Source organism: Bradyrhizobium quebecense (genome assembly GCF_013373795.3).
In the GTDB taxonomy this organism is placed as follows: domain Bacteria; phylum Pseudomonadota; class Alphaproteobacteria; order Rhizobiales; family Xanthobacteraceae; genus Bradyrhizobium; species Bradyrhizobium quebecense.
The window spans coordinates 1,765,312-1,880,654 of the sequence record NZ_CP088022.1 but is presented as its reverse complement, the minus strand read 5'-3'; the positions used below and the strand labels follow the sequence as shown (position 1 = coordinate 1,880,654).

General features: G+C 63.1%; 101 protein-coding genes and 5 pseudogenes (1 of these 106 running past the window's edge). 46 read left to right on the top strand and 60 right to left on the bottom strand.

Annotated features, from left to right (window positions below; genetic code table 11):
* The first annotated feature begins 224 nt into the window (after positions 1-224).
* From HU230_RS08685 to HU230_RS08675, 3 genes are all read left to right on the top strand, one after another.
* Positions 225-764, top strand: a complete 540-nt coding sequence (locus HU230_RS08685) for a TRAP transporter small permease subunit (RefSeq protein ID WP_092127299.1) — start codon at positions 225-227, stop codon at positions 762-764.
* Entirely contained in the window at positions 761-2,365 is a 1,605-nt protein-coding gene (locus HU230_RS08680; protein ID WP_176532031.1) for a TRAP transporter large permease, read from the top strand. The genes HU230_RS08685 and HU230_RS08680 overlap by 4 nt, the downstream gene beginning before the upstream one ends.
* Before the next feature lie 122 nt (positions 2,366-2,487).
* Entirely contained in the window at positions 2,488-3,792 is a 1,305-nt protein-coding gene (locus HU230_RS08675) for a M20/M25/M40 family metallo-hydrolase (protein WP_176532032.1), read from the top strand.
* A 43-nt stretch (positions 3,793-3,835) separates the two neighbouring features.
* Here the strand turns inward: HU230_RS08675 and HU230_RS08670 are convergent, their stop codons facing one another.
* On the bottom strand, positions 3,836-5,170 hold the full coding sequence (locus tag HU230_RS08670; protein ID WP_176532033.1) for a sensor histidine kinase: 1,335 nt from the start codon (positions 5,168-5,170) through the stop codon (positions 3,836-3,838).
* A 2-nt stretch (positions 5,171-5,172) separates the two neighbouring features.
* Complete coding sequence (locus tag HU230_RS08665; protein WP_176532034.1) at positions 5,173-5,847, bottom strand: response regulator; 675 nt, start codon at positions 5,845-5,847, stop codon at positions 5,173-5,175.
* A gap of 404 nt (positions 5,848-6,251) precedes the next feature.
* Here HU230_RS08665 and HU230_RS08660 point away from each other — a divergent pair, with 404 nt between their 5' ends.
* The 3 genes from HU230_RS08660 to HU230_RS08650 are packed head-to-tail and all read left to right on the top strand — an operon-like array spanning position 6,252 to position 12,351.
* Positions 6,252-7,439, top strand: a complete 1,188-nt coding sequence (locus HU230_RS08660) for an efflux RND transporter periplasmic adaptor subunit (protein ID WP_224943120.1) — start codon at positions 6,252-6,254, stop codon at positions 7,437-7,439.
* Between the two features lie 56 nt (positions 7,440-7,495).
* The gene (locus HU230_RS08655; RefSeq protein ID WP_176532035.1) at positions 7,496-10,753 is read left to right on the top strand and encodes an efflux RND transporter permease subunit; all 3,258 of its coding nucleotides are present in this window, start codon (positions 7,496-7,498) and stop codon (positions 10,751-10,753) included.
* Complete coding sequence (locus tag HU230_RS08650; protein ID WP_176532036.1) at positions 10,753-12,351, top strand: efflux transporter outer membrane subunit; 1,599 nt, start codon at positions 10,753-10,755, stop codon at positions 12,349-12,351. Before HU230_RS08655 ends, HU230_RS08650 begins: the two co-directional genes overlap by 1 nt.
* A gap of 385 nt (positions 12,352-12,736) precedes the next feature.
* Here the strand turns inward: HU230_RS08650 and HU230_RS08645 are convergent, their stop codons facing one another.
* From HU230_RS08645 to HU230_RS08620, 6 genes are all read right to left on the bottom strand, one after another.
* Positions 12,737-13,348, bottom strand: a complete 612-nt coding sequence (locus tag HU230_RS08645; protein ID WP_176532037.1) for a hypothetical protein — start codon at positions 13,346-13,348, stop codon at positions 12,737-12,739.
* Between the two features lie 84 nt (positions 13,349-13,432).
* Positions 13,433-14,521, bottom strand: a complete 1,089-nt coding sequence (locus HU230_RS08640) for a TRAP transporter substrate-binding protein (protein ID WP_176532038.1) — start codon at positions 14,519-14,521, stop codon at positions 13,433-13,435.
* Between the two features lie 245 nt (positions 14,522-14,766).
* Positions 14,767-15,855 carry a TRAP transporter substrate-binding protein gene (locus tag HU230_RS08635; RefSeq protein WP_097672506.1) on the bottom strand — a complete coding sequence of 363 codons (1,089 nt, stop codon included), beginning with the start codon at positions 15,853-15,855 and terminating at the stop codon, positions 14,767-14,769.
* Positions 15,856-16,180: 325 nt separating this feature from the next.
* Entirely contained in the window at positions 16,181-16,417 is a 237-nt protein-coding gene (locus HU230_RS08630) for a hypothetical protein (RefSeq protein ID WP_176532039.1), read from the bottom strand.
* Between the two features lie 209 nt (positions 16,418-16,626).
* Positions 16,627-17,757 carry an Mrp/NBP35 family ATP-binding protein gene (locus tag HU230_RS08625; RefSeq protein ID WP_092125550.1) on the bottom strand — a complete coding sequence of 377 codons (1,131 nt, stop codon included), beginning with the start codon at positions 17,755-17,757 and terminating at the stop codon, positions 16,627-16,629.
* 56 nt (positions 17,758-17,813) lie between these two features.
* Entirely contained in the window at positions 17,814-18,251 is a 438-nt protein-coding gene (locus HU230_RS08620; RefSeq protein ID WP_176532040.1) for a VOC family protein, read from the bottom strand.
* A 200-nt stretch (positions 18,252-18,451) separates the two neighbouring features.
* Between HU230_RS08620 and HU230_RS08615 the strand changes: the two genes are divergently transcribed.
* The 4 genes from HU230_RS08615 to HU230_RS08600 all read left to right on the top strand — a co-directional run bounded on the left by HU230_RS08615 (position 18,452) and on the right by HU230_RS08600 (position 22,280).
* Positions 18,452-19,324: an NAD(P)-dependent oxidoreductase gene (locus tag HU230_RS08615; protein ID WP_176532041.1), complete on the top strand. Its 873-nt coding sequence runs from the start codon at positions 18,452-18,454 to the stop codon at positions 19,322-19,324.
* A 389-nt stretch (positions 19,325-19,713) separates the two neighbouring features.
* On the top strand, positions 19,714-21,318 hold the full coding sequence (locus HU230_RS08610; RefSeq protein WP_176532042.1) for a sensor histidine kinase: 1,605 nt from the start codon (positions 19,714-19,716) through the stop codon (positions 21,316-21,318).
* Positions 21,319-21,466: 148 nt separating this feature from the next.
* Complete coding sequence (locus tag HU230_RS08605) at positions 21,467-21,670, top strand: DUF1289 domain-containing protein (RefSeq protein WP_176532043.1); 204 nt, start codon at positions 21,467-21,469, stop codon at positions 21,668-21,670.
* Between the two features lie 25 nt (positions 21,671-21,695).
* Positions 21,696-22,280 carry a TIGR02281 family clan AA aspartic protease gene (locus tag HU230_RS08600; protein WP_176532044.1) on the top strand — a complete coding sequence of 195 codons (585 nt, stop codon included), beginning with the start codon at positions 21,696-21,698 and terminating at the stop codon, positions 22,278-22,280.
* 2 nt (positions 22,281-22,282) lie between these two features.
* Here HU230_RS08600 and catC read toward each other — a convergent pair whose 3' ends face one another.
* Both catC and HU230_RS08590 read right to left on the bottom strand, forming a co-directional pair.
* On the bottom strand, positions 22,283-22,573 hold the full coding sequence (catC, locus tag HU230_RS08595) for a muconolactone Delta-isomerase (protein ID WP_176532045.1): 291 nt from the start codon (positions 22,571-22,573) through the stop codon (positions 22,283-22,285).
* A 111-nt stretch (positions 22,574-22,684) separates the two neighbouring features.
* Positions 22,685-24,262, bottom strand: coding sequence for a 4-hydroxyphenylacetate 3-hydroxylase N-terminal domain-containing protein (locus HU230_RS08590; protein WP_176532046.1), 1,578 nt, complete (start codon positions 24,260-24,262; stop codon positions 22,685-22,687).
* A gap of 274 nt (positions 24,263-24,536) precedes the next feature.
* Here HU230_RS08590 and HU230_RS08585 point away from each other — a divergent pair, with 274 nt between their 5' ends.
* The 5 genes from HU230_RS08585 (at position 24,537) to HU230_RS08565 (ending at position 28,971) form a co-directional block, all read left to right on the top strand.
* Entirely contained in the window at positions 24,537-25,178 is a 642-nt protein-coding gene (locus tag HU230_RS08585) for a nucleotidyl transferase family protein (RefSeq protein WP_224943117.1), read from the top strand.
* Positions 25,175-25,699: a flavin reductase family protein gene (locus tag HU230_RS08580; protein WP_176532047.1), complete on the top strand. Its 525-nt coding sequence runs from the start codon at positions 25,175-25,177 to the stop codon at positions 25,697-25,699. Before HU230_RS08585 ends, HU230_RS08580 begins: the two co-directional genes overlap by 4 nt.
* A 72-nt stretch (positions 25,700-25,771) precedes the next feature.
* Positions 25,772-26,641, top strand: coding sequence for an intradiol ring-cleavage dioxygenase (locus tag HU230_RS08575; RefSeq protein ID WP_176532048.1), 870 nt, complete (start codon positions 25,772-25,774; stop codon positions 26,639-26,641).
* A gap of 68 nt (positions 26,642-26,709) precedes the next feature.
* Positions 26,710-27,888 carry a muconate/chloromuconate family cycloisomerase gene (locus HU230_RS08570; RefSeq protein ID WP_176532049.1) on the top strand — a complete coding sequence of 393 codons (1,179 nt, stop codon included), beginning with the start codon at positions 26,710-26,712 and terminating at the stop codon, positions 27,886-27,888.
* A 186-nt stretch (positions 27,889-28,074) separates the two neighbouring features.
* A complete protein-coding gene (locus HU230_RS08565) occupies positions 28,075-28,971 on the top strand; it encodes a LysR family transcriptional regulator (RefSeq protein WP_176532050.1) in 897 nt (298 codons plus the stop codon).
* Between the two features lie 9 nt (positions 28,972-28,980).
* On the opposite strand, the gene dusA is transcribed toward HU230_RS08565, so the two are convergent.
* Complete coding sequence (gene dusA, locus HU230_RS08560) at positions 28,981-29,940, bottom strand: tRNA dihydrouridine(20/20a) synthase DusA (RefSeq protein WP_234633862.1); 960 nt, start codon at positions 29,938-29,940, stop codon at positions 28,981-28,983.
* A 764-nt stretch (positions 29,941-30,704) separates the two neighbouring features.
* On the opposite strand from dusA, the pseudogene HU230_RS08555 reads away from it, so the two are divergent.
* Together HU230_RS08555 and HU230_RS08550 are read left to right on the top strand one after the other, a co-directional pair.
* A pseudogene (locus HU230_RS08555) lies at positions 30,705-31,109 on the top strand (IS5 family transposase); the annotation flags it as partial.
* Between the two features lie 112 nt (positions 31,110-31,221).
* Positions 31,222-31,566, top strand: coding sequence for a hypothetical protein (locus HU230_RS08550; protein WP_176532052.1), 345 nt, complete (start codon positions 31,222-31,224; stop codon positions 31,564-31,566).
* 326 nt (positions 31,567-31,892) lie between these two features.
* On the opposite strand, the gene eutC is transcribed toward HU230_RS08550, so the two are convergent.
* From eutC to HU230_RS08470, 16 genes and pseudogenes are all read right to left on the bottom strand, one after another.
* Positions 31,893-32,651: an ethanolamine ammonia-lyase subunit EutC gene (eutC, locus tag HU230_RS08545; protein ID WP_176532053.1), complete on the bottom strand. Its 759-nt coding sequence runs from the start codon at positions 32,649-32,651 to the stop codon at positions 31,893-31,895.
* A gap of 1 nt (position 32,652) precedes the next feature.
* The gene (locus HU230_RS08540; protein WP_176535094.1) at positions 32,653-34,044 is read right to left on the bottom strand and encodes an ethanolamine ammonia-lyase subunit EutB; all 1,392 of its coding nucleotides are present in this window, start codon (positions 34,042-34,044) and stop codon (positions 32,653-32,655) included.
* A 5-nt stretch (positions 34,045-34,049) separates the two neighbouring features.
* On the bottom strand, positions 34,050-34,838 hold the full coding sequence (gene hisN, locus HU230_RS08535; protein ID WP_176532054.1) for a histidinol-phosphatase: 789 nt from the start codon (positions 34,836-34,838) through the stop codon (positions 34,050-34,052).
* Entirely contained in the window at positions 34,838-35,773 is a 936-nt protein-coding gene (locus HU230_RS08530; RefSeq protein ID WP_176532055.1) for a choline/ethanolamine kinase family protein, read from the bottom strand. Before HU230_RS08530 ends, hisN begins: the two co-directional genes overlap by 1 nt.
* A gap of 18 nt (positions 35,774-35,791) precedes the next feature.
* Positions 35,792-36,757 (bottom strand): phosphotransferase, encoded by a 966-nt coding sequence (locus HU230_RS08525; protein ID WP_176532056.1) that lies wholly within the window; start codon positions 36,755-36,757, stop codon positions 35,792-35,794.
* Positions 36,754-38,034 carry a Zn-dependent hydrolase gene (locus HU230_RS08520; RefSeq protein ID WP_176532057.1) on the bottom strand — a complete coding sequence of 427 codons (1,281 nt, stop codon included), beginning with the start codon at positions 38,032-38,034 and terminating at the stop codon, positions 36,754-36,756. The genes HU230_RS08525 and HU230_RS08520 overlap by 4 nt, the downstream gene beginning before the upstream one ends.
* Positions 38,027-38,788: a DeoR/GlpR family DNA-binding transcription regulator gene (locus tag HU230_RS08515; RefSeq protein WP_176532058.1), complete on the bottom strand. Its 762-nt coding sequence runs from the start codon at positions 38,786-38,788 to the stop codon at positions 38,027-38,029. Before HU230_RS08515 ends, HU230_RS08520 begins: the two co-directional genes overlap by 8 nt.
* Before the next feature lie 67 nt (positions 38,789-38,855).
* Positions 38,856-40,697 carry an ABC transporter ATP-binding protein gene (locus HU230_RS08510; protein ID WP_176532059.1) on the bottom strand — a complete coding sequence of 614 codons (1,842 nt, stop codon included), beginning with the start codon at positions 40,695-40,697 and terminating at the stop codon, positions 38,856-38,858.
* A complete protein-coding gene (locus HU230_RS08505; RefSeq protein WP_176532060.1) occupies positions 40,694-41,614 on the bottom strand; it encodes an ABC transporter permease in 921 nt (306 codons plus the stop codon). Before HU230_RS08505 ends, HU230_RS08510 begins: the two co-directional genes overlap by 4 nt.
* 13 nt (positions 41,615-41,627) lie before the next feature.
* Positions 41,628-42,608, bottom strand: coding sequence for an ABC transporter permease (locus HU230_RS08500; protein ID WP_176532061.1), 981 nt, complete (start codon positions 42,606-42,608; stop codon positions 41,628-41,630).
* A gap of 70 nt (positions 42,609-42,678) precedes the next feature.
* A complete protein-coding gene (locus tag HU230_RS08495) occupies positions 42,679-44,262 on the bottom strand; it encodes an ABC transporter substrate-binding protein (protein WP_176532062.1) in 1,584 nt (527 codons plus the stop codon).
* A gap of 831 nt (positions 44,263-45,093) precedes the next feature.
* A pseudogene (locus tag HU230_RS08490) lies at positions 45,094-45,702 on the bottom strand (MBL fold metallo-hydrolase RNA specificity domain-containing protein); the annotation flags it as partial.
* A 1-nt stretch (position 45,703) separates the two neighbouring features.
* Positions 45,704-46,033 (bottom strand): annotated as a pseudogene (locus tag HU230_RS08485) (carboxymuconolactone decarboxylase family protein); the annotation flags it as partial.
* Between the two features lie 10 nt (positions 46,034-46,043).
* Positions 46,044-49,268: an efflux RND transporter permease subunit gene (locus HU230_RS08480; protein WP_176532063.1), complete on the bottom strand. Its 3,225-nt coding sequence runs from the start codon at positions 49,266-49,268 to the stop codon at positions 46,044-46,046.
* Positions 49,265-50,255, bottom strand: a pseudogene (locus HU230_RS08475) (efflux RND transporter periplasmic adaptor subunit). Before HU230_RS08475 ends, HU230_RS08480 begins: the two are co-directional and overlap by 4 nt.
* 125 nt (positions 50,256-50,380) lie before the next feature.
* A complete protein-coding gene (locus HU230_RS08470; RefSeq protein WP_176532064.1) occupies positions 50,381-50,680 on the bottom strand; it encodes an ArsR/SmtB family transcription factor in 300 nt (99 codons plus the stop codon).
* Positions 50,681-50,788: 108 nt separating this feature from the next.
* On the opposite strand from HU230_RS08470, the gene HU230_RS08465 reads away from it, so the two are divergent.
* The 5 genes from HU230_RS08465 (at position 50,789) to HU230_RS08445 (ending at position 53,628) form a co-directional block, all read left to right on the top strand.
* On the top strand, positions 50,789-52,075 hold the full coding sequence (locus HU230_RS08465; protein ID WP_176532065.1) for an NAD(P)/FAD-dependent oxidoreductase: 1,287 nt from the start codon (positions 50,789-50,791) through the stop codon (positions 52,073-52,075).
* Positions 52,072-52,515, top strand: coding sequence for a thioredoxin TrxC (gene trxC, locus HU230_RS08460; protein WP_176532066.1), 444 nt, complete (start codon positions 52,072-52,074; stop codon positions 52,513-52,515). The genes HU230_RS08465 and trxC overlap by 4 nt, the downstream gene beginning before the upstream one ends.
* Positions 52,516-52,543: 28 nt before the next feature.
* Complete coding sequence (locus HU230_RS08455; RefSeq protein ID WP_176532067.1) at positions 52,544-52,747, top strand: YgaP family membrane protein; 204 nt, start codon at positions 52,544-52,546, stop codon at positions 52,745-52,747.
* Between the two features lie 40 nt (positions 52,748-52,787).
* On the top strand, positions 52,788-53,177 hold the full coding sequence (locus tag HU230_RS08450; RefSeq protein WP_176532068.1) for a DUF302 domain-containing protein: 390 nt from the start codon (positions 52,788-52,790) through the stop codon (positions 53,175-53,177).
* 241 nt (positions 53,178-53,418) lie between these two features.
* Positions 53,419-53,628, top strand: coding sequence for a hypothetical protein (locus HU230_RS08445; protein WP_176532069.1), 210 nt, complete (start codon positions 53,419-53,421; stop codon positions 53,626-53,628).
* 51 nt (positions 53,629-53,679) lie between these two features.
* Here the strand turns inward: HU230_RS08445 and HU230_RS08440 are convergent, their stop codons facing one another.
* Entirely contained in the window at positions 53,680-54,021 is a 342-nt protein-coding gene (locus HU230_RS08440; RefSeq protein WP_176532070.1) for a rhodanese-like domain-containing protein, read from the bottom strand.
* A gap of 185 nt (positions 54,022-54,206) precedes the next feature.
* Between HU230_RS08440 and HU230_RS08435 the strand changes: the two genes are divergently transcribed.
* Positions 54,207-54,524: an ArsR/SmtB family transcription factor gene (locus HU230_RS08435; RefSeq protein ID WP_176532071.1), complete on the top strand. Its 318-nt coding sequence runs from the start codon at positions 54,207-54,209 to the stop codon at positions 54,522-54,524.
* A 24-nt stretch (positions 54,525-54,548) separates the two neighbouring features.
* Here HU230_RS08435 and HU230_RS08430 read toward each other — a convergent pair whose 3' ends face one another.
* From HU230_RS08430 to HU230_RS08365, 14 genes are all read right to left on the bottom strand, one after another.
* Positions 54,549-55,091, bottom strand: coding sequence for a YeeE/YedE thiosulfate transporter family protein (locus HU230_RS08430; RefSeq protein ID WP_176532072.1), 543 nt, complete (start codon positions 55,089-55,091; stop codon positions 54,549-54,551).
* A gap of 4 nt (positions 55,092-55,095) precedes the next feature.
* Positions 55,096-55,647 carry a YeeE/YedE thiosulfate transporter family protein gene (locus HU230_RS08425; protein WP_176532073.1) on the bottom strand — a complete coding sequence of 184 codons (552 nt, stop codon included), beginning with the start codon at positions 55,645-55,647 and terminating at the stop codon, positions 55,096-55,098.
* Positions 55,648-55,758: 111 nt separating this feature from the next.
* A complete protein-coding gene (locus tag HU230_RS08420) occupies positions 55,759-56,844 on the bottom strand; it encodes a YeeE/YedE family protein (protein ID WP_176532074.1) in 1,086 nt (361 codons plus the stop codon).
* Between the two features lie 116 nt (positions 56,845-56,960).
* Entirely contained in the window at positions 56,961-57,404 is a 444-nt protein-coding gene (locus tag HU230_RS08415; protein WP_176532075.1) for a DsrE family protein, read from the bottom strand.
* An 8-nt stretch (positions 57,405-57,412) separates the two neighbouring features.
* A complete protein-coding gene (locus HU230_RS08410) occupies positions 57,413-58,318 on the bottom strand; it encodes an alpha/beta hydrolase (protein WP_176532076.1) in 906 nt (301 codons plus the stop codon).
* Positions 58,319-58,332: 14 nt separating this feature from the next.
* Positions 58,333-58,797 carry a DsrE family protein gene (locus HU230_RS08405; RefSeq protein WP_176532077.1) on the bottom strand — a complete coding sequence of 155 codons (465 nt, stop codon included), beginning with the start codon at positions 58,795-58,797 and terminating at the stop codon, positions 58,333-58,335.
* Entirely contained in the window at positions 58,794-59,486 is a 693-nt protein-coding gene (locus HU230_RS08400) for a c-type cytochrome (protein ID WP_420831803.1), read from the bottom strand. The genes HU230_RS08405 and HU230_RS08400 overlap by 4 nt, the downstream gene beginning before the upstream one ends.
* On the bottom strand, positions 59,470-60,741 hold the full coding sequence (gene soxC, locus HU230_RS08395) for a sulfite dehydrogenase (RefSeq protein ID WP_176532079.1): 1,272 nt from the start codon (positions 60,739-60,741) through the stop codon (positions 59,470-59,472). The genes HU230_RS08400 and soxC overlap by 17 nt, the downstream gene beginning before the upstream one ends.
* A 4-nt stretch (positions 60,742-60,745) precedes the next feature.
* Entirely contained in the window at positions 60,746-62,437 is a 1,692-nt protein-coding gene (gene soxB / locus HU230_RS08390) for a thiosulfohydrolase SoxB (protein ID WP_176532080.1), read from the bottom strand.
* A gap of 27 nt (positions 62,438-62,464) precedes the next feature.
* A complete protein-coding gene (gene soxA, locus HU230_RS08385; protein ID WP_176532081.1) occupies positions 62,465-63,286 on the bottom strand; it encodes a sulfur oxidation c-type cytochrome SoxA in 822 nt (273 codons plus the stop codon).
* A 26-nt stretch (positions 63,287-63,312) separates the two neighbouring features.
* On the bottom strand, positions 63,313-63,639 hold the full coding sequence (gene soxZ / locus HU230_RS08380; protein ID WP_176532082.1) for a thiosulfate oxidation carrier complex protein SoxZ: 327 nt from the start codon (positions 63,637-63,639) through the stop codon (positions 63,313-63,315).
* An 18-nt stretch (positions 63,640-63,657) separates the two neighbouring features.
* Positions 63,658-64,110 carry a thiosulfate oxidation carrier protein SoxY gene (gene soxY / locus HU230_RS08375; RefSeq protein ID WP_176532083.1) on the bottom strand — a complete coding sequence of 151 codons (453 nt, stop codon included), beginning with the start codon at positions 64,108-64,110 and terminating at the stop codon, positions 63,658-63,660.
* Between the two features lie 18 nt (positions 64,111-64,128).
* Positions 64,129-64,584, bottom strand: coding sequence for a sulfur oxidation c-type cytochrome SoxX (gene soxX / locus HU230_RS08370; RefSeq protein ID WP_176532084.1), 456 nt, complete (start codon positions 64,582-64,584; stop codon positions 64,129-64,131).
* 126 nt (positions 64,585-64,710) lie between these two features.
* Complete coding sequence (locus tag HU230_RS08365; protein ID WP_224943116.1) at positions 64,711-65,292, bottom strand: SoxW family protein; 582 nt, start codon at positions 65,290-65,292, stop codon at positions 64,711-64,713.
* A 251-nt stretch (positions 65,293-65,543) separates the two neighbouring features.
* On the opposite strand from HU230_RS08365, the gene HU230_RS08360 reads away from it, so the two are divergent.
* Positions 65,544-66,098 (top strand): hypothetical protein, encoded by a 555-nt coding sequence (locus tag HU230_RS08360; RefSeq protein WP_234633861.1) that lies wholly within the window; start codon positions 65,544-65,546, stop codon positions 66,096-66,098.
* A 3-nt stretch (positions 66,099-66,101) separates the two neighbouring features.
* Here HU230_RS08360 and HU230_RS08355 read toward each other — a convergent pair whose 3' ends face one another.
* Positions 66,102-66,833, bottom strand: coding sequence for a cytochrome c biogenesis CcdA family protein (locus tag HU230_RS08355; RefSeq protein WP_176532087.1), 732 nt, complete (start codon positions 66,831-66,833; stop codon positions 66,102-66,104).
* 88 nt (positions 66,834-66,921) lie between these two features.
* On the opposite strand from HU230_RS08355, the gene HU230_RS08350 reads away from it, so the two are divergent.
* The 4 genes from HU230_RS08350 to HU230_RS08335 all read left to right on the top strand — a co-directional run bounded on the left by HU230_RS08350 (position 66,922) and on the right by HU230_RS08335 (position 69,769).
* Positions 66,922-67,293, top strand: a complete 372-nt coding sequence (locus tag HU230_RS08350) for a thioredoxin domain-containing protein (protein ID WP_176532088.1) — start codon at positions 66,922-66,924, stop codon at positions 67,291-67,293.
* A 36-nt stretch (positions 67,294-67,329) separates the two neighbouring features.
* Positions 67,330-67,680 (top strand): ArsR/SmtB family transcription factor, encoded by a 351-nt coding sequence (locus HU230_RS08345; protein ID WP_176532089.1) that lies wholly within the window; start codon positions 67,330-67,332, stop codon positions 67,678-67,680.
* Positions 67,681-67,753: 73 nt separating this feature from the next.
* Positions 67,754-68,839 carry a YeeE/YedE family protein gene (locus HU230_RS08340; protein WP_176532090.1) on the top strand — a complete coding sequence of 362 codons (1,086 nt, stop codon included), beginning with the start codon at positions 67,754-67,756 and terminating at the stop codon, positions 68,837-68,839.
* A gap of 570 nt (positions 68,840-69,409) precedes the next feature.
* Positions 69,410-69,769 (top strand): threonine/serine exporter family protein, encoded by a 360-nt coding sequence (locus tag HU230_RS08335; RefSeq protein WP_176532091.1) that lies wholly within the window; start codon positions 69,410-69,412, stop codon positions 69,767-69,769.
* Positions 69,770-70,285: 516 nt separating this feature from the next.
* On the opposite strand, the gene HU230_RS08330 is transcribed toward HU230_RS08335, so the two are convergent.
* Complete coding sequence (locus HU230_RS08330; protein WP_234633860.1) at positions 70,286-70,687, bottom strand: enoyl-CoA hydratase/isomerase family protein; 402 nt, start codon at positions 70,685-70,687, stop codon at positions 70,286-70,288.
* A gap of 631 nt (positions 70,688-71,318) precedes the next feature.
* A complete protein-coding gene (locus HU230_RS08325) occupies positions 71,319-71,732 on the bottom strand; it encodes a hypothetical protein (protein ID WP_176532093.1) in 414 nt (137 codons plus the stop codon).
* A 428-nt stretch (positions 71,733-72,160) separates the two neighbouring features.
* On the opposite strand from HU230_RS08325, the gene HU230_RS08320 reads away from it, so the two are divergent.
* Together HU230_RS08320 and HU230_RS08315 are read left to right on the top strand one after the other, a co-directional pair.
* Entirely contained in the window at positions 72,161-72,628 is a 468-nt protein-coding gene (locus HU230_RS08320; protein ID WP_176532094.1) for a hypothetical protein, read from the top strand.
* Between the two features lie 367 nt (positions 72,629-72,995).
* Positions 72,996-73,709, top strand: coding sequence for a transglycosylase SLT domain-containing protein (locus HU230_RS08315; RefSeq protein ID WP_224943112.1), 714 nt, complete (start codon positions 72,996-72,998; stop codon positions 73,707-73,709).
* Between the two features lie 115 nt (positions 73,710-73,824).
* Here HU230_RS08315 and HU230_RS43605 read toward each other — a convergent pair whose 3' ends face one another.
* Positions 73,825-80,406, bottom strand: coding sequence for a hypothetical protein (locus tag HU230_RS43605; RefSeq protein WP_176532096.1), 6,582 nt, complete (start codon positions 80,404-80,406; stop codon positions 73,825-73,827).
* Entirely contained in the window at positions 80,346-85,250 is a 4,905-nt protein-coding gene (locus HU230_RS08300) for a beta strand repeat-containing protein (RefSeq protein ID WP_176532097.1), read from the bottom strand. The genes HU230_RS43605 and HU230_RS08300 overlap by 61 nt, the downstream gene beginning before the upstream one ends.
* A gap of 91 nt (positions 85,251-85,341) precedes the next feature.
* Between HU230_RS08300 and HU230_RS08295 the strand changes: the two genes are divergently transcribed.
* Positions 85,342-85,629: a hypothetical protein gene (locus HU230_RS08295; RefSeq protein WP_176532098.1), complete on the top strand. Its 288-nt coding sequence runs from the start codon at positions 85,342-85,344 to the stop codon at positions 85,627-85,629.
* A 282-nt stretch (positions 85,630-85,911) separates the two neighbouring features.
* Here HU230_RS08295 and HU230_RS08290 read toward each other — a convergent pair whose 3' ends face one another.
* Entirely contained in the window at positions 85,912-86,367 is a 456-nt protein-coding gene (locus HU230_RS08290; protein ID WP_176532099.1) for an invasion associated locus B family protein, read from the bottom strand.
* Positions 86,368-87,192: 825 nt separating this feature from the next.
* Here HU230_RS08290 and HU230_RS08285 point away from each other — a divergent pair.
* On the top strand, positions 87,193-87,909 hold the full coding sequence (locus HU230_RS08285; protein ID WP_176532100.1) for a TetR/AcrR family transcriptional regulator: 717 nt from the start codon (positions 87,193-87,195) through the stop codon (positions 87,907-87,909).
* Positions 87,910-87,916: 7 nt separating this feature from the next.
* Here the strand turns inward: HU230_RS08285 and HU230_RS08280 are convergent, their stop codons facing one another.
* Complete coding sequence (locus HU230_RS08280; protein ID WP_176532101.1) at positions 87,917-88,729, bottom strand: enoyl-CoA hydratase/isomerase family protein; 813 nt, start codon at positions 88,727-88,729, stop codon at positions 87,917-87,919.
* A 101-nt stretch (positions 88,730-88,830) separates the two neighbouring features.
* Here HU230_RS08280 and HU230_RS08275 point away from each other — a divergent pair, with 101 nt between their 5' ends.
* Positions 88,831-90,744, top strand: a complete 1,914-nt coding sequence (locus HU230_RS08275) for an AMP-binding protein (RefSeq protein WP_224943110.1) — start codon at positions 88,831-88,833, stop codon at positions 90,742-90,744.
* A gap of 101 nt (positions 90,745-90,845) precedes the next feature.
* Here HU230_RS08275 and HU230_RS08270 read toward each other — a convergent pair whose 3' ends face one another.
* Positions 90,846-91,655 carry an enoyl-CoA hydratase/isomerase family protein gene (locus tag HU230_RS08270; RefSeq protein WP_176532103.1) on the bottom strand — a complete coding sequence of 270 codons (810 nt, stop codon included), beginning with the start codon at positions 91,653-91,655 and terminating at the stop codon, positions 90,846-90,848.
* Between HU230_RS08270 and HU230_RS08265 the strand changes: the two genes are divergently transcribed.
* The 10 genes from HU230_RS08265 to HU230_RS08220 all read left to right on the top strand — a co-directional run bounded on the left by HU230_RS08265 (position 91,654) and on the right by HU230_RS08220 (position 103,028).
* Positions 91,654-93,327 (top strand): class I adenylate-forming enzyme family protein, encoded by a 1,674-nt coding sequence (locus HU230_RS08265; protein WP_224943108.1) that lies wholly within the window; start codon positions 91,654-91,656, stop codon positions 93,325-93,327. The genes HU230_RS08270 and HU230_RS08265 overlap by 2 nt on opposite strands.
* Positions 93,324-94,505 carry a thiolase C-terminal domain-containing protein gene (locus tag HU230_RS08260; RefSeq protein WP_176532104.1) on the top strand — a complete coding sequence of 394 codons (1,182 nt, stop codon included), beginning with the start codon at positions 93,324-93,326 and terminating at the stop codon, positions 94,503-94,505. The genes HU230_RS08265 and HU230_RS08260 overlap by 4 nt, the downstream gene beginning before the upstream one ends.
* Positions 94,505-94,921: a Zn-ribbon domain-containing OB-fold protein gene (locus tag HU230_RS08255; protein WP_176532105.1), complete on the top strand. Its 417-nt coding sequence runs from the start codon at positions 94,505-94,507 to the stop codon at positions 94,919-94,921. Before HU230_RS08260 ends, HU230_RS08255 begins: the two co-directional genes overlap by 1 nt.
* A 165-nt stretch (positions 94,922-95,086) precedes the next feature.
* A complete protein-coding gene (locus HU230_RS08250) occupies positions 95,087-96,694 on the top strand; it encodes a carboxyl transferase domain-containing protein (protein ID WP_176532106.1) in 1,608 nt (535 codons plus the stop codon).
* 17 nt (positions 96,695-96,711) lie between these two features.
* On the top strand, positions 96,712-98,712 hold the full coding sequence (locus HU230_RS08245) for an acetyl/propionyl/methylcrotonyl-CoA carboxylase subunit alpha (protein WP_176532107.1): 2,001 nt from the start codon (positions 96,712-96,714) through the stop codon (positions 98,710-98,712).
* A 45-nt stretch (positions 98,713-98,757) separates the two neighbouring features.
* Positions 98,758-99,510 carry an enoyl-CoA hydratase/isomerase family protein gene (locus HU230_RS08240; protein ID WP_224943106.1) on the top strand — a complete coding sequence of 251 codons (753 nt, stop codon included), beginning with the start codon at positions 98,758-98,760 and terminating at the stop codon, positions 99,508-99,510.
* Positions 99,511-99,606: 96 nt separating this feature from the next.
* Positions 99,607-100,809: an ABC transporter substrate-binding protein gene (locus HU230_RS08235; protein ID WP_176532109.1), complete on the top strand. Its 1,203-nt coding sequence runs from the start codon at positions 99,607-99,609 to the stop codon at positions 100,807-100,809.
* A gap of 102 nt (positions 100,810-100,911) precedes the next feature.
* Positions 100,912-101,706 (top strand): enoyl-CoA hydratase/isomerase family protein, encoded by a 795-nt coding sequence (locus HU230_RS08230; protein WP_176532110.1) that lies wholly within the window; start codon positions 100,912-100,914, stop codon positions 101,704-101,706.
* 2 nt (positions 101,707-101,708) lie between these two features.
* Entirely contained in the window at positions 101,709-102,527 is an 819-nt protein-coding gene (locus HU230_RS08225; RefSeq protein ID WP_176532111.1) for an SDR family oxidoreductase, read from the top strand.
* Between the two features lie 81 nt (positions 102,528-102,608).
* Positions 102,609-103,028 (top strand): DUF2000 domain-containing protein, encoded by a 420-nt coding sequence (locus HU230_RS08220; RefSeq protein WP_176532112.1) that lies wholly within the window; start codon positions 102,609-102,611, stop codon positions 103,026-103,028.
* A gap of 217 nt (positions 103,029-103,245) precedes the next feature.
* On the opposite strand, the gene HU230_RS08215 is transcribed toward HU230_RS08220, so the two are convergent.
* The gene (locus HU230_RS08215) at positions 103,246-104,040 is read right to left on the bottom strand and encodes an enoyl-CoA hydratase/isomerase family protein (protein WP_176532113.1); all 795 of its coding nucleotides are present in this window, start codon (positions 104,038-104,040) and stop codon (positions 103,246-103,248) included.
* A gap of 238 nt (positions 104,041-104,278) precedes the next feature.
* On the opposite strand from HU230_RS08215, the gene HU230_RS08210 reads away from it, so the two are divergent.
* Complete coding sequence (locus HU230_RS08210) at positions 104,279-104,416, top strand: hypothetical protein (RefSeq protein ID WP_224943104.1); 138 nt, start codon at positions 104,279-104,281, stop codon at positions 104,414-104,416.
* A gap of 606 nt (positions 104,417-105,022) precedes the next feature.
* On the opposite strand, the gene HU230_RS08205 is transcribed toward HU230_RS08210, so the two are convergent.
* From HU230_RS08205 to HU230_RS08175, 7 genes and pseudogenes are all read right to left on the bottom strand, one after another.
* Positions 105,023-106,090 carry a fatty acid desaturase gene (locus HU230_RS08205; RefSeq protein WP_176535097.1) on the bottom strand — a complete coding sequence of 356 codons (1,068 nt, stop codon included), beginning with the start codon at positions 106,088-106,090 and terminating at the stop codon, positions 105,023-105,025.
* A 15-nt stretch (positions 106,091-106,105) separates the two neighbouring features.
* Positions 106,106-106,414, bottom strand: coding sequence for a GlsB/YeaQ/YmgE family stress response membrane protein (locus tag HU230_RS08200; protein WP_176532114.1), 309 nt, complete (start codon positions 106,412-106,414; stop codon positions 106,106-106,108).
* Positions 106,415-106,855: 441 nt separating this feature from the next.
* Positions 106,856-108,499 carry a chaperonin GroEL gene (gene groL / locus HU230_RS08195; protein ID WP_176532115.1) on the bottom strand — a complete coding sequence of 548 codons (1,644 nt, stop codon included), beginning with the start codon at positions 108,497-108,499 and terminating at the stop codon, positions 106,856-106,858.
* A 141-nt stretch (positions 108,500-108,640) separates the two neighbouring features.
* Positions 108,641-108,958 carry a co-chaperone GroES gene (locus HU230_RS08190; RefSeq protein ID WP_092125536.1) on the bottom strand — a complete coding sequence of 106 codons (318 nt, stop codon included), beginning with the start codon at positions 108,956-108,958 and terminating at the stop codon, positions 108,641-108,643.
* A gap of 334 nt (positions 108,959-109,292) precedes the next feature.
* Positions 109,293-109,405, bottom strand: a pseudogene (locus tag HU230_RS08185) (alpha-amylase family glycosyl hydrolase); the annotation flags it as partial.
* A 42-nt stretch (positions 109,406-109,447) separates the two neighbouring features.
* Entirely contained in the window at positions 109,448-110,605 is a 1,158-nt protein-coding gene (locus tag HU230_RS08180) for a diphosphate--fructose-6-phosphate 1-phosphotransferase (RefSeq protein ID WP_176532116.1), read from the bottom strand.
* A 336-nt stretch (positions 110,606-110,941) separates the two neighbouring features.
* The gene (locus tag HU230_RS08175) at positions 110,942-111,760 is read right to left on the bottom strand and encodes an SDR family NAD(P)-dependent oxidoreductase (RefSeq protein WP_234633884.1); all 819 of its coding nucleotides are present in this window, start codon (positions 111,758-111,760) and stop codon (positions 110,942-110,944) included.
* A 493-nt stretch (positions 111,761-112,253) separates the two neighbouring features.
* Between HU230_RS08175 and HU230_RS08170 the strand changes: the two genes are divergently transcribed.
* Positions 112,254-112,817 carry a MarR family winged helix-turn-helix transcriptional regulator gene (locus HU230_RS08170; RefSeq protein ID WP_224943102.1) on the top strand — a complete coding sequence of 188 codons (564 nt, stop codon included), beginning with the start codon at positions 112,254-112,256 and terminating at the stop codon, positions 112,815-112,817.
* A 152-nt stretch (positions 112,818-112,969) separates the two neighbouring features.
* Positions 112,970-113,921, top strand: a protein-coding gene (locus HU230_RS08165) for an IS630 family transposase (RefSeq protein WP_476727278.1) whose coding sequence is annotated in 2 segments (ribosomal slippage) — positions 112,970-113,307 and positions 113,306-113,921 — 954 coding nt in all. Because the reading frame shifts where the segments join, the coding sequence is not laid out codon by codon here.
* Between the two features lie 435 nt (positions 113,922-114,356).
* On the opposite strand, the gene HU230_RS08160 is transcribed toward HU230_RS08165, so the two are convergent.
* Both HU230_RS08160 and HU230_RS08155 read right to left on the bottom strand, forming a co-directional pair.
* Complete coding sequence (locus HU230_RS08160; RefSeq protein ID WP_176532118.1) at positions 114,357-115,130, bottom strand: phage head morphogenesis protein; 774 nt, start codon at positions 115,128-115,130, stop codon at positions 114,357-114,359.
* Positions 115,114-115,343, bottom strand: partial view of a DUF935 domain-containing protein gene (locus tag HU230_RS08155; RefSeq protein ID WP_176532119.1) — the 3' portion only. Its footprint extends 1,363 nt past the window's final position; the window shows 230 of its 1,593 coding nt (coding positions 1,364-1,593); the start codon falls outside the window, past its right edge; it ends in the stop codon at positions 115,114-115,116. Before HU230_RS08155 ends, HU230_RS08160 begins: the two co-directional genes overlap by 17 nt.

Below are 115,343 nucleotides of genomic sequence, written 5' to 3'. Positions count from 1 at the left end.
GCTTTCACGCTCGCCCGGCCGGATAGGCCGCTGCCCCCTGTCGGCACCTGCCGACGATCCGGTAGCCAAGAGCACCTAACAACGGCGGAAGCGGATTTCGGGGGAGGATGAACGTTTGCAACTGCTCCTGAAGGTGAGCCGTGGCTCCGTGCGCGTGCGTGCGGCGGCCAGATGATGCTTGAAAAGATATTCGGCGCGCAGATCGCGCGGCCGTGGAGATCGTGATGCGCCCATTGTTGGCACTGAGTCAGGCCATCGACCGACTGAACGAGAAGATCGGATACGTCTGCAACCTCCTCGTCCTGCTCGCCTGCCTGGTCAGCGCCGGCAATGCCATGATCCGCTACGCGTTCAGCTACTCCTCGAACGGCTGGCTCGAGGCGCAGTGGTACATGTTTGCGATCCTCGTGATGTTCGGCGCCTCCTACACCTTCAAGCGCAACGAGCATGTGCGCGTCGAGATCCTCTATCTGATGCTGTCCGAACGCGGCCAGCTCTGGCTCGACTTGATCGGCACCCTGTTCTTCCTGATCCCCTCCTGTCTGCTGCTCGCCTATCTGTCCTGGCCGTTCTTCCACCAGGCCTATGCGGTCGGCGAGATGAGCGGCAATGCCGGCGGTCTGCTGCGCTGGCCGATCAAATTCGTTATCCCGTCCGGCTTCGTGATGCTCGCGTTGCAAGGCGTCTCCGAGGTGATCAAGCGGATCGCCGCGCTGCAGGGCTATGTGACGATCGACGCGAAGTACGAGAGGCCGACGCAATGACCATTACGCTGGAGATGATGCCGCCACTGATGTTCGGCGGCCTGATCATTGCAATGCTGATCGGCTATCCGGTGGCGTTCACGCTCGCCGCGGTCGGCCTGTCGTTCGGGTTTCTCTCGATCTATCTCGGCTTCTTCGACCTCAACTTCCTGCAGGCGATCCCGGGCCGCATCTTCGGCAGCGTGCTGTCCAACGAGCTCCTGCTCGCGATCCCGTTCTTCACCTTCATGGGCGCGATATTGGAGAGATGCGGGCTCGCCGAGGACATGCTGGATTCGATGGGCCAGCTGTTCGGCCCGATCCGCGGCGGCCTCGGCTATTCCGTGATCATCGTCGGCTTCATCCTCGGCGCCATCACCGGCACGGTGGCAGCGCAGGTGATCGCCATGGCGCTGATCTCGATGCCGGTGATGATCCGCTACGGCTACAATATCCGTTACATCACGGGCGTGCTCGCGGCCTCCGGCACCATCACGCAACTTGTCCCTCCCTCTCTCGTCCTGATCGTGCTCGCCGACCAGCTCGGCAAATCGGTCGGCGACATGTATCTCGGCGCCTGGGGCCCATCGGTGTCCCAGATCCTGCTGTTCGCCGGCTACACCTTCCTGCTCGGCATCTTCAAGCCGAGCCATGTGCCTGCGGTGCCGATCGATGCGCGCACGCTGACCGGCTGGGCGCTGTGGAAGAAGTGCCTGCTCGGCATCATCCCCTCCGCGGTGCTGATCTTCGTCGTGCTCGGCACCATGATGATGGGCCTTGCGACCCCGACGGAAGCCGGCGCCATGGGCGCGGTCGGCGCCATCGTGCTCGCCGCGATCCACCACAAGGATTTCAGCGCGACCGGCCGCAAGGTGCTCATAATAGGCGTGATCGCCGGCGGCATCGGCACCATCATCGCGATGCTCTACAGCGAGAACCTGATCTTCAGGCTCGCGTTCGCGATCACCTATCTCGCGGTGGTCTGGATCTGCCTCGAGGCCGTCAAGATCCCGGACCTGCGCGACCTGATCAAGCAGGGGTACGAGACCACCATGCGCATCACCTGCATGGTCACCTTCATCCTGATCGGCTCGACCTGCTTCTCGGTGGTGTTCCTCGGCGTCTCGGGCGGCGTCTGGCTCGAGCACCTTCTGACCTCGCTGCCCGGCGGCGTCTGGGGCTTCCTGATCTTCATCAACCTCTTCATCTTCTTCCTGGCGTTTTTCCTCGATTTCTTCGAGATCGCCTTCATCATCCTGCCGATGATCGCGCCGATCGCGCAGAAGGTACTGGCGCCGGTGGTCGGCCCCGACGCCGCGCTGATCTGGTTCGGCGTCATGCTCTGCGTCAACATGCAGACCTCGTTCCTGCATCCGCCGTTCGGCTTCGCGCTGTTCTATCTGCGCGGCGTGGCGCCGAAGGAAGTGAAGAGCTCGGACATCTATTGGGGCGCAATGCCCTGGATCGGGCTTCAGGCGATCATGGTGGCGCTGGTGATCGCATTCCCGGTCGTCGTCACCGGATTGCTCGACAAGCCGCTCGATGTCGACCTCAACAAGGTCAAGATCGAGGTGCCGCAGATCGAGCTGCCGCCGCTCGATTTCGGGCAACCGAAGCAGTAGCCGGCGTCAGCTTCTTCAGCGTGCCCCGGCGGAAGCGGGGCACGCTGGAACCGTTGACGGCGGCGTCGAGTCCTGTGAAGACGCGGGGATACGGATCGCCCTCCAACTCACAGACCGCCGCCATGCCCCAATCGCGTCCCGCCCGCTCGTTCGTTCGCCCGCTCATCGCATCCCTCAGCCTGGCATCCCTCAGCCTGGCGTTTGCCGCTGCCACAGCACACGCGGCGCCGGCGGCCGACATTCGCGCGCTGGCGCAACAGGAGCAGCAGCCGCTGCTCGACACCCTGCGCGACCTCGTGCAGATCGAATCCGGCAGCAAGGACATCGAAGGCCTGAACCAGATCGCTGCGCGCATCGCCGGCCAGCTCAAAGAACTCGGCGGCGCGGTGGACATCCTGCAGACCACCGACATCTACCGGCTGGACGACACGCCGGAGAAGATCGGCCCTGCCGTGCAGGCCGTCTTCAAGGGCACGGGCAGCGCGAAAATCATGCTGATCGCGCATATGGACACGGTGTATCTGAAGGGCATGCTGAAGGATCAGCCCTTTCGCGTCGATGGCGACAAAGCTTACGGCCTCGGCATCGCCGACGACAAGCAGGGCATCGCCACCATCATCCACAGCGTGGCGCTGCTGCAGAAGCTGAACTTCAAGGATTACGGCACGCTCACGGTGCTGATCAATGGCGACGAGGAGATCTCTTCGCCCGGCTGGCGCAGCACCATCACCCGCGTCGCAGCTGAACAGGATGCCGTGTTCTCGTTCGAAGGCAGCGACGCCAGCGGCACGCTCCGCCTCGCCACCAGCGGCATCGGCTCGGCCTACCTCACGGTGCATGGCAAGTCGTCGCATGCGGGCGCCAGGCCTGAAGGCGGCGTGAATGCGCTCTATGAGCTGTCACACCAGGTGCTGCAGATGAAGGACCTGTCGAAGCCCGAGCAGGGCCTGAAGCTCAACTGGACAGTTTCGAAGTCCGGCACCAACCGTAACGTGATCCCCGCGGAAGCCACCGCCCAGGCCGATGCGCGCGCGCTCAAGGTGTCCGACTTCGACGAGCTCGAGACGGCGCTGCAGGACAAGATCAAGAACCGCCTGCTGCCCGACTCCAAGGTGGACGTGAAGTTCGAGGTACGCCGACCGCCGCTCGAAGCCAACGACGCCTCGCGCCGCGTGGCCGGCCACGGCAAGACGATCTATCAGGAACTTGGCATGCCGCTGAACGTGGCCGAGCGGGCCACGGGCGGCGGCACCGACGCTGCGTTTGCCGCCCTCAAGACCAAGGGAGCTGTGGTTGAAGGCATGGGCCTCTCCGGTTTCGGCGCACACTCCAACGATGCCGAGTATGTGCAGATCAACAGCATCGTGCCGCGCCTGTATTTGACCACGCGCATCATCATGGACCTGTCCGACGGCAAGCTGAAATAGACCGGCAGGCCCGCGGCGCGACGGGTGCCGCAGGCCGAGCCTCTCACGCGGTCGCCGGCTGTGCCTTGGCGAGGCGGAAGCTCAGCGTAAACTGGGCACCGCCGGACGGCAGGTTCTCGACCTTGATCGTCGCGTCGTGATCGTCGACGACGCCGCGGACGATCGAGAGCCCGAGCCCCGCCCCGTCCGTGCGCTGGCGCTGACGATCGCCGCGCCAGAAGCGCTGGAACACCAGGCCCTGCTCGGCCGGCGCAATCCCCGGCCCGCAGTCGCGCACCTGCACCGAACCGTCCTCGTGCACCTCGACATCGACCGAGGTCGCGTCTGCCGTGTACTTGATGGCGTTCTCCGCCAGATTGAAGATCGCGCGCTGCAGCATCTCGGCATTGCCCTTGACCCGCACCGGACCGTCGGTGCCGCGCAGCGCGATGTCTTTCTGCTGCGCCAGCGCATAGGGCGCGATCGAGCCGACCACCTCGGCGCATACGGCACGCAGGTCCGCGGTTTCGCCGGGGTCCAGCACCAGCGTATCGAGCTCGGCGATCTCGAGCAGCTGGCTGACGATACGGCTCATGCTCTCGATGTCGGCATGCAGCTCCTTGGTCCCCCTAGCTACATCCAGCGTCTCGATCCGGGTCCTCAGGATCGCGAGCGGGGTGCGGAGCTGATGCGCCGCATCGGCGGTGAACTGGCGCTGCACGTGAAACCCGTCCTCCAGACGATCGAAGGCCTGGTTGACGGCGGTCACCAGCGGCAGGATCTCGCTCGGAATCCCCTCCGTCGGCAGACGGATGTCGGTCCTGGCCGGCCCGATACTCCTGGCCTCTTCCGAAGCCCGCAACAGCGGAATCACGGCACGGCGGAAGATCAGGATGTCGGTCGCCAGCAGGATCAGGAGGATCGGGATGGTGATCCAGCCGACCCGCCGGAAGAAGTTGGAAACGATGTCATCGATGATGACGTCGCGATGCGACAGGTCCTCGGCGACCTGGATGCGCAGCGTCTGGCCGCCGACGAGCTTGGTGGCGCTGGCGCCGGAAATCCGGTCGGCCAAGGCCGGCAGTCGCGGCGCTCCGCGATGCGACGAAAACAGCAGATTGTCGTCCGCATCGTAGATGTCGTAGCGATAGCGGCCATAGGCGTCGGAATAGAGCCCCCTCAGGCTGTCCGGCAGGTTGAGCTGCACCTTGCCGGCGGAATCGACCACGAGGTTCTGGCCGAGATCGGCGGCCTGATCGCGCATCGCTTCGCGATGCAGCTGGTTGATCTCCGAGTTCAGCAACCACAGCAGCAGCAGCGGCAGGAAGATCGCGGCCACCGCGACCGCCACGATGTGCAGGAACACGATCCGCGAGGTCAGCGACGTGAAGCGGAACACCCCTATTTCTCCTCCGCCATCAGATAGCCGACGCCGCGAATGGTGTGGATGGTGACCTTGGCGCGGTGCTCGGTGAGCAGCTTGCGCAGGCGCGACACGTAGACCTCGACCGCATTCGAGGCGACCTCGCCCGACAGTCCGAAGATGTGGTCCTCGACATTCTTCTTCGGCACCACCCGCCCCTGCCGCCGCAGCAGGATCTCGAGCACCGACGTTTCACGCGCGGAGAAAACGTGCGGAGCACCGTCGACGAACACCTGCTTGCTCTCGGTGTCATAGACCAGATTGGCGAGCTTCAGCGACGAGCCGAGCAGCTGGCCGGGCCGGCGCAGGATGGCTTCGAGCCGCGCCACCAGCTCTTCCAACGCGAACGGCTTCGCCAGATAATCGTCCGCACCGCTGCGCAGGCCGTTGACCCGATCCTGCAGTCCGTTGCGCGCGGTCAGCACCAGGACCGGCAGCGGGTCGGTCTTGCGGCGCAGCTCCGACAGCACCGACAGGCCATCACCGTCAGGCAGTCCGAGATCGAGGATCATGGCAGCATAGGTGACGCTGCGCAGCGCATCACGCGCCTCGGCAACGCTGTGGACGATATCGGACTCATATCCCGCCGCCACCAGCCCGCTCGCGAGCAGCCGCGAGAGCTCGAGATTGTCCTCGACGATCAGAAGGCGCATCGCAGCAGTCCTGTTTTCATTCGATCGGTCTTCCGATTGCACACCCTGTTGCGATGCGCCAGCCAAGCGACAATTCCGCAACAGATCGCGCGTTGAGCAATCCCGATATGCAAACGATACGCATTTAAGCACAACGCCCGGATTGCAGCTAACCGCGCTATATTTTGGCTATGCGCGACCGCTCCTGTCCCCACGCAAAATAGATAAACCGGCCTCCGCCGCAATCAAATTCGCGCGCCGGGCGCGCTCTTGAAAAGGGCAAGTGTAAGGCTGGCGTCAGCTAGCCCTGATAATCGTTCATCTGCTCTCACCGGGAGATCGACGACGGCCCACCATGCGGCAGGACCTCGTCTCTCGCGCGGGACCTTCATGCAGTATTGGCCAGGCGGGCGATGTCATTTCGAATGAAGTATATGGGCTTTGCGGCGATGCCGGTGCTGGCGGCGCTTCTCGCCGGCGCGTGGCTCACGACGCGCGCCGATGGTGTGCTGAACGCCAAGGCCGCCCAGGAGACCGCGCCGCAGGATGTCAATGTCGAGCAGCAATACGTCGCCCTGAGCGACAAGCAGGCGGCTTCCTTGAAGACCATCGCCGCGGAGCAGCGTTCGTTCCGGACCCTGAAGAACGCCGTCGGCTCGATCGACTTCAATCAGAACATGCTGGTGCAGGCGTTTACCCCAAATCCCGGCAGGATCGTCGACACGCCCCTCAATGTCGGTGACGAGGTTGCCAAGGGCGACAGGCTGTTCACGATCGACAGCCCCGATCTGCTGCAGGCCGAGTCGTCGCTGCTCGCCGCGGCCGGCGTGCTCGAACTGCAGACCAGGACGCTGGCCCGGGTCAGGCAGCTGCTGAAGACCGGCGGCGGCGCGCAAAAGGACGTCGATCAGGCGACGTCGGATCAGCAGACCGCCGAGGGCAACTACAAGGCCGGGCGCGACGCGGTGCGCATCTTCGGCAAGACCGATGCCGAAATCGACCGCATCGTCGCCGACCGCAAGGTCGATTCCATTCTGGTGGTGCCGAGCCCGATCTCCGGCCGGATCATTGCGCGCAATGCCGCGCCGGGTCTCTTTGTGCAGCCCGGCAATGCGCCGGCGCCCTATTCGCTGGCCGACATCTCGACGATGTGGATGGTCGCCAATGTGATCGAGACCGATGCCCCCGCCTACCGGATCGGCCAGCCGGTCGAGGTGCGGGTGCCGGCCTATCCGAACGAGGTGTTTCGCGGTCGCGTGACGACGCTTGGCCTCAACATCGATCCGAACTCGCACCGCCAGCTGGTGCGTTCGGTGATCGATGATCCCCAGCACAAGCTGCGCGCCGGCATGCTGGCGAGCTTCACGATCGAAACCGAGCCGCCAAAGCTGTCGGTGAGCGTTCCGCTGGACGCCATCGTGCGCGAGGGCGACGGCACGATGACGGTGTGGGTCACGACCGACGGCCGCAAGTTCGACCGCCGCACGGTGACGATCGGAATGGAGCAGGACGGCTGGCGGCAGATCCTCAGCGGCCTCGCAGCCGGCGAGCAGGTCGCTTCCACCGGCGCGATCTTCCTCAGCAACAAGTTCGCCAACGCGGCCACTGGCTAGCGCGCCAGCCGCAACGCTGACCGCGCCCTCTTCCGCTCAAGAGTAAGTGCAGCACCTTGATCAAGAGCCTCCTTCAATTCGGCCTGACCCGAAGCGCCGTCATCGTGCTCGGCCTCGCCGTGTTCTGCGCCGCCGGATTCGCCGCGTTCACCAAGCTGAACATCGAAGCCTATCCGAACCCGGCGCCCGTCATCCTCGAGATCACGGCGCAGGCCGCCGGCCTCTCCGCCGAGGAGATGGAGAAGTACTATACGATCCCGATGGAGGTCGGGCTGTACTCGACGCCGGGCGTGGTCAACATCCGCTCGACCTCGTTCTACGGCCTGTCGTTCGTGCGGGTCACCTTCAAATACGGCGTCGACTATTACTTCGCGCTCTCGCAGGCCACCAACAACCTGACGCAGAACGTCCAGCTTCCCGGCAATCAGATCCCGCAGATCCAGCAGTCCAGCCTGGTCGGCGAGATCTATCGCTACCAGCTCGTCGGTCCGCCGAATTTCGGCCTGACCAATCTCAGGACGTTGCAGGATTACGTCATCGCCCGCCGGCTGATGACGCTTCCAGGCGTGGTGCAGATCAATGCCTGGGGCGGCACCACCAAGCAGTTCAACGTCGACGCCGATCTCGCCAAGCTCGAAGCCTATAACATCACCGTGCCGCAGCTGATCAGCGCGCTGGGCAACGCGAACATCAATGTCGGTGGCCGCGAAATCGCGATCGGCCAGCAATCCGTCAACATCCGCGGCATCGGCCTGATCAACTCAGGTGGCGATGACGATATCACCAAGGGCTACAGGGTCCGGGACGTCGAGAACGTCGTCCTGACCCAATCCAACGGACTGCCGATCCAGATCAAGGACGTCGCCAAGGTCTCGGTCGGCTATGTGCCGCGGCTCGGCATCGCCGGAAAGGACAGGAACGACGACGTCGCCGCGGCGATCGTCGTGATGGGACGCACGCAGCACACCAACGACATCGTGCCGAAGGTCGAGGAGGAAGTCGCCAAGATCAACAGCGACGGCACCCTGCCCGCCGGCGTCAAGGTGGTCCCCTATTACGACCGCACCTCGCTGGTCAGCGTCACGACCCACACCGTGCTGCACAATTTGATGTTCGGCTGCCTGCTGGTGTTCGTGATCCAGTGGGTCTTCCTGGGCGATCTGCGCAGCGCGCTGATCGTCAGCGCCAACATCCCGTTCGCTCTGTTCTTCGCGATCATCATCCTGGTGCTGCAGGGCGAGGACGCCAACCTGCTGTCGCTCGGCGCCGTCGACTTCGGGATCATCGTCGATTCCGCCGTCATCATGATGGAGAACATCTTCCGCAACTTCCAGTCCAGCCCGGAGAACCGGCTGCGCGTGCTGCACAACCTCGCCGAGGGATACTGGGGTGGCGATCCCACGACGCGAAACGGCCAGCCTGCGCCGGGCTGGACCGAGCGGCTGCGCATGATCTTCGTCAGCGCATTGCAGGTCGACAAGGCGGTGTTCTTCACCGCGGCCATCACGGTCACCGCGTTCGTGCCGCTGTTCACCATGCAGGGCGTCGAAGGTCAGATCTTCGGACCGATGGCGCGAACCTACGGCTACGCGCTCGCCGGCGCGCTGCTGGCGACATTCACCGTGACGCCGGTGCTGGCGTCGCTGCTGCTGCCGCGGCATATCGAGGAAACCGAAACCATCATCGTGCGCTCGCTGCGCAAGGCCTACACGCCGGTGCTGCGCTGGTCGCTGACGCATCTGCGGGTCGCGGTCGCAGCCGGCATCATTTTCCTTGGACTGAGCGGCCTTGCTGCGAGCCGGCTCGGCAGCGAATTCCTGCCCGCGCTCGAGGAAGGCAATTTCTGGATCCGTGCCTCGATGCCGCCGACCATGTCGCTCGACGCCGGCACCGAACCGACCCGCAAGATGCGCGAGATCCTGTTGCGTCACCCCGAGATCATCACGGTGGTGTCGCAGCATGGCCGCCCCGACAATGGCAGCGATGCCTCTCCATTCTCGAACGTCGAGCTGTTCGCGCCGATCAAGCCGTTCGACCAGTGGCCACCCGGCCTGACCAAGGAGAAGCTGACCGAGGAGCTGCAGCGGGAGTTCGACGAGGAACTACCCGGCGTCACCTTCAACTTCTCGCAATACATCCAGGACAACGTCGAGGAGGCGCTGTCGGGCGTCAAGGGCGCGAACTCGGTCAAGATCATCGGTCCCAACCTCGCCGTGCTCGAACAGCTCGCGACCAAGGTCGCGCAGGAGATGGCCAAGATCCGCGGCGTCGCCGATCTCGGCATCTTCCATCTGGTCGGGCAGCCCAACCTCAATATCAAGGTGAACCGCGAGAAGGCTGCGCGCTACGGTCTCAATACCGGCGACGTGACGACCGTCGTCCAGGCCGCGCTCGGCGGTACCAGCGCGACGACGGTGCTGGAGGGCGACCGGCAGTTCGGCGTGGTGGTGCGGCTCGATCCCAAGTTCCGCCAGAGCATCGACGAGGTGCGCGAGATCAAGGTGGCCTACCAGACGCCATCCGGCACCAACGCCTACATCCCCTTGAGCGAGCTTGCCGACATCTCGCTCGATACCGGTGCGTCGTTCATCTACCGCGAGCGCAGCCAGCGCTACATCCCGATCAAGTTCAGCGTGCGCGGCCGCGATCTCGGCAGCACGGTGGCGGAAGCGCAGACGCGCGTCGCCGAGGCCGTGCAGCTTCCGACCGGTTACCGGATGATCTGGTCCGGCGAATTCGACAATCTCGAAGCCGCCAAGGCGCGCCTGATGATCGTGGTGCCGGTGACGCTGCTGCTGATCTTCGTGCTGCTCTACAGCCTGTTCAACTCGCTCCGCGACAGCCTGCTGGCGCTGGCCGGTATACCGTTCGCGGTCGGCGGCGGCCTGATCGCGCTGTATCTCGCCGGGCTCGATTTCTCGATCTCGGCCGCGATCGGCTTCATCTCGCTGTTCGGCGTCGCGGTCATGGACGGCATCCTCAACATCACCTATTTCCGCGAATTGCGGGCTTCGGGCATGAGCATCGCGGAGGCGGTGTTCAACAGCGCCGAGCAGCGCATGCGGCCGATGCTGATGACCGCGCTGTCCGCGGGCGTCGGCCTGTTCCCGGCGGCGCTGTCGCATGGCATCGGCAGCCAGGTGCAGCGGCCGCTCGCGACCGTGGTGGTCGGCGGCATGTTCATCGGCCCGTTGCTGCTGCTGATCGTAGCGCCTGCGCTGCGCAAGATCTTCCTGTCGCGCGAGCCTGTCGCCTCTCCCGACCAGGCGGCTACCACGGCGCCGCCCGAAGCGGCGCATGAAGGGGGCGCCTGATGTCCGAGATCGTCGCACGGATTGTTGCCGCGCTCGCGCGGTGCGCAAGGCACGCGCTGCGTCCGACGCTTGGCGCTGGCGCCGCCGGGCTGTTGTTGGCAAGCTGCGCCGCCGTCGGCCCGAATTTCGTGCCGCCGGCCGCTCCGGACGTCGATCGCTACACGCCGGAGAAGCTGGCCTCCCCGAGCTCGAGTGCCGGGGGCCCCAGCGTGCCCAAGCAGCACTTCGTCAGCGGAGAGGACCTATCGCTGCGGTGGTGGACGGCATTTCGCTCAAGGCCGCTCGACGAGTTGATCAAGATGTCGGTCGAGCACAACCCGTCCCTGCAGGCGGCCGAGGCGTCGATCAGGATTGCGCAATACAACGCGCTGGCCCAGCGCGGGCTGTTCTTCCCGCAGCTCGGCGCAAATTACACGCCCACCCAGCAGCAGATTTCCGGCGCATCGAGTTCGGGCCCGGGTGGCCAGTCGCCTTCGGTATTTTCGCTTCATACCGCGCAATTGAACGTCAGCTTCGTGCCGGATATTTGGGGCCAGAATGTTCGCGCGGTCGAAAGTCTCGACGCGATCTCCGAGCAGCAACTGTTCCAGCTGGAAGCAGCCTACCTCACGCTGACAGCCAACGTCGTCACCGCGGCGATCCAGGAAGCATCGCTTCGCGGCCAGATTGCAGCGATCCAGCGCGTCGTGAAGATCGAACGCGGCATTCTGGAGATCGTGAAGAACCAGTTCAACGCGGGCGGCGCCGCCCAGGTCGACGTGCTGGCGCAGGAGGCCGCGCTGGCCCAGTCCGAGCAACTGCTGCCGCCGCTCGAAAAGCAGCTCGCGGTTCAGCGCGACCTGCTGACGTCGCTGGCCGGGCAATTCTCGGCCGACGAAATCCTGCAGAAGTTCACGCTCGACCGCCTGGCGCTTCCCGCACACCTGCCGGTGAGCCTGCCGAGCAAGATGATTGCCCGGCGTCCGGATGTCAGGGCCGCGGAGGCGCTGCTGCACTCGGCGAACGCCCAGGTCGGCGTGTCGATCGCGGCGCGGCTGCCCAACATCACGATATCAGGCAATGCCGGCGCCGCCGGCTTCAGCCTCGCCGAATTGTTCACGCCGGGAACCAGCTTCTACGTCATCGCGGCGAGCGCGACCCAGCCACTGTTCGACGGCCTGACGCTGTACCACAAGCAGAAGGCCGCCGAGGCCGCGGTGGACCAGGCTGATGCGCTCTATCGCCAGGCCGTCGTCACGGCGATGCAGAACGTCGCCGACGCCTTGCGCAGCCTGCAGGCCGACGCGCGCGCCTTGCAGGCTGCGGTCAAGGCCGAGCTCGCCGCCAAGGCCAGCCTCGACATCATCCAGAAACAGCTTGCTCTCGGGCAGGTCAATCAGGTGGTCGTGCTCAATGCCCAGCAGGTCTATCTGACGGCCGCAGTGGTCCGCGTGCAGGCCCAGGCGACGCGCCTCTCGGACAGCGCCGCGCTTTTCATGGCGCTTGGTGGCGGCTGGCCGACAAACTGCGCATCCGACGACTGGCGCAAATGTGCCCTGGAGGATTCGCCCGCCGCCACCCCGCAGCGCGTCAGCGAAAACGGGCCGCCTGTCCGCTGACAAGCGCCGCACAAGGCTACTGACTGGAGGAACCGACGAATGAAAAACATGCTCACCCTGCCGGCAATTCTCCTTGCGATCTCTGCGGGATCCGCAGCCGCGCAAAGCGCGGTCGGCGGTCCGAAGAAGCCAAGCAATCTCGGCGGTCCCACCGAGCAGAAGAACCCGGTGGTTCGCACGACGCCGGCTGTCGTATCAACGCCTCCAGCATCGCCGCCAAAGCGATTGCCAAGGAAATAGCGGCACGCTCCCGCAATTGAGTTGGCTTCCGGGATTCACGCCGATCGGCTCGATGAGACCCATATGAAAAATACAATGCGTCTGCTTCTCATCGCTGCGGCCGGTGCCATGATGGCGTCGGTTGCCTGCGCGGCGCCTGTTCGGGTCACGCGGCTGTCGCCGCAAGACCCCGCAAGCGTCGTTCGGGTCCGGCTCGCTTGTGACCAGAACTGCCGTTGCTGGCAGACGCGCTATCAGCAGCGAACCTATCGCCGGAAGATCGACGATCAGGAGCGTCAGGATCCGAATTACTGCCCAGGCGCGGGGCACTATAACGGCCATTACCGCACCGGACCGGCCACCGGATTGAGCTTCGAAAGCCGCCTTCCGGTGCGCTCATTGCCGTTTCCATTTTGATCGACGGGGCTTGCACGATGATTGCCGGGCCGACGCGATCAGCGACCGCGCCTACCCGCGCCAACGGCACCGCGGCGCCGCCGATGACGACCCACCTGCGCATATCAGCGGGATCTCTGGAATACCTGAAGATCTGGACGGCGACGAAGAGGCAGACCGCGGCGCCCAGGATGATGCGAAACAAATCCGATGGCGTCTCGTAGGCCGACCAGATGGTTTCGTTTTGCGGACTTGCGACGCGAGCGGTGATGACCACCACCAGGGTCAGAAACAGCGTCCGCAGGATAAGACCGAGGAAACGCATATGGCGCCCTGATTCACGCTCCTGAGCAACGTTAGCACGAATCTGGGCGAACAGCATTCATTTGGCTGGCCCCTCGCCGGCTCCCAGCAAAAAACCCCGGAGCTTTGCCCGGGGTTCTGCTTGCGCTGAAGGTCAGTGGCGTCAGGCCTGAGAGTGGCGTGCCATGAAATTGTCGTAGCCGACTTCGGCGACCTGGAACCACTGATAGCCGTTGTTGGAGAACGTCGTCAGCGAGTCATAGACCTTCTTGAAATTGGCATTGGTCGCCGAAACCTCGGCATGCAGCTCCTTGGCGGCCTTGAAGGACGCTTCCATCACCGCAGACGGGAACGGGCGCAGCTTGGTGCCGGCCGCGAGCAGCTTCTTCAGTGCGAGCGGGTTGGCCTGGTCGTAGCGCGCCATCATCCAGTTGTTGGCGAGATGGCCGGCCTGCTCGAGCACGAACTGATAGTGCTTCGGCAGTGCATTCCACTTGTCGAGGTTGATCATCGCTACCAGCATCGGGCCGCCTTCCCACCAGCCGGGGAAATAGTAGTTCGGCGCGACCTTGTAGAAGCCGAGCTTCTCGTCGTCGTAGGGACCGACCCACTCGGCCGCATCAATGGTGCCTTTTTCCAGCGCCGGATAGATGTCGCCGCCGGCGAGCTGCTGCGGCACCGCGCCGAGCTTCTGCATCACCCGTCCGGCAAAGCCGCCGATGCGGAATTTGAGGCCCTTGAGATCGTCGACGCTGTTGATCTCCTTGCGGAACCAACCACCCATCTGGCAGCCGGTGTTGCCGGCAAGCAGCGAGGTGACGTTGTAGCTCTTGTAGAACTCGTTGAGCAGCTCCTTGCCGCCGCCCAGCATGAACCAGGCTTGGTTGAGCCGCATGTTGGGTCCGAACGGCACCGAGGAGCCGAAGGTGAAGGTGGGGTCCTTGCCGAAATAGTAATAGGGCGCGGTGTGCCCCATCTCGACCGTGCCGTTCTGCACGGCGTCGAGCACCTGCAGGCCCGGCACGATCTCGCCGGCGGCAAAGGTCTGGATCTGGAACTTGTTGCCGGTGGCTTCACCGACCGCCTTGGCCATCAGCTCGGCGCCGCCGTGCAACGTGTCGAGCGACTTCGGCCAGCTCGTCGTCAGGCGCCATTTGAGCTCCGGCATCGACTGCGCGATCGCGGGAGCTGCGACCGTTGCCGCGCCTGCGACGCCCAAACCCGTGACCTTGATGAAATCTCTGCGCTTCATTTGCTTCCCACCCTGTGTGATTGTGTTGTCCGAGCGTCGACTGCTTGCGATCGTCGCGCTGCGTTTCTTTGCCGTCATGACCGGTGACCGATCAGGCGCCGCCTTCGTGCCGAGGCTTCGGACGCGAGCATGGAACATCCCCTCGGCGAATGCCAGACGCAAAAAACCCGGCCACCTTGCGGGGGCCGGGCTACTTAAGTCGAAGCTTCGGGCGCGTTTTCTTCTCGCGAACGCTCGAAGTGCGATCAGCCGCGGGTGCGCGAGCGGATCATGAAGCTGTCGAAGGTGTATTCGGCGACCTGCCACCACAGATACTGGTCGGAACGGTACGCCTGCATGGCGTCGATCGACTTCTTGAAGTCGGCATTCTTGGCCGAAATTTCACCCCACAGCTCGTTGGTCGCCTTGAGGCAGGCCTCAAGCACTTCGTTGGTGAACGGACGCAGCTGCGTGCCGCCGGCAACCAGCCGCTTCAGCGCCGAGGGGTTCTGCATGTCGTAGCGCGCAGCCATCCAGGTGTTGGCGTTGGCGGTCGCGTTGGTCAGGATCGCCTGGTAGTTCTTCGGCAGCGCGTTCCACTTTTCGAGGTTGCAGTAGGCGTGCACGGTCGGGCCGCCTTCCCAGAAGCCCGGATAGTAATAGTACTTGGCGACCTTCTGGAAACCGAGCTTCTCGTCGTCATAGGGACCGACCCACTCGGCGGCGTCGATGGTGCCCTTCTCCAGCGCCGGATAGATGTCGCCGCCGGCGAGCTGCTGCGGCACCACGCCGACCTTCTGCAGCACCTGGCCAGCGATGCCGCCGATGCGGAATTTGAGGCCCGAGAGATCGGCGACCGTCTTGATCTCCTTGCGGAACCAGCCGCCCATCTGCGTGCCGGTGTTGCCGCAGGGGAAGCCGATCACGCCGAACTTCTTGAAGAACTCGTTGCCGAGCGCCTCGCCGCCGCCCTGGTACCACCAGGAGTTCTGCATGCGGGCATTGAGGCCGAACGGCACCGACGCGTAGATCGCAAAGGTCGGGTCCTTGCCGACATAGTAGTAGGACACGGTGTGGCACATCTCGACCGTGCCGTTGGAGGTCGCGTCCAGCGCCTGCAGGCCGGGGACGATCTCACCCGCCGCAAACACCTGGATCTGGAACTTGTTGTCGGTCATTTCGGCGACATACTTCGCCACCTGGTCGGCACCGCCATAGATGGTGTCCAGCGACTTCGGGAAGCTCGAGGTCAGGCGCCACTTGATTTCAGGCGAGGACTGCGCAATCGCCGGCGCGGCAACCGCCGTCGCGGCAGCACCGGCCGCAGACACTTTCAAAAAATCACGACGCTTCATCGTAAGGCTTCTCCTTGAGGGGCGTTTCCCAGTGACCGCAAGCAGTTCTCCGGCAGGAGGCCTGCAAGCGGAACACTTGCAAACGCCCGCCGAGGCGCTCTAGGTCGGCCCTTTAACACGGAAGACGGCCTCACGGAAACGCGACAATGGCATGACCGCGCCAATTAAACGAAAGTCTGATGGCGCGGGAGATTTGTCGGAAAATGCGGGCTCAGGCCGCGGCGACGACGGCTTGCCGCGGCTCGCGGACCTTGTCGCCGTCACGCGGTAAATCGCCGCGTGCGGGCCGCCCGGCAGACACTCAGCCACCGGGCTCTCGAGGCAATCAGCGCCGCGTCGCCTCTCGCGCCTTCTTGGCTTTATCGGCCAGATGCCGCCCACGCCGGATCCAGCTTTGCGCGGTCGTCTTGCTGACGCCAAACGTCTTGGCGATCGCCATGGCGGCCTCGCCGATCGAGTCGGATTTCTTCGCAAGGTTGAACGCCGCCCGGGAGGCCTCTTCGCGCTTCTCCCGCGTCAGATGCTTACGACGTTGTTTGTTTGCTTCGCGTGATGCTGCCATGTCGCTGGTCGCCTCACGGCCCCTCCCCGCATTACGGCTACCCGTGCCGCCTTCAATTGACGGAACGGTGGTACGATTCGGCCAGTGCTGGACAAACATACAGGCCGGACGCGATTCAGCAATCGTCCAAGGGCGACAGGCCTGTGAAGAAAGGCCGCCCGGATCCCGGCCTTTGAGGCCCACCGGCTGACCGGGACAACAGCGCGGGCTCAGGCGGCGGCGATGACGCCTTGCAGTTGCTCACGGACCTTGCTGCCGATCGCGCGGTAGATCGCTGCGTGCGGGCCGTCTGGTTCGCTCTCGACCACCGGGTTGCCGGAATCGGAGGCGGCGCGGATGGCGATATGCAGCGGGATCTCGCCGAGGAACGGCACCCCGAGCTTCTCGGCCTCGTGGCGGGCGCCGCCATGGCCAAAGATGTCCGAGCGCGTGCCGCAATGCGGGCACTGGAAATAGCTCATGTTCTCGACAATACCGAGCACCGGCACGTTGACCTTCTTGAACATCGCAAGGCCCCGCCGCGCATCGATCAGCGAGAGGTCCTGCGGCGTCGAGATGATGACGGCGCCCTTGAGCGGGACGTTCTGCGCCAGTGTGAGCTGGGCGTCGCCGGTGCCGGGCGGCATGTCGACGACCAGCACATCGAGCGTGCCCCAGACGACGTCGCGCAGCATCTGGGTGATCGCCGACATCACCATCGGCCCGCGCCAGATCATCGCGGTGTCCTCCTCGACCAGGAAGCCGATCGACATGATCGACAGGCCGAAGCGCTGCAGCGGGATCATCTTCTTGTCGTCGTTGAGCTGCGGCTTCTCGCGGATGCCGGTCAGTCGCGGCACCGATGGACCGTAGATGTCGGCGTCGAGCAGCCCGACGCGCAGGCCGATGTCGCGCAGACCGAGCGCAAGGTTGAGCGCCGTGGTCGACTTGCCGACCCCGCCCTTGCCGGAGGCAACCGCGATGACGGCGGAGATGCCGGGGATCTCGGCCTGACGCGCCATAGGTGATTGCGCACCAGGCGGGTGCGGATGACGGTGCGCGGATGCAGGCTGGACACCGCCGGCCGGCCGCGGCGCAGGCGCCGCACCACCCGCCTTGCGCTCCGCGGTCAGCGCGATCATCGCGACGCTGACGCCGGGAATGGCGCGCACGGCGTTCTCGGCCTGCGCACGCACGCTCTCCCAGGCGCGGGCTTCCGCGGCATCGACATTGATCGAGAAGAACACCTTGCCGTCGGTGACCGTGATCGCCGACAGCACATTGGCGTTGGTCAAGGCCGTGCCGCGCGGCGACATCACCTTGGCAAGACAATCGAGAACCTGTTGCTGCGTCACGCTCACCGCGTATCTCCTGGCAAATTCAAGAGAGCACCCATAGAGCGTCGCAGCGCAAAAGGCTACCTCGCTCCGACGTCGTCCCGCCGCTCGGCCGGCGCAGCGGAGCCGCCCTCCTTGGCGGCCTCGTAATTCAGCTCGATCATGACCCCGTTGGGGTCGTTGACGAAGATCTGCCAGAGATCGCCGCCGGGAACCTGGCGCGAGTCGAATTCCATACCCTTGGACTGCAGCCGCTGCCTCATCCCGTCAAAGCCCTGACTGGCAAAGGCGACGTGATGGACCACGCCCGAGTCAGGCTTTTGTGCTTCGTCGGTCGCGGAAATATCGACCAGATGCACGACCGCCTTCCCCTCGCTGTACATCCACGCACCGGGGAACGCGAAGTTCGGCCGCGCACCCTTTTCCAGGCCCAGAACGTCCTCATAGAACCGCACCGTGGCGGCGAGATTCCGGGTCCGGATATTGAAATGATCGAGCACACCGACGCTCATGCCCATGCGAGACACTCCCTTTTTTGTGAGGTTCTTTGGTGGACCGATCCTAGCACAAAACCGGGGTCTGCCATCCAACGAAGCCGTTGCCCTCCGCTGCGCAGGGGGTAAGGTGCGGCTCCTTCCATGGACGGAATGCCCTGCCCGCCGCGACGTTTCCGGCGGTCCCAAGGGCGATCACCACGGCAAATCACAAGGTAACAGACATGGCTAAAGTCGCTTTCCTCGGTCTCGGCGTAATGGGTTTCCCGATGGCGGGACACCTCGTGAAAAAGGGCGGCCATGAGGTCACCGTTTACAACCGGACCGCGGCGAAGGCGAAGGAATGGGCCGACAAGTTCGGCGGCAAGACGGCGCCGACCCCGAAGGCCGCCGCCGAAGGCCAGGATTTCGTGATGTGCTGCGTCGGCAACGACAACGACCTGCGCGCGGTCACGATCGGCCCCGACGGCGCCTTCGCCGGCATGAAGAAGGGCGCGACCTTCGTCGATCACACCACCGCCTCCGCCGAGGTCGCCCGCGAGCTCGATGCCGCCGCCACCAAGGCCGGCTTCAAGTTCATCGACGCGCCGGTGTCGGGCGGCCAGGCCGGCGCCGAGAACGGCGTGCTGACGGTGATGTGCGGCGGCAGCGAAGACGCCTATGCGGGCGCCGAGCCGATCATCAGCGGCGCCTATGCGCGGATGTGCAAATTGCTCGGACCGGCGGGCGCCGGCCAGCTGACCAAGATGGTCAACCAGATCTGCATCGCAGGCCTCGTGCAGGGCCTGTCCGAGGGCATCCACTTCGCCAAGAAGAGTGGCCTCGACGTCGCCGCCGTGATCGAAACCATCTCCAAGGGCGCGGCGCAGTCCTGGCAGATGGAAAATCGCTACAAGACCATGAACGAGGGCAAGTACGATTTCGGCTTCGCTGTCGAGTGGATGCGCAAGGACCTCTCGATTGCGCTGGCTGAAGCCCGCCGCAACGGCGCCACCCTGCCGGCGACCGCCCTGGTCGACCAGTTCTATGCCGAGGTCGAGAAGATGGGCGGCAAGCGCTGGGATACGTCGAGCCTGCTGGCCCGCCTGCAGCGCTAGCTCCTCCTACAATCTGGTCATGCCCGGGCTTGTCCCGGGCATCCACGTCTTTGGATCCACGCGAAGCAAGACGTGGGTGGCCGGGACAAGCCCGGCCATGAGGACGGGAAATTGTCAGTCTCGGAGTGCGAGCGGACATCATCTGCGATTGCCCCGCGCGCCGGCGGGCTCACCCTGCCCCAGCGGCGTCGCCTCTCGACTTTGGTCGGCGCTGCTCCTGACGCGATTGCGCCCTGACATTGCGCAACGGCGCGGCGCCCGGGCAAAGGTTAATTTAACCTCCGGTTAACGAGTTTCTTTAGCTCTTTAAGGTAACGCTTAATGAATTGGCGTCACAGATAGACAATGCAAAAGGCGCGCGCGGTTCGCGCGCAGGATTTGTGTTGTTGATGAGTAATCCCGCAGAAAAGCCTGAAGTTGTGCAGCTTCCGGCAGGACCTCAGGTGGCAGCGCCGGTCAACAGCCGGCGCATTGCCGCGCAGCGGGTGCGCGAGGCGCGGGATCGGTTAACGTCAACCAGTGGAACCCGCCCGGCGTTCGACGCCGAACTGCTCCGGCAATATGCCCAGACCCGGATCTCGGCATCCTACGTCGTGATGCTGCTCGTGGTGGCAACCGGCGTCCTGTTTGGCCTCTGGATGAAGCCGATCGTGGCCGCCGCCTGGACGGTCGGCATCCTCGGTGTCCATCTCGCCATCATCCGCAGTTGCGCCTGCTTCCTCGCCGAGCCGACCTCGGTCGCGGTGACCCGCAAATGGCGGACCCGCTTCGTGCTGCTCGATCTGCTCTACGGCCTGTGCTGGACCGCGATCCTGATCCACCCCGCCGGGCGCGATCTCTCCTCCAACACGCTGATGATGTTCCTGATGCTGCTGGTGATCGCGGTCTCCAGCATGCTGGCGGCGAGCCTGCCGATCGCAGCACTCGCGGCGACTGTTCCGGTGACGGTCGGGATTGCGCTCGACCTCGTGCTCAACGGCGCGTTCGACAATTACGTGCTGGCGCTGCTTGCGCTTGCCGCCGAGGGTTATTTCGCGCTGCTGGCGCACCGGCTACATTCGACCACGCTGGCGACGCTGGAAGCCCGCGCTGAAAAGGACGCGCTGATCGGCGAACTGGAACAGGCCAAGGCGATCTCCGACGAGGCGCGGCACCGCGCCGAATCCGCCAACGTCGCCAAGTCGCGCTTCCTGGCCCAGATGAGCCACGAACTGCGCACGCCGCTCAACGCCATCCTCGGCTTCTCCGAGGTCATGAAGAGCGAGATCTTTGGTGCGCACGCGGTGCCGGTCTACAAGGAATATTCCGCCGACATCCATAATTCCGGCGTGCACCTGCTCAATCTCATCAACGAGATCCTCGACCTGTCGCGCATCGAGGCCGGCCGTTATGAGCTGAACGAAGAGGCCGTGGCGCTGGTGCATGTCGTCGCCGACTGCCACCATCTGCTGAAGCTGCGCGCCTCCAGCCGCGGCATCACCATCCACGAGGTGTTCGAGCATGGCATGCCTCGGATCTGGGGCGACGAGCGCGCCATCCGCCAGGTCGTGCTCAACCTGCTCTCCAACTCGATCAAGTTCACCCCGCAGGGCGGCGAGATCTGGCTGAAGGTCGGCTGGACCGCGTCGGGCGGGCAATATCTGAGCGTCAAGGACACCGGAAGCGGCATCGCCGAGGACGAGATCCCGGTCGTGCTGGCCTCGTTCGGCCAGGGCTCCAACTCGATCAAGTCGGCGGAACAGGGTGCGGGCCTTGGACTGCCGATCGCCAAGAGCCTGATCGACATGCATGGCGGCACCTTCACGCTGAAATCGAAGCTGCGCATCGGCACCGAGGTGATCGTGACCTTGCCGCCGGAGCGGGTGATGAGCGCGCTGGCGCCGATGACGGAAGAAGCGCCGCCGGTGCAGCCGGAGCCCGCCGAGCCCTCGATGGGCGCCGACCGAAAACGTGTGCGCCGCAAGTCGATCATGAGTGCCGGCACCGGGTTGTAGAGCATGTCGCGGGTGACGCGGTTTTCGCTGCCAATGAATCCGAGGCGTTCGCGCCAAGACCATGCTCGCGACAAAAAGCCGGGGCGTGATGGCGCATCCCGATTCGACCGACTTGCACTGGCAGGTGAAACGGTTCAACAGTTGAAGAATGAGCTCAGAAACGCCGTGTATCGCAGTCTGCATGATCGACCCCAGGACGAAGCTCTGCTTCGGCTGTGGTCGCACGCTCCCGGAGATCGCACGCTGGCACAAGATGGACCGCGCGGAGCGGCTGTCTCTCATGACGACATTGCCGGCGCGGATGGCCGAGGCCGGGCTCGAGCACATGGAGCGGCGTCCGAAGCGCGCGTGACCACCGGAGCGACCGGAGCCGTACCGTGACCCGCATCCTCCTTGTCATCCTGCTCTTGATGGCAACCGCGGGCGCCGTTGTCACCTACGGCGATCCCGACCAGATCGCGCGCGCCAGACAGAATCTGACCCAGATCTTCGGCCGCAGCATCGCCGCGCCGGCCGCCGCGCCTGCCCCCGCGGTGCAGATTGCGCGCAGCCAGGGCGGCGAGTTCGCGTTCCGCGCCAAGATCAACGGCGTCAGCGCACCGATGGTGATCGACACCGGCGCGACCTCGGTCGTGCTGACCTGGGAAACCGCCAAGGCGATCGGGCTGCCGACCGACATGCTCGAATACAATGTCGACCTGGAGACCGCCGGCGGTCACACCAAGGCTGCGCGGCTGACGCTCGATCGTCTCGCAGTCGGCAAGCTGGTCGAAAAGTCGGTGCCTGCGCTCGTGGTGCAGCGCGGGCAGATGAAGACCAACCTGCTCGGCATGAGCTTCCTCGACCGGCTCGAAAGCTGGGGTGTCCGTTCCGACACGCTGAGCCTCACCGGATACCCGGACGTCACCGGCAGCATCAACACCTCGGCCCGTCACCGGCGTCCGCGCACGGTTGTCGACTAGCCCTAGCGGTCGTCGTCGTGGATCGACGACGGATGCCGGCATAGCGGCGTGACGCGGATCTGCATGAACGGAAACAGCGGCAGGCTGGACAGCATGTCGTGCAATTCCTGCGCGCCTGACACGTCGAAGATGCTGACATTGGCATAGCGTCCGGCCACCCGCCACAGATGGCGCCAGGCCCCGGTGCGCTGCAGCTCCATGGCGTGGACGCGTTCCGCCTGCTTCAGCGCATCGACCTTTTCGGCTGGGAGATCGTACGGAATCCGCACGTCCATTTCGACGTGAAACAGCATGATGATCAACTCTCTCTGCAAGCGATGAAGCGGTAGCGCGAAAACGGAATGGAGCCGCCGCGCGACCGCGGCGGCTCCATCGCTCTGTCTATCAGATCGTCAGCCCAGTCGTCAGCCCTGCACCAGTCCGCGGCTGACCAGATTGATATCGTCGGGATTGACGAGATCCTTCGCCGTCCACCCAGAGACGTCGTAGTCGCTCATGCAGTTGCGCACGAAATCCTGCATGGCGCCGAGGTCGCCGGTGGCGCTCGCGGCCATCAGCGTCTCGACGCGCAGGTTCTCGTAATTGCCCGCGTAGTTGCGCTCGTAGAGTTCGTGCCGGCCGCCGAACTCGGAGCCGACCGCGTCCCAGAGCAGCTTGAGCAGCTTGATCCGGTCGATCGCGGCGTAGCCGTTGGAGCCGCGCACGAAGCGATCGAGATAGGGCCTAATCGCCTCGCTCTCGAGGTCGGCCGAGCTTGACGGCAGATAGATCAGGCCACTCGCGACATGGCGCTCGATCAGTTCCTTGATCCGCGGATAGGCCATCGGCGCGAAGACACGATAGGCCAGCCCGTAGTTCAGGTTGGGCAGGTTGTAGCCCTCGGTGCCCTGCCAGGCGATCGGTGATTTCACCATCGCATCCGAAATGCCGTGGAACAGATTGCGCCAGGCAATCACCTCTCCCACCGCCGTCTGCACGCCGCGGAAATCCTTCGACCCGGTCGCCTCCACCGCCATCGAGAACAGGCCGGCAATGAAGTCGAGCTTGACGGCAAGCCGCGTCACGCCGTGCAACGTGAAGCGCGGGATGAAGCCCGAAGCCGGGAAGAACTGGTTGATCTTGTCGACGTCGCCATAGATGAAGACGTTCTCCCACGGTACCAGCACCTTGTCGAACACAAGGATCGAGTCGTTCTCGTCGAAGCGGCTCGACAGCGGATAGTCGAACGGCGAGCCGGTCGCGGCCGCCGTGAACTCGTAGGACGAGCGGGCGATCAGCTTGACGCCCTTGGCGTCCATCGGCGCCGTGAAGATCAGCGCGAACGACTTGTCCTTGATCGGGATGCCGTAGTGGGCGATGAAATTGTAGTGCGTCAGCGCCGAGCCGGTCGCAACCACCTTCGCGCCCGAGACGATCAGGCCGGCATCGGTCTCCTTCTCGACATGCATGAAGACGTCGCGCACGTCCTCGATGGCGCGATCGCGATCGATCGGCGGATTGACGATGGCGTGATTCCAGAAGTCGAGCCGTTCCTGGGTTCGGGCATACCATTTCTTCGCGTTGCCGGCGTATTCGCCGTAGAAGCCCGAATTCGCGCCCAAGGTCCCGAGGAACGCTGCCTTGTAGTCCGGCGAGCGGCCCATCCAGCCGTACGCAACCTTCTGCAATTCGGCGATCGCGTCGCGGCCCCTGATCAGGTCGTCGGACGTTCGCGAGCCCAGGAAGAACGGGTGGGTCAGCTGTCCGGAGCCGGTGTCGGTCGGGACGCCGATCTGATCCTTCTTCTCGTGAAAACGGTCGTACCAGCGTGCCACCATCCGCGCCGAGTTGCGGAAGGCGGGGTGCTGGGTGACGTTCTTGACGCGCTCGCCGTAGATGTAGATCTCCCGGCTATCCTGAATGCTGTCCAGGAATTCCGCGCCGGTATAGACGCTGGTGGTTGACGCAGGCGCGTCGGCCCGCAGGGCAGCTGCTGTAGTCATGAGTTTCTCCTCCGCTTGTGTCGTTGGACCGGCGGCGTTGCCATACCGGCCCGGACCATGCCGTCACGCTCTTGGTCGGCGTGACATCGGCGGAAAAGCTACGCGCTCAGCCGGAGCGGGCGAAAGGTATCACACCATACCGCGCGAACCGCCGCGGCTCGGGCTATGACTCAGGTGGCACGGACCGAACGGCAATGATCGTCCGGCCGACGCAACGCCGCAGCTGACGGAGCAATCGCGCAGCACGGCAAGGGAGCGAAAACCGGAGCGAGCCATGGGCAAGGATCTGGGCAAAGGTCTGGGCAGGGGGTTTGACAGCGCTGCTGTCGCTTTCCATCGCGATGGCGAATTGGCCCTCGACGCCTGCGTCGTGACCATCGGCGCGTTCGATGGCGTCCACCGCGGCCACCAGGAACTGCTCCGGCAGACCATTGCCGCAGCGCAGCGCCGCGGCGTTCCGGCCGTGGTCTACACCTTCGATCCGCCGCCGAAGGTTTATTTCGGCCAGGCCGAGGCGCTGATCTCGCTGCGCGAAAAGCTCGAGCGCATCGCAACATTCGCACCGGACCATGTCGTCGTCGCCGATTTCAATGAGATCTACGTCCGCCGCAGCGCAGCCGATTTCCTCGCCGAGTTGCAGCGTCTGCAACCGCGTGAAGTGATCGTCGGAGAGGACTTCCGCTTCGGGTCCTGCAAGGGCGGCACCGCGCAGCTGCTGCGGCAACACTTCGACACGCGCATCCTGCCGCCGGTGCGCTGCGGCAATGGTGAGATCGTCTCCAGCAGCCGGATCCGCTCGCTTCGGCGATCCGGCCTTGCGGCCGCCGCGTCGGCGCTGGAAAACTGGCGGGACATCGTGACCGCGTCGCCTGCCAATCGATCCAGCCTCGCCCAACTCGAGGTCATCAACCCATGACCGCCATCGACCCCCGCGAGCTGCGCAAGGCCTGCGGCCAGTTCGGCACCGGCGTCACCATCATCACGACGCATTGCGAGGGACGCGACCACGGCATGACGGCCAATGCCTTCATGTCGGTCTCGCTCGATCCGCCGCTGGTCGCGATCTCGATCGCGAAAAGCGCGAAAATGCTCTGCCACATCCAGAACACCGGCCGCTTCGCGGTCAGCGTGCTCGCCGAAGGCATGGAGGATCTTGCCTGGCACTTCGCAGGCAAGCCCAGGCTCGACCTCTGCGACGTCTTCGAGCGCCGCAACGAGCTACCCGTCATCGCCGATGCAGCGGCGTATTTCGTGACCGATCTTGCTGAGGAGATCGTCGCGGGCGACCACACCATCTTCCTCGGCCATGTCCGCGAGATATCGCTGGAGCCCGGCAAAAAGCCGCTGCTGTTCTGCCGCGGCCGCTTCGGCGGCCTGGCCGACCCGCATCCGGCGCCCGCGACGCTGGAGAATGCTGCTTACGAATTTGTCTGGTGAGACCGCCAGAAGATATTCCCGAAAACGGGGATGCAAGTTTGATCCAAACTGCAAGAAAAGGAGGAAACGACCATGCTGAACGTCAACAAGGACACCATCACCGACCACGTGATCGCCGCGCTCTCGAACGACATTCCTGATCGCAACCGTCAGATCATGACGAGCCTGATCCGCCACATGCACGCGTTCTGCAAGGAGGTCGACCTGACCTTCGCGGAGTGGTTCGCCGCCTGCGAATTCCTACGGCGCGCCGGCGACATCTCGGACGAGAAGCGCAACGAGTTCATCCTGATCGCTGATATTCTCGGCGTCGAGGTGCTGGTCGACATGCTCGACCACCGGGTCACCGATGGTGAGAGCGAATCCACCGTGCTCGGGCCGTTCTATCGGGAGAACCCGCCGGTGCTGCCGAAGGGTGCTTCCATCATCAAGAAGACGTTCGACAACGCGCAGACCGTGAAGGTCAGCGGGCGCATCAGCGACACCGCGGGCCGGCCGATCGAGGGCGTCACCATCGACGTCTGGGAAGACGCGCCGAACGGGCTCTATGACCTGCAAGACCCCGAGCAGCCGGCCTATAATCTGCGTGGACGGTTCACCACCGACGCCAACGGCGAATACGCCTTCGTGGCGCTCCGTCCCGAGCCCTACCCGATCCCCTATGACGGCGCCGGCGGCGAGCTCCTGAAATACATGGGCCACCATCCCTGGCGTCCGGGCCACATCCACTTCATGCTTTCCAAGGATGGCTATCAATCGCTGATCTCGCAGATCTACGATTCCGAGACCAAGTATCTCGACAACGACTCGGTGTTCGCCGTGAAGCAGAGCCTGATCGGCAAGTTCGCCAAGGCGCCGGCCGGCGCCGACACGGATCTCGTTCTCGATTTCGACTTCAAGCTCAAGAAGGCGGCGGTCGAGCGCCTCGTCGCGGCCGAGTGATCTGCACCAAGCCCTGCCGGGCCCGGAAAGCCTGGCAGGGTTCACTTTGAACCGACCTGCGAGGACCTATGAGTCGTGCCGTGATCGAAATCGCCGAGCCCGTGGAGCAAGTGCAGAACTTCGCAAGAGACACTGCGATCCGCAGTATCCGCGCCACCATCGTGGAAGCGCCGACCCGCCGGCGGCACAAGCTTTCGAACACGGAAGTCACGCATCAGGGCTACGTTCTGGTGCGCGTCCTGCTCGATAACGGCGTGACGGGTATCGGCGAAGCCTCGACGCTCGGCGGGCCGCGCTGGGCCGAGGAGAGCGTGGAATCGATCAAGGCAGCGGTCACGAATTACCTGGCCCCGGCGCTACTCGGGCAGCCTGTCCTCGCCTTCGAAGCCAACGCCTTGCGCATGGGCAAGGCCGCCACCCGCAATTTCGCAGCCAAGGGCGCCATCGAGTCCGCCCTGCTCGACGCCGCCGGCAAGACGCTCGGCCTCCCCGCCAGCGCGCTGCTCGGGGGTGCGGTTCGCCAGCGCATGGAAGTGATCTGGGCGCTGGCCTCCGGCGACAGCGGCCAGGAGCTGGAGGAAGCGAAGGAGAAGCTGCGCCGCCGCGAACACCGCCAGTTCAAGATCAAGTTCGGCTTCAACCGCCCGCCGGCGGATCTGAAGCGATTGCAGACGCTGCGCGCCGGCCTCGGCGACGAGGTGCGCCTGATCGTCGATGTCAACCAGGGCTGGACCGAAGCCGAATGCATCCGCTTCATGCCCGCGCTGGAGGAACTGGACGTCGCTCTGGTCGAACAGCCGGTGTCGGCGCTGCAGCTGGAAGCCATGGCGCGTGTCGCGGCGCGCACCTCCATTCCGTTGCTGGTCGACGAAGCGGCCTTCACCAAGGAGGAAATCGCCCGCGTCGCCACGATGGGTTGCGGCAGCGTCTATTCGCTGAAGCTCGTGAAGAGCGGCGGCCTGTTTGAAATGAAGCGTGCCGCCGCGGTCGCGGCCGCGCATGGCCTCGAGCTCTACGGCGGCTGCCTGCTGGAGAGCAGCATCGGCGCGGCTGCGCATCTCGCCGCATTCGCCACCCTGCCCAGGCTCGAATGGGGCAGCGAGCACTTCGGCCCGCGGATCCTCGTGGAGGACCTTGTCGTCAACCCGATCAGATTCGACGCGTTCGAGATCTGCGTGCCCGATGGCCCGGGCCTCGGCGTTGAGGTCGACGAGGACAAGATCCGCGCCTTCGCCCGGAAGGACTAGCCAGATGGCGTCGTCCCCGCGGACAATTGACAATCCAGGGATGCCCGCACAGTCTTCCCGCCGTAACCACCGTCTCGATCATGCGCCGATGACCACGCGATATCAAACCCGGCAGGCCTTTCTCGCAGCTTCCACGGAAGCGCGCGGACAAACGTTCGGCTGACCGTGACCGATCGCGACGACGTCATGGATCTGAGGCGACTGGTCTACTTCGTCGCCGTCGCCGAGGAATTGCATTTCGGCCGCGCCGCATCACGGCTCGCGATCGCCCAGCCGCCGCTCAGCCGGCAGATTGCACAGCTGGAAAGCGATCTCGGCGTCGTGCTCATTGACCGGAGCCGAAGCCAGATCCGGCTGACCCAGGCCGGCAGCGTTCTGCTGGAACGTGCACGCGATGTGCTGGAGCGGCTCGACCGGACGCACCGCGAGATCAAGCGGATCGGCGAAGGCTTTTCGGGGCACCTGCGCGTCGCCTTCGTCGGATCGGCGACCTATGGCGTGCTGCCCAATGTGATCAAGGCGTTTCGTTTGGCCTATCCTGACGTCGAGCTCGCGCTGTCGGCGATGAACAACGCAGAGCAGAAGCGCGCGGTGATCCAGCGCGAAATCGATATCGCCGTCGCCCGCCCCTCGCTCGACGACGAGGAATTGAAGTCGGAGCCGCTGCTGCAGGAGCCGCTGATCCTCGCGCTGTCCGACACCTCGCCCTTGCTCGAGCAGCAGGTCACGCGGCTGGCTGCGCTGAAGGCCGAGACCTTCGTGCTCTACCCGCGCAAGCCGCGCCCGAGCTTCGCCGACCACATCCTCAACATCTGCCTCGAAGAGGGCTTCATTCCGAAATCGCAAGTACTGGCCCAGGATTATCAGACCGCGATCAGCCTGGTGTCGGTTGGCGTCGGCATCGCGCTGGTGCCGCCATCCGTCTCGCAGGCGGACCGGCCCGGCGTCGCCTATCGTGCCTATGAGGGACATAATCCCGGCACCGCGCTGTCGCTGAACTACCGGCGCGACAACCGGATGCCGCACCTCTTCAACTTCCTGAAGGTCGCACACGACGTCACGCGGCGTCAGCGCAGACAATAGCCTGCGCCGTCAGGCCGCGACCGCCGCCAGGGCGCGATCGTCGACGCGTGCGATCGCCTCGCGCAGCACGTCGGTCCCGGCACCCGGCCGAACGCCGTTCTCCGCGAGATGCCTGCGGAAGGCGCGCGCGCCGGGCACGCCGTGGAAAGCACCGACGAAGTGGCGCGTGATCGAATGCAGCCGCGTGCCCTCGGCCAGTTGCCGCTCGATATACGGCAGCATCGCCGCGAACACGTCCTTCATCGTGGCGTGCGGCGGCGTTTCACCGAACAGCTCGGAATCGACTGTCAGCAGCCGCCACGGCTCCTGATAGGCCGCCCGTCCCAGCATCACGCCGTCGACATGCGCCAGATGCTGCTTCGCTTCGGCGATACTCGTGATCCCGCCGTTGATGATGATGGGCACGTCCGGCAGCGCTGCCTTAAGGCGATAGACGCGATCGTAGTCGAGCGGCGGAATGTCGCGGTTCTCCTTCGGCGACAATCCGTTGAGCCAGGCCTTGCGCGCATGCACGACGAGCGCATCTGCGCCCGCTGCAATCACGCCGCGCGCCAGCGTATCGAGCGCAACTTCCGGATCCTGGTCGTCGATGCCGATCCGGCACTTCACCGTGACAGGAACCTTGACCGCGCGCTTGATCGCAGCAACGCCCTCGGCGACGAGCGCGGGCTCCGCCATCAGGCAGGCGCCGAAACGGCCGTCCTTCACCCGATCGGAAGGGCAGCCGACATTGAGATTGATCTCGTCATAGCCGAAGTCCTCGCCGATCTGCGCGGCGGTCGCGAGATCGCGCGGATCGGAACCGCCGAGTTGCAGCGCCACCGGGTGCTCGCTGGCATCGAAGCCGAGCAGCCGCGCCCGGTCGCCGCGGATGATGGCGCCGGTCGTCAGCATCTCCGTGTAGAGCCGCGCCCGCCGCGACATCAGGCGATGGAAGACCCGGCAATGCCGGTCAGTCCAATCCATCATGGGCGCCACGGAAAAGCGATAGCCTTGCGATTTCAAAGATTTACCTTATGCTTCAATGGGATGAAACACGAACGTGTGCACTCCAAACTAGCCGAATTTGCACACGTTTGTACCCGTTTTGACCTGTCAGTGCACACGTAGCGCACACGATTTGGGGAGTGCACACGACCGTGGCCAGTTTCACTCAGTTGCCGTCCGGGAGTTGGCGTGTCCAGGTCCGCCGCAAGAACCGCTATGTGGCGGAGACCTTCCGTCGCCGCAAGGATGGCGAGGAATGGGCGCCCGACATTGAGCGCAATATCGATCGCTGCGGGTCACCCAGGCCCCGAGCCGCTGTAAGGGCCAAAACCTTCGGCGACATCATCGATCTTCATATCGAATTCGACAATCTCGAAGCCGGTCGTCCTCCCCGCCGATCCAAGGCGGCTGTCCTGGAGGCTCTGAAGGAGGACCTCGGAACCGTAAAGCTTCCCCGTCTCGACCGTGAGAGGTTGATCGAATACGGCAGGAAACGCGCGAAGGAAGGTGCCGGCCCAGCTACCCTTGCAATCGATATGTCGTTCATCAGAACCATCGCAACGCATGCAGCAGCTGTTCACGGCATCGAAATTTCTGCCGAAGAGGTGCGCTTCGCACGTTTCGCGTTGAAGCATTTAGGTCTCGTCGGAAAGTCCGATGAGCGAGATCGGCGTCCCACTCAAGATGAGCTCGACGAGCTCATCGAATATTTCGAGAGCAATCCGCGACAGGTCATCCCGATGGGTGGCGTTTCTCGGGTAAATGATCGTCGCGTCCTCAATGGCATCTACTGGGTCTTGCGATCGGGAGCCCCCTGGCGTGACCTGCCGGAGGCGTTTGGCCCATACACGACTTACTACAACCGTTTCGTCCGCTGGCGACGGGCCGGTGTCTGGGGCCGCATCCTAGACGCACTTGCCTCTGCTCCTGACGCCGCTGTCCAGATGATCGATACCTCCATTGTCCGCGTGCATCAGCATGGAGCCTGCATCACAAAGAACCAGCGCCAATTGTTGGGAAGGTCACGCGGCGGCTTGACGAGTAAAATTCATGCGGTGGTCGATAGCAATGGTCTGCCGGTACGGCTGGCGCTGAGCCCCGGTGAGGCCCACGACGTTCGGCTTGCCGGAAGGCTACTGTCTCGCCTGCGTCGAGCGCGGCCATGAGATGGTCAGCCACGGCTACCGCTGAATCAATTATTGCGACGTCGACGAACCGACCGAGCGCGAACACATTCGCAAGGCCGTTGACACGCTCGCGCAATTGACCGGTCAACGACCGCTTGGCTGGATGACGGGCCGCCCAGCCCCCAACACGCGCGGGCTGATCGCGGAGGAAGGTGGCTTTCTCTACGACCGGGACTCTCTCGGCGATGAGCTGCCCTACTGGGTGGCGAGCGCGCAAAGACCGCATCTCGTCATTCCCTACTCATACGAGGCCAACGATAATCGCTTCAATGAGAATTCCGGTTTTTCGACAGGAGAGCAATTCTTCACCTATGTGCAAGACGCATTCGATCTGTTGTATTCTGAAGGTGCCGCCGGTTCGCCGAAGCTCTTGTCGATCGGACTCCATGGGGCGTCCTGGCCGGGCGGGCGGCCTCATTAAGCTGCTCGAGCACATGACGAGCTTTGAGGGTGTCTGGTTCTGTCGCGGCATTGACATCGCGCAGCATTGGCGCGCGACCTTTCCGCCGAAGACGTGATCTTCCAGAACGATCGCAACAATCATCATCTCAATCCGCGCGTCCTTCAGAGGCTCGCGTTACGCCAGCGGACTTATCCAAATCCGTTACGGAGCTGCGCCCGCCGCTATAGCGTTTCGAGCGAAGTGGAGACCGCCTGACGCAGGCGCCGCGCCGGTTGTTTCTGGTGCAAGCGGTTGACGCAGGCTCTAAACCAAACCCTGGCCGTAGACGAACGGCTGCCCGAACGTCAGTCGCGCGGCAGTGCCGCCATGGCGTCCTTCAACCCAACTCCGCTGACACCTGTTCTCAGCATATCCGACACAAGCGACGCCACGCCATCAGCTGCGCTGTCGATGGCAAGCCCGCCGATGCGGACGTTGGATATGCAGTTTCGTCTTGAATCGGGCGTGCCCGGCCGCGGCGAGCAGGTCATATAGACCCCGAGGCTGTCGGCCGCCGAAAGGCCGGGCCGTTCGCCGATAATCACGATCGAGATCCTCGCACCGACGATCTCGGCGATGGGATCGGCGAGCGCGACCCGCGCCTGCGACGCCAGAACCAGAGGAGCAATGGAAAGCTGCCGTGCTGAAAGGCGCTCGACGACGGCTCGCGTCAACGGCCGCGCGTTTGTATCGATCGCGCTGGCGGACAATCCGTCCGCAATAACGATGAGGATGTCATGGTTCGAACGGATAGCGGCGAGGCGCTCCGCCGCCTGCAACGAGAGTTTTCGGCCGAGGTCCGGACGACGGACATAGGTGGCGCGGTCTGGAGCCTGGCTTTCGACCTCGACAATTCCCAGCTCCAGATCCGCCAGGCCGGCCCCGACCGGGAGCCAATTGACGTCGGACCAGACGGCCTGCCGTGCCCGCGCATGATCGAGGAGGAAAGTCTGCGCCGCGCGTGTCGGCAGCCCCGCACCGAACCGGCCGAGACGTACCCGGGCCTGGGTCATCTTCCGGAGATCGAGCGCCGCTGCCGGCTTTCGATCGAGTTCGTCCTTCATGTCATGCTCCGAGCGGCCGGGCATTCGCCATATGGTTCACGAGCCGCGGGGGCGCCTCCAGAAGCCGGCCGCCGCTGTCGGTCAGCCCGATGTCGAAGAGCCATCGCTCGAACTCCGGCGCCGGCGGTCGTTTAAGGATTTCGCGACAATAGACCGCATCGTGATGCGCGAGCGACTGGTAGTTCAGCATCACGTCGTCGGCGCCGGGAACAGTAATGACGAAATTGACATTGGCCGCACAGAGTAGCGTTAGTAGCGCGTCCATGTCCTCCTGGTCGGCATCAGCATGGTTGGTGTAGCAGACGTCCACCCCCATCGGTAAGCCGAGCAGTTTGCCGCAGAAATGATCCTCGAGGCCGGCGCGGATGATCTGCTTGCCATTGAACAGATACTCCGGACCAATGAAGCCGACAACGGTGTTGACGAGCAGCGGGCTGAACTCGCGCGCAACGGCATAGGCACGGGCTTCCATGGTCTGCTGATCGACGCCAAAATTCGCCTCGGCCGAAAGAGCTGCCCCCTGCCCGGTCTCGAAATACATCAGGTTGGCGTCGGCTGCGCTGCGACCGAGGCCCCGTACGGCCTCATGGGCTTCCCTCAGGATCGATAGACTAACGCCGAATCCCTCATTTGCCTTCTGCGACCCCGCAATCGACTGAAACACGAGATCCACGGGCGCATTGGCCGCGATGGCCTTCAGCGCCGTTGTCACGTGGCCCAGGCAGCATGTTTGTGTCGGAATGGAGAGGCACGCGCGCAGTTCATCCAGCAGCGAAACGATACGGAGATAGTCTTCCACACTATCGGTCGCCGGATTGACACCGATCACGGCGTCGCCCGATCCCATGAGGAGGCCATCGATTGCCGAGGCGACGATGCCGTAGGAATCATCCGTCGGATGGTTGGGCTGATTGCGGGTCGATAGCCGTCCCTTGAGCCCGATCGTCGACCGGAAGCGCGTTACCACCTCGCGCTTGGACGCCACTGAAATCAGGTCCTGCAGCCGCATGATCTTCGAGACCCCGGCCACCATCTCTGGCGTCAAACCGGGCGTCACGGCCTCGAGCTGCCGCTGAGTCGTCTCAGGCTTGAGCAGCCACTCGCGGAATTCGCCGACGGTCAGCGATGAGACGATCGCGAAGGCCGCGGGATCATGGCGTTGCATGATGAGGCGCGTGACCTCGTCCGTCTCGGAGGGGATGACTTCCTCCCCTACAAAGGTCTTGAGCGGGAGGTCTGCAAGCGCCATCTGCGCGGCGAGCCGCTCGACCGGACCGTTCGCCGCGATGCCGGCAAGCTGATCACCGGACCGTTCGGGCGTGGCCTTGGCCAGGAGATCTCTGAGGTCGGCGAAACCATGGACCGTCCCGTCGATGGTCATCTTGTACGGCATGATCTCTACCCGCGGATCAGAGCCAGCGCTTCGGCATGAAGCTTCGGCGTGGCAGCTGCCAGCACATGTCCTTCCGAACGAATCGTGAGTGGACGTCCCGCCCAATCCGTCATGCAGCCTCCGGCGCCCTCCACGATCGGAATCAGCGCCATGTAGTCGTGCGGCTGGAGTCCGGTCTCGAGAACGATGTCGCAGTGTCCCGATGCGAGCAGACCGTAGACGTAACAATCTCCACCAAAACGGCGCAATCTAGCGGCTTTCGAAATCCGCTCGAACGCCTCTGCGTCTGCGCCCGTGAACATATCGGGCGACGTCGTGTAGAAGCGCGCATCCGCAATGCGCTCGCACGTGCTGGTGCGCGCCAATCTACTGCCGAACAGCGCCAGACCCGGCTTCCCTGTCCACCGCTCCCCTGTGAAGGGAACGTCGATCAGGCCGCAGAACGGCTGCTCCTCATAGGTCAGCGCGATCAGCGTACCGAACAGCGGAAAGCCGGTGATGAAGCTCTTGGTGCCGTCGATGGGATCGACGATCCAGGTGAAGGCGCCGCCCGGCTTGCCCCCGATCTCCTCACCGATGATACCATGTTCCGGAAAACGCTCCTCGATCCGCTCCCTGAGACGCAGCTCGACGGTACGATCGGCAATCGTCACCGGGCTGTCATCGGATTTGGAAACGACATCCAGCGGCGTACGAAAATAAGACAGCACGACCGGCCTGACCAAATCCGCGAGCTCGGCCGCAAAGGACAGATAGGCATCGGCATCATCGGCCACGACGGCGGGGTAACCCATCATAGCGCCTTCAAGAACAGCGGCCAACGCGGATCATTGATGATGGAACGGGCCCGCATGTGCTTCCATATGCCGTATTTGTAGAAGTCGAAATCCAGCGTCGAGATGCGATTCTGCACCATCGCCCAGGTGCTCCACTTGATATCGGCGAGCGCCTTGTGGACGATGAATCGCGCATGTCGCTGCTTGCTATAGGAGCCGAAATACTCCTCGATGATTTCCTGTTCGATATCCTCGGAGAAGAAGTGCTCGCCGCTCCAGATCGCGAGATCGTAAAGCCTCTCATTGTTCGACGCATATTCGAAATCGATTAGCTTGATCGAGCTGTCTTCTCCAACGAGGAAATTCCCGGGCATGGGATCGTTGAAGCAGGGCACGAGATCGAGTCCGGCCGCTTCAAGCGCCGCGCGGGCCTGCGCGTACTGACGGTGCAGCCAGACGTGGTCTTCCGGCCAGTGGCCGCCGACCTGTCTCACCTGCTCATAATGCTCGTCGATCATGTCGAACACGGTCTTCGTCAGCGGAAGCGGCTCTCCCTCGTGAAAGCGGCGGTACATGCTGACGACGTTGGTCCGAAACAGCGGATCGACGAAATCGCGATGGGTCGAAGCTCTGCGATCATCCAGGAACTCGGATACTTCGATGTCCAGGTGACCGAGATAGTCGAAGGTCCGGGGCCCGACCGCCATGATCTCCGCCTGCTTGCTTGCGGCCCGCGCCGCGCGACGATCTATGAACATCTCGGTGCCACGTCCGGGTATCTTGACGAAATATCCGACCGGGTCGCCTTCGACCGCGACACGAAAATTGGTATTGCTGATGCCGCCCGCTACTGGCGTGTAAGTCAGGCGAAATCCCTTCCAGGCCTCGACCTGAACGATAGCCGCCTCCAGCGCCCGCTCGGCATCGGACCGGCCTGCTCCCAGCTCCATCATCACACTGTCCCACCTACGCTAGAGAGATCGTACGCGTTCTTCGAAACTGGGATGCCCCAACAACATCCGGCAACGCAGGAAGCGCCACGATGCATATTTCAGGAATTCCACGCCCTGGAGGGGCGAACGTACATCCTGCAGCAGGCTTCGGAGCGCCCAGTACAGATCGTCGGCGGCCGCATAGAGCCGGCATCGGCTGAAAGCCTTTTCGCTGAACTGGCCATCGTGCATTTCCAGAAGCGGCTTCATCTGGCTCTCGAACAGATAAAGCTCGTTCATCTGAACACCCAGTTGATAATAGGGGTCGATGTCGCCGGCCATGTCGAAGTCGACCAGCATCATCGCATCGTTCAGACCGAGCATCACGTTGGAGCACTGCGGGTCGCCATGCGCCGGTTTCAGCTCGACACCGGCGGCAGAAATCGCCTCCCGGATGGAGGTCATCCAGGCCAACATCCAGTCCACGTCTCCGGGAAGCACGGCGCTTGACGTCGCGACCAGCGGCCAAAGCCGATCAATGCCGTCGAAAACCGACCAGGACCGTCCTAGAGGTTCTCCTGCGGCGATCGTCTTCTGCATGTCGACGAGCCGGACGACCGCAGCTCCCTGCATCAGATCATCGATCTTCGCCGTACGCCAGCCATCGCCGAGACGCGAAAACAGCACGGCCCTCTCGGCCGGGGCACGCGCGACCGGGGCGGGCGACAGGCCCAAGCCGTGAAGGCGTTGTGCCGCCACAAAGGCCACCTCGTCATCGACCAGTTCGGCGACCTCGTCGTTCGCAAGCCGAAGAAGGAGACTTGCGCCATTGCCGCCGAGCGCGATGTTGAATGTGGTGGATTCGACCGCGTGGTAGGACGGCGACGCCACCGGGAACGCGGACAATTCATACAGCGCCCTGTTCGCGTCGATGATCGGCATGTTGCCGATTGCGCGCTCGGCGCGCTTCTCCGCCGCCGTCCCCGGACGACCAAGCCTCTTCATGCCGCATCCTCGCTTGCTGGCAGTCCCTCGCAGGCCATCGCGTAAAGCATGTCGGCCAGAACCTGCGTCCCCAAGGCCTGGTCCGCTGCACTCGTGAACTCGGTCGGGTGATGAATGACGCCGTCACGGGAACGGACCGCCAGGACGATCGAGGGACAGACGGCGGACAGCGCCACGGCGTCATGGCCGCCGATCGTATCGAGATGTCGCGCCGTTTCGCCGAAATTTCCGGCCGTGCGTTCCGCAAGCGAGATCAGCGCCTTCGCAAATCGGCCGGCCTTGCGACGATCGATTGCTCGCACCTCGAATGTCACTCCGGCCTTCTCCGCCACAGCCTCAATTCCCAACTTCATCTTCCGTTCGGCCGCCGCGAGGATCTCGGGTGACCCCGAACGCAACTCGATGAAGAGAACGGCCTCGGACGGAACCGTGTTGGGCGAATTTGGAAACACCTCCAAGCGGCCGACCGACGTATGCAGATCGAGACCGTGCTCGCCGGCGATCTGATTCAGATCCGCAATGAGATAGGCAGCACCGAGCAGTGCGTCCTTGCGCTCCGCCATCGGGGTCGGCCCCGTATGGGCCTGCCGGCCGAGGAAGGCGAGACGATATTTGGTCGCGCCCCAGAAACGGGTGAAGATTCCGAACTTCTCATTGGCTTCGTACAGCGCCTTGTCGCCTTCGATGTGAAGCTCGATCAGTGCGCTCGGCCTCGCCACGCTGTCCTTGCCGGCATAACCGATCCGCGACAGGGCTTCGCGCACGCTCACGCCATCGCCATCTTTGCGGTCGAGTGCCCATTCGAGCTCGAGAGCCCCGGCGAACACGCAACTTCCCAACAAGCTCGGCTGGAAACGTGCGCCCTCCTCGTTGGTCCAGTTCACCACCTGGAAGTTGCAGAGCGGCAGCTTGTTCTCGGCTTTCAGCCTTTCCGACACGGCAAGCACCGCCTCGCAGGCCGAGACGACGCCGAGCGCGCCGTCGAAGCGACCGCCATTGGGTTGGCTGTCGATGTGAGATCCGACCATGACCACCGGCGCGTTGGCGCCGGCGAGTGACAGGCTCCCGAACTGATTGCCGATGCCATCGACCGCCTGGGCGAATCCGTTCCGGGCAAACCACCGGCCGAGCCAATCGCGGGCCGCACCGTCCTCCTTCGAGAGGGCCAAGCGCGTCATGGATCCGTCGGGGCCGCCGCCGAACGACGAAAGCTGGTCCATCATCGCCTGAAGGCAGGACGGGTTGATGGGAGCGCGCGCGGAGTTGATGTCAGGCATAGATGATTTCCACGTGAGACTTGAGGAATTGCTCGGAAAAGTTCTTGGTCAAGCTGCCTCCCGTGACCACGCCATGCACGTCTTGCAGGCCAAACGTGTGGATCGAGCCGAGGCGGCCGAACTTGGAGCTGTCCGCGAGGATGACCGAACGTTTTGCCTGCGCACGCGCGAGGCGGCGAATGATCGCCTCGTCCTCGCCATAGTCCATGAAGCCGCGCTCGGCATGAACCGCGCTGATCGCGATAAGGGCCAGATCGAAGAAATGCTCCTTCATCGCCGCCACCGTCTCGGGACCGAACGTCGCCTGATAATCGGGTCGCAGCCGCCCGCCCAGCACGCGAACGCTCGGCGTCGGCGCGTAATAAAAGTGGGCGGCGACCGCCAGCGAATTGCTCACGATCGTGAGGTCCCTGCGCGTCTCGAGATGCTTCAGGCATGCAAGGGCCGTTGTTCCCTCGTCGATGAATATCTTCATGCCGTCCTTGACCAGGGCTGCCGCCGCCTCGCCGATCCGCGCCTTCTCCCTCGCGCCGACACGCAGGCGCTCCGCGAACGGCTGATCGCTCTCCTGCCGGTCGAGCACGGCCCCGCCATAGACGCGCCGGGCAAACCCCTGCGTCTCAAGCTCCCTGAGGTCGCGCCGTATCGATTCCTGGCTGACCTTGAGCCGGTCGACGAGATCCTTGACCTGGACCCGCTGCTTCTGCCGCAACAAATCGCGGATCAGCTCGAGCCGATGCTCCGTAAAGCTCATGGACGTTCCCCGCTTGTCACGGCACTGGCGGCCGTTTCCTGGCGCGTATTCCTTCTCACGATTCGCCTCATGGGACAGTGGTGCCCACTCCACCGATGCCTCCGGACGCTGTCGGCGGCAAGACGAGATGACAGGCGGCGAAATCCTGCCGCTCACGCACCGTCAGGCTCGGTTGAAGGCGACTGCACTTGTCCACGGCCTGCGGGCAGCGCGAGCGGAAGCTGCAACCGGCGGGGATGTCCAGCGGACTCGGCGGCTCGCCCTCAAGCAGACATTCCTCCGGCCGGTAGCGACGCGGCTCCAGCGTCGGCATCGCACTCAAAAGCGCCTTGGTATAGGGATGGCCGGGGTCGAAGAACAGACGCTCATTGTCGGCGAGCTCGAAGACCTCGCCGAGATACATCACGGCGACCCGATTGCAGGCCTTCCTGACCATCGCGAGATCATGCGAGATGAAGATGTAGGTCAGGTCGTATTCCTTCTGGAGCTTCTCGAACAGATCGAGCAGCTTGAACTGCTCGGCCTGGTCGAGGGCCGACAGCGTTTCGTCCATGATCAGGATTTCCGGCTCGAGCACCAGCGCACGAGCGACGTTGATGCGCTGCCGTTGTCCCGCGCTCAACCCCAGTGGAAGCTGCTCGTAAAGTTCGGTCGGCAGGCCCACTTCTCCCATCACCTTCAGAACGCGCTCGCGGATCCTGGCCTCGTCGCGCCACCCGTGCGTCCGCAGCGGCCCCTCCAGCATCTTTCCGACCGCGGTCCGCGGCGGCAGCGAACCGAAGGGATCCTGCAGGACCATCTGGAGCTTGCCGCGGAACTCGAGTAGCGAGCGGCCCTTGAGTGTCGCGATATCCCGGCCAGCGCAGAGAATCTGCCCCGAGCTCGGCAGCTCGAGCCTGCACAGAAGCCGCATCAAGGTCGATTTTCCGCAGCCGGACTCACCCACGATCGCGAAGCTGTCACCGCGGCGGATATCGAAGGCGACGTTGCGAACGGCGCGAACGAGATTGACGCCGCCAAACCCGGTCTTCTTTCTGACCCTGTAGATCTGCGAAGCGTCGCGCAGGCTGAGAACCACTTCGCGCTGGTCGTCATGACGAGACGTCGAGACGGTTTCGCCCCATATCTTCGGAGTCTGCCGTATCAGCTCGCGCGTATAGGGATAGACAGGCCGCTCAACCAGATCATCGGTTGACTGCTCCTCGACGATGCGCCCCTCGTCCATCACGAGGATCCGCGAGCAGGCTTCGCGCGCAACCGGCAGCGAGGATGAGACGAACAGGACGGCGGTGTCGAAAGTCGTCGTCAATTCCTTCATCAGCCGGATTACCTGCGCCGCCACGGTGACGTCCAGCGGCTGGGTGACGTTGTCGGCGACCAGGAGCGCGGGGTTGGTCACGAGGGCATCGACGATCAGCGCGCGCTGCATCATGCCGCCCGAGAACTGTGCGGGATAATCATGAAAGCGATTTCGCGCGGAAGGAATGCGCACGGCATCGAGCAGCTCGATGATACGGCGTTCGGCCGTCCGCCGCGATGTGCCCGGCACGACCGCTCGCATCTTCTCGACAATCTGGGCGCCGACCGGCAAAGTGGGATCGAGCGCCCCCATCGGATTGGCGCCGACATAGGATATGCGCTGGCGCAGAATGCGCATGTCCGCGCCGCGCAGCGCATAGATGTCGCGCCCCTCGAATAGCACCTCGCCGGCCCGCACCGTCAGCGGCGGCTCCAGCCAATTGACCACGGCCTTGGACAGGACGGTCTTGCCGGAGCCGCTGGCACCGACCACACCGACGATCTCGCGGGGCGCCAGGCTCAGTGAAACGCCATCCAGCACGGGCTTTGCCGTCGCAGCGCGGCCGGCCGCGACCGTGACATTCGTGAGTGCAAGAAGCGGTCGCGTCATCCTTCCACTCCTCCATGGACTGCATTGCGCGCTCGCTCCAGCGATGCGCCGATCAGGTTGATGCTGGTCAGCGTTAGACCTAGGAACAAACCCGGCATGGTGGCGATCCACCAGGCGTTGAGGAGGTATTTGCGTCCATCCGCGATGATGTTGCCGAATGTCGGCGTCGGCGGCTGCACCCCGAGCCCGAGAAAGCCGAGCGTCGACTCGAAGATCATCATGCGCGCCACATCCAGGACCGATGTGAACAGGACCGGCGGCAGCAGCAAGGGAAGCAGCAGGGTCAGGATGATCCGAAGGTCGGTCGAACCGCCGATCTTTGCAGCGCGTACATATTCGCGCTGTCGCTCCGTCATCACGATGCTGCGCATGATGCGCGCATAGACCGGCCAGTTGGAAACCCCAAGCACCAGGATGATCGCTGGAATTGTGGGCCTGGAGACGCCCAGGACGGAAATCGCGAGAATGATCATCGGGATCGAGAGCTGGGCATCGGTCAGCCGCATGATGACGGCGTCCGTACGCCCGCCGAAATAGCCTGCAATCGTGCCGAGCGCACACCCGATCGCCAGCATGACGATGACGGAGGCAACGCCGATCAGAAACGAGTAGCGCAGACCGACCAGTGAGCGCACCAGCATATCGCGGCCGATCTGATCGGTGCCGAGTGGATGGACCCAGCTCCAGTTGCTGCCCAGAAAGAGTGGCGGCAGAAGGCGGGCCTTGACATCCATCTTGGTCGGATCAAGGCCGCTCAATTCCGGATAGCACGCGGTCGCAAGCGCGAGCACGATGAAGATTCCGAGGCCGACGCGAAACCCCGGCGTGGAAGCCGCCCGGTCGAAGATGCGCCGGGCGACGGAGCGTTGGGCCGGTTTGCGCGCGATCGGCGCACCGGCGGCGGTAGCGACGGACATCAATATTCGAGCCTTAATATTCGAGCCTTGGATCCATGGTGGTGGCGACGAGATCGACGGCGATGTTGATCAGCACGAAAATGGCGCTGGTGACGATGGCGATCCCCTGGATCAGCGGAAAGTCGCGCTGGAGCACCGCATTGATGGTCAAGAGGCCAAGCCCCGGATAGTCGAAGATGTACTCGACAATGATCACTCCGCCGAGCAGGCTCGAGAACTGAATTCCGAGCAGATTGAGCAGCGGCACCGAGGCATTGCGGAGCGCATGGTTGGCGATGATGCGTCCGCGGCCAAGGCCCCGCACATGTCCCACCGCGACGTAGGGTTCCGTCATCTGCGCCGACACGGAGCTGACGAGCGTCCGTATCAGAACCGGCGACAGCTCGACTGCGAGCACGATCGCCGGGAGTATCGTGTACGCAAATCCGTTGTAGCCGATCGCCGGCAGCCAACCGAGCTTGACGGAGAACAACAGAGCGAGAACGATCCCCAGCCAGAAGTTGGGCAGCGAGATGAAGATCGAGGAGATGTAGAACGCGAGCTTGTCCGGCCAGCGTCCGACCGCGAGGCCGCCGGCAATTCCGACGACTGCGGAGAAGGCCAGCGCGATCACAAGCGTCACCGCTGCGAGCTGCAGCGTCATGGGCAGGGCTTCCAGGATAAGGCTGAGGACCTTCGCCCGTTCGCCGCGCGTGGTGTCGTTGAAATTCGCGCCCCCCGTCGCGGCTCCGTTGGCGGGTCGCACAAAGGACTGGCCGAGATCGCCGCGCACGACGCCCCCTATATACCGCCCGAATTGAACGACGATCGGATCGCGCAAACCCATATCGGTCGCGATCTTCTCGATCAGCGCTTCGGGTGCCATTCCGCCCGCCATCAGGCGCACCGGATCGCCTGGCACGATCCTCAGGAGCGTGAAGATCAGCAGCGAGACGAGAAATATGATCAGGACGCCCTGAGCCAGACGACGCATCAGGAAATTCAGCACGAACATGCTCAGAGCTCCCTAGGAAGCGCAGCGAACCGCGGGCCGCCCGAGCGCGGCACGCGGCGGCCATCAATGGTCAGGCGACTGGCTTGGAAGCGTCCATCGATCCATCCGGATAGATATAGAGGCCTTCGAAGTCCTTCTGCATCGCGTGAATCATCACGGAGGTGAAGAGCGCCAGGGCCGGCATCTTCGAGGCCAGCAACGGCATCGTCTCGGTCTGGAGGATCTTCTTCCGCTCCTCGAGCGTGGGAGCGCTGCGCTCCTTGTCGAGGCTCGCATCGATGGCGGGATCTTCGATGCCGCAAATGCGATGCGAGGAGGAGTGAAAATGCGTGCGCAGGATCAGATCGGGCTCGGGCGAACCGGTCGACCATCCGCAATCCACCATGTGTCCGGGACCACCGCCCGGACGATGGTACAGCCGCTCATTCCAGGCCGCGGGCTCGAGCACGGTCAGGCTGACATTGAAGCCCTGCTCGTTGAGCATCGCGGTGATGATTTCGCCGTACTCCTTGGTTTTGGGATAGAAGCCCACCGATGTGATATATTCGAGCGGCTGCAATCCCTTGCCGTTCGGAAAGCCCGCCTCGGCGAGCAAGGCCTGGCACTTCTTCGGATCGAACTTCGGATAGTTGTCGAGATCGATATAACCGAACTTCACCGGAGAGACAAAATTCGAGGACGCGTGCCCGGCCGAACCCAGCACTTCGAGGATGAGATCGCGATTGATGGCATGACAGGCGGCAAGCCGGATGCGGGGATCGTTGAAGGGCGGCTTTGAGCAGCGGAACCAGAGATACTTGTTCTCGACCGACACGACGCGGTTGATGTGGATGTTCGGATTTCCCTTCACGGCATCGACCTGCTCGGGCTCCAGCCGCTCGACAATCGAGGCCTGACCGTTCATCAGCGAGAGCATGCGGGTCGTGGAGTCGCCGGTGAAGGTGAAGTTGATCCCCGCGATGGCCGGCTTGCCCTTGAAGTAGCCATCGAAGGCCTGCATCACAGTATCGTTGCCGCGCTGCTCAACGAACTTGAACGGACCCGTGCCGTTGAGCCGCTGCGATAGCACCCCGCCGGGCCCACCCGCGATATCCTTCGCCGACATGATCGGCAGGAAAGCCGCGAGGAACATGAAGAGGTGCGCCGGATAACCGCCCTTCGACGTGTCGACGATGACGGTATAGTCATCGGGCGTCTCGATCTTCAGTGTTTCGCTGGGGCCGGGATACCATTGCGCCGGCCGATCCGACTTGGATCCGTATTCGAAGGTGGTCTTGACGTCCTCCGCCTTGAACGGCTTGCCATCGTGAAACACGATGCCCTGGCGCAGCTTGATCTGTAGGCGATTGGGATCGAGCAGCTTGATGTCGGTTGCGAGCTCGTAGACGACCTCGCCCGGGTTATCGAGCTTCATCGGTGTGCGGGTGAGAAAGCCCATCACGAAACCTTCGATGTTCTTCTGCGAAAGCGTCGTGTGAGCGGTCGGATCCCAGTTGCCGGTGATGTTCTCGGCCGACAGGAAGGTCATGATCTTGCCGGCCTGCGCATGAGCCGCGGAGATAAAGAAATCAGGATTGATCTGCGCGTAACCTGCAGCAACCGCGGCTGCCGCCGTACTCTTTAGAAAGTGGCGGCGGTCAAATTTCGCATGCATCGATATTCCCTTTCTCTTGGAACAGCCGGCAAATCGGTCAAAACGGTCATGCAGAAGGCGTGCCAGATTAAAGTCAGCCGAATTTGGAACTAAAATTTGTGGTTTTTGACCGATTGTTCGGCGAGGCCCTCTCCCCCCGGTCCAGCGCTGCGCAAAAATCCGCCGCCCGGCGAACCAACCGCCTAAGGCACGTGCAATGCGTGATGAACGCGCGGCCTTCTCAACCGGCCGCGAAGCGGGCATGTCGCGCAACGAATCTGCACGCTTCTCATTCGATCTGCCTAGAACGCCGAGCGCGGTGGCCCGGCCGCGGGCGGTGACGCGCGCGTGCGGCGACGCCGCGCCGCTGCAGAAGTCGCAGGGCCGATCAACTCGCCGAAGTCAGCCCCTGCATCCAACCGACGGTGGTTGATGCCGACCTCTGGCCGTTCCGGCAGATCCTTTCTTCAAACGAAACATGCAGTCTGCCCTCGGCAGGTCGAATGTCCTTATTGATCAGCGCAGATTTTTCAGGCGACGCGAAAAGCCCCTGCCCTCCGAAGGCAAAGGTCACACGTTCGAATCGTGTCGGGTGCGCCACTTTTTTCCTTATTTTGCAGCGCTATATTGCTCGCTTGGGCTAAAACTCGAGTTCGCCTTTGGTTGGCCGGGTAAGCAACCCAGAGGAAAATCGTCGCCGAGTGCCGATTGCTTGGAACTGACGATTTCGGTCGGAAGCTCGCCAATCTGGGGAATTCGTTCTCTCTCTCTCTCTCTCCTCAAGGTCACCTGGGAGCGGTGATGACCGTGTCATCTTGCCTCGCCACTAGTGATTTCAGGAAAACTGGCAGATCAACCGGGTACTTCCAGCGCACGCCGCAATCTGCGAACGATGATGCCACGAGCCCGATCATCCGCGGCTGCTGCCAGTCGATCGCTGATGTCTAGGACGAGCTTCGACATGTCGTTATGCCAATCGAGCGCAACCACCGCCTCGGGCGCAAGCCGCCGACGCCGGGACACGTCCAGGGAGGTCGGTGCCGCTGTCGATAACGCAAAAATATCGTCCAGCAGCGGCTCAAATACCCGGGCCGCCGGAATGATCCGTTCGGAAACGCGCTCCGCCAGCCCGTTAATGGCGGGCTCCTCGCCATGAACCAGAAACAGGCCCCGCTCGATCGGCCGGCGCGCGGCGATCCAACGCGCAAGCTCGGCGCCATCAGCATGTCCCGAATAATCGTCGATGCTTCGGATGGTGGCCGCGACCCTGATTTCGTTGCCCCAGAGCCGAACGACTTACGCACCATCAACGAGAAAACGGCCCAGTGTTCCCCGGGCCTGAAAACCAACCAGCAAGACGGTGGCGCGCGCGTTCCACAGCCAGTTCTTCAGGTGGTGCCAGATACGTCCGGCGTCGCACATGCCGCTGGCGGCGATGATAATGTGAAAGCCGGTCAGTCTTCTGCTCGAACGCGGCCATTGCATCAGCAGCATACATCAGCGCTGGACCACCGCCCATGTAGACGCCATGCCGAGCGCTTCCTCGACCTCTTCCCGCGTGGCGCCAAGCTTCGCAAGCGCCTCGCTGTGAAAGCCGATGCAACCGTCGCAATGCCCGGCAACGCCGAGCGCAAGTGCGATCATCTCCTTAGTCTTTTTGTCCAGCGCGCCGTCCCGCGTCGCGGCCTGCGCAAGCGTGGCAAATCCCTTCATCGTGTCGGGGATGTCGTTGCGCAGCTTGCGCAGATTTTGCGGAAATCGCCCTAGTGATCTCGGGATAGTTCTTGTCCATTTTGCCCTCGTTAGTTCGGTACGTCTCTGGTGGGATCCGCTTCGCGGGGCGCCCGCAACGCGATGTAGATCGCGGGGATGACGAGCACGGTCAGCAGCGTCGACGATGCCAAACCAAACAGCAGCGAGATCGCCAATCCCTGGAAGATCGGATCGAGGAGGATTGTCGCGGCGCCGATCATGGCCGCAAGCGCGGTCAGCAGGATCGGCTTGAAGCGGACTGCGCCGGCCTCCAGCACCACCTCGCGCAGCGATTTGCCGTCTCCGCTGCTGTGCCTGATGAAGTCGACCAGCAGGATCGAGTTGCGTACGATGATGCCGGCCAGCGCGATAAAGCCGATCATCGACGTCGCGGTGAACGGAGCACCCAACAGCCAATGCCCGACGAGGATGCCGATCAACGTCAGCGGGATCGGCGTCAGGATGACCAGCGGCAAACGGAAACTCTTGAATTGGGCGACGACCAGCACGTAGATGCCAAGGATGGCCGCGCCGAAGGCCGCGCCCATGTCGCGGAAGGTCACCCAAGTGATTTCCCATTCGCCGTCCCACAACAGCGTCGGACGCGCCTCATCTGCTGGCTGCCCGTGCAGACTGATCGCCGGCTTCGGCAGATTGCCCCAGTCGTGGGCATCGACGCGGTCGGCCACCGCAAGCATGCCGTAGAGCGGCGCCTCGAAGCGCCCGGCAAGTTCGGCCATCACCATGTCGGCGAAACGCCCGTCTCGGCGGAAGATCGTCGGTGAACCATCCTCCATCGTCGCTTTCACAACCTGGCCAAGCTCTACCACCGTCTTGCTGCCGGGCACCGTGTTGGCGGGTACCGGCGTCGAGGCCAGCGCCTCGTCCCAGACCAGGTCGCGCTTGCCGAGATGCACCGCGATCTCGATCGGGTTGCGGTCCTCGCCGCGATGCGAATAGCCGATCGAGATGCCGCCAAACAGGGCCTGTATCGTGTCATAGACATCCCGCTGCTCGACGCCGAAGAATTCGAGCCGGTCCTGGTCGATGGAGAGCCGGAGCCGCGGCCGCTTCTCGCCGATGGAATCGTCGATATCGACGATGAACGGCACCTCTGCAAAGACCTTCTTGAGCTCGGCCGTGACCGCGCGGCGTGTGGCCGCATCGGGACCATAGACTTCGGCGAGTAGCGTCGAAAGCACCGGCGGCCCGGGCGGCACTTCGACCACCTTGATGCTGGTGCCCCTGGGCGGATCTAGTGCCTTCAGCTTCTCGCGCAGCTCGAGCGCGATCTCATGGCTGGCGCGCTTGCGCTCGGCGCGCGCCGTCAGGTTGACCTGCACTTCACCGAGCTCGGGGCGCTCGCGCAGGTAATAGTGACGCACAAGGCCGTTGAAATTGAACGGCGCCGGCGTGCCAGCATAGGACTGGAGCGAGGTCACTTCAGGCAGTTGCCGGGCGATCTCGGCCGCAACGAACAAGGTGCGCTCGGTCGCCTCCAAGCTCGCTCCTTCCGGCAGGTCGACGACGACGGAGATCTCCGACTTGTTGTCAAACGGCAGCAGCTTGACCGTTACCGACTTGGTGGCAAACAGCGTCATCGACAATAGCGTCGCGATGCCGACCCCGAGCAGGAATATCCATGCAGAGCGCCTGCTGCGCACGATCGGCGAGGCAAAGCGTCGGTAGAGCCGGCCCAGGCGCCCTTCATCATGTACAGCATGCACGGCGGTCATTTCGCCCTTCGGCGCCAGCTTCAGCATCAGCCAGGGCGCGACCACCATGGCGACAAAGAAGGAAAACAGCATCGCCGCCGAAGCGTTGGCAGGAATAGGCGCCATGTAAGGGCCCATCAGCCCCGACACGAACAGCATCGGCAACAGCGCCGCGACCACGGTCAGCGTCGCGACGACGGTGGGATTGCCGACCTCTGCAACGGCCTCGATGGTCGCCTGCAACCGCGGCCGGCCGTCGCGCATGCTCCAATGCCGCGCTATGTTCTCGACGACGACGATGGCGTCGTCGACCAGGATGCCGATCGAGAAGATCAGCGCGAACAGGCTGACACGGTTGATGGTGTAGCCCATCAAGTTGGCGGCGAACATCGTGAGCAGGATCGTCGTCGGAATCACGACAAAGGTCACCAGAGCCTCGCGCCAGCCGATCGCAATCGCGATCAGCACGACGATCGAGATCGTCGCGAGCCCGAGATGGAACAGGAGTTCATTGGCCTTTTCGTTGGCGGTCTCGCCATAGTCCCGGGTCACCGTCACCTGCACGTCCTCGGGGATCAGACGCCCCTTCAATCCCTCCAGGCGGTGATTGATATCGGAGGAAACAACCACCGCATTGGCGCCGGCGCGCTTGGCGAGTGCGAGGCTGACCGCGGGCACCCGGGTCCATTGCCCATTCCCGTCCCGCGCATCGTTCCAGACCCGATGCTCGATCGTGTTCGGACCGATGATGACGCTCGCCACGTCCTTGACGTAGACCGGCCGTCCGTCACGGGTCGAGATCAGGAGCAGGCCGATATCGGGAATGCCCGCGAGCGTCTGGCCTGCGGCGACATTTCGAACGATGCCGGCATCGCGGACCTGGCCGGCCAGGAACGAACGATTGGCATCCTTGACCTTGGACACGAGCTGTTGCAGCGTGACGCCGAACAGCGACAACTTTCCCGGATCGGGCTCGACCCTGATCTGCTGCGCCGCGCCGCCTGAAATGTAGGTCAGTCCGATGCTGTCGACTTTCACGAGCTCCGAGCGGACCTTGTCGGCAAGCTCGAACAGATCCTTATCGGTCCAGCGTTCGGCGGCTTCCGGCTTCGGCGACAGTGCCAGGACCGTCACAGCAACGTCATTGATGCCGCGGCCGACGATCGATGGCTCGGGAATCCCAACCGGGATGCGATCGAGATTGGCTCGAATCTTCTCATGGACGCGAAGGATCGCGTCCTCCGCCTTGGTGCCGACCAGGAACCGCGCGGTGACCATCACCCGGTCGTCCTCAGTCTGACTGTAGACGTGCTCGATGCCGTCGATGCCCTTGACGATCGCTTCGAGCGGCTTGGTAACGAGCTCGACCGCATCGGGTCCGCGCAAGCCGTCCGCGTTGACGCGGATATCGACCATCGGAACGCTGATCTGCGGTTCTTCCTCGCGCGGAATCACGATGACCGCGATCAGGCCGACGACGAGCGCAGCGATCAGAAACAACGGCGTCAGGGGCGACGCGATCGTCGCCTTGGTGAGCCTTCCCGAGAGTCCGAGGTTCATGGCCGCATCAACTGGTCGCCGGCGCGAATGCCGGACAGAATTTCAAGGCCATCGGGAAGCGCGGGCGTCGGCAATTCCGGCCCGCGCTGCACCGGCACGTCGATCACCCCCCCCGGCCCTTTGTAGCCGCACGTAGTCGATGCCGAACCGGGTCGTCACGTAGCCTGCCGGAACGATGAAGGCCGGCCGCGCGCCACCGGAGATCCATACCCGGAGCCGATCGCCGACGAAATATTCGCCGAGCCCTTCGACGGTCGCATCCGCGATGACGCGCCCTTCCTCGATCAGCGGATACACGAGATCGATAACGCCCCACTTGGCGGCTTCGCCGCCAAGCTCCGCGCCGTCGACGCGAATCTTGTCGCCGGCCTTGAGGCGGCGCGCATGGCGCTCCGGCACCCGCAACCGCAGTTTGAAGTTCTGCTGCGCGACCGTGACGATGGGGTCACCGGGCAATACGACAGAACCAATCGTGATGAGCCTCTTCAGCACGCGCCCCTCTGTCGGTGCAAGCACCTGACCCTGGTTGAGTTGCTCGTTGATCACGGCACGCTCGGCTGTCTTGGCACGCAGACCGTTCTCCGCCACGTTCAGCGCGGTCCGGGTCTCGTCGAGCTTGACGCGCGGAAGTGTGCCGCGCTCGACCAGCCCCTCGGTCCGAGTGAAATCGATCTGCGCCTGGTTGGCCTGCGCCTGCAGCGCCTCGATCTGCGCATCCAGCGACTTCATCTGCAGGCCGAGCTTCTCGTCGCCGATGGTGGCGATCGCCTGCCCTGCGGTCACGCGGTCCCCTTCCCTGACGTGGAGCTGGACCACGGTTCCGCCGATGCGCCCGCGCGCCGACACCACGCTGATGCTTTCGACTGTGGCAAAGACGGCCTTTTCGTCGGTGACGACGTGCTGCGCCACCGTCAGCGTTTCCGCCGTCGCGAGGCTGGCCTGCAAGGTGGCGGCCGCGATCGCGACCATAAATCCCAAGGGTCGCATAAGGTTTGTCCGCGTAATCATGGAACCGTCACACCGCGGCACGGCGCGCCTCTGTCATCTCATCGGTTTTACAGGATGGGGCGTTGATCTCGCTCAAGGCGCCGCCACGCGATCGCTCGTAACTTTCATTTCGTTCTTGCGGATTTCGGTGCGCAAAATATCTGATAGAGCGTCTTCAGCACCTCACGCGCTGGCTCGCTTGCGATCGAATAGAAGATTGTCTGCGCCTCCCGGCGGGCGGACACCAGACCATCCTTGCGAAGGAGCGCAAGGTGCTGGGAGACCGTCGAATCCCGCAGGCTCAGGAATTCGGCGAGTTCACCGACCGACCGTTCGCCGTCAATCAACTGGCAGATGATCAGAAGCCGATGCCGGTTCGAGAGCGCCTTCAGCAACTCGGTCGCCTGATCGGCCGCCCGCTCCATAACTTCACTATCCATCTTCATACTTGCGTATATACGCATAATCGAATATATCGTCAAGTGTAGAAAGGCCGGGACGGAACCGGCGATCGACATCCAACGGAGGTACCCATGGCGGAAATTGTTGTAATCGGAGCCGGTCTGAGCGGAACGCTGATGGCCTATGAATTGCTGCCGCAGTTACGAAAGGATGACCGCCTGAGCGTGATCTCGCATGGCGCTGTCTATCACTTCGTTCCGTCCAATCCTTGGGTGGCTATCGGCTGGCGCAAGCAAAACGAGATCGAAATCAATCTCGAAGAGATCATGAAGCGCAAGGGCATCCGCCTGCTGACGCAGGGCGCCAAGCGCGTGCATCCGGCCCAGAATCGCGTCGATCTCGGCGACGGCACCTCGATTGACTACGACTACCTTGTCGTCGCGACAGGTCCCGAGCTTGCCTTCGACGAAATTCCGGGCCTCGGTCCGCAAGGGCACACTCAATCGATCTGTCATGTCGATCACGCCTCGCGAGCCAACGAAGCGTTCGAAAGGCTTGCGGCCAATCCCGGCCTAGTCGTGATCGGCGCGGTCCAAGGCGCCTCGTGCTTCGGGCCGGCCTACGAATTCCTCTTCATCCTGGAAACTGAACTGCGCCGCCGCAAGCTGCGCGACAAGGTGCCGATCACCTTCGTCACTTCGGAGCCCTACATCGGCCATCTCGGATTGGAAGGCGTCGGCGACACCAAGAGCATGCTCGAAAGCGAGATGCGTGAGAAGCACATCAAATGGATCACCAACGCGCGCGTGGACAGCGTCGGGCCTGGCACGATGTCGGTGGAGGAGTTCGCCGAAAACGGTGCGGCGCACAAGGCGCACGATCTGCCTTTTTCGTATTCGATGATGCTGCCCGCGTTTCGCGGTGTCGAGGCGGTGCGCGGCATCGAAAAACTGACCAATCCGCGCGGTTTTGTCATCGTTGACAAGCACCAGCGCAACCCCGCCTACCAAAATGTATTCGCCGTCGGGGTGTGCGTGGCAATCGCGCCGGTCGGAGCGACGCCAGTGCCGGTCGGCGTCCCGAAGACCGGCTTCATGATCGAATCCATGGTCACAGCGGCTGCGATGAACATTGGTGCCCTGCTCCGCGGCCAGGAACCCAAGACGCAGCCGACGTTGAACGCGATCTGCCTTGCGGACTTCGGCGACTCCGGCGTCGCATTCCTGGCACAGCCGCAGATCCCGCCGCGCAACGTTAGCTGGTCGTCCAAGGGGGAGTGGGTCCACTACGCAAAGGTGGCCTTCGAAAAGTACTTCATCCGCAAGATGCGGCGAGGCGAGAGCGAGCCGTTCTATGAACGATTCGTGCTCGACAGGCTGAACATCGCCAAGATCAGGGAGGTTCGAACTGGCACATGAGTGAGACATGCCAGATCGTCTGTGGGTATTGCGGGCGGACCAACCGCCTGCCCGCCGAGCGCGCGCCGGCGGCCGCGCGATGCGGTGCCTGCCGCCAGGCGATCTTCACCGGTCTTCCGATCGAGGTCGACGAAGAAGGTTTTCAGCGTCATGTCGCGAACAGCGACATCCCGGTCCTGGTCGATGTATGGGCTCCGTGGTGCGGACCCTGCCGCGCCATGGCACCAATGTACGAGCGCGCTGCGCGCGAACTCGAGCCGAAGGTTCGGCTGCTGAAGCTCAACTCCGACGGCGCGCCAGGCCTCTCGTCGCGCCTCAACATCGCGGGGATTCCCACCCTGCTGCTGATGCGTGGCGGCCGGGAAATCGCCCGCCACGCCGGCGCGATGGATGCGCGCAGCATCGTCGCCTGGACCCAGGCTGGCCTGACAGGTTCGTAAGACCGTAACCCTTCAATAGGAGCATGCCATGAATGTCGATAAAGCCGTTCTCGCCTTCGCAGGTTTCGTCGTCCTGCTTGGACTCGCACTGGGGACTTACGTGAATGCGTACTGGTACCTGCTGACGGCGTTCGCCGGGCTAAACATGTTGCAGGCCTCGTTCACTGGCTTCTGCCCCGCTGCGATCGTGTTCAAGAAGCTGGGCCTGCGCGACGGCTGCGCGTTCTCGTGAGCTGGTACGGAGAAGAAGACCCAATTCGACGGAGACAGCCATGACCTATCACTTCTCGAAAACGGTCGACCTGCCGTTCGAGGCAGCGGTGGCGGCCACGACCGAAGCCTTGAAGCACCATGGCTTCGGCGTGCTCACCCAAATCGACGTTAAGGACACCCTGAAGAAGAAACTTGGGGTCGAGGTTCGGCCATATCTCATCCTCGGGGCATGCAATCCCAAGCTCGCCTATGAGGCGCTGAGCCTCGAGGACAAGATCGGCACCATGCTTCCCTGCAACGTCGTGGTTCAGCAGCGCGAAGGCGGCAAGGTCGAGATTTCGGCGGTGGATCCCGTCGCTTCGATGACGGCGATCCAGAATCCGAAGCTCGGCGCCCTCGCGGGTCAAGTTCGCGAGTTGCTGAAGCAAGTCGTCGCCGAGATTGCGTGAGACCTTTCGCACAGATTGCAGAGGCCGACCATGATCGACGATATCATCATCGAGGGACCTGTTTCTCACTGGCAGTAGCTGAGGGCGACGACAAGCGGCAGCTGGTGAAGTTCCTGCGGCCAATGATTGATCATACATTGTCCAACATGCGGGACCACGTCCAAGCCTTGCAGGAGAGTCAGTCCCAACTTGGGATGGGCCATGCCGACGACGCCGCGAGGATCGCGGAGTCGAGCTGTGGATGTCGTCCCTGAGCCTGCACGGCGGCGCCGAGGTTACCAGGTACATGCCCGATGGCACGCAGGATGCGGGCTCGGCGATCGATCGTGCAGCGAGCCGTTTCGCTATCGCGGCTCAGGACGTCGGCGTCAGGGGCAATCTAAAGCCGGCCTCGTCCGGACTAACGGAGATCACGACGCCATGTGTAAGTTGCCGTGCCGGTACCGCCTGAGGTGACGACCCGTGCCGCCGATCGCGCGGAGTTCATTAAACCCGCAGGCGCCTAGACAACGGCGCCTCCGCGAGAGCGCCAGCCGCTCATGCCGCCCTCATAGTGGCGCACGTTCTGCTGGCCGGCGGCGAGTGCACGGCGCAGCGCAGTCGCCGAGCGACCACCTGCCTGACAAATCAGGACGACCGGCTTGCCCTGCGCCAATCTCGCTGGATCGAACTGCGACAGCGGATGATTGAGAGCGCCCGGAATGTGGCCGTTGCCGAATTCGTGCGGCTCCCGGACATCGACGATCGTGCAGCTCTTCTCGCGATGCGCCTGCACCAACTCATCGTGATCGATCGCAGCAACGCTGGTTGCCCCCGCGAACTTCTTCAGCAATCCTGACAGCATGGCAGATACCTCTTCTTTGCTTTGCTTGGCTGGCCGAGCCGCCGTACCGCCAACATATTCGAATTGTCGAATATATTCAACCTTGTTGGATCAAGCGATCGCGGGATCACGCTCGAACTTCGCGAAAGAAACGGTGCCCGCGCGACCCTTGACGATGGAATGCCGAATGCTATTGAAGGCACCAGATGCGCAAGCCAGACACTCAGATCCTGGAGAAAAAAGCAAGCGAGCTCGCCGCGCTGATGCGCATGTTTGCCAATGAGCATCGGCTGCTGATCCTGTGCCAGCTGGTCGAGGTCGGCGAAGCGAGCGCCGGCCCCCTCGCGGACTCCGTCGGGATCTCACCCTCGGCACTCTCGCAGCATCTTGCAAAAATGCGGGGCGAAGGGCTGGTCGCCTCCCGGCGCGACAGCCAGACGATCTGGTACCGCATTTCCGACCCGCGCGTGGAAGAGCTGTTTGCCACCCTGCACCGGCTGTATTGCAGCAGGAAGGCTCGCTGAGCCTCCTTGCTGACGCCCGGCGTTTCAGGCCCGCTTCGGCTGACTCGTCTCGACCCACCGGAAGAACAATCCGGCCCCGATCGCGAGCACGATGAACCACGCAGCGTCCGGCACACCTGTCAGATCTGGCAACCGGACCTTGCCGAGCGCCCAGACATTCAAGACATGTCCCTTGAGCCAGTCGAAACTCAGCGCATACAGAATCGCGCCGGCTACCATGCCGAGGGCACCGACCAACGCATGAACGCTGCCGGTCGCGATCGCGCCGAGAGCCGTTCCGGGGCAGTAGCCGTAGACCACCATTCCGACGCCGAACAGCGCCGCGCCCAGCGCGACCGCGAGCATGTTGGCATCCTTGACGTAGTATTTGGAGTTGCCGGTATCGACCAGCAGCAGGACGCCGATCCCCCCGACGACGATCGCGGTGCCCATGACCTTGAGGACCGTGAAGTCGCGCAGGCGGAACTGGTTCTCGATCACGTTGCAGCTCGTTACATTTCCCCGCTGCAGCAGGAATCCGAAGACGGCTCCCATCGCCAAGGCACCAAAAATCGCAAGCATCGTCATCTCCTCAGAACTTGCGGAACATGATGGCCGACACGACGAGGCCGGTTGTGAACATCACGCCCAGGAACAGCCAGCTCGACAGTGCAAGCTGAAGGCCGCCCGAGATGCCGTGGCCGCTGGTACAACCGCCGGCGAGGCGCGCGCCGTACATGATGACGGCTCCGCCGAAAAAAGCGGCGATGAAACGCTTCGTGACCGATGGACCGAAGCGATCCTTCCATACCTCGGGAACGAGCTCGAGACGCCAAGTCCCCGAAAGCACGGCCGACACGAAAGCGCCGAAGGGGATGCCGACCAGGAACCAAACACCATAGTCCCACTTCAGCGGCATGCTCTTCCAATAGTCGTTCTGAGCAACCGCATCGACGCCGATCAACGGCGTCGCAAACAGCGACGCGATGCGCGAATAAGCGGTGGTGACGCCGAGCGGATCGCCAAACAAACCGAACGCGATCCAGCTCAGTATGCCGATGCCTGCACCGACCAGATAAGGGGACCAGTCGAGTCGAGCGCTTCGCGGCACATCCCGCGCGATATCGTGAGTGATAGTCGTCATGGTGCGTCTTCCCCGAAAATGCGGCGCTTGTCGCGGCCGCAGCCATCAACCATCGGTCCTCTTTATATTCAAAAGTCGGAATTTAGCAATCGCTAAAGTAGCATGCAGTCTTCAGGTGCCCTCGGCCCTGGCGGCGTGACGCACCCACGGCGACCAGCCGCGGTCGACGAGCTGATCGGTGACCGCCGCGCCCGTCCACATGCCCATGAGCACGAGCCATGCCGTCACGGCGAACATCGAGGCGCCTGTGATTCCGGCCCCGACCGCGCAGCCACCGGCCAGCATCGCACCGAACCCCATCAGGACGGCACCGATCAGGTAGCGGCGCATGCCCAATCCGTCGGAGAAGCCCTCTAGCCGAACCTCATGTCCGTAGGCGGCTGCAACGAAGGAGCCGAGAAACACGCCCGGGATGATGCCGAGATCAAAATCAAGATGGATATTGGGACTATTAAGCACCACGGCCAGGACCTCGACAGACGGCCCGCTGAATGTGAGACTCTTCAGCGCCACGGGAGCAAAGGAGGATTGCGATAGCTGATAGGTGAAAAGCCAACCCGCGACGACGGCCAGGCCAGTCAGCAGCGCAGACCAGAGCAGCCGCGGAGCAAGACGGCTGCGGAACGCGAAACCAAATCCGGCCAGCAGCCAGATGGCGCTGAAAGCAAGCTTTTCCGGCGTCCCCCCGCCCACGAGGCTCATGATGTCACGCGAAGGGCCGCCGTTGATCAGCCAAAGATTGGTCAGCCACTCCCGAGCAGGTGACAGCAGCCCGCGATAGGCCGCTTGGGCCGCAACAGCGAACACCAGACCAGATAAGAGCGCGCGCAGGTTACCGTTGGCCGAAAGCACCAGCAGGCGGCTCGCGCAGCCTCGCGCCAGCACCATACCGCAACCGAACATCAAGCCCCCGATCAGCGCGCCGGAGATACTGCCCTGCTGTGCAAGCTGACGCGCCTCGGAGACGCCAAGCCATCCGAGCGCAACCAGCAACTGCGTTCCCATCAGAGCGCCGGCAAAGGTCAACAACCAGACCGCCAATCGCTGCCCTGCTTGCCCGCGCGAAAACTCGATCGCCGCGGCGCGTAGGCAGAATCGGCTGCGTTGAGCGAAGAAGCCGAAAAAGCCGCCGATCAGAAGCCCGCCGATCCACGACAGCAGATCCTCACCTATGAGATCGGCAATCGACGTCAGCACGTTCGCTACGACTCCCTTGAGATTTCCCCAGTCTATCGATCCTGTATTCTCCCCAAATGAGCCAGATCAAAACCAACCCAGATGACGAACAGGGCGATAGCGCATTTCCGAAGCGCTCAGGGGCGCAGATAGGCATATCCCTGCTGTTGCAGCTCGGCGAGCCGCACCACGCCGCCCTTCTCGGCCACCACGAAGCCGGGCGTGAGATCGTCGAGCTTGACGCCCTGCGCCTTCATGGTGTTGGCGCAGGCGTCAAAGCCGACGCCGGCGTCAGCAAGCTTCTTCATCATGTCGACGGTGTGGTCTTCGGCGGCGAGCGCATGAAAGGCGCGCAGCGCCGGCCCATGCACGACCAGCCTGATGTCCGCCTTGCCGGGCCCGCCGACGCCGTCGACATGGTTTTGGAGATTGCCCAGCACGAAGACGACACGATCGGCATCGGCGAGATGATAGACGACGCGCTGCCGCGTGGGCGTTTCCGTCGCAGCAGCCGCCTCGCGCATGGCGAATGCACCAAATAGTCCGGCAAGGCTCGCGCGAAGCATGGATCGACGCTGCATGGTCCCTCCTAGCGTATCTGCTTGATGAAGTCGGCGATGCGGTCGGCCACGTCTTCCGCGAACAGGTCGCGGAAGAAATGATCAGCATCCTCGATCTTATCTAGCTGCACCCGGCCGCCACTCGAATCGGCCGTTGATGCGAAGGACGCTACCACATCGGGCACGACCGTATCCTTCGTTGCGGCAAGCACCAGCACCGGCAGCTTCATGCGCGCCACCAGCGCCGCAGTGTCCTGTGCGGCGTCGGCGGCATAGAAGGACGCAAAGGCGCGCGCGGTCACCACGGCGTTGCGGCAATAGATGAAGCCCGGGGCATCCATCCATTCTCCGCCGCGTCCCGCCGCCACGGCTTTGGTCGCCTTCTCGAGCAGCGGCTCGAGCGGCTTGCCATAGGTCTGGGCGTAAGAGGCGCGCAAATCAGCCTCCGCTTTTGCGGTTACCGGTGCCAGCAGCACCGCGCCCGCGACCGGCGAAGCTTCGCCTGCCGTCAGATAGCGCGCCACCTGGTTGCCGCCGCGCGAATGGCCGAGCGCGACAACGAGCCGGGACATGCTCTTCGCCTTCGCGACCCAGGCGCCAATCTCGGCAACCGCGTCCCCGGCGACATAGTCGTGCCGCGTCGCGCAGTCGAACATGCCCTTGCGGCGATCGAGCCCCAGCGACAGCGTATGGGCGAGCGACGCGATGCCGCGCTGTTCGAGCGCCTTCGCGATGCCCTGGATGACTTCCATATCCTTGTGCGCGAGCGTGCCGTGGGTCATCACGACGAGCGGCGTATTCGGTCCCATCGCGGTGGGCGTGCGCAGTGTCGCGAGCGTCGTGCGGCCGTCGATCGACAGCTCAAGCTCCTGCTCAGCGGCGCCGACAGGCCGGACGAGAAGCAGCAAGACCGCCAATCCCATCAACCATCGCATCGGCGGCTCTCTCCTCAGGGACGGACAATCGTCCAGTTCTTTTCGGCAAGATCCATCAGCATGGCAACCCCGACCTGGGTGACGCTGATACCCTCGATCAGCGGCGGCCGCTTGCCCTCCTTCACCGCCAGCGTCTCCAGCGTATTGCCGCAGGCGATGAAGCTCACATTGGGCATCGATTTCAGGAAGTTCACCAGGCGCTCCTTCACCGGCGAGCGGTCCTCGAGCAGCATGTCGAGGCCGCCATTGAAGGCGACCACCACGATCTCGACGTCTTCGCCCTGCCCGGAATAATGCCGCGAGACATTGGCCGCAACATCGAGGACGGCGCGCATCTTGACCGGGTCGTCGTCGCTGATCTGCAACGCGAGCCTATGCGACTCCGCCGCCCGGGACGGAGCGGCGAGACTCGTCACAATGAAGGCCGCAGCGAGCAGACCGCGAAACAATCCACGGCGGCTCGCCAGGCCGCGCCTCATTCCACGCCCCGCGGCTTCCCGTCCTTGCCGTCCTCAGGCGTGACATCGATGACGGCGGCACGCGCGGTGATCTTCACCGGCGCTATGCAATCCTTCATGCAGGGATCCTTCTGCCAGAAGGATTTCTCGCTGGTGGCGCGATCGTCCATCACAAAACCCTGCTCGTTCGGCATCTTGATCGTGGCAAGGTTCTTGTTGGTCAGCTCGAAGTTCTGGTCGGTGACCACATCGTTCAGGTAAAGGACATAGGCGACCAGCGCATAATATTCGTCGACCGAGAACGACTCGGCGTTGCCGTAAGGCATGGCGTGACGGACGTAGTCGAACACGGTCGAGGCGTAGGGCCAGTACGAGCCCACCGTCTTGACCGGATTGTCTGATGTCAGCGAGCCCTTGCCGCCGGCCAGCACTGGCCAGCGGCCGTTGCCCTCACCGAACTCGCCGTGGCAGCTCGAGCAGTTGTCCATGAAGAGCTTTTCGCCCTGGGCGACCGTGCCCTTGCCCTCCGGCAGGCCCTGGCCGTCGGGCCGCACGTCGATATCCCAGCCGCGGATTTCGTCCGCGGTCGGCGCACGTCCGATGTGATAGCGCGGACCGCTCTTGGCGTCCGCCTTCTGTTGCGCGAGCGCCGGCGCACACAGCGCGCACGCGAGCAGTGCGACTGCAGCGAACTTAAGCGACTTCGACATTCTCGACCTCACCATTGGCCTGCACATGCCAGGTCTGGATGCCATTGTTGTGATAGATGGAGTTGACGCCGCGGATCTTGCGCAACTCGGCCTTGCTCGGCTGCACGTAACCGGTCTCGTCCTGGACGCGCGATTGCAGCAGCAGCGGCTCGCCGTTCCAGTCGAATTCGTAGTAGAAGCGCGTCAGCGCCTTGTCGAGGACGGGTCCATCGAGCCGCGTCGGCCACCAGTTGCGGCCGCCGTCGAGCGACACGTCGACGCGCTTAACCTTGCCGTTGCCGCTCCAGGCGAGCCCGGAGATGATGGTAAAGCCCTTGCCGTGCTTGATCGGCGCCTGCGGGCTCGGGCTCGTGATCACCGATTTGGCGTCCATCGACCAGGTGAAGCGGCGCGCCTTGCCACTCGGCAGGAGATCCGTGTATTTCGAGGTCTCCTCGCGGGTATGCCAGGGCTGGTCGCCGACCTTGATGCGACGCAGCCACTTGACCCAGAGATTGCCCTGCCAGCCCGGGACCACGAGGCGCATCGGATAGCCCTGCTCGGGATAGAGCGCCTCGCCGTTCATTTTGTAGGCGATGATGCAGTCATCCAGCGCCTTCTCGATCGGCAGACTGCGATCCATCGCAGCCGCATCGGCGCCCTCGACCAGCAGCCATTTGCCGGTTGTCTTGACGCCGGCTTCCTCGAGCAGCGTGCGTAGCGATACGCCGGTATACTGCACGCAGTGGATCATGCCGTGGGTGAACTGGCAGCCGTTGAGCTGCGCGCCGCGCCACTCCATGCCCGAATTCGCCGCGCACTCCATGAAGTGGATGCGGTTGACGCGCGGATAACGTTTCAGTTCCTCCAGATTGAGAATCAGGGGTCGCTCCACCAACCCATGGATCATAAGGCGATGATCGGCCGGGTCGATCTCGGCGATCCCGCCATGATGCCGCTCGAAGCAGAGGCCGTTCGGCGTGATGATGCCTTCGAGCTCGTGCAGGGGCGTGAAGCTCACGGAGGATTCGCGCGAGGCGGTCAGCCATTCGACATCGCGCCGGATGACGTCCTTCTCGAACTTCGACGGCTTGCCGTACGGGCGCACGGCGACACCCTCGCCGAGCGCCTTGGTCCATTCCGGTACGTTCGGCGGCTGGTTCGCCGGGTTGCCGCCGCCGGCTAGGGCGGGCTTCGCGAGCACCGACGCCGCAACGCCGGCGCCAGCGGCCAGGAAACTGCGTCGGGATTGCCGGGGACTGTCAATCTTCGACATCGCCTTACGCTCCGGTCACTTTGACAGCTCTGTTGGGTTCGAGGCGCACCGTCTTCTCTCTGGCCAAATAGTTGGCGATGACCTCCCAGATCGGGGGCCCCTCGGTTCCTTCGTTGACGCTGGCCCAGCCGGCGACCTGATACTCCCTGACGGGATCGATCGGCGCGCCGCTCTTGACCATCTGCATGTCCGAGATGCGGCTGCCCTGCGGCTTCGTGACGTCGATCGCGTAGGACAACCCGCCGATCCGCACCATGTCGCCGCCCTGCTGATAGTAGGGATCGACGTTGAAGAGATTGTCGGCGACGTCCTCGATGATCTCCTTCAACCGCGTCCCCGTCATGCCCATGCGATAGACGGCCGGATAGGTGATCGCGGTCGCGTTGGTGACGTCCTCGAAGGTGATGTCCTGTCCGGGCAGCACGCTGGTGCCCCAGCGGAAGCCGGGCGAGAGCGCGATCTCGGCATCGCGCTCCTGCACCAGCGCCTGGCAGATCAGGTCGTCGAACGTGCCGTTGAAATTGCCGCGCCGGTAGAGCAGCGAATCCGTCTTGCCGAGCACGCGGGACAGCTCGGCCGCGTAGGGCTTGCGCACCTCCGCGATCTTCGCGGCCATTTCGGCGTCCGCCGCGATCACATCGGAGAACAGCGGAATGAGCTTGTAACGGAACGCCTTGACCTCGCCGTCGCGGACGTCGAGATCGAGCCGCGACACGAACTTCCCGGACGAGCCCGACGCGATCAGCAGGGTCTTGCCGACCTTCACCGCCTCGGGCAGTGCATCATGGGTGTGCCCGGTCAGGATGACGTCGATGCCCTTGACGCGGCTCGCAAGCTTGCGGTCGACGTCGAAACCGTTGTGTGAGAGCAGCACGACGAGCTGCGCGCCGTCCTTGCGCGCCTTGTCGACCTGCGCCTGCACGTCCTCCTCGCGCACGCCGAACGACCAGTTCGGAATCATCCAGCGCGGATTGGCGACCGGCGTATAGGGGAAAGCCTGGCCGAGCACCGCGATCTTGACGCCGCCGCGCTCGATCATGGTCGAGGCATCGAACGCCGCCTCGTTCCATTCGGTGTCGCGGATGTTGAGGCCGAGGAACGGGAAGCCGAGGCCCTCGATCGCCTGCTTGACGCGCTCGGTGCCGTAAGTGAACTCCCAATGTCCGGTCATCGCGTCGGGCCTGAGCAGCGCCATGCAGTCGATCATGTCCTGGCCGCGCGTCTTCAGCGACGACCACGATCCTTGCCAGGTGTCGCCCCCGTCGAGCAGCGCCACCTTGTCGCCGCGCTCGGCGCGGATGGCCTTGATCACGGTGGCTGCGCGATCGAGGCCGCCGATCCGACCGTAGCTCTTGGCCAGCGCCTCGAAGTCCTCGGAGGTCAGGGCGTAGGCGGCCGACGAGCCGGGCGCGATGCCGAAGCGCGCGAGAAACTCTTTGCCGGTGACGTGCGGCGGCAGGCCCTTGGCCTCGCCCACGCCGAGATTGGTCGAGGGCTCGCGGAAATACAGCGGCATGAGCTGGCCGTGGATGTCGGTCACATGCACCAGCGTGACATTGCCGAGCGGCTCGAATGCCAGTAGTTCCTTCTCGGTCAGGCGCTGCTGGGCCACCGCCCGGGTCAGGCCGGAGCCGACACCGGTCGAAAGTGTCGCCGTTGCCGCAGCAACCTGAATGAACTCGCGGCGAGAGATCATGCGCAATGCTCCTGCATGCTCATCGTTTCAATTGCGCACCGACGGCGTCTCGACGGGCAGTCCGATGCCGCGCCAGGCGACATAGAGCTCGAGCGCTATAAATTCGTCCGACAGCGGCTTGAACGGCTCGGCGCGCACGTCGAACATGCAGCCTTCGAAACGCTCATGCAGCGGCACCAGGCGCTGGTCACGCAGCCGATAGGTCGGAAAGCCGTTGGTCTGGCCCTGACTCAGGAAATCGGCGCGCATGAACTTGCCGTTGTTGCGCTCGTGGCAGGATTCGCAGGCGAGATCGAGCTGGCCGTAGCGCGTGTAGTAGATCTGCTTGCCGCGCTCGAACCAGGGCGACATCGGACCGTCGGTCTTCACCGAGACCTTCATGCCGTGCGACTGGTAGCGCACGAAGGTGGTCATGTCGGTGAGTTCCTGGGATTTGAACTTCCAGGGTTCCGCCTTCATGTTTTCGGTGCGGCAGATGTTGATGCGCTGCTCGAGATTGACCGGCTTCTTCAGCTTGTCATCCCATTTCGGCATGGCGGCTCCGACGCCCTTCATGCTGGTCTCGGCCTCGCCGTGGCAGCTCATGCAGGACTTGCCCGCGCTGCCCTCGGCCTTCTTCCAGGCATCCGCCGCACGCTCCACGGCGAGGAAGCCCGGATTTTCGAGATCGTCGTCCTGTAGCGCTCGGGTCTCCTTGCTGCGAAACTCGTAGCCGGAGATTATAGTCTTGAAGACGTGGCCGGGCGGCGCCGCGATGCCCTTGCGCTCGGCCTCCTGCGCGGACGCGCAGGTCACAACCGATACGCTGGCGGCAAGCACAGCAGCGAGACCGAGATATCGCACCGGCATCCGTGCTCTCCCTTGCTTCGGGCGCTTCACGCCTTGAGCGCGATCTTCTCTTCAGCGGTGATCACCGTGCCGTCGTCGTCCGTCCAGGAGAACTTGAACGTTCCGGCTTCGTCGATCTTGGCATCGAACTGGATGTAGGGATTGGCCGAGATCGCCGGCTCGAGCGCGCAAGCGAACACCGGCTTGCCGTTGAACTCGCAGGCGAACTTGTTGATGATCTTGCGCGGAATGGTCTTCCCCTGCGCGTCCTTGCGCTGGCCGGATTCCATGACATGCGAGACCAGGGTCTTGATCTGGATGACCTCGCCCTTGGCAGCTTCCTTCGGAAGCTTGATGCGCGGTTTGTCTGCCATCTTTCCTCTCCTAAGCCCTTAGCCGCCGCAGCCGCCAATTGTGACTTTCACAGTCTTCTGCTCCGTGAACAGCGAACCGTCGCTCATCTTCGCGATCGCAACCACGTTCTGCGTGGTCGCGAGCCGGATTCGGATCGAGGCTTCCGCCTTGCCCGATAGCGGCGTGAAGGACAGCGTCGCAACGCCCGCGTTTGGGTTGCCGTCGGCGAGGATGATGACCTCCTTGACATAGGAGTCCGCGGTCATCGGGCTCTCGATGTTGATCGACAACGGCACCGTGTTGCCGTTCTCCGCGATCTCCGGCAGGTCGAGCGAAATCTTGCCCTTGGCGGGTTGCTTGCCGCTGGTGAACTTCTCGATCCACTTGGCCGCATCATTCGTGACTTCGGCATCGGCCGCCATGGGCATCAAGGTCAGCATGACAAAGCCGCCCCCGAGCGCAAATGCCTGCCGTCGATTGATGGCTTTCATTCCTGGTCCTCCTCACCGTCAGTTCAGCGTCTTGAGAAAAGCAATGACGTCCTCGACCTGCGCAGCCGTCAGAATCGATTTGCCGACGAATTCGCCGCGCACCCGGCTCAAGCCGTCGTTCTTGAAGAACGCAGGCATGACCGTGTTGGTGAAGATGCGCTTGGGGTCGGCGACGATGAGGCGCAATTGCGCCTCGGTATAGCGGCCGGCCACGCCGTCGAGCGACGGACCGAACTCGCCGTGGAATTCCTCGGATTTCAGGCTGGTGACCTGGTGGCAGGCGAGGCAGTTGCCGAGCGTGCGCGTCAGGAACACCTTCTTGCCCGCCTCGGCATTGCCGGGCGTGCCGGTCAAGGACTTCGGGAGCGAGTCATTGATGATGTCGAGCTTGATCGGCTCCGCGGCCGGCTGCTGGGCAAGAACGCCTCCGGCCAACAGACACAGTGCAAACGCAGCTACAAGCGAGCGCCGCATGTTCCCTACCCTTATGACGGTGACGCCCGCCTTTGATCACGATGGACTCACAATCCATCAAATTCAACTATTATGATATGTGAATATAAGAGTCGGCGTCAAGCGAAATTGGAAAGACGCTCTCAGCTAGCCATTGGCGGCAAAGAAATCCCGGAACGAGCCGCGCTCATAGGCCCGCTCCCGCACGAAGCGAAACATCGCCAGGAAATGCGTCGGCTTGAGATAGCCCGGTGCGCGCATAACCTCCCGCGCCATAGGGTCTTTTGCTTCGATACCGGCCGACGACGGCGGAAAGAACTGAAGCGTCGGGGTGAACCTGATCCCGTATTTCTGGGCGAGATCCTTCTCGGATAATTCCTGGCCGTCGACATCCGTAACCTTACGGGAGCCGATCAGATTGAGCTGCAACACCTCGAAATTGTCGCGGATGTAGTTGGTGATGTCGGTATCGGCTAAATTCACCAGATGCGTCTCGCGGCAATAGGGACAGCCGCGCAGCTCCCACATGACGGCGAGGCGCTTGCCGCCGGCGGCGGCGCTTTCGAGGTCCTCGCGCAGATCGAGGAAGCTCTGCAGAAACCAGGGCTCGTGGTAGAGCCCGTCTTCCCCGAGCGCCGGTTCGGCCACAGCCTCGCTCCTGCCGATGCCCAGAGCGGCGCCGGATGCGATCGCGAGAAAACCGCGCCGCGTTGGCGTACGAAGCGGCATCAGAGCTTTATGGGTTGGAAGATTTTGCGCATTGGTCATTTTCATTATGATATTCAAATACACGAATGTGACAAGGATTTCCGATTTTGCGCTGCATCATAGTCCTGTTGGCGTGGCTAGCTTCGCACGCGCTCGCCTTCGGCGCCGACGCTGACAAGCCTGCGGATTTCACATCGGCGATGGGGCCGATCATGGCCAATCTACGCAGCGCGGCGAGCTATGCGCGCACCGGAAACATTGCACTGGCGCAGATGGAGGCCGACGAGGCGGTAGTCGCGTGGAAGCGGCTCGAGCCAAACACGTCCGCTCCCCTGCCCGCTTACGCGCCGGCCGCTGTGTCGGATTTCCTCGACCGGGGACGCGAAAGTCTCACGGCGGCAACGCGTGCACTGGACAGTGGAGACGATGTCGCCGCCGGCCGCGAGCTGCATTCACTTCGTCAGTCCTTTCACGAGCTCAGGCGCAATTCAGGCCTGTACGATCTCGGTGACTGCGTCTTCGAGATAGCCCCGGCGATGGAAAAGTTGAGGGTCGCAGCGACTCGGTACGGCGAGCAGCCTGCGCCCGCGAGCGCTGAGGACACAGTCGCCGCCGCAAGCGCATTTCGCGATCGCTTGCAGCGCTGCAATGATTGGGCAAGTCCCGAGATCGCCGAAAGGAGCGAGTTCCGCCGCCTCATTGACGGCGCGATCGCGAGCAGCGGCGAGATTGCACATGCGGCAATGGCCGGCGACGGACCGCTCGTGCATCGCTACCTGATCGAGCTGCGGTCCTACGCCCAGCTGCTCGATTTCCGCTACGGTTAAGCATCAGCCGATGCTGGTGAGTCCTGGGAATCGCTCCAGCAGCCATTCCGAAACCGCGGGCATCAGGCCGGTCAGGAACATCAGACCGGTGGCGACCAGGAAGACGCCCATGGTCTTCTCGACCAGGCCGAGGTGACGACGCGCGCGGCCAAGCGCTGCAATGAACCTGCCGGTGAAGGCGGCCGCGATCAGGAAGGGAATGCCGGTCCCGACCGAATAGGCCAGCAGCAGCAGCGCCCCTCGTCCCGTCGTGTCCTCCGATCCCGCCATCAGCAGGACGGCGGCGAGAATGGGGCCTGCGCAGGGTGTCCAGCCGAACGCGAACGCCAGCCCCATGACGAAGGCCCCCGCCACGCCGGTCGGCCGGTTGTCGACCTGCACAGTCGCGCTGCGATAGAGCAGCGGAATCCTGAGCAGCCCCAGAAAATGCAGGCCCATGACGATGATCAGGCCGCCCGCGACTATGCCGAGGGTCGAAAGATGCGCGGAGATGAAGCGCCCCGCGATCGACGCGGTCGAGCCGAGCGCTACGAACACCAGCGAGAAGCCCGCCACGAAAGCCAGTGCGGAGACCAGGATGCGCGGCCGCAGGTCGGGCCTGCCTCCGGACAGATCCGTGACCGATACGCCGGCCATGTAGCAAAGGAAGGGCGGGACCAGGGGCAGGATGCAGGGCGACAGAAACGAAAACAGCCCCGCGACAAAGGCCGCACCCAGCGTGACGTCCAAGGTCATTGCGCCTCATCCCTAGCACATATGCGAATTTAATGATATAAAGCGACAAGGTAGTCCAAAAGCAAGTCCAGAGATCCAATACGTGAGATTGAACGGAATCATCGCCCTGCTCGCAATCAATGTCGCGCTCGCGCTGCCCGCGACCGGTTCGCGCGCAGCCGAGCTCGTGATGTTCGAGCGGCCCGGCTGCGTGTGGTGCGCGCGCTTCAACGCCGAGATCGCGCCGATCTATGCCAAGACCGAGGAAAGCCAGGCCGCGCCGCTGCGCCGGGTCGACCTGAATAGCCCCCTGCCCGCTGATCTCGCCGGAATCGATCCTGGCGCCTTCACGCCGACCTTCGTCGTGGTAAAAGAGGGCCGTGAGATCGGGCGCATTCGCGGCTATCCGGGGGATGCCTTCTTCTTCGGCCTCTTGGACCGGATCCTGTCCCAAACAGGAGCGGAACCGGCCAAGTCGTGAACGCTGTCGGGATTTTGCTCAGGGGAATTTGACGCGATGACATTGCCGAAGCTGAAGGAGATCGAGGGCTCCGCCGAACTCGAGCAGATGATCGAGAAGGCGCGCGAGGCGAGCGACATGCTCAAGGCGTTGTCGCATGAGTCCCGGTTGCTGCTACTCTGCATCCTCGCCGAGGGCGAGAAATCGGTGACCGAGCTTGAGCAGTTCCTGGGCGAGCGGCAGTCGACCGTCTCGCAGCAGCTCGCGCGGCTGAGACTCGATCGGCTGGTGACGACCCGCCGCGACGGCAAGGCAATCTACTACAGCCTCGCCAGCGAGGACGTCCGCAAGATTCTCACCGCCGTCTACGACGTGTTCTGCGAGCCAGTTCGCCGGCGCCGCCGGTAATTTTCCGCTCTGGCTTTTCGCCACCTGCCGGCGCAGACTGCCCGCGACGCAAAACGAACATCTTGCGGGAGGAATGCTGAGCCCTTCGACCATAGCGTTTGCATGCGGGCTTGCCGCCGGCGCCGTGCTCGGCGTTGCTGGCCGTGCGGGCCGCTTCTGCACGCTCGCGATGCTCGAGGATGCGTTCTTCGGAGCGGATTATCGTCGGCTGAAATCCTTTGCACTCGCTGCGGCCGTGGCGCTGCTTGCGACGCAAGCGCTCGCCGAATTCGGCATCGTCGATCTGTCGCGGTCGATCTATCTCACAGCATCGATCGGCTTGGGCGGTGCGATCATCGGAGGGCTAATGTTCGGCGTCGGCATGGCGCTGGTCGGCACCTGCGGCTTCGGCTCGCTGGTGCGCGTCGGCGGCGGCGATCTGCGCGCCATCGTCGTCTTTCTCGTGCTCGGCCTGTCGGCGCTCGCAACCATGCGCGGCGTGACGGGAATGCTCCGTGTGCTGTTCGTCGAGCCCTTGTCCCTGCGGCTGGGCGAGGGTACCAATCAGGCGCTGACATCAATACTTTGTCCCGGTGCTGGCGCTGCAACACGTGCGATCCTCGTCGCTTCCATCGCAACCGCACTCGTCGTTTGGGCGCTCGCAGACGGCAAACTCATCCGATCGCCGAGACTGCTTGTGTCCGGGTTTGCCGTCGGAGGTGCGATCGCGTTCGGTTGGTTCGCGACCGGGTGGCTGGCGGATGACGAGTTTGATCCCATCCGTGTCAGTTCGCTGACCTTTGTCGCGCCGCTCGGCGATAGCATCCTCTATGTTGCCACCTTCTCCGGCGCGCGGCTGAATTTCGGCATCGGCTCGGTCGCCGGCGTGGTCGCGGGCTCGTTTGCCGCGGCGATGCTTGCGCGCGGCTTCCGCTGGGAGGCTTGCGACGACGCCCGCGAATTGAAGCGTCACATGATTGGCGCGCTGCTGATGGGCGTCGGCGGCATAATGTCGATGGGATGCACCATCGGACAGGGCCTTACTGCATTCTCGACGCTGGCGGTTTCAGCCCCGATCACGCTACTGGCGATCGCGTGCGGCGCGCGACTAGGGCTGGAATTTACGATGACCGGCGAATGGCTGCCTGTAGTGCGAAGGCTATTCGGACCTTCGACCTAGCAGGTTCCGGGACGCGGCCTATCTTTTGTGAGAGCTCAGCGAATTGCGGAGTAGCTGCTCGGCTTTTGAATAGCGTGTGCGCTTGCTCTTTATCATCCGCTCGACCCTAGTGGCATGCTCTGGCCCTCGACATCACCGTGACGGACCTCAAGTTCAAACCTCACATGGGCGCCGCACCAGGATGAACTGTGGCGATGGTACTGGCATTCTAGCGCTTCGATCCGCGACTGCGAAATGACTGCTTAAGCGCTCGATCGCATTTGAGCCCCGCCTGGGCATGAGGCTGGGAGCGACCGCTCCCGGTGCTATTTCAGAGATCCCCTCTTCCCATCGGCGCAGCATAACTGGCTTAGCAGCGCGACCATTACCGCTAACGTTCTTGTTCCTGAGTTCTCATTCGTTCGCCGTACTGATATTGACGGGCATCAACCTTTTCGGTTTCCGATCGATGTCGGCCCTTCACAGGTTCCTGGATCGATGCTCGACCGAAGGAGTGTCCTTGCTCAAGATGCTGTGCAATCCGCTCCCTTGCCGCTTCCATGATGCTGCTACGCGCGCCAACACCCGTGGGTGCTCGGACATGCGGCACGCTGGGCGCTGATCTCGCTCGCGGGAGCGAATGTCGCGACCGGAGCGCTCGTTGCCTGTATTCTGGTCAGTATCGTGGTCGCACCGGTCGTGGACCGCCTGCATCTCCCCTTCGCTGCACTGGGCTTTTCAGCGGTCGTTTCGATGATGCCAGGCTTCTTCTTATTCGAGGCCGCGAGCGCCATGGTCGAGTTGGTTTCGCTGGGGCCACATGCTCCGGTAACTCTCCTGATGAGCATCGCGGCCAATGGTGCCACGGCGTTTCTGGTCATTTTGGCCATGACCTTCGGGCTGATCTTGCCGCGGATGCTGCTTGAGCACTTCCTCACCCCGACTGTCTGAGCGCCGCGGGCACATCGCGATATCGTTCGAGAATGGAACGGCTTGTATCCAATACTTGTTCGAGCAAACCGCTGCCACATGTCCGCGTTGCGCGCCAAAACTCCGACGCCGCCTCTGGCGCTGGGCTATCAGCGGCAACCAAGTCGCAGCGCACGGACGCTCGCGTGTCCCGATCGTGTTTGGAGTTGCGGCAATCGCGCAGTGAAGGAGCGACGCTTTCCAGATCCGGGACTGCTCGTCAGCGCTCGCCTATCCCCTACAATCGGAACTTTTTGGTCGTGCACCTGCGCTCGTCCAAGGCGGCGCCCCACTCAGAGGGCATGCGTACGCTAGCTGTGGTGAGAATTTCTTTGATCTCCCGGCGCACACGTCGTGCACACACAGCCTTCTAACCAACTGACAAACTTGAACTCTCATTCCAATCCATCATTGACAAACTTGAGCTACCTCCAGCCAAAGAAAGGCAATGAGATCAAGTTTCAGACCTCCCTCGGAGCGCTGGACGAACCGCAAAGGCTATGTCGATCGACCCTGGCCGGGATTCCGTTCGCCTGCCGAGAATCGAGTGAAGCCCTCGGCCTGAGCCGCACTCGATGAGCGGATACGCGCATTGGTCGACAGGCCGTGCTCAAAAGCCTGGCGCCAGCCGGAGATTGTTGCCGGGATTACGTCCAGCGCGCGCTTGCTTTCGGACAATACGACGGGATCGAATGCGCTGACGGCTTTTGCCAGGCGTTCGGCCTCGTCCATCAACCCGGCGAGCGGCACAGAGCGATTGACCATGCCCCAGCTCTCAGCCGTGCGGCCATCGATCCGCTGGGCCGTCAGTACCAACCAGGCCGCGCGCTTGGCAGTGAGCTGGATTTGGGCACCTGGCCCAGAGAATTGCGGATAGGCACCGAAGCCGATCTCCGGCATTCCGATCTCGGCCTCGTCGGCGGCAACAGCCAGATCGCAGACGCTGATGAGCGTTGGGATTGCCTCAATGGGGTGAAGGCACCCCATGCAAGAGGTAAACCGCCGATGATTCCATTATTGGCAGATGCGATCGAGGCCCATGGCGGGCTGCGCCAATGGGAGGCGCACCAACATCTCTCGGCCACGATCAGGTGCGGCGGAGATTTGTGGGCACTGAAGGAAATCGAGCAGGACCAGACGCCGCGAACGATGCGGATCGATCTGCATCGCGAGCGGGCATCCATAGCGCCGTTCGGAAGGCCCGGCCAGCGCATGGACTTCACGCCCGGACACATCGCCATAGTCGCCGAAGACGAGCGCGTCATCGCGGAACGAGACAGCCCGCGTGCATCATTTGCGCAGCATGATATGCGCACGCATTGGGACCCGCTGCACCGCGGCTATTTCAACGGCTACGCCCTCTGGACCTGCCTGACCACGCCTTTCCTGCTTGCGATGGACGGATTCCTGCTCCGGGAGATCGGGCCATGGCGCGAAGGTGCGGAGATCTGGCGTGGACTTCGAGCGACCTTCCCCGCAACGATCGCAAGCCACAGCACCGAGCAGGATTTCTATTTTGGCCCCGACATGCTCATTCGCCGACATGACTACAGCGTGGAAATCGCCGGGAATTTTTCGGCTGCCCAATATCGGCTAGCAGGCTTGCACGCTCCTGCGCACCGGGGGCCTGACCGGCTCCGCTCGCGTCGGCCGCCATCGTCGTCTCGAGCACCTGTTGAACGTAGCCGGCATGCCGGCGGGCCGTGTCCGGCGCTTCGCCGGTCAGGTTCTTCGCACCAAGGACATAATTGCCGGCGCCGGCGATCGAGCCGACGCTCAGGCCGCTCGACGTCAATCCGGAGATGTCGACCGTACCGCCCGCATTGGTGACGAGCTGCGCTGTCCCGTCGGAGCTGGTATCGGTGAACAGCGTCCTGCCGGAGGCATTGGTCGTAATGATCGCATCGCCGGCGCCGGCGGAATTGGCGAACCGGAGGGTGCCCATTGCCGGACGCACCACTGACCACAAAGCTCGGGTGATTGCCCGACTGGTTGTCGATACCGCTTCCGCCAATCACCAAGGAGGCGGGACCGCCAGCTCCATCCGAGATGTTAAACGTGAACGCAGCTGCGCCATTTAAGCCATTTAAGAAGTGCAGCCCACCGACCTGCGTTGCCTGATTGATGTCGATTGCCTTGGTGGCCGATGCCCCGAATTGCGCAATATCGGTCGCAGTCGGGACAGATCCTACCGTCCAGTTGGCGGCGTTATTCCAGTTGCCGTTGGCCGGTGTCGCCAGCCATCCTGGTTGAACCGATATGACTTGCCGCGTCGCTGTTGCAACGTCGTTCCAGTTGAAGCTCGGCGTATTGGAATTGGTGCTGAAGAACACCTGGATCTGTTTTTGATTGGGGGTGCTCCAGTCGACCCAGATGCGCTCGAAATTCAGCTGCAAGAGCGGAATATATGTCCCGAAGCCAGGAACGACGTTCGGCGTCGAGGAGAACGTCACATTGCATTCAGCGGGCGTGCACGAGCCTGCCGAGGCGCGGCCGTTTCCAAACTGGACCTGGCCTAGAAGGCCGCCGCCGTCGACGCTGATGCCTGTCCCGACAATAGAGAACGAACTCGGCGATCCGACCGATACCGGAAATCACAAAATTTGCCGGATTGATCAGAAACTGGCCGCCGCCGTGAGACGACGAGAAGTCGATTTCCCACAGGTCAGTTGCCGCAGCCGAACTCAGTTGAACACCGAAAGCCGCGGCAACAGAAAAGCCGGTCAACCAGTGACGACGCATTCCCATCCCGCGGCCCCTCTGTATCGGAGGTTGCAGCAGATGTCATCTTCCCGTTGTCGCACCAGCGTCGGCCGCGACGCTGCCATGGCCGCGGTATAATATTGCCCGCCTGATACGAATTTGGGGATCGGCGCGATGTCGGTGCTACTCACGGGCGCATCGCCCGCGCCCGGCTGGTCGTCAGGACATTGGCAATCTTTCTATTTCAGTGTGGGTTCGCGCTTCAAACAAGCCTCGCGGCAACGAGCCGCACCCAGTGCAAATCCGAGACAGCAGTTCCTGGCCACATTCAAACCGTTCCGCTCCTGCTGCGTGAAGTTCCATAAAGGCTTACGATTCCGTGTCCTCGTTGCTCGCCACCAGGCCAGTCGCTCGCAAGAGGCGCGCTCGGCAAGGCTGGACGCCAGCCATTTGGCTGGCCTGCAGCCGGCGCGCCGCGCGCAAGATGTGGCGGAAACTCGAAGCGATGCCGGCCGCGATTCGGGTTGCGGCCGTCAGTGCGGCGCTTGTCGTGCTCCTTCCGCTGGCCAACGTCTCCTATCAGATCATCCGCAAGCCGACCGAGCTGTTCTTTTTCGTCGGCACGGCGCTGGACAAGGAGCCGGCGGACACGTGGCGACAGTACGGAGCACACTTCCGTTCGTCTTCCACCGACGCCATCGCGCCCGAGCTCCTGGCTGCGCTGGCCCAGACCGAGAGCTCCGGCAATCCGGTGGCGCGCACCTATTGGCGCTGGCGACCGACCTGGAATCCGCTCGCGATATACAAGCCCGCCTCGAGCGCCGTCGGCCTGTATCAGATGACAGACCCGGCGTTTGCGGAGGCGAATAACTATTGCATCCGCGAGCACGCGGTCGTCACCACGGACTGCTGGTTCAATGGCCTCTATATTCGCACGCTACCGGGTCACGCCACGGAGCTCGCAGCGATATACCTGGACCGCAATGTCGCCAGCGTTCTCGCTGCGGTACCGAAGAACACCGCCAGTCCCCAGCAGAAGCAGGATCTCGCCGCGCTCATCCATCTCTGCGGCACCGGCCCCGGACGAGCCTTCGTGCGCCGCGGGTTCCGGCCTGCCGCGGGCGAACAATGCGGCGACCACCTCGTCGCGGCATACATTGCGAAGGTCAACGAGATGAAACGCCGATTTCAGAAGCTTGCGGCAAACGATGGGAGTTGAGCCAGAGGTGGCATGCCGCGCACGAGCGCCTCGCCGCAAAAGTCCGCACCCGCGATAGGGCTTGGAAACCAATAGGGGCTGGAAGGCGTCACGAAGCTTCTTGCAGGACGGCTCATCACCAGGATACCTTGGCTCCGATGAAGCCCGCGATGCTCGGCGTCCGGTACAAATCCGCTCTCACATCGGCCGACACCGAGACGTTTCGATCCAGCGCAACCTTCGCGCCGAGATTGATGCGAGCCAGATCGGTCGGAGCCAGTGCACCATCGATGACAAAGTCAAATCCTGGCGCTGCGATGAACGACGGGTTCACGGTCCGGTGCGGCAGGAACTCGTGAACCCAGGTGGCACGCGCCCACGCAAAGAGCGAGCCGCCATTCGCCAGCAACTGGGTGGTATCGAGCTGTGCGCCGATGAAGGTCGGGACGGAGTTGATGTTGCGGCTCGCGAACGACAGGCCAATGAAACTCGGTGCACCGTTGTTGTTCTCGGTGAAGCCATTCATCCAATACGAGGTGAAATTCAGGCCGGCCAGCGGCGTCACATTGTAGTCGCCGAAGCGGTACTTGTAGCCGCCCTCGAACATGCCGCTGACGGAGTAGCTGTTGAAGGTCCCGAGCAGGTGTTCGGCAAATCCCGGAATCGGCGCAACTGACGACCCGAACAGCGGCGGCAGCACCGTACCAGGAATGGCCGCAAAACGGCTCTCGGTATTGGTGAAGTATTCCAGGCCGAGCGATCCCATGACATAGGCGTTGTCAAAGCGCTTCGCCGCGTAGCCTGCGATGTGGCTTCCCTCGACGCTGTCATTGGTATCGCGCCCGGGTATCTTGACCCACGCCTTGCCATATCCAACCGCGACACCGGCCATCAGGGTCGGATCGAACTGGTAGTCGAGGCCGCTGGTGAAACCACCTCCGGACGATGACGTAGCCGCCGTACCGATCGTCGGATTGCCCGAATAGCGCCAATCGCCTCCGTTCAGCGTGGTCCAGACTCGCCAGGTCCGCTGGCCCGGAGCTTTCGTCGCGTAATTCGGGAAGCCGTTGCCGGGCGCCGCCGCGTAGCTCATCCGACCCCCGTCATAGAAGGTCAGGCTGTTCGGATCGTTCCTGTCATTGTCGAACATCCAGAACCTGGCCTGGCTCAAGATCGACGAGTGGAACATATCGTTGGCCGAGATCGCGGTCTGCTCGACTGCGGCCACGCCTTCGCCCGACAACGTGTCGTACACGGCCCCCAGCACGCCCACGGTCGGCTGATAGAACAACGCGGCCGCGATCGGACGGAAGGTCTGCACATGGGCTGTCTGGATCGCGTTGACTGCGTTGCCGACGGAATGCTGGTTCTGGGTCAAGCCAGAAGGCGAGTAGTCGATCGAGTATTTCAGATCGATATCGGTCGCATTCGGATAGACCAGCGAATACTGCGCAACAGCGGTCTGCTGGGCCTGCGCAACCAGGTTCGGATGGGTCTCGCCGCCGGCAGCCGAAATGATCGTCAGTGTATTGGTGCCCGGTGTCGCGTCACCCGCATTGCCGATATTGACCACAACGGCGCCAGAGACATTCGCCGTTCCCGTCGCGTTCAGCCGATCCGCGGTGGCGGACTTCAGATCCAGATCGACGCCGAAATACCCGCAGGTGCTGGTCGGCAGGCCGAAGGCGCCGCAGGAACCAGCTGTGGTCTGCACGAAGTTTCCATTCAGGTTGGTGGTCAAGACGTTGAACAAGGCGCCCGGCGAGAGCAGGCCCTCGTTGGTCAGGACGTTGCCGGCCGCCGGCCCGCCGAGATTGATCACGGCACCGGCGTCGAACACACCGGCCATCAGCGACGGATTGTTGTTGTAGGGCTTGTTGTCGATCGAGTTCGTGCCGGTCCCGAGGTCGATCGATCCGATCATGTGACCGAAACTCGTGATCGCCTCGTTGCCGACCCCGCCCCTCTCCGCGGTGCCGTTGATGCCAGCCATCGTCGCAAGCAGTGCAAAGTTCGTCAGCGTGTTGTTTGCGCCGCCGACGAAGGTCACCGCGTTGGTCGTCGTTGCACCGTCGCCGCTGCCGAGCACCGACTGAGCGGTGCCGAGCCCGGCGTTGCCGAGCGTGATGCCGATGTTGCCGCCGACACCCAGAGCGTTGACCGACTGGGCGTAGATCGCGGTCGAACCGGCACCGGTCACGACAACATTCGCTTGTGCGTTGATGGTCACCGCACCCGCGACGCCCGCCCCACCGACGCTGCCGGCGAACGGCCCGCTCGAGCCGGGCGCATTTGCAAAAGCGCCACCGCCGACGATGCCGCCGCCGCCCGCAATCGACTGCGCGATGATGCCGTGTGCACCGGCGCCGGTCGTCGTGATCGCCCCATTCGTGGTCACGCTGACGTTGCCGCCATTGCCGCCACCGCCGCCCGCGCCTGCGGTGACTGCCGATACAGCCGCAGTGCCATCCGAGCCAAAGGACATCTGCAAACCGCCGCCGCCGCCGATCGACTGCGCGACGACAGCGTGGGCGCCATTGCCGGTCGTCGAGACCAATTGCGTGGCGATCGTCACCGCGCCGCCATCGCCCGCCGCGCCGCCACCGGCGCCGATCTTGACGCCTCCCGACGAGCCAACGCCGAAGGCTTCGGCGACGCCGCCGCCGCCACCGATCGACTGCCCGAGCACACCGATCGCCCCCGTGCCGGTCGTGAACACCGAGCCGCCTGCGCCCATATTGACCGCGTCGCCCTTGCCGCCGGCGCCGCCGCTCGCACCGATGACGAAGCTCGAGACCACGGGGTTCTGGCTGCCGCCGCTCCAGAAGCCGGCAAAGCCACCGCCGCCACCGATCGACTGGCCGAGCAGGCCGACTGAACCGACACCGCTGGTCGAGACAGTCTGCGTCGCGTTGAAGATGACCGATTGAGCAAGACCGCCTACGCCGCCGAGCCCGCCCACAGTCAAGCTGACGCCGTTGGCGCCCACGCTGGTGCCGGTCGGCGTCGTGAAGCCAACATAGCCGCCGCCGCCACCGATCGACTGCGCCATCAGGCCGGCGGCGAGCGCACCCGACGTTGCGACAGCCCCCGTGAAGCTCGGCAGATTGACCGTCCCGCCATTGCCGACGGCGCCTTCCGAACCTCCAGCAGTAAGGGCAATCCCCAGCGGCGTTCCAGTCACCACGCCGAATGCCAGGACCGCGTTGCCGCCGCCACCGCCGATCGACTGCACCACCGCGCCGGCGGCCAGATTGCCCGAGGTCATGATGTTCCCGGTATTACTGAATGCGACCGCGGCACCCGAGCCGCCATTGGTGCTGGTCCCGCCGGCGATCGCCTTGAGCACACCGACACCGGTACCGACTGAGATGTCTCCGCTGGCGCCGTCCGCGCCGCCGCCACCGCCGATCGACTGACCGATCAGACCAATTGCGCCTTCGCCTGTCGTCGTCGTTGGATTGGCATTGGTGGTGGTCAGAAGATTGCCGTTGCCGCTGATGCCGCCCGTTGCGCCGACCATCGCGGTGATGCCGCCGCCCATCGTCGTCAGCGGATCCGGCACAGAGATCGCACCGTTGCCGCCGCCGCCTCCGATCGATTGTGCCAGCATGCCGTAAGACAGCGCACCCGAGGTGAGCAGCACACCGCCGCTGACGTCGACGATCACCTTGCCCTTGGCGCCGCCCGCTCCGTTCGAAGAGCCGCCGACGTTCACTTCGGCACCGAGCGCGCCGCCGTTCTGCGCCGAGATCGCCCAAGCCGAGTTGCCGCCGCCACCGCCAATCGATTGTGCCAGCACGCTAACCGAATCGTCGGCCAGCGTCTGGATACTACCCGTGCTCTTGACGGTCACATCGCCGCCGTCGCCACCGTTACCGCCGTGGCCGCCGACGTTGTTCGACATCTGCCCGCCACCACCGCCGGTGAGGCTGAGCGCCCCGGCAAATCCGCCCGAGCCGCCACCGCCGCCGATCGATTGTGCGAGCACGCCGACCGAGCCTGCGGCCTTGACGACGATGATGCCGGTGTTGGTGACCGTGACCGCGCCGCCATTGCCGCCGTTGCCTCCACCGCCACCAACGTTCGACACCATGCCGCCCGAGCCGCTCGCCAGTGTGCCGGCCACAGTGAAGCCGCCATTACCGCCGCCACCACCGACCGACTGCGCATAAATGCCGTAGGACAGCTTGCCTTCGGTCACGATCTGACCCGAATTGGTCACCGACACGAGATCGGCCGAGCCACCGCCACCGCCGCCACCGCCGATGCTTGTGGTCGTGCTGTTGCCGCCCGATCCCGAGGCGGCCAGCGAAAAGCCACCATTGCCGCCACCGCCGCCGATCGACTGCGCGAGCACACCGATCGAGCGATCGTTCGTGGTGTGGATCAGGCCGGTGTTATCGACCGTGACCTGGCCACCATTGCCGGCACCGGCGCCCGAGCCACCGACCGTGTTGGTGAGGGTCGATCCATTGCCGACATTGAACGCGCCGGCAAAACCGCCCGAACCACCACCCCCGCCCACCGATTGCGCAAAGACGCCAATCGATGCGGCACCGTTGGTAATGATCTGACCGTCATTGGTGACCTTCACCGCGCTGGCGAGGCCGCCGCCACCGCCCGCGCCGCCACCGACTGTCGAACTGGCATCGCCGCCGAGATTGAGCGTGCCGTCGACCGCAAATCCGCCGTTGCCGCCACCACCGCCGATCGACTGCGCCTGGATGCCGTGGGCCATCGCACCGTCAGTGAAGATGAGCCCGGTCGACGTGTTGGTGACGGTGACGTCAAGACCGATGCCTCCCCCACCACCTGAACCACCGACGGAGGAGCTGGCCGACTTCGCCTGCGAGACGCCACCGCCAATCGCAAAGCCGCCATTGCCGCCGCCGCCACCAACCGATTGCGCAAAGATGCCGGTCGCGCTGGTGCCGGTGGTCGCGATCTCGGCGGTGTTTGTGACGCTCACCGAGTTGCCAGCACCGCCGCCGGCGCCAGCACCGCCGAGCGTGCTGCCGAGGCTCGCACCGCTTGCGCTGACACTGGCCCCAATCGCAAACCCGCCGGCGCCGCCGCCACCACCAACCGACTGCGCGAAGATACCGAGGGCGCCTTTTCCGGTCGTGCCGATATTGGCGTCGTTGGTGACGGTGACGACACCGGCGCCGCCAGCCGCCCCTCCGGCGCCGCCGCCGACCTTCGCATTCGAGTCGTTGTTCAGTGAGGCCGCGGCACCGATCGAGAACGCGCCATTGCCGCCGCCACCGCCGATCGATTGCGCCTCGATGCCGTAGGAGTACATGCCCGACGTCATGATGACGCCGCCTGTGTGATTGTTTACTGTGACGTCGCCGCCGAAGCCCGCCGTGCCGCCATTGCCGCCGACGCTCTGGCTGCCGGCATTCGCGGTCGATCCCGCCGCCGAGATTCCAAACGCGCCGCCGCCGCCACCACCGCCGATCGACTGCGCCAGGATGCCGATCGAACTGTCCTGCTTGGTCACGATCCTTGCGGAGTTCTCGACCGTCACAAGCATAGCGTTGCCGCCGCCGGCGCCGTTGCCGCCGACCGAATTGTCGAGCGCGGAGCCGCTGGCGCTGACCGAAGCGCTGACCGAGAAGCCACCGGAGCCGCCGCCGCCGCCAATCGATTCCGCGAAGATGCCGTGCGCGTTGAAGCCGTCGGTGGTGATGGTGTCGAAATTCTTCACGGTGACCGTGCCGCCGGTGCTGCCGGCGCCTGCGCCGCCGCCACCAACGGTAGACTGCGCATCACCGTTCAACGACAGGCCGGCGCCTATCGAGAAGCCGCCATTACCACCGCCGCCGCCGATCGATTGGGCTTCGATGCCATGGGCAAACGCGCCCTTGGTGTCGATCGTGCCCCCGACATTGTTGTCGACTTCGACGGCCATCGCGAGGCCCGCCGAACCGCCCTGGCCGCCGACGCCCTGGTTCACGCCCTTGGCTGACGAGGCCGCGGCCCCCAGGGAGAATCCGCCATTGCCGCCGCCGCCACCAATCGACTGTGCGACGATGCCGCCGGCGTTTGCGCCATTCGCCGACAATGCGGCGCTGTTCGTGACCGTGACGGTGTTGGCGTCCGCACCGCTGCCGCCATTGCCGCCCGTCGTGTTGTTGATCGCCTTGCCGTTCGAGCTGACGGACACGCCACCTGCGAAACCGCCGGTGCCGCCACCACCACCGATCGACTGTGCCAGAATAGCGATCGTGCCGTCACGCGGACCCAACGTGCCTACGGAGATCGCCCCGGAGTTCGTCACCGTCACACTGCCCGCCTTCTGGCCAGTGCCCGCGCCGCCGCCGGTCGTGCTCGCAGCCGAGTCGGTTCCAACGGAGAGGGAGCCGCTCACCGCAAAGCCGCCATTGCCACCGCCGCCGCCGATCGACTGAGCGAGAATGCCGTGAGACAGCAAGCCAGTCGTGATAATCTGTGCGGCGTTGGTGACCGTGACATCCTTGCCCATGCCGCCGTTTCCGCCCGAACCGCCGACGGTGTTGGTCGAGCTCTTGTCGCTCGAGCTGAACGCGGTGCCGACACTGAAGCCGCCATTGCCGCCGCCACCGCCGATCGATTGCGCGGTGATGCCGGCTGCGTTGTCGCCCAGTGTCAGGATGAGCGATCCGGAGCCATTCAGCCCCGATTGAACCGTGACCGTTCCGCCGTCCGAACCAGGGCCGCCCTTGCCGCCCATGGTGTTGGTGGTGCCATCGCCTCCGAGACCAAGCGCAATACCACCGGAGAAGCCGCCGCTGCCGCCACCGCCGCCGATCGACTGCGCGACGATGCCGCCAGAGCCATTGCCGGTGGTGAGGATGGTGCCATCCGACTTGACGAGGACGTTGCCCGCCGCATTGCCGCCCCGCCATCGCCGCCCGTCGCGTTGGTCACGCCGGCTCCATTGGTCGAGAGCGATCCGGCGATCGCAAAGCCGCCATTGCCACCGCCGCCGCCGATCGACTGTGCGAGAATGCCAAATGACAGATCGCCGCCGGTGGTGATGTTCCCGACATTGGTGACGTGAACGTCGCCGCTGGTGTTGTTGCTGGCGCCGCCCTTGCCTCCGATCGCCTGTGCCGATCCCTTCGAGTCCGACACGGTCGCCGTCGCAGCAATCGCGAAACCGCCATTGCCGCCACCACCACCGATCGACTGCGCGACGATGCCGCTGGAATTCCGGCCTGCAGTGCTGATAGCGCCGTGGTTGGTGACGTCGACCATCAGGATGCCGGCCGAGCCGGAGCTGCCACCCGCGCCCCCGCTGCCGCCGACCGTGTTGTTGGCCGCGTCTGAGCCCGCCGACAGACTGACGCCGATTGAGAAGCCGCCATTGCCGCCGCCGCCGCCGATCGACTGCGCCAGGATGCCGACCGAATTGTCCTTCTCGGTTTTCACCGAAAAGCCGGTCAGGTCGGTCCCTGACGTCTGTTGCGTCGTGACCGTGACCTTGCTCGAGTTGTTCCCGGTGCCACCATTGCCGCCGACCGAGTTCAGGTCAGTCGAACCGCTGTAAGACAGCGATGCACCGATCGCGAAGCCGCCATTGCCGCCGCCGCCACCCAGGGACTGCGCGAAGATACCGGTCGATTCATTGCCCTGCGTGTGCACCTCACCAGTGCTGGTGACCGTCACCGTGCCGCCAGTGCCTCCGGTGCCGCCAGTGCCGCCCTTGGACTTGCCGACCGAGTTGTAGTCCATGGTCGCCGAAGCGGCCAACGAGAAGCCGCCATTGCCACCACCGCCACCGACCGACTGGGCATAGATGCCCATCGAGCTGTCTTTCGTGGTCGTGATGTTGCCGGTGCTCGTCACATCGACCGCGCCACCGGAATTACATTGTCCCCCTCCGGTGCACGAGCCGCCGTTGCCGCCGACCGCGCTCGCGATCGCAGCACCGCTTGCGAGTGCCAGTGAGCCGGAGAAACCGCCATTGCCGCCAGAGCCGCCGATCGACTGTGCGAGAATGCCATCCGAGCTCGGCCCCGACGTGAAGATGTCGCCAGTGCTGCCGACGTGAACGGCGCCCGCCTTCGAGCCGGCGCCGCCGTCGCCACCGAACGCAAACGACGCCGAGCCGCCGCTACTGACCGTGAGCGTGCCGCTGACGGCGAAGCCGCCATTGCCGCCACCGCCACCGATCGATTGCGCGAGGATGCCTGCGGACTGCGCACCGCCGGTGGTGATATTGCCGGTCGAGTCGATGCTGGCGAGACCCGCGATGCCACCGCTTCCGCCAGCGCCACCGAACGCCAGCGAGAGCGCGCCATTTTCAGAGCCGGAGGCCGCAATCGCGAAGCCGCCATTGCCGCCACCGCCGCCGATCGATTGCGCCACCAGGCCATTTGAAGAGAGACCCGACGTCGTGATCGCCCCGGTCGACGTGATCTTGGCCGTGTTGGCGTCGGAGCCAGCACCTCCGGTGCCCCCGAGGCTGATGCCGGCGCTCGCCATTCCGGACCCGGCCGCGGCGATCGCAAAGCCGGCATTGCCGCCGCCACCGCCGATCGATTGCGCGGCGATCGCATCGGAATGATCGCCATGGGTCGTGACCGCGCCATAGCTCGTGACTGTGACGACATCGGAGTTACTGCCGGAGCCGCCATCGCCGCCGAGGCCGACGCTGACCGCACCATAGCCGGCACCGCCGCCCGACAACGAGAAGCCGCCATTGCCACCCTTGCCACCAACCGACTGGGCAAGGATGCCGTTCGAGTTGGCCTGCCAGGTTTCGATCGTATTGCTTGCCGTGGCAGCGCTGTTGTTGTTGACGGTCACCACGCCGCCGGCGCCGCCCGTGCCGCCGCTCGACGCGAACGAAAGATTGACGCTGGCGAGGCCCGCACCGCTGAACGCACCGGCAAATCCGCCATTGCCGCCGCCGCCACCGATCGACTGCGCGAGGATGCCGTTCGATCCGGCGCCGGCGCCGCCAGAGACGCCAGTCGAGATGTTGCCGATGCTGGTCACGGTGACGGCCTTACCGTCAGCGCCATTGGCCCCGCTGCCGCTCTTGTCCAATGCAACCGCGACGCCATTGGTTGCGGCGCCTGCAATCGAGAAGCCGCCATTGCCGCCGCCGCCTCCGATCGACTGCGCGAAGATGCCGTTGGAGAGGTCGTTGGTCGTCGTAATGTTGGCCGTGCTGTAAACGGTCACCGCTGCGGCGTCGTTGCCATGACCGCCATTGCCGCCGAACGCCAATCCAACAGAGGCGAAGGTGGCACCGCCGGTCGCTGAAACCGCGAATCCGCCATCGCCACCGCCACCACCAATCGATTGCGCGAGAATGCCGTTGGAGCTCACGCCATGCGTCGTGATGCTGCCATTGGCGCCGACGAACACGTTGCCGGAGGTGCCGCCAGGTCCGCCCTTGCCGCCCAGCGCGAAAGACTCACTCCCGAACACACCCACCGAGACGGCGACTGCATATCCGCCGTTGCCGCCACCGCCGCCGATCGATTGTGCGACGATGCCCGACGAGCGGGCGCCACTGGTAGTAATGTCACTTGCCGAGATCGCACCGATTCCGTTGCAGGCTGCATTGGCGTTGACACAGACATTGTTGGCGTTGCCACCGGCGCCGCCGCTGCCGCCAATGCCATTGCCGATAAAGATGCCTGCGGAGACCGCACCGGCACCATTGCCGCCGCCGCCGCCGACCGACTGCGCCAGGATGCCGGCCGCGTCATTGCCGCCTGTCGTGATCGATCCGTTGTTCGTCACGGTGACGACGCCGCCGCTGCTGCCGCCTGAGCCGCCGGAACCACCAACTGAGAACAGCGCTGCCGCGCCGAACCCACCGTTGCCGCCGCCACCGCCGATCGATTGCGCCGTGATGCCGGTCGAGAAATCCTTCTCCGTGATGATGGTCGCCGAATTGGTGACAGTGACCGCGCTGCCGTTGACGCCCGCACCGCCCTTGCCGCCAAGCGCCGCAAGCCCGGCCGCGCCACCGCCGCTGCCACCACCGCCGCCGATGGACTGGGCGAGAATGCCTTCCGAATTGGCGCCAAAAGTATGAATCGAGCCGCTCGCAGTGACCGTGACGGCGCTGCCGATGCCGCCGCCGGCACCATCGCCGCCCAGCGAGATCAGGCCCGCGCCGAAGCCGCCGTTGCCGCCGCCGCCTCCGATCGATTGCGCGAGAATGCCGCGCGAGAAATCGCCATGCGTCACCAGCGCGGCGTTGTTCGACCCGACGACGACCTCGCCGCCCGAACCGCCGCCACCGCCGGCACCGCCGATCGCGAAGACACCGACCGACCCGCCGCCATTGCCGCCGCCGCCGCCGATCGACTGCGCAAAGATCGCATCGGCGGCGATACAGGACGTGCAGTTCTGGGAGATGTTGGCGTTGTTATCGACCGTGACCTTCATGGCGTCGCCGGCGGCGCCGCCGCGACCGCCAAGTCCCAACGCGCCGAGCGCGAAGCCGCCATCACCGCCGCCGCCACCGATCGACTGTGCGAAGATGCCGGCCGCCGTCGTCGAGTTCGAAGCATTGGTATAGGAGCCGGTTCCCGTCAGCGTCATCGCGCCGAAATTGTGGACCTCGACCGTTCCGCCATTGTTGCCGCCGCCACCATTGCCGCCGCCGCCAATGAAGCCGACGCCGACGCCGCCGGTGCCGCCGCCCCCGCCGACCGACTGCGCAAAGATGCCTGTCGACTGATTTCCAATAACGGTGAGCGTGGCGCTGTTGCTGACAAAGACGTTGCCGCCGGCACCGCCGGTCGAACCGCCGCCACCGAAGCCGACAACGCCGCCACCATTGCCGCCCGCGCCGCCGCCACCGCCGACGCTCTGCGCGTAGATCGCCGACGCACCCGTTCCGTTGGTGCCGATCGATCCATTTGTTGTCGTAACAGAGACCGAACCACCCTTACCTGCGCTCGAGGAACTGCCACCGAATGAAAGCGCACCGATCGATCCGCCGCCCGAGCCTGCAAAGCCGCCGATGCTCTGTGCGAAAATGCCAAACGCATTGTCGCCCACCGTCGTAATCGTGCCGCCGGACGTAACCTTGACCGTCCCGCCGTCAGAGGCGGCTGCGCCCGAGCCGCCGATGCCGGCAATATTGAGACCGTCCGCGGAGCCGGCCGCGCCACCGGCAGCGCCGACGCTTTGCGCCCAGATTCCGGCCGCGCCCGCGCCGTGTGTTGCGATGTCGAGCACATTATTGATCGTGACTGATTTCGGCGCTCCGCCGTTCTTGCCGTCGCCGCCGACGCCGACTGAGCCGAAGGTGTCACCATTGCCGCCTGCGCCGCCGGCACCGCCGGCGCTGAGGCCCAGGATGCCGTGGGCATTGGTGCCTACTGTCGAAATCAATCCGGCGCCGGTCGTCGTGATGGTGACATTGCCGCCGTCGCCACCGGAGCCACCATTGCCGCCGATACCAGGAACCGGCACGAACAAGACCAACGCGCCGAAGCCGGTTCCGCCATCGCCTCCAGCTTGTCCGATGCTTTGCGCCACGATGCCGGCTGCATTTGCGCTGGTCGCCTGAAAGCCGGCCCCGGGGCCTACGAAATTCACCGCAACGTCTGGCGCGCTCGATCCGCCGGAGCCATTCGTTCCGTGAATCGGCAGGCTCGTTCCGTTAGATGCTTTCCCACCGCCGACCGAGATGTTGGCACTCGCGGTGCCGCCATTCGGCGCTATGTTTCCTGCCAGATTGTTGACGTCGAGCGTCGTGTTTCCGCCGGCCGGGCTGGCGCCGCCATTCGGGAAAGTCGCCGGTGCACCGGAGCAGGTGGTCGTCCCGCCAACCGGCGTATCCTGTTGGCAATCTGCCAATGCAGGCGACGGCGCATCGATGACGGTGAAGAGCAGCAGCGCCAACGCGCACAAAATGCGCAAGGGCAAGGACCATCGGAACTTCAGTTTACGCGGCGTCGACGTCCACGGGGTATGATTGCAAATATTGTTTTGCGTGGACGTACCCGCTCCCCAAACTGTTGGGTTGCGCACGTTACCCTCGAATTAAATTACCTTGGTCGTACGGTCGTGAGCAGCAAAGGCACTTTGCTATCGGCTGCGCCTTGGAAACCTGCAGCCGATCATCGAAAATTAACGAAACAATTGCTACGCGCGAACCTGAGAATCAGCAACCGAGCAGGTCGCAATTCGTCACGGACGGACACGTTTCGTCATCCGGTGTGGCTTTTAGGCCATTCAAGTTCCCAAAATGGATCAGCTACGGCTTCACCATCGCGTCCAACGCTTGCGCCAGCCCGCGAAACGAGAACGGCAGTGTGAGGTCACGATTACTGCCATCCTTGAAGGCAAGACGGCCGCGGCCGGTTTGAGCACGCCATTTCACAAGAATGTCGTCACGCGCCTCGGTATCGGCGAAACAGCCCGACGGCAGGCAACGCCGATATGTGAGGTCCACGGCCTTGTCTTTTTCGTCGACCGACATCTGAACGGGCCCGGCGAACGTCACATTGTTCGGTAGCACGACCACGATCCTCATGCCGGCAGATGGATTGCCGGGCGGACGACCAAATGCGATCTCGGCAATCGGTCCCTGCCCCTGGACTTGCAAGGTCTGCGCAACCTCGCAATTCGTCGTGCTACCACTATCGATGCGGCTGCAACGCATCACCCAATCGCCGAAAGTTGCTGTCGTGTTCTGCGGCAGCGAGCTCACAGGTGGAGCTTCGCTCGGAGTTGGCTGCGGTGAAGCGGCCGGAGCTACGGGAACTGCCGAAGGTTGTGGCGCCGGCGATCGCGGCGCAGCCGGTCGCGTGGGCTGCGGCTGCACGGGAGCCTGAGCGTGAGTTTGCTGGGCGGCACTCAATTGCGCTGCCATCGCCAAGAGCGCGGCGAACAGAATGACGCGCATTGCTGGAAACGAACGCATCGAAGCCCCCCCATTAAAAATTATCCGCCAATGCAGAAAATTTGCATGCGGGCGGCGTGACGTAAACAAAGAAATCGCGGCCAGCGAGTAGCGGAGCGTCGAAGCGATCGACAGATCGATCCCGACGTCAATCTTGGTGGATCTATCCGAGCGTGCTTGCCAAGGCTGCCGAGGACTGCTCAGCAATGGAGATCCTTAATCTCCCCACCGCGCACTTGTCCAAGTCGTACGCGACCTCCGCCGACGCGATCGAGCTCGCAAGATAGCCGACACGGAGTGTTCGCTCGCGCTCGCCTTCAACCGACTTCCTTTTGATCTTCCCGAGCGCGCGTCGTGCAAGCACCACCTTCTAACCGCTTGAAAAGCTTTAACTCTCATTCCAAATCGTCGTCAGTCAGATCGAGCCAGTTTCAACAGGACGGCGGAGGCGCGGCATTGCAGCCAAAGGGCCGGGGCCAAATGGCTGCCTGAGCAAGTTGGCGGACGATTGAGCATGACCAATCGCAGATCCGTCTGTCAGATGTTGCCATACACTGCGGAATCTGCTTCGACAGCGATCATTGGTTGCACGAGCCGGCAGGCCAATAGTTCGAGATGGAGCTTGCGGTAAGCATGAAGGCGGTGCGGTCATCCTCGCATTCCGGTGACCGGTCTGGCCCTAGACCGGCAGCGCGCCGGCCGAAAGCCCCGTCTGCAAACCGACGGCGTAAGGCCGAGCCCGACAAAACCTCTGCAGCCGCAACGCCCAAGTCCGAGCGGTCGCGAGACCTCATCCTGCACTCAGCAGCCCAGCTGTTTCGCCGCCAGGGATTTTCGGCCACGACCCTGCGCCAGATTGCAGCAAGGGCCAAGATCAAGGCCGGCAGCATCTACTACCATTTCGATTCCAAGGAGCAGATTCTCGACGAAGTGCTGGACCGCGGCCTCCGCCACGTGTTCGAGACCGTGAAGAACTCGGTCGAACGTGCCGGAAAAGTATCGCACCGGCGCAAGATTGGTCTTGCGATCGAGGCCCATCTCGTCGCACTGCTCGAGACGAGCGACTTCACTTCAGCCAACATTCGAATCTACGGGCAATTGCCTGAGCAACTGAAGAAGCCGCACCGGCCGCTGCGGCGCGCATACGCGGAATATTGGGACCAACTCTTCATCGATGCCCGCCGCGCTGGCGAGATCCGCGCCGACATGGAAGTGGTGCCATTGCGTATGTTCGTGATCGGCGCTCTCAACTGGACGATCGAATGGTTCAGGCTGGAAAACAGGGATGCCGTGCTCGAATTGGCCCGTCGCACGGAGACGCTGATCTTCGAAGGCGTCAATAAGCCCTGATCCCGGTCTATCTGCCCTGCCAGACCGGATTGCGCTTCTCTGCGAAAGCCTTCGGCCCTTCTATCGCATCGAGACTGGCATAGACCTCGGCGTGCAACTGCTCGGCCGCGATGAGGCCCTGTGCAAGGCCTAGGTCCATTGCGGCAAGCACGCTCCCTTTGGCCGCCTTGACCGACAATGGCGCGCCCTCGACGATCTTTCGCGCAAGTCCAAGCGCGCGTTCGCGTACGGCTTTCGGCGTGTCCTCAAGCGAGTTCAAGAACCCATGTTCAGCGAGCCGCTCGATCGGGACCGTCTCGCCGGTCAGAACCATCTCCATCAGGAGTGGTTGCGGCACCATCCATAGCATCGGCACCGCCCACGGGGACCCGCGCCCCATCTTCACTTCGGTGATCCCCGCACGGGTGCCGCGCAACCCGATCCTCAAGTCGCATTTCAGCGCAAGCATCATCCCGCCGGCCATCAAGGATCCCGTCATGGCAGCAATGATGGGCTTGGAGACTTTCTGCATCGCGTGCTGCATGGGATCACGCATCAGCGTCAGAATATCTACCCCGTCCCTCGCCCGGATCTCTGCGGCTTGCTTCAGATCCAGCCCCGCGCAGAATACCCCGCAATCCGCCGAGGTGAGGATGATCGCGCGGACGGAGGCGTCGGCTTCGACCCTGCTCCAGGCGTCGGTCAGGCCGTTCATCGCCTCAACCGAGAGCGCGTTCCTGCGTTCGGGACGGTCGATGGTCACGGTCGCGATGCCGTCTTCGACCGAATAGCGGACTTGCTCTTTTTCAGCCACGATATCTTCTTTCTTGAATTCTAACATTTGTTAGAATACATCGCCCCACGCCAGATGCAAGAACATGGCGCAGCTCTTGAGGCAGGAGGAAGCAAGATGGCGTATCTCTGGACGCCCCCGCGGAACTGGTGGAGAAGAGCAACCTGAGTGCATTCCTTCGCGCCACGGGGCAGCCGAACTACGACACGCTGGCGGCCAAAGCCGACATAGATCCAGCCTGGCTCGTGCGGGCAGTGTTCGAGTTCTGTGACATCCGCTTCTATCGCAAGCCCGAGAAGATCATGGATCTTGCACGGGGCGAACCGTGGGCGCGCTGGTGCGTCGGCGGGACCACGAACATCGTCCTCAATTGCATCGACAAGCACCGCGGAACCGACGTCTGGGACAGGACATTCCTGGTCTGGGAAGGTGAAGACAGGCGCGAGCAGCGACGATTGAGCTACGACGAGTTCGAATCTGCAGTCGGGCGGCTCGCTTTCGGCCTGCGCAAGCTCGGAATCGGCAAGGGCGACGTCGTTGCGATATATATGCCCAACCTGCCCGAAACCTTCGTGGCTTTCTTTGCGATCCTGAAGATTGGCGCGATCGTGATGCCGCTGTTCTCCGGCTTCGGCCCCGACCCGATCCGGGCGCGGCTCAACCACGGTGAGGCGAAGGCCGTCATCACCGCGAACGGCACCTGGCGCCGGGGCGCCCCGGCTCCGCTGAAATCGGTTCTCGACGAGGCACTCGAGACCGCACCGAGCGTCCGGCATGTGATCGTTGCCGACCGCGGCGGGCTCGGAATCGACACCCCCATGCAGGAGGGACGTGACCACTGGTGGGACGAGATCGCGAATGAGGAGGCGATCCTTCCGACCGTCGAGATGGACGCGGAAGATCCTGCCATCCTTCTTTACACCTCGGGAACCACTGGCGAGCCGAAGGGCTGCGTGTGGACGCATATCAGCTTCATTGGCTCAATGGTGACGCGGGATATGATCATCTGCGGCGACTTCAAGCCAACGGACCTTTTTTTCTTCTTCAGCGACATGGGGTGGATGGTAGGTGCGATGTGCGCCTGCATTCCAAGCTTCGCAGGCGGCAGGCTGCTCGTCGCCGAGGGGACCCCGGATTATCCCGATACGGGACGCTTCTGGCGCCTGATCGCCGATCACCGGGTCACCTATCTCGGTGTTTCGCCGACCATCGTGCGCGGCATGATGCGCTATGGCGAGGAGGTCGAGCAGTACGATCTCTCCAGCCTGCGGATAACGGCTTCGGGTGGCGAGGCCTGGACTGAGACGCCGTGGCGATGGTTCTTCGAGCACGTTTGCAAGTCGAAGATTCCAATCATCAACATCTCCGGCGGAACAGAGGTCGGCGGCTGCATCTTCACCGGCACTCCGAACCATCCGATGAACCCATGTTCGTTCTCCCGGCCGGCCCTCGGAGTCGGTGCGGATATCGTCGACATGGCGGGTAACCCTGTCCCCGACGGCGAGGTCGGCGAGCTGGTGCTGCGTCATGCATCGATCGGACTCACCAAGAGCCTGTGGAAGGGCGACCAGCGCTATCTCGAGAGCTACTGGAACACGATTCCGGGTATCTGGGTGCACGGTGACTTTGCCATGCGCGGCAAGGACGGTCTCTATTACATTCTTGGCCGCTCCGACGACACTCTCAAGATCTCGGGGAAGCGCGTCGGTCCAGCGGAGCTCGAGGGCGTGCTGACCGCAACCGGCAAGGTCGCGGAAGCTGCCGTCTTCAGCGTCCCCCATCCGGTCAAAGGCTCCACTATCGTGTGTGCTTGCGTGCCGATCACGGCTCCGAAAGATTCCCGCGCGCTATCGGAAGAGCTCGCCCAGGCCCTGGTGCACGGAATGGGCGCCTCGTACCGCCCGGAAAGGGTATTGCTGGTCGATGACCTGCCCAAGACGCGCAACATGAAGATCATGCGCCGCGTGCTCCGCGCAGTCTTCGAAGACAAGGACCCCGGCGATCTGTCGGCGCTCGCCAACCCAGAGGCAATCGACCACATTCGCCAGAAGCTCAAGGGGTAGTAACCGACCCGGATTGGCCGAGGCCAGGCGACGCCTGCATAACGTGAAGCAAGGCGTCAGGGCAACTACAGATCAGTTGCCTCGACGAGGAACAGGCGGTCCTAGATCGGGCAATCCTTGGGGAAAGCCGGCTTGCGCTTTTCAAGGTGCGAGTCCAGCCCTTCGCGGGCCTCATTGCCGGCAAAGCCGAGGATTTCGAGGGCGGTGGAGGTATCGAAAAGCGGCCCGTTGACGCGAAGCCAGTTGTTCAACGCGTATTTGGTCCAGCGGATTGCACTCTGTGCGCCGGTGGCGAGATCCTGCGCTGTTTCCAATGCGATGCTTTGCAGCTCCGCATCTTCGACGCACAGCGAAACCAGGCCGATCCGCTCAGCTTCCTCACCCGACAGCGGCTTGCAAGTGAGCAGATAGTATTTTGCCTTCGCCAGTCCGCAGAGCAGCGGCCAGATGATGCAGGCGACGTCGCCGGCGGCGACACCGAGCCTGGTATGCCCGTCGACGATCCGCGCCGATTTGCCACAGATCGACACGTCGGCAAGGATCCCGACGACGAGGCCGGCTCCCACGGCGACGCCGTTGATCGCGGAGATGATGGGCTTGTTGCAGTTGATGACGTTGTAGACGAGATCCTTGGCCTCTTTCCAGGTCGCCATCCGCGCGGCCGGATTGTCGAGCAGCGACTTGATCAGCTCGAAATCGCCGCCGGCCGAGAAGGCCTTGCCCGCCCCCGTGACGATCACAGCGTTGATGTCGGGGTCGCTGTCGATGTCTCTCCAGATGTGGGTGAGCTGCGTATGGGTCTCGGCGTCGACGGAGTTGTAGGTCTCCGGTCGATCAAAGGTGATCCGGAGGATCCGCTCAGCCGGATAGTCGAGCTTCAATTTCGTGTAGGCCGCGTATCGATTGGACATGTTGATCTTCCTGCTTTTGGCGCATAAGAAGCGCTACCAATTATTTCTAACAGATGTTAGAATTTGTGGTCGGCCAGCGCAAGCTGGTTCGAAACAAGAATGTCGAAAGACAGCGCTCGAGGAAATGTCGATGGAAACCGGGATCAATATCCAGACCGACGGCGGATCCGGCATCGGAACTGTCGGTGCGCTGTTCGAGACCTGTGCGGAACTCCACGCCAACAGGCTTGCGATCGAATACCGCGGCCGGCACGTGACCTATGGCGAGTTGCACGACCGGGTCCGTCGACTGACTGTCCTGCTTGCCGCGCGAGGACTGCACCGGGGCGACCGGCTCGGCTTGCTGTCGCGCAACCGTCCGGAATATCTCGAGATCGAGTTGGCGGCAGCCAATCTCGGAATCATCACGGCCTGTCTTAACTGGCGGTTGTCGGAGCGCGAGCTCTCCCATTGCATCGCGCTGGTGTCGCCCAAGCTGCTCCTGGTCGAGGCCGACCTCGCCCCAAACCTCCCGCCGGCCGCTAAGGCCAATTCGATCCTGGAGATCGGACCTCAATACGAAAGCGAGCTCGCGAGACAGGATGGGCGTGCATCCCCGTCTGTCGTCCAACCGGAAGATGGGCTCGTCATTCTCTATACCAGCGGAACGACCGGCCTGCCGAAAGGTGCCGTGATTTCGCACCGCGCAATGGTTATGCGGGCTCTGGTGTTTTCATCCGAGCTCGGCATCGCGCCGTACGACACGTTCGTCGCGTGGGCCCCCCTGTTCCACATGGCCTCAACTGATCATGCGTTGGCCACCCTGCTGCGCGGCGGAACTGTGGTCGTGATCGACGGCTTCCAGCTGGAGCAGCTGCTGACGGCGGTTTCTCAACACCACATTGGCTGGCTGGTCCTCATTCCCGGCATGGTCGAGGCCCTTATCGATGGTCTGAAAACGCAACGCACCAAGGTGAGGGGCGTGCGGGTGTGCGGAGCCATGGCGGATCTTGTCGCCCCGCACGCCATTGCCGAGGTCACCCAGTTGCTCGGCGCCCCCTATCTCAACAGCTTCGGTTCGACTGAGACCGGCCTGCCGCCCGCGACGCGGGCGCTGATTGCGCCAGGCGATGTGCCAGCCAGCCTGTCAAAGCGGCAAAATGCGTTCTGCCAGATCAAGCTGGTTGATGCCTCCGACAACGAGGTTGCGGCCGGCGAGCCCGGCGAGTTGGCTATTCGCAGCCCGACACTGTTCTCCGGGTATTGGCGCGCGGACGAGACCAACGCGCGCGACTTCCGCGGCGGCTGGTTTCACATGGGCGATGTCTTCAGGCGCAACGCCGACGGATCGCTCGATTTCGTCGACCGCGCCAAATACCTGATCAAGTCAGGTGGCGAGAATATCTATCCCGCCGAAATCGAGCGTGTCCTGCTAGGCGACGACCGGATCGCGGAAGTCGCAGTTGTCCGCGCTGCTGACCCAAGGTGGGGAGAAGCACCTGTCGCCTTCATCGCTTGCCGCGAAGGGGCTGCAATGACAGAGGCTGAGCTCACCGAACTGTGCCGCCGGGAGCTGGCGAGCTACAAGCGGCCCCGCGAATTCCGCTTCATTGCCTTCGGTGAATTCCCGCGCTCGACGAGCGGCAAGGTCCAGCGTCACGAACTCGAGCGTCTGTTGAAAGCATCCACATGAGCGACACCAGCCTCAGAGGAAAAGTTGCCGTCATCGGCATCGGATTGTCGGCGGTCGGCAAGGTGCCAGGCCGCAGTCCGCTCTCGCTTGCGGCGGAAGCCGCCAGAAACGCACTTGCGGATGCCGGCGTCGCCAAGAGCGAGGTGGACGGCGTGCTGTCGAGCCATGCCTTCGCCTCCCCGTTCCATCGCTTCAGCGTTGCTTTCAGCGAGTATTTTGGAATTCGTCCGACCTTCTCGAACACGCTGCAGGTGTCCGGCGCCACGGCGGCGACGATGTTCAGCATTGGTGCGGCTGCCATTCACGGCGGCCTCGCCAAGGTGGTGCTGCTGGTCGCGGCCGATAGTCTCATGACGGGGCTGACGCCGGATCTGGCGCTGCGTTCGCTCACCGAAAGCCGGGATCAGCAATACGAGATGCCCTTTGGCATACCGGTTGCCAACACCTTCGCAATGACCGCACACCGGCATATGAGAGAGTTCGGCACCACGCCCGAGCAGTTGGCGGAGGTCGCTGTCGTGCACAGGCGTCACGCGGCGCGGACCCCCGGCGCGCAACAGACGACGCCGATCACCGCAGCGGACGTGCTGACTTCACCGATGGTCACCACGCCCTATCACAAGCTCGATTGTTCGCTGATCTCGGACGGCGGCGCGGCATTTGTCCTCACGTCGGCCGAACATGCGAGGGCACTTGGAATCGGGAGGCCGATTTACATCCTCGGTTGCGGAGAATGCTACACCCACGAGCACATCTTCCTGATGCCGTCCCTGACCACGACCGGCGCCGTCGAATCCAGCCGGAGGGCGTACGTAATGGCCGGGTACCGGCCGAGCGATATGGATGTCGCCGGCATCTATGATTGCTTCACGGGCACCGTGATCATGATGCTTGAGGACCTCGGCTTCTGCCGAAAGGGTGAAGGCGGCCCGTTCGTCGCCGACGGACAGATGAGCTACGGCGGCCAAATACCTTCCAACACCCATGGCGGCTTGCTGTCATTCGCACATTCCGGAATACCCGGCGCCCTGTTCCACTTCCACGAGGTGATCGCACAGCTGCGCGGTCAATGCGGCCAGCGGCAGGTCGAAAACGCAGGGCTTGGGCTGGTGCACAGCCTCGGCGCTGGGTTTGCCACCAACGCCACGACCATTCTCGGCACGGAGGGAACGTTGTGATGGCATCCGAGGATTCCGCCCAAAAGCCCCTGCCCGCGCCGGATGCCGATACGATCACATTCTGGCACGGCTTGCGAAACGGCAAGCTCCTGCTGCAGCACTGCCGCCACTGTCGAAACGTGCAGTATTACCAGCAAGCCACATGTCGCGAATGCGGCAGCGATGAGCTTGAGCATCGGCCCGCAACCGGCCACGGCAAAGTGCATTCCTTCAGCGTGGTCTATCGGGCTCCGGGCCCTGCGTTCAAACAAGATGTCCCCTACGCCGTGTTGCTCGTCGAACTCGCGGAAGGGCCGCGCATGATCAGCACCTTGACGGGGAGCGATCCGAAGGACGTCACGTTCGACATGGAGGTCGAGCTCGCATTCGACCAAGTCTCCGACGACATAACTCTGCCGCGCTTCCGGAAAGCCTGAGGACCTGCATGAGTTCTGCTTGCATCCGCGCGCGATCGATTCTAACAAATGTTAGCAATTTGCAAGGCCTCGATTTTGCGACCCTCGCACCGCCAACCCACCGGTCGATTTACACCAGCAGCAAGCACCGACGGGCTTGCCGCGCAGCCGCCAGGACCACCCGCAATGGCAATCATGAAATCGGACATCGTCACCTCGACCGCGGAATATGCCCGTAACCGCAGCGCCTATGCTGAGCGCGTTGCGGATCTCAGGCAGCGCCGGGCTGCGGCTGCGCTCGGCGGTCCGGAACGAGCGCGTAAGCTTCACAAGGAACGCGACCAATTGCTGCCGCGCGAGCGGATCGCGGCACTGATCGATCCTGGATCACCGTTCCTTGAATTCTGCCAGCTGGCCGGCGAAGGCCTGTACGAAGGCGTCCCGCCCGGCGGTAGCATCATCACTGGCGTCGGAATGATCTCCGATCGTCCCTGCATGATCATCGCCAACGAGCCCACCGTAAAGGGCGGCACCTACTACGGTATCACCTGCAAGAAGCATGTTCGTGCGCAGCGCTTCGCCTGGCAGCACCGCCTGCCCTGCGTGACCCTGGTCCAATCCGGCGGCGCTAACCTGCCCGACCAGCCCAATATTTTCCCTGACGATGGCCAGTTTGGCTCGATCTTTTACAACCAGGTCAGGATGTCGGCAGAGGGAATCGCGCAAATTGCGGTGGTGCACGGTCCTTCTACCGCGGGCGGAGCTTACATTCCCGCTTTGAGCGATGAGACCGTGATTATCCGAAACCAGGGCGCCATGTTTCTCGGCGGACCGCAGCTGGTTTATGCGGCGACCCGCGAGGAAGTCGGCATCGAGGCACTCGGCGGCGGCGAGATGCATAGCCGAGTGAGCGGCGTCACTGACCATCTCGCCGAGAACGACGCCCATGCGATTGCCATCACGCGCGAGATCGTCGCCAGTCTCGGTGAAATTCCCCGGCAAAGCCGGACTGTCGCTCCGGTGCGCGAGCCACAGTTCGACCCCAACGAAATCTACGGCCTGATCAGTTCGGATCCGCGCATTCCCACCAATAATCGCGATGTCCTTGCGCGTCTCGTCGACGGAAGCGAATTCCATGAGTTCAAGCCGCTCTATGGCGATACGCTTGTGACCGGCTTCGCGCGGATCATGGGCTTCGAGATCGGCATCCTGTGCAACAATGGCGTGCTGTTCTCCGAAAGTGCGCTGAAAGCTACGCACTTCATCGAACTGTGCTGCAAGCGCGACATTCCGTTGCTGTTCATGGCTGACGTCACGGGCTTCATGGTTGGCCGTGAAGCCGAGGAAGGCGGCATCACCAAGAACGGTGCGAAGATGATTACGGCCATGGCAAGCGCCAATGTCCCTAAATACACGCTGATCATGGGCAATGCCTACGGCGCGGGCTACCTCGCCATGTGCGGCCGGGCGTTCCGGCCAAATGCCATGATGATGTGGCCAAATGCCCGTTCCGCCATCATGGGCCCCGACCAGGCAGCGACGACGCTCGCGATGGTTCGCGACGAGGTGCACAAGCGCGAGGGCACGAGTTGGACGGATTCCGAGCGCGAGGCCTACATGGCTCCGACCCGGCGAACATTCGAGGATTTCGCCAATGCCTACAATTTCGCCCGCAACACCTGGTGCGACATGGTGATCGATCCGCTCGAAACCCGCAGCGTGATGGCGCTGTTGCTTGACCTCGCCGGGCGTGTCCCGCGTCAGCGCACCGATTTCGGCGTGTTTCGGATGTAGACGCAAGGGGACCCGCCATGTTCAGGAAAATTCTGATTGCCAATCGAGGCGAAATCGCCTGCCGCATCGCCCGCACCTGCCAACGCCTCGGCGTTGCGGTCTCCACCGTGCACTCCACTGCAGATGCCGACGCCCTGCACGTCAAGGCCATTGGTGAATCCATCGAGATCGGCGCCGCGGCGGCCTCGGAAAGCTATCTGCGGATCGATGCCGTCATCGCCGCCGCGAAAACCACCGGCGCGGAGGCGATCCATCCCGGATTCGGCTTCCTGGCCGAGAATACGGCCTTTGCCCGCGCGGTCGAAGCAGCCGGTCTGGTATTCATCGGACCGACGCCGGAAACCATCGAGCGGCTTGGCGACAAGGCGTCCGCGAAACGGGAAGCCGTCGCCGCCGGCGTCGCCACAATACCCGGCAGCGAAGCTCCGGGCGAGGATCGCCTCGAAATCGAACGCATCGTCCGCCGGCTCGAACTGCCGGTCATGCTCAAGGCCGCGGCCGGCGGCGGTGGCAAGGGAATGCGGGCGATATCGACCTATGACGGGCTTGGCGACGAAATCGAGTCCGCGATGCGCGAGGCCAGGAATGCTTTCGGCGACGCAGGACTGATCGTCGAGAAGCTGATCCTGCAGGGCCGGCACATCGAGGTGCAGATCGCGGGCGACGGCGATGGTAATGTGATTCACCTGTTCGAACGCGAATGCACGCTGCAGCGCCGTCACCAGAAGCTGATAGAGGAAGCGCCAGCCGCCAACCTTCCTACCTCCCTTCGCCAACGCATCCTCGACGACGCCGTCAGGCTCGGACGCAGGCTCAGATATCGTGGTGTCGGCACGGTCGAATTCATCGTCAGCGGCACCGACTACTACTTTCTGGAGGTCAATCCCCGGCTCCAGGTCGAGCATCCCGTAACCGAGATGGTCACCGGCATCGACATCGTCGAGGCCATGCTCCGCATTGCCGCCGGCGAAGGACTGCCAGTCAAACAGGACGAAGTGGTGTGCCAGGGCCACGCGGTCGAGGCGCGCATCTGTGCCGAAGATCCGAATGACAGCTTCATGCCATCCACCGGAAAGCTCGCCCACGTCAGGTTCCCGTCCGGCGGCATTCGCGTCGAGACCGGCGTCGAAAGCGGGTCGACCGTTACGCCCTATTACGATTCAATGCTCGCCAAGCTGATTGCCCACGCCACCACTCGCGATCAGGCGCTCGACCAGCTTGATCGCGCACTCGGCGAGACCTCGATTTTCGGCGTCATCACCAACCGGGAGTTTCTCCGTCGGTTGATCGCTCTGCCCGCGACCCGGGCCGCGACGTTTCATACCCGCCTGATCGACGAGAGGATCGATGCGCTTGTGACCGCCACGGAAAACATTGACCCGGAAGCATTGGCGGTTGGCGCGTATTTCTGGATGATGCGCCAGCGCGCTGCCGCTTCCGGCAATCCCTGGCAGTCCAGCAGTCTGACCGGCTGGCGGATGACGGCAGCCGATGACGGCTTGTCACCGATCCCCCTTCTTCATCTTGAGGCCGCAGGTGACAGCGCGGAGCTCCGCTTTGCACCCTTGCAACCAGACGGCTCGATGCTGATCGGCGTCGACGCTGCCAGGGTTCGGGTGCAGCTTTCGCCGCTTGCCGACGACATGTTCGCCGCCGCAGCCAACGCGCGCTGCGAGACCGTGCGGATCGCACAGAAAGACCATGCGATCTTCGTGCACGATCCGCGTCACGCCCATACAATGACCGCGATCCCCTACCTCAGATACATCAGCGCCAGCGCCGAGGTCAGCGGCGAACTACGCGCCCCGATGACCGGCGTCGTGTTGAAGATCAACGTCACGGTCGGCAGCCGCGTCAAGGCAGGCGATCCGACCGTCGTCATGGAATCCATGAAGATGGAATTGCGTATCGCCAGCGAGGTGGACGGTGTGGTGACCGCAGTCCACTTCAAACCCGGCGATACCGTCGAGCGAAACGCCGTCGTCGCCATCGTCGAGCCCGAACTCATCCCGCAGTAGCCGCCTTATGAACTATCAGGACAGCATATGTTGCGATTTGGAAGCGTGAACTACGACGTCCGGGGCAAGATCGCGATCTTGACGCTCGACGAACCGAACAAGCTGAATGCACTGACAACAGGCATTCGCACAGGCATCCGTGAAGGCCTGCAACGGGCCGACAAGGACGATGAGGTACGTGTCACCATCATCACCGGTGCAGGCGGCAAGGCATTCTGCGCCGGCGCTGATATCGGCACTTTCGATTTCGATCCGGAGAAAGCGCGCGCCTTCTTCATCGACGCCATGGAGGTCCTGAGCGCTCCGGAACGGGCACTCAAGCCGGTGATCGCTGCCGTGAACGGGATTGCCTATGGCGGCGGATTCGAGCTTGCCCTCGCATCCGACTTCATCCTGGCGGCCGAGAGTGCCCGCTTTGCCGTACCCGAGATCAAGCTGGGCTTATTGCCTGGCTTCGCGATCGTGCGCCTCCAGGACATTGTCGGGCGCGCGAAAGCCAAGGAGATGAGCATGCTCGGCGACCCCGTCGACGCCGCGGAAGCGAGCCGCCTTGGACTCGTATCCCGCGTCGTTCCTGACGAACGCCTTCTCTCCGACGCAATCGCGTTCGCGGAACGCATCGCCTCACAGCCACGCCTTGCCGTGCAGATGGCCAAGTCCTTCTACAATCGCGGTCTCGGTGGCGACGAGATGCGCCACGCAATCGACGGGTTTCCGTTCCTGCTCACGCACGCCGATGCACGCGAAGGCATCAACGCATTCCTGGAAAAGCGCGAGCCACGATTCGATGAAAGGTAGCTGCAATACCTGCGTCTAATCAAAAATCGTCGCGCAGACACTCTGCCCGCACGACCAACATTTCACTTTCCATAAGAAAATAATGAGGGAGCACACGTGAAGAGAAATTTGCTGGCCTTGGCCATCCTGGTCGCGACAGCGTCGACCGCGTCCGCCCAAATCTCGAACGACGTGGTCCGGATTGGCGTGCTGACGGACCTTTCAAGCTGGGGGCGCGACAACAGCGGTCCCGGCTCGGTCGAGGCGGCAAAAATGGCCGTTGAGGAGTTTGGCCCGACAGTACTCGGAAAGCCGATCGAAATTGTCAGCGCCGACCACCAGATGAAGACCGACGTGGGCCTGCAGATCGTTCGCGACTGGTTCGACAACGGCAAGGTCGACGCAGTCGCCGACATTCCGAACTCGGGAATTGCAATCGCCGTTCACAATATGGTGCGGGAGCGCAACAAGATTGCGCTGCTCTCCGGCCCGGGGGCGAGCTCCCTGACCGACGAGCTGTGCAGCCCGAACACCGTCCATTTTTCCTATGATACCTACGCGCTATCCAAGGTGACCGCGTCGGCGGTCATCAAGGAGGGCGGCAAGTCCTGGTTCTTCGTCACCGCCGACTACGCCTTCGGACAGCAACTTGAGAAAGACGCGACGCGCTTCATCAAGGAGCTGGACGGCAAGGTGCTCGGCAGCGTGCGGCATCCGACCAACACAGCCGACTTCTCGTCGTTTGTGCTGCAGGCGCAGAACTCGAGGGCGGATGTCGTGGCATTTGCCAATGCTGGCCAGGACACCGACAATGCCATCAAGCAATCCGGTGAATTCGGCCTGGTTCAGGCCGGCCAGAAGCTTGTCGGCCTGCTGATGTTCGATACTGACGTGCACGCCGTCGGCCTGCAGGCCGCACAAGGCACTTATATGACTACGGCCTCTTATTGGAACATGGATGACAAGACCCGCGCCTGGTCAAAGAGGTTCTTCGCCCGGACCAACGTCATGCCGACCATGATCCACACTGGCGTCTACGGCTCTGTGCTGCACTATCTGAAGGCGATCAAGGCCGCTGGCACCGATGATCCCGCCGCAGTCATGGCCAAGATGCGCGAACTTCCGGTCGAAGACACCTTCGTACATGGCGGCAAGCTGCGCGAGGACGGGCGGGTGATCCGTGACATGTACCTGGCGCGCGTGAAGAAGCCGTCAGACTCGAAGGAGGCGTGGGACTATCTCGAGATCGTCAAGACGATCCGTGGTGAGGACGCCTATCGGCCCGTCAGCGAATCAAAGTGCGCGCTCCTCAAGAAGTGAAGCAACCTGAACGGCGCAAAGAGAGAGCCCTCTTGGCCGGGCGGACTTTCGGGAAGGCGGCCAAGGCAAATCATTGCCGAACATCGGAAGGACGATCAGTTCGTGAGCACTGCATCATCATCTATCGAACTCGTCGTCGCCGACGGGGTCGGAACGATCTGGTTGAACCGGCCGGAGCGAGGTAACGGGATCGAGTTCGAACTGGCGACGGCACTCAGGGCCGCGGCCTTCGACCTCGAGCGTGACGCGAGCGTCAAGGTCGTAGTCATTCGAGGCCGCGGAGCGAATTTCTCGGTCGGCGGAGATCTTCGAGCTTTCTCCACTGCCGGCGCCACATTCCCGCGGCTTGCCATGGACATCATCACTGCTTTCCACGACGCACTCCTTTCACTCAGACGTTCAGGAAAGCCGGCTATTGCCGCGGTGCACGGGGCCTGCGCGGGCGGAGCAATGTCTCTGGCATTGGCCTGTGATTTCGTTCTAGCCGCCGAAACAGCGCGTTTTTCAGTGGCATACCGCCGGTTGGGCGTTCCCGCCGATGGCGGCATGACACACTCGCTGACGCGCCTGGTGGGGCCGAGACGAGCGCTGGAGTTGATGCTCCTCTCGGATCACGTGAACGCAAGCGAGGCCCTGTCGCGTGGGCTAATCACGAGAGTATGTGCGGAGCAGGAGCTCGAGGCCGAGCTGACCCGAATGGCGCGGGCGCTAGCCGATAATTCACCCGCTGCAAGCCGTGCGGTGAAAGACCTGATCTGGAGCGCCGATACCGCCACGTTCGATGAACAACTATCCGCCGAGCTCGTTTCATTCGTCGACTGCGCGTCCTCGGCAGACTTTCGCGAGGGCCTGAAGGCGTTCAACGAGAGGCGGCCGCCAATATTCGAAGGAAAGTGAAAATGGGATCTCTGGACGGTAAAGTCGTGTTCATTACAGGCGCGAGCCGCGGCATCGGCCGGGAAATCGCGCTCAAATTCGCATCGGAAGGAGCACAAATTGCGCTCGCAGCCAAATCGAGCGAGCCCCACCCCACCCTTCCCGGAACTATCCATACAGTGGCCGAGGAGGTCCGCAAGCTCGGTACCGCCGCGCTTCCCCTCCGTGTCGATGTGCGCGACGCAGATGCGCTCGCAAACGCCATCGAAAGGACGGTTCAGGAATTCGGCGGGTTGGACATCCTCGTGAACAATGCCAGCGCCATCAGTCCGACCGGCCTGCTAGATACGCCGGCCAGGAAGTTCGATTTGCTGAGTGCGGTGAACGGCAGGGCGACCTACATCTGTGCCTATCATGCTGTACCGCACCTGAAGCGGTCGTCAAATCCCCACGTTCTCACCTTGTCGCCGCCACTACCGAAGTCGGCAATCTGGCTCGGCAAGTATCCCGCATACGCCACCTCGAAGTACAGCATGACCATGTACACTCTGGCACTGGCCGAGGAATTTCGATCGTTTGGAATTGCCGCCAATGCTCTTTGGCCAAAGACCATGATTGCAACCGACGCCGTGCGCGTGCATTACCAATCGGATTATCGCCGCAGCCGCTCGCCTTCGATCATGGCCGATGCGGCACACTTCATCGTTACGCAAGACAGTCGCGAATTCTCGGGCAGGACCTTGATCGACGAGGAGGTTTTGCGTTCGCAGGGTGTCGACGACCTGTCGGTCTATGCAATAGATCCTGCCAGCCAGCTAGCGCCAGACATCTTGATCGAATGACTGCAGCAACGATCAGGGAAAGCTTCCCGCCAGGGAAGCATAGAGGTACTGGACTTGCCCGGCTGCAGGAATGATTTCCGAATGAATACCGTCAGCGCGCGCATCGCCATTATTGTGAATCCAGCCTTGCCGCTTGGGTTGATTGCGAACACAGTTGCGGTCTTGAGCATCGGTATCGGCGCCGCAGAGCCGGACCTTGGAGGAAACCTCTTGACCGACGGCAACGGGCTCACTGTCCGGACCAGCGCGAACCGTCCAGTACCAATTCTGCAAGCCACGCCCGAAGCGCTGTCCGCACTGCTGACGCGCGCGCAGCCATTGGCGAGCGGCGCCGTTTTGGTACCTTTTCCGCAATTCGCCAGGGGGCTCCACCGCTTTGAGGACTATCTCGCCGAATTTCCGCTGCGCGCGCTCTCGAACGAGACTATTGACGGCTTGGGCTTCTACGGGCCTGAAAAATGGGTTCGGTCGCTGACGGGTAATCTGAAGCTCTTGCGCTGAAGATAGCGCTCCGTCACGAGCCTGAGGACTGACCTCATCATGAGCATGGTCGTGCACCCTTGCGCCACGACGCCATCCCCCGCTCAAGCACAGCTTCAAAATGCTATCGTCAGAAGATTAAGACCTTTCAACCCTCGTGAGCCAGGTTTCAAGCTCACCGCGAGCAAAAGCGCCTCGAGTTTGGGCATTGGCCTACCTCAAGGAAAGCCGTGTGACATTAAAGCTTCTGGATTTCGGCCGGTGGCCGGCCGGCCCGCAGGCCTTCCCGAGCCGAAGCTGTCCTCATCACGGTGGAAAAACTTTTGCGCTCGTCAGCCAGGCCTTCGGCCAACGGACGGTCGAGAGCTGACCGGGTAAGGCGCTTGGCAAAGGCCAGGCCTTCGGCGCCTCGGCTCGATAGCTCAGCGCCGATCTCAAGGGAACGCGCGAGCGGATCGGCGACAACCTCGTGCACAATACCGATTTCGTGCGCGCGCAGTCCCGTCACCGTTAGGCCACAGAGGATCATCTCGAGCGCCCTGGCCTCTCCAACTATCCTGGGCAAACGCTGTGTACCGCCACCGCCGGGAAAGATGCCGATGCGCGTTTCCGGAAGTCCGATCGCCGTGACCGTGCTCCCGGCGATGCGCAGGTCGCATGCCAGCGAAAGCTCGAAGCCTCCCCCCATGCACAGGCCATTGATAGCCGCAATGACCGGTTTGTCGACGGCTGCAATCGCGTCCGTCAGCGCGTGGAAACCAGGTGGTCGAGGACCAGGCGACGACGGGGCGCGAGGCGCTCCGCGCTCAATCGCATCTGCAGCCTCAGAGAGTTCTTCAACGTCGTAGTGACGGATGAAGATGCCGGGTACGCCCCCTGTAATGACAATGACCCGCACCGATGGGGCTATCCCTGCAGCGGTGACCGCATCGAACATCTCGGCCGCCCCGGCGGCCGTCATGGTGCCGAACGGGGCGTTAGCATAGGTGATGACACGGACCGCGCCGCGATCCTCGGTGGAAACAAGGGACATGGCCTACCCTCACCACAACGGCTCGCCGGACCGTCACGCGTCGGCGGTGCACCGCCCAGAATGCGCTCGGGCCCCGGACCGATCAAGACTTGGTCCGCTAATATTGCCATTGCAGCCGAGCGGATCAGCCCTAAACTCGTGCTTCCTCGGCATGCGTTTCCGACGGGCCTGTACAGCGGAGTAGAAGCTATGCCCCAACCGGAAAGCTTCCCAATCGAGACTTGGAGAGACGACGATTGTGGGCATTGTGGTCTCGGCGGAGCTGGCTCAGCAAAGCACGCTCTTGTCCGAGGGACCCGAAGCAGACGCAGAACGCGACAAGATGGCGCGATTGAAAAAGGTGCGTCTCGAGAAGGAAGCTGCAGAGATCGATTGATGCCTTGAACAAGACGGATACTGAGCGAGCCCGCTCGGCAAGTGGCGCGCGCGAGAACCCGCGAACATCGCCAAGCCGCGCTTCGGGACCGACGCCGAAAAAGACGTTGTCGGAGTGGATCGCGCAGCAAAAGCGCGACGGTGGCCATTATTGACTGCCCGCTTTCGGTCCTGCGCATCCAATATCATCTATCCGACGGATTTCTTTGATCTCCCGGTGCACATGTCGTGCACGCGCTAGCTTCTAATCGATTGAAATACTTAAACTCTCGCTCCAATCCATCATAGTCAGCGTGAGCTATCTCCAGCAAGCGACATCCAATGTGTGAATGCCCTCCCCGGCTGGATGCTCGAGTTCGTACGACGGTCCAACTCCGGCGACACACTAGTGACTGCGTGCCGCGGATATAGCGAACAAGATGTCGCTTCAGTTCTCGGCTGTCCGCGGCAAGCGTGAAATCCCCCCTCTCGCTGCGGGATAGAGAGCAACTTGCACCGTCTCAGAGCAGCGAGTCAGGTAGGGCCGTGGGGCTGGAAGGTCAGAGCCCGCGCACTGCCGAGACCACCAGGTGGGAGCTCACTGGCGTACGAGACCCCGACTGGTGCGTCAGCGGTCGATACCAAAATTCGATGTGAATCCGGGCGTCTGGTTGTTGCCCCCTTCAAGCAGCAGGGCAATCTCCAGCTCTCGAAACGAAATGAGGCGTCGCCCAGTCTCGTCCCACAGAGCCCTCCCCACGCACTGCAAACTTTGCGGCAAGGTGATCCGTCCAATGGCAGCGAGTTCCGGATGATCTCGCAACACGTCCGGCAACCGATAGCAAGGGATTCGGCTGCACAAATGATGGACATGGTGGACGCCAATGTTAGCCGTGAACCAGCGCAACACAGCTGGCAAGTAATAGTGCGAACTGCCATGTAGCGCAGCTTCGTGAAGACTCCAGGCCCCGTCATGGGACCAGGTGGTGTCCTCGAACTGGTGTTGGACATAGAACAGCCAGACACCAATCGACGCCGCCAAAACCATGATCGGCAAATGCACCAGAAGGAAGGGCCCAAAGCCGATCAGCCGGATCATCGCGGCGGCCAGGATCGCGATGGCGGCGTTCGTGCCCATCGTACTTAGCCAGGGCTTCCAGCCGCTTCGCATCATCCCGATCGGCAAGCGGTGCCGCAAAATAAACAGATAGGTGGGACCCAAGCCAAACATTACGATCGGATGCCGGTACAGACGATAGAGCAGCTGACGCCATCGGGAGCGTTCGAGAAACTCGCTCACTGTCAATGTGTCGATGTCGCCGAATCCTCGATGATCGAGATTACCCGAACTCGCGTGATGGAGGGTGTGGTTACGTCGCCAGTAATCGTACGGAGTGAGGGTCAAGACCCCGATGGTTCGGCCGACCCAATCGTTGACGCGCCGGCCGTGGAAGAACGATCCGTGGCCGCAGTCGTGCTGGATCATGAAGAGACGGACGAGGAAACCCGCTGCGGGTATCGCCAGCAGAAGCCCAATCCAGTAGCCGTGGTCAAGAGCCGCCCACATCAAGACCCAGATCGCGAGGAAAGGCACGGCCGTAATCAGCAGCTCGAATACGCTGCGCGCGCTGTTCGGTTCGCGATAGCGGGCAAGCAGGCGTGCCAACGAGCGGCTTTCTGGTGGGCTACGGACCATGCCTTCCGACCGCATTTACCACCAGCGCCGCCGCCAGGGTCCGTCCCAGCCTCCAGCCCATCGGCTTCTTCCGCGGACCAGTCTGATGATCAGAAGCAGCAACACCGCGCCAATCGCGGCACTCATGATCGCCGAGACGATACCGAAACCGAAATGGATTCCGAGTTGCGGAAACAGCCAGCTCGCAATGAAGGCGCCCGCGATTCCCACGATGAGGTCGCCAACGAGGCCAAAGCCAGTCCCGTGGACGAGCTGGCCAGCAAGCCAGCCGGCGGCGACGCCGACAACCAAGATGACGAGAAGGCTTTCGCCGGACATGTTCATCTTTGCGCCCTCACGATCCGACAGTCACGCTATGAAGCTACCGCGGTTGCACAGGATAGCCCCGAGCGGAGACAGATACTGTGCAATATTGCTCAGACATCATTTGTTCTGGCGGAACAAGTTGACCGCTCCGCGCAAACAAATGTGCAATTTTGCTCAGCGATGGCGGATGATAGCCCGTATATGTGTCGTCAGGCTTCTTCCGGACTTATGCGACCAGTCCGATCGGCAATCGGCCAAGTCTCGATCTGATCTATCAGACAGCCGCGGGGTGCACTCGCAAAGTCGAAAAAGCTACGAATCGATGGGTGCAGATTTCAGGTAGGTCTCCTCCGGATCAAGTAGAGTCGCGATCTCACTGGTCGAGATTGACGTATAGCCAGTACAGAAGGCCAGCATCGCTGCCGAGCCATCTTATTGTTGAGCTCCGAATGTTCGGAGTTAGAAGTCCATGCCACCCATTCCGCCCGCACCCGGAGGCATGCCGCCGCCACCCGCGTTCTTCTTCGGCACTTCGGCCACCATGGCTTCGGTGGTGATCAGAAGAGCCGCCACCGAGGACGCGTTTTGGATCGCCACCCGAACCACCTTGGTCGGATCGATGATGCCCTTCGAGATCAGGTTGCCGTATTCACCGGTCTGCGAGTCGAAGCCGTACGAGTACTGATCCTTTTCGAGGATCTTGCCGACGATCACCGAACCGTCCTCACCCGCGTTGATCGCGATCTGGCGGGCCGGGTAGGACAATGCCTTGCGCACGATCTCGACGCCGGTCTTCTGGTCGTCGTTCTTGGTGCGAATGCCCTTGAGGTGCTCGGAGGCACGGAGCAGGGCGACGCCGCCGCCCGGCACGATGCCTTCCTCGACAGCCGCGCGGGTCGCATGCATCGCGTCATCAACGCGATCCTTGCGCTCCTTCACCTCGACTTCGGTCGCGCCGCCGACGCGGATCACCGCGACGCCGCCTGCGAGCTTGGCGAGACGCTCCTGCAGCTTCTCACGGTCGTAGTCCGAGGTGGTCTCCTCGATCTGCGCCTTGATCTGCGCCACGCGAGCTTCGATGTCGGCTTTCTTGCCGGCGCCGCTGACGATCGTGGTGTTCTCCTTGTCGATCATCACCTTCTTGGCGCGGCCGAGCATCTGCAGCGTGACGTTCTCGAGCTTGATGCCGAGGTCTTCCGAGATGGCCTGGCCGCCGGTCAGGATCGCGATGTCCTGCAGCATGGCCTTGCGGCGATCGCCGAAGCCCGGAGCCTTGACGGCCGCGACCTTCAGGCCGCCACGCAGGCGGTTGACGACCAGGGTGGCAAGCGCCTCGCCCTCGACGTCTTCAGCGATGATGACCAGTGGCTTGCCGCTCTGCACCACGGCTTCCAACAAGGGAAGCAATTCATTCAACTGAGATAGCTTCTTCTCGTTGATCAGGACGTAGGCATCTTCCATCTCAACGCGCATCTTGTCGGCGTTGGTGACGAAATAGGGCGAGATGTAGCCGCGGTCGAACTGCATGCCCTCGACGACTTCCAGTTCGGTCTCCAGCGACTTGGCTTCCTCGACCGTGATCACGCCCTCGTTGCCGACCTTCTTCATGGCGTCGGCGATGAACTTGCCGATCTCGGCATCGCCGTTGGCCGAAATGGTGCCAACCTGGGCGATCTCCTCGTTCGAGGTGACCTTCTTGGAGTTCTTGACGAGGTCGGCGACCACGGCTTCCACCGCCAGATCGATACCGCGCTTCAGGTCCATCGGGTTCATGCCGGCGGCAACCGACTTGGCGCCTTCACGGACGATCGCAGCTGCAAGCACAGTCGCGGTGGTGGTGCCGTCGCCGGCCGCGTCAGCGGACTTGGAGGCGACTTCGCGCACCATCTGGGCGCCCATGTTCTCGAACTTGTCCTCGAGCTCGATCTCCTTGGCGACAGTGACGCCGTCCTTGGTGATGCGGGGAGCGCCGAACGACTTCTCGAGCACCACGTTGCGGCCCTTGGGACCGAGTGTCACTTTCACCGCATTATGGAGAATGTCGACACCGCGCAACATGCGATCCCGGGCATCGACGCCGAATTTGACTTCTTTGGCTGACATAATGATCTTCCTTTTCGACTGGTCAGGCCCCGAAGTTCGCGCTACTTCGCGGGTCCTTGAGGGCTGAAGACTTGAATGACGACCTCATCCTTCGAGATGCCGATTGCGCCCACCCCTATAATAAGGAAACGGGCTAAACGCTTAAGCGGCCTTCTTCTTGGTGGCGGGAACGTCGGTGAGGACGCCCATGATGTCACCCTCCTTCATGATCAGGAGGTCGACACCGTCGATCTTGACCTCGGTGCCCGACCACTTGCCGAACAGGACGCGGTCACCGACCTTGATGTCGATCGGGATCAGCTTGCCGGCCTCGTCACGGCCGCCCGGGCCGACGGCGATGACTTCGCCCTGCGAGGGCTTTTCCTTGGCAGTGTCCGGAATGATGATGCCGCCTGCGGTCTTGTCTTCGGCGTCGATGCGCTTGACCACCACGCGGTCGTGGAGCGGACGAAATTTCATGCGATCCTCCTTGGATTTTGTGATTTATTTTTCTGGATTGGCAGTCGCAATGAGCGAGTGCTGGTCGCTCTTCACATAAGCCTACAACACTGGCCCGCAAGGGCTTCGGCCCAGGATGTTAGACTTTACCTCGAGTCCCTTGAGCACGAGGCCCTAGTACGATTGATAGCAGGCGAAATAGACATGCTGATAGACCGGTGGCATTCGTGCTCGATTTGACCGAACGCTAGCGCGCCGAGGAAACCCTTCGGGATAGCGAATACAAGCTCCGACAAATCGTCGACGCCGTGCCAGGCATCATCCAGTCGTCGGGCCGGCCGGTAAGTTGGCAATGCAGATCGTCGAAGTCTGCCAGACTGCCGAAGCGTGGATCGACAACGCAGTAGTCTGCGACGTCATAGCCGAAATCAACCGTCGGCGACGGGTGACGGGGGAGATCCAGATCGCACTTCTGAGAGCCTCACGTTGAGAATGCCCTATCCGGAATTTTCACACGAACGGCAGGAAGATATCGGGCCGTGTGGGTAGAAGCCGCCGAAAATAGCCCCGTCCCTCAGCCGAAACGGCACTGCTGCCAGCAAAGAAGTCGTCCGGCATATGACGCGTTTTGCCAGCCACACGCTCGAGCGGCACGAGCTGAGGTTCGATGCGGTCGCCGTCATAGTGTAGCACCACCGAGCCACTGCCGGTTAAGGCGCTTTGCGCGGCAAATTCGCCTGCAGCGAAAGCCTCCTTGCGGTCGGTTTCGTCGATCACGCCGATATATCCGCGTGGTAGATAGCCTAGCGTATCGACGCGCGCCCTTGCCTTGCGAAAGCGCGATTTCAGCGCTTTCTGGATTTCGATGCCGAGATCGCCGCCGGTCAATTGCAGATTGCCATGGGCGTCGCGCTCGACCGCCCCGCCCGCCAGCGCCTCGGTGAGAGGCCGACCCATCTCGTCCTGCACGCCCTCGGACATCGAAACGATGCAGCGGCCCAGGCGCGCATAAACCGCCTCGACCTCGTCGAGGAACCGGGGAACCGAGAACGGCTGTTCCGGTGTGTAGATCAGATGCGGGGCATCGTCGGGCGATTGCTGCCAGCCTGCTGCGGCGGCGGTGAGAAAGCCGGCATGACGGCCCATAACGATGGCCACATGGATGCCGGGCATGGCGCGAAAATCGAGATCGATGCTGACAAGGGCGTTGGCGACGAAGGCGGCGGCCGAGATGAAGCCGGGGACATGATCGTTCTCCATCAAGTCGTTATCGATCGTCTTGGGGGCATGCACGAAATGGCAGGGGCCACTTGACTGTTGACGCAGCAGTTCGAGCGTTCCGGCCGTGTCATTGCCGCCAATATAGACGAAGGCACGGGCGTCGAGCCGGTCCAGCGCCGCGAGGATATCAGAGCATGTGCCGGGATCTGGTTTGTCGCGGGTCGAGCCGAGCGCCGAACTGGGCGTGTTGCCGAGGCGGTGCAGATCCGCCTCGGGGACAGCGGTGAGGTCGACGACGTTGTCCGCCGTGAGGCCGCGCACGCCATGGCGCGCGCCGAGAATCTGCAACGACGGATCATGCCTGCGCGCGGCAAGGATGGCGCCGCACAGCGTCTGGTTGATCACAGCGGTGGGGCCGCCGCCCTGGGCAATGACGATCGATGGCATGAATTCTCCATGACTTTATTATTGCTGTGCCGCCCGCGGACAGTGAAAGACGATTGAAGCGAAGATTATCCAATTCTGCAACGAGCTGTGGCCTGCAGCGAATGGATCTTTGGATCTGCGTCTTGCTAACCGTGCTAAAGGGTCGCGCTTAGGAAGGACCGCCTTGCGCCAACTGCGGTCCATCGACGATCCACTTCGACAATCACCAGCTTGCCAGCAGGTCGCGCCCACGCCCGTCTACCGCCGACGCTGAAGCACCCGGTTCGGCGTGCTCACATCGTTTGTCTCTGGACTTTCTTTGGTCTCCCAATGCACACGTCGTGCACACGCTGTCCTCTAACCAATTGAAAAGCTTAAACTCTCGCTCCAATCCATCATGGGGGCCACGGAAAAGATATAATCTTGATATTTCAACGAGTTACCTTGGAATTCAAAGGGAATGCCCATAAGCATGTGCGCTTCAAACCAGGCCAAATTTGCGCACGCTTGTAGCCGTTTTGACCTGCTAGTGCACGCGTAGCGCACACAAAGCGGCGCGTCGCCCGGAGGATGTCCAATCATGCTGCCCCGGAAGCAGATTGCGCTCTGCTCGGCGCGGTCGAGATCGAGGCAGCGCCGGGCAGCTCCGGGCTGCGCGCGCGGATACGCCGACACCTGCTTCGACCGCGGCGTATTCGTCCGCGCGCTCGGCGACACGGACCCCATCGCTGTCGCGGCCCAGCCGGGACAGACGATATTGGTCCGCACACCCTTGCGGCCGTAATCGCGCGCCAGCGATTTGCCGAAGCCGATGCAGGCGTGCTTCATCGTCACATAGCTGGCCGCGTCGGGGCCCGCGAACAAACCGGCGATCGAAGCAACGACCACGACGGCGCCTTTTTGCGCGATGAGATCCGGAAGGCTTTCGCGGGCGCAGACAAAGGCTGTGTCGAGGTTGAGCCGGGTCGCCAGCGACCACGTCTCGTCAGTCATCGAGATTGTCGGACCGACGCCGTGGCCTCCGGCATTGGCGATCAGGATGTCCACCTTGCCAAACTTGCCGTGGATCTCCTGCAACGCTGCCCGTACGGCGACGCTGTCGGCCGCGTCCGCCTGCACCACGAAGCAGCCGGTGTCGTCAGCCAACGCCTGCAACGGCTCCCGTCGCCGGCCCATGACGGCAACGTTAGCGCCCTCCGACGCCAAGGCCGTTCGTCCTCTGAATCTCATGTGTTCGCTTCGCCCCCGATGCCGCCCGCGTTTTCGTCGAGCCGGACGACAAACTGCTATCCGACGGTCGTTCGTTGCTGTCAGTTAGACCCACCGGGCCAAGTACGTCTTGGACTCAAGCGCAGCTACGCTAGGACGTGGGCGCGTACGGCGGTTCCGCTCGCAAGTCGCTTCGGACTGCACTGTCGCGGTCAACACGGAAGGGTACACGAGAGGAAACGCGGCCTCGTTTGCCGTGGGCTCGTTCAATCTCACGGCAGAGGCCGCAGATTTATTTTAAGTCTAAAGTATCAATACAGACCAAAAGATCACCGAGGCGCCCATTGGAGAGCCATGGGGATAGTTGTTCTCCGCACAAGCTCCGAAAAATTGCATATCGGCAAGCAGCTTCGGCGCGCGTTGAACGAGCCTTGAATTTACTTTTGGCACGAACTATCTTGTGGGCGACATCGAGGTCGTCGCGTTCAGCGGGCCCGGATGCCGCAGGAGATCTGATTTGGCAGTCGCGAAGGAGTCCCCACCTGTTTCACCCAAGAGCGGGGTTGACCAGGAGGCCGAGTACCGGGCTCAGACACGGCTTTGGCTTCGGCTGCTTGCTTGCACAACCCTGATCGAGGGCGAGTTGCGGCGCCGGTTCCGCGAGGAATTCGATTTCACGATGCCGCGCTTCGACGTTCTGGCCCAGCTTGACCGCGAGCCGAGTGGACTGGTGCTGGGAGAGCTGCCGAAGCGCCTGATGGTCTCCGCCGGAAACCTCACACCCATCGTCGATCGCCTGGTCGAGGACGGCTACATCACGCGAACGCCGTCCAACCTGGATCGGCGCGTGCAGATCGTTTGCATGACCGTCGAGGGCCGCAAGGCCTTCAGGCGCATGGCCAAGAGCCATGGCTCGTGGCTGGCCGAATTGCTGGCTGGATTCTCGGCCGACCGGCTCGATGAATTGACCAGCGAGCTCGACGAGCTCAAGGGAGCCGTCAAGGACGCGATGCAGAAGCCGTGAGCTGACCGAGCCACATATTCGGTGTCGTCCCTGCGAAAGCAGGGACCCATAACCACAGCTAGAGCATTTTCTGACCTGGCGGAATCGGAAGGGATTCCCTTGTGAGGCAAATCGTGATTCACCCTGAGGGCTGGTGATGGAGGCCAGCCCCCATGGCTAAGCCGCTCTCGCCGGACCTTCGCCTTCGCATTATTCGGGCTGTGGAAGAGGAAGGCATGAGCTGTCGGGGCGCCGCCGGCCGGTTCGGCGTAGCGCCATCGACAGCGATCGAACTGGTCAACGAATGGCGCAGCACCGGCGCTTGTGAGGCGGGAGCGCAGGGCGGAGACAGACGTTCAGCTCGGATCGAGGGTCATGCTGCGGAGATCCTCTCCCTGGTCAAGGCTACGCCTGACATGACGCTGGCCGAGATCGCTGACCATCTCCTCAAAGTCCACGGCGAGCGTTTCGTGCCGAGCGTGGTCTGGCGATTCTTCGATCGCCGCAACATCACGTTCAAAAAAAACATCGCACGCCAGCGAGCAGGATCGGCCGGACGTGGCCGCTGAACGCGCGGCGTGGAAGGCATCTCAGCCTGAGATCGGCATCCATCGGTTGGTGTTTATCGACGAGACGGGAGCCTCGACCAAGATGGCGCGGCGCTATGGCCGCTCGCCGTACGGCCAGCGCTGTGTCGCAGCGCTCCCGCATGGTCATTGGAAGACGACGACCTTCGTCGGCGCGCTCAGAGCGACCGGCATGACTGCGCCGATGGTCCTTGACGGTCCCATGGATGGTCTGGCGTTCGAGGCTTACGTGACGCAAGTCCTCGTGCCGACACTCAGGCCCGGCGACATCGTGGTGATGGACAATCTCGCAGCACACAAGCGCGCCGAGGTCGGCATCGCAATCGATGCCGTGGGCGCCCAGCTCCTCTATTTGCCGCCTTATTCGCCCGACCTCAATCCGATCGAAATGGCCTTCGCCAAGCTCAAAGCCGCACTTCGAAAGGCCGCCGCCAGATCAATCGAGGCTTTGGACAACGCTATTGCCACCGCCCTGACCGCCTTCACCGCCCAAGAGTGCCTGAACTTCTTCGCCGCAGCCGGTTATGACCGTGTCTGATCAGAATCTGCTCTAGAGCATTTTCTGACCTGGCGGAATCGGAAGGGATTGAACTAAGCCGCTGCCGCGGCGTAGGGGGCAAGGTGGCATAGTGTGACGCACTGTTTCAGGTGACACCCCCGGGACGCTTGCGGGATAAACCGGGATTGCCCGGGAAGTGGCGAGTTCTCAAAGGGTTGGCTGGGCGGCGGCGTATCTTTGGCGGTAGGCCCTCGCGCAAGATCGAATAGCACCATGGGGGGCCCGACCGCTCTCGAAGCATCGAGAAATCGGCAACAGCGTTGCGAACTCGGACTCAAATCGGCGGCGACCGGCGTCCGGAGTCCGAGTTCGCTTCGGATTGCGTGAAAGCCTTTTAAATTGGGCACAAGTCCAAGCTTCAGCGCTAGCAGCCGGTGCCGGAACTCGGACTCGAACCCGGACTCTGGACAAGGGCTATTCCTCTTCTTCTGCCGCTATCGGTTGTTCGCCTGGTAGATAGGCGAAACCGGGGTCGATTCCCTCGGGAACCAATACGATCCGGCCGCCTACGATATGGGGCACGAGGCGTGACCGCGGCGCCCGATCGGACACCTGATAGCCGTAGCGATCGAGATCAGCGTCGGAAAGGGTTTCAACCCAGCAGTGGCAGAACCAGCCGTTCGGCGGGAAATGCGTTTGCCACCACGGATCGTCGACCGGCAGGATGGTGCCATCCCAAGCCTCGTGCTCAGCGCGCGGATGGGACTGTCCGGCGAGATGTTTGTACATCAGGTAAGGCCGCTGTGCCTTGACCTGCTGAATCTGTTCCCAACGGCCCGCGGCATAGGCCATGTTTACGTTGGTATCGAAGATCACGCTGCTGCGCCATCCGCGCGAGCCGTTGTAGCTCCAGCCGTGCTTTTCGACGATGTTGTCGAAGTCCTGACGGAATTCGTCCAGCGTGGTGCCATTTGCAATCGCTTTGTCGACGGCATCGTGGAAATCGCGGACCAGGTCCTTCGACGTCGCGCCAGCAACAGTAAAGGCGACCGTGTGTTGCTGTTGCCATAGGTCAGTCCAACTGGATGTCGGAACGTCCAGCTTTTCGCGCATGAAGCGGATCGCTTCCAGCGGATCGGTACTGAAGGCCGACGCGTCCACGGCTTGCAATGCAGCTTCGGACGCCCCGCAGCAACCGCACGAAGATAGCCGCTTCGGAAGGATGATCCGTTCAGCGACCGTCGACAATGTCGGTTCTCCCCGCCAGCTTCGCGATCACGAGAGCCATCTGGAGCGCGCGGGTCATTCGCGCTGGGTCCAGTTTCAGGCGCGCCAGATGCGTGCGCACATCCTCGAGCGACACCGCGCTCTGAAGCGCCGTCTTGATGTGATCGACCAGCTCGGTGAACGCCGGCTCACTCAGATTCTCGGCGACCCGTGCAAGCTCGGCTACTTCGTCGG

Excerpts from the sequence above, each read along its gene's own strand:
- HU230_RS08685 (WP_092127299.1), top strand. The coding sequence starts at position 225 with ATGCGCCCATTGTTGGCACTGAGTCAGGCCATCGACCGACTGAACGAG.
- HU230_RS08680 (WP_176532031.1), top strand. The coding sequence starts at position 761 with ATGACCATTACGCTGGAGATGATGCCGCCACTGATGTTCGGCGGCCTG.
- HU230_RS08675 (WP_176532032.1), top strand. The coding sequence starts at position 2,488 with ATGCCCCAATCGCGTCCCGCCCGCTCGTTCGTTCGCCCGCTCATCGCA.
- HU230_RS08665 (WP_176532034.1), bottom strand. The coding sequence starts at position 5,847 with ATGCGCCTTCTGATCGTCGAGGACAATCTCGAGCTCTCGCGGCTGCTC.
- HU230_RS08660 (WP_224943120.1), top strand. The coding sequence starts at position 6,252 with ATGAAGTATATGGGCTTTGCGGCGATGCCGGTGCTGGCGGCGCTTCTC.
- HU230_RS08650 (WP_176532036.1), top strand. The coding sequence starts at position 10,753 with ATGTCCGAGATCGTCGCACGGATTGTTGCCGCGCTCGCGCGGTGCGCA.
- HU230_RS08645 (WP_176532037.1), bottom strand. The coding sequence starts at position 13,348 with ATGCTGTTCGCCCAGATTCGTGCTAACGTTGCTCAGGAGCGTGAATCA.
- HU230_RS08640 (WP_176532038.1), bottom strand. The coding sequence starts at position 14,521 with ATGAAGCGCAGAGATTTCATCAAGGTCACGGGTTTGGGCGTCGCAGGC.
- HU230_RS08635 (WP_097672506.1), bottom strand. The coding sequence starts at position 15,855 with ATGAAGCGTCGTGATTTTTTGAAAGTGTCTGCGGCCGGTGCTGCCGCG.
- HU230_RS08630 (WP_176532039.1), bottom strand. The coding sequence starts at position 16,417 with ATGGCAGCATCACGCGAAGCAAACAAACAACGTCGTAAGCATCTGACG.
- HU230_RS08620 (WP_176532040.1), bottom strand. The coding sequence starts at position 18,251 with ATGGGCATGAGCGTCGGTGTGCTCGATCATTTCAATATCCGGACCCGG.
- HU230_RS08615 (WP_176532041.1), top strand. The coding sequence starts at position 18,452 with ATGGCTAAAGTCGCTTTCCTCGGTCTCGGCGTAATGGGTTTCCCGATG.
- HU230_RS08610 (WP_176532042.1), top strand. The coding sequence starts at position 19,714 with ATGAGTAATCCCGCAGAAAAGCCTGAAGTTGTGCAGCTTCCGGCAGGA.
- HU230_RS08605 (WP_176532043.1), top strand. The coding sequence starts at position 21,467 with ATGAGCTCAGAAACGCCGTGTATCGCAGTCTGCATGATCGACCCCAGG.
- catC (WP_176532045.1), bottom strand. The coding sequence starts at position 22,573 with ATGCTGTTTCACGTCGAAATGGACGTGCGGATTCCGTACGATCTCCCA.
- HU230_RS08590 (WP_176532046.1), bottom strand. The coding sequence starts at position 24,262 with ATGACTACAGCAGCTGCCCTGCGGGCCGACGCGCCTGCGTCAACCACC.
- HU230_RS08585 (WP_224943117.1), top strand. The coding sequence starts at position 24,537 with ATGGGCAAGGATCTGGGCAAAGGTCTGGGCAGGGGGTTTGACAGCGCT.
- HU230_RS08580 (WP_176532047.1), top strand. The coding sequence starts at position 25,175 with ATGACCGCCATCGACCCCCGCGAGCTGCGCAAGGCCTGCGGCCAGTTC.
- HU230_RS08575 (WP_176532048.1), top strand. The coding sequence starts at position 25,772 with ATGCTGAACGTCAACAAGGACACCATCACCGACCACGTGATCGCCGCG.
- HU230_RS08570 (WP_176532049.1), top strand. The coding sequence starts at position 26,710 with ATGAGTCGTGCCGTGATCGAAATCGCCGAGCCCGTGGAGCAAGTGCAG.
- HU230_RS08565 (WP_176532050.1), top strand. The coding sequence starts at position 28,075 with ATGGATCTGAGGCGACTGGTCTACTTCGTCGCCGTCGCCGAGGAATTG.
- dusA (WP_234633862.1), bottom strand. The coding sequence starts at position 29,940 with ATGATGGATTGGACTGACCGGCATTGCCGGGTCTTCCATCGCCTGATG.
- eutC (WP_176532053.1), bottom strand. The coding sequence starts at position 32,651 with ATGAAGGACGAACTCGATCGAAAGCCGGCAGCGGCGCTCGATCTCCGG.
- HU230_RS08540 (WP_176535094.1), bottom strand. The coding sequence starts at position 34,044 with ATGCCGTACAAGATGACCATCGACGGGACGGTCCATGGTTTCGCCGAC.
- hisN (WP_176532054.1), bottom strand. The coding sequence starts at position 34,838 with ATGGGTTACCCCGCCGTCGTGGCCGATGATGCCGATGCCTATCTGTCC.
- HU230_RS08530 (WP_176532055.1), bottom strand. The coding sequence starts at position 35,773 with ATGATGGAGCTGGGAGCAGGCCGGTCCGATGCCGAGCGGGCGCTGGAG.
- HU230_RS08525 (WP_176532056.1), bottom strand. The coding sequence starts at position 36,757 with ATGAAGAGGCTTGGTCGTCCGGGGACGGCGGCGGAGAAGCGCGCCGAG.
- HU230_RS08520 (WP_176532057.1), bottom strand. The coding sequence starts at position 38,034 with ATGCCTGACATCAACTCCGCGCGCGCTCCCATCAACCCGTCCTGCCTT.
- HU230_RS08515 (WP_176532058.1), bottom strand. The coding sequence starts at position 38,788 with ATGAGCTTTACGGAGCATCGGCTCGAGCTGATCCGCGATTTGTTGCGG.
- HU230_RS08510 (WP_176532059.1), bottom strand. The coding sequence starts at position 40,697 with ATGACGCGACCGCTTCTTGCACTCACGAATGTCACGGTCGCGGCCGGC.
- HU230_RS08505 (WP_176532060.1), bottom strand. The coding sequence starts at position 41,614 with ATGTCCGTCGCTACCGCCGCCGGTGCGCCGATCGCGCGCAAACCGGCC.
- HU230_RS08500 (WP_176532061.1), bottom strand. The coding sequence starts at position 42,608 with ATGTTCGTGCTGAATTTCCTGATGCGTCGTCTGGCTCAGGGCGTCCTG.
- HU230_RS08495 (WP_176532062.1), bottom strand. The coding sequence starts at position 44,262 with ATGCATGCGAAATTTGACCGCCGCCACTTTCTAAAGAGTACGGCGGCA.
- HU230_RS08480 (WP_176532063.1), bottom strand. The coding sequence starts at position 49,268 with ATGAACCTCGGACTCTCGGGAAGGCTCACCAAGGCGACGATCGCGTCG.
- HU230_RS08470 (WP_176532064.1), bottom strand. The coding sequence starts at position 50,680 with ATGGAGCGGGCGGCCGATCAGGCGACCGAGTTGCTGAAGGCGCTCTCG.
- HU230_RS08465 (WP_176532065.1), top strand. The coding sequence starts at position 50,789 with ATGGCGGAAATTGTTGTAATCGGAGCCGGTCTGAGCGGAACGCTGATG.
- trxC (WP_176532066.1), top strand. The coding sequence starts at position 52,072 with ATGAGTGAGACATGCCAGATCGTCTGTGGGTATTGCGGGCGGACCAAC.
- HU230_RS08455 (WP_176532067.1), top strand. The coding sequence starts at position 52,544 with ATGAATGTCGATAAAGCCGTTCTCGCCTTCGCAGGTTTCGTCGTCCTG.
- HU230_RS08450 (WP_176532068.1), top strand. The coding sequence starts at position 52,788 with ATGACCTATCACTTCTCGAAAACGGTCGACCTGCCGTTCGAGGCAGCG.
- HU230_RS08445 (WP_176532069.1), top strand. The coding sequence starts at position 53,419 with ATGTCGTCCCTGAGCCTGCACGGCGGCGCCGAGGTTACCAGGTACATG.
- HU230_RS08440 (WP_176532070.1), bottom strand. The coding sequence starts at position 54,021 with ATGCTGTCAGGATTGCTGAAGAAGTTCGCGGGGGCAACCAGCGTTGCT.
- HU230_RS08435 (WP_176532071.1), top strand. The coding sequence starts at position 54,207 with ATGCGCAAGCCAGACACTCAGATCCTGGAGAAAAAAGCAAGCGAGCTC.
- HU230_RS08430 (WP_176532072.1), bottom strand. The coding sequence starts at position 55,091 with ATGACGATGCTTGCGATTTTTGGTGCCTTGGCGATGGGAGCCGTCTTC.
- HU230_RS08425 (WP_176532073.1), bottom strand. The coding sequence starts at position 55,647 with ATGACGACTATCACTCACGATATCGCGCGGGATGTGCCGCGAAGCGCT.
- HU230_RS08415 (WP_176532075.1), bottom strand. The coding sequence starts at position 57,404 with ATGCAGCGTCGATCCATGCTTCGCGCGAGCCTTGCCGGACTATTTGGT.
- HU230_RS08410 (WP_176532076.1), bottom strand. The coding sequence starts at position 58,318 with ATGCGATGGTTGATGGGATTGGCGGTCTTGCTGCTTCTCGTCCGGCCT.
- HU230_RS08405 (WP_176532077.1), bottom strand. The coding sequence starts at position 58,797 with ATGAGGCGCGGCCTGGCGAGCCGCCGTGGATTGTTTCGCGGTCTGCTC.
- HU230_RS08400 (WP_420831803.1), bottom strand. The coding sequence starts at position 59,486 with ATGTCGAAGTCGCTTAAGTTCGCTGCAGTCGCACTGCTCGCGTGCGCG.
- soxC (WP_176532079.1), bottom strand. The coding sequence starts at position 60,741 with ATGTCGAAGATTGACAGTCCCCGGCAATCCCGACGCAGTTTCCTGGCC.
- soxB (WP_176532080.1), bottom strand. The coding sequence starts at position 62,437 with ATGATCTCTCGCCGCGAGTTCATTCAGGTTGCTGCGGCAACGGCGACA.
- soxA (WP_176532081.1), bottom strand. The coding sequence starts at position 63,286 with ATGCCGGTGCGATATCTCGGTCTCGCTGCTGTGCTTGCCGCCAGCGTA.
- soxZ (WP_176532082.1), bottom strand. The coding sequence starts at position 63,639 with ATGGCAGACAAACCGCGCATCAAGCTTCCGAAGGAAGCTGCCAAGGGC.
- soxY (WP_176532083.1), bottom strand. The coding sequence starts at position 64,110 with ATGAAAGCCATCAATCGACGGCAGGCATTTGCGCTCGGGGGCGGCTTT.
- soxX (WP_176532084.1), bottom strand. The coding sequence starts at position 64,584 with ATGCGGCGCTCGCTTGTAGCTGCGTTTGCACTGTGTCTGTTGGCCGGA.
- HU230_RS08365 (WP_224943116.1), bottom strand. The coding sequence starts at position 65,292 with ATGCCGCTTCGTACGCCAACGCGGCGCGGTTTTCTCGCGATCGCATCC.
- HU230_RS08360 (WP_234633861.1), top strand. The coding sequence starts at position 65,544 with ATGGAGGCCGACGAGGCGGTAGTCGCGTGGAAGCGGCTCGAGCCAAAC.
- HU230_RS08355 (WP_176532087.1), bottom strand. The coding sequence starts at position 66,833 with ATGACCTTGGACGTCACGCTGGGTGCGGCCTTTGTCGCGGGGCTGTTT.
- HU230_RS08345 (WP_176532089.1), top strand. The coding sequence starts at position 67,330 with ATGACATTGCCGAAGCTGAAGGAGATCGAGGGCTCCGCCGAACTCGAG.
- HU230_RS08340 (WP_176532090.1), top strand. The coding sequence starts at position 67,754 with ATGCTGAGCCCTTCGACCATAGCGTTTGCATGCGGGCTTGCCGCCGGC.
- HU230_RS08330 (WP_234633860.1), bottom strand. The coding sequence starts at position 70,687 with ATGCCGGAGATCGGCTTCGGTGCCTATCCGCAATTCTCTGGGCCAGGT.
- HU230_RS08325 (WP_176532093.1), bottom strand. The coding sequence starts at position 71,732 with ATGGGCACCCTCCGGTTCGCCAATTCCGCCGGCGCCGGCGATGCGATC.
- HU230_RS08320 (WP_176532094.1), top strand. The coding sequence starts at position 72,161 with ATGCGCTCGAAATTCAGCTGCAAGAGCGGAATATATGTCCCGAAGCCA.
- HU230_RS08315 (WP_224943112.1), top strand. The coding sequence starts at position 72,996 with ATGCCGGCCGCGATTCGGGTTGCGGCCGTCAGTGCGGCGCTTGTCGTG.
- HU230_RS43605 (WP_176532096.1), bottom strand. The coding sequence starts at position 80,406 with ATGGGCGGCAAGGGCGGCCCTGGTTCGGACGGCGGAACGGTCACGGTT.
- HU230_RS08295 (WP_176532098.1), top strand. The coding sequence starts at position 85,342 with ATGTTGGCACTCGCGGTGCCGCCATTCGGCGCTATGTTTCCTGCCAGA.
- HU230_RS08285 (WP_176532100.1), top strand. The coding sequence starts at position 87,193 with ATGAAGGCGGTGCGGTCATCCTCGCATTCCGGTGACCGGTCTGGCCCT.
- HU230_RS08280 (WP_176532101.1), bottom strand. The coding sequence starts at position 88,729 with ATGTTAGAATTCAAGAAAGAAGATATCGTGGCTGAAAAAGAGCAAGTC.
- HU230_RS08265 (WP_224943108.1), top strand. The coding sequence starts at position 91,654 with ATGTTGATCTTCCTGCTTTTGGCGCATAAGAAGCGCTACCAATTATTT.
- HU230_RS08270 (WP_176532103.1), bottom strand. The coding sequence starts at position 91,655 with ATGTCCAATCGATACGCGGCCTACACGAAATTGAAGCTCGACTATCCG.
- HU230_RS08260 (WP_176532104.1), top strand. The coding sequence starts at position 93,324 with ATGAGCGACACCAGCCTCAGAGGAAAAGTTGCCGTCATCGGCATCGGA.
- HU230_RS08255 (WP_176532105.1), top strand. The coding sequence starts at position 94,505 with ATGGCATCCGAGGATTCCGCCCAAAAGCCCCTGCCCGCGCCGGATGCC.
- HU230_RS08250 (WP_176532106.1), top strand. The coding sequence starts at position 95,087 with ATGGCAATCATGAAATCGGACATCGTCACCTCGACCGCGGAATATGCC.
- HU230_RS08245 (WP_176532107.1), top strand. The coding sequence starts at position 96,712 with ATGTTCAGGAAAATTCTGATTGCCAATCGAGGCGAAATCGCCTGCCGC.
- HU230_RS08225 (WP_176532111.1), top strand. The coding sequence starts at position 101,709 with ATGGGATCTCTGGACGGTAAAGTCGTGTTCATTACAGGCGCGAGCCGC.
- HU230_RS08220 (WP_176532112.1), top strand. The coding sequence starts at position 102,609 with ATGAATACCGTCAGCGCGCGCATCGCCATTATTGTGAATCCAGCCTTG.
- HU230_RS08215 (WP_176532113.1), bottom strand. The coding sequence starts at position 104,040 with ATGTCCCTTGTTTCCACCGAGGATCGCGGCGCGGTCCGTGTCATCACC.
- HU230_RS08205 (WP_176535097.1), bottom strand. The coding sequence starts at position 106,090 with ATGGTCCGTAGCCCACCAGAAAGCCGCTCGTTGGCACGCCTGCTTGCC.
- HU230_RS08200 (WP_176532114.1), bottom strand. The coding sequence starts at position 106,414 with ATGAACATGTCCGGCGAAAGCCTTCTCGTCATCTTGGTTGTCGGCGTC.
- groL (WP_176532115.1), bottom strand. The coding sequence starts at position 108,499 with ATGTCAGCCAAAGAAGTCAAATTCGGCGTCGATGCCCGGGATCGCATG.
- HU230_RS08190 (WP_092125536.1), bottom strand. The coding sequence starts at position 108,958 with ATGAAATTTCGTCCGCTCCACGACCGCGTGGTGGTCAAGCGCATCGAC.
- HU230_RS08180 (WP_176532116.1), bottom strand. The coding sequence starts at position 110,605 with ATGCCATCGATCGTCATTGCCCAGGGCGGCGGCCCCACCGCTGTGATC.
- HU230_RS08175 (WP_234633884.1), bottom strand. The coding sequence starts at position 111,760 with ATGGGCCGGCGACGGGAGCCGTTGCAGGCGTTGGCTGACGACACCGGC.